Source organism: Streptomyces sp. 4N509B (assembly GCF_052245655.1).
GTDB lineage: Bacteria > Actinomycetota > Actinomycetes > Streptomycetales > Streptomycetaceae > Streptomyces.
Window position 1 is genome coordinate 113,430 of record NZ_JBQQBZ010000007.1, and the last position, 93,005, is coordinate 206,434.

82 protein-coding genes and 3 pseudogenes (1 of these 85 only partly in view) are annotated in these 93,005 nt (G+C 72.1%); 27 read left to right on the plus strand and 58 right to left on the minus strand.

What is annotated here, in order from left to right:
- The 3 genes from ACTWP5_RS10155 to ACTWP5_RS10165 form a co-directional block, all read left to right on the plus strand.
- Positions 1 to 1,033 carry the end of a 3-hydroxyacyl-CoA dehydrogenase NAD-binding domain-containing protein gene (locus ACTWP5_RS10155; protein WP_443220488.1) on the plus strand. It extends 1,097 nt beyond the left edge of the window, so only the last 1,033 of its 2,130 coding nucleotides appear in the window; its start codon lies off the left edge, out of view; its stop codon occupies positions 1,031 to 1,033.
- Entirely contained in the window at positions 1,030 to 1,440 is a 411-nt protein-coding gene (locus tag ACTWP5_RS10160) for an NTP pyrophosphohydrolase (RefSeq protein ID WP_443220489.1), read from the plus strand. Before ACTWP5_RS10155 ends, ACTWP5_RS10160 begins: the two co-directional genes overlap by 4 nt.
- Positions 1,441 to 1,549: 109 nt before the next feature.
- Positions 1,550 to 1,960, plus strand: coding sequence for a VOC family protein (locus ACTWP5_RS10165; RefSeq protein WP_443220490.1), 411 nt, complete (start codon positions 1,550 to 1,552; stop codon positions 1,958 to 1,960).
- Between the two features lie 105 nt (positions 1,961 to 2,065).
- On the opposite strand, the gene dxs is transcribed toward ACTWP5_RS10165, so the two are convergent.
- The 9 genes from dxs to acnA form a co-directional block, all read right to left on the minus strand.
- On the minus strand, positions 2,066 to 3,985 hold the full coding sequence (gene dxs, locus ACTWP5_RS10170) for a 1-deoxy-D-xylulose-5-phosphate synthase (protein WP_443220491.1): 1,920 nt from the start codon (positions 3,983 to 3,985) through the stop codon (positions 2,066 to 2,068).
- A gap of 214 nt (positions 3,986 to 4,199) precedes the next feature.
- Positions 4,200 to 5,483: a sugar ABC transporter permease gene (locus tag ACTWP5_RS10175; protein WP_443220492.1), complete on the minus strand. Its 1,284-nt coding sequence runs from the start codon at positions 5,481 to 5,483 to the stop codon at positions 4,200 to 4,202.
- The gene (locus tag ACTWP5_RS10180) at positions 5,480 to 6,304 is read right to left on the minus strand and encodes an ATP-binding cassette domain-containing protein (protein ID WP_443220493.1); all 825 of its coding nucleotides are present in this window, start codon (positions 6,302 to 6,304) and stop codon (positions 5,480 to 5,482) included. Before ACTWP5_RS10180 ends, ACTWP5_RS10175 begins: the two co-directional genes overlap by 4 nt.
- A 122-nt stretch (positions 6,305 to 6,426) precedes the next feature.
- Positions 6,427 to 7,527, minus strand: a complete 1,101-nt coding sequence (locus ACTWP5_RS10185) for a sugar ABC transporter substrate-binding protein (protein WP_443220494.1) — start codon at positions 7,525 to 7,527, stop codon at positions 6,427 to 6,429.
- 219 nt (positions 7,528 to 7,746) lie between these two features.
- On the minus strand, positions 7,747 to 8,940 hold the full coding sequence (locus ACTWP5_RS10190) for an ROK family transcriptional regulator (protein WP_443220495.1): 1,194 nt from the start codon (positions 8,938 to 8,940) through the stop codon (positions 7,747 to 7,749).
- A 253-nt stretch (positions 8,941 to 9,193) separates the two neighbouring features.
- On the minus strand, positions 9,194 to 10,039 hold the full coding sequence (locus tag ACTWP5_RS10195) for a carbohydrate ABC transporter permease (protein ID WP_443220496.1): 846 nt from the start codon (positions 10,037 to 10,039) through the stop codon (positions 9,194 to 9,196).
- A 20-nt stretch (positions 10,040 to 10,059) separates the two neighbouring features.
- A complete protein-coding gene (locus ACTWP5_RS10200; protein ID WP_443220497.1) occupies positions 10,060 to 11,157 on the minus strand; it encodes a carbohydrate ABC transporter permease in 1,098 nt (365 codons plus the stop codon).
- A 109-nt stretch (positions 11,158 to 11,266) separates the two neighbouring features.
- Complete coding sequence (ngcE, locus tag ACTWP5_RS10205) at positions 11,267 to 12,721, minus strand: N-acetylglucosamine/diacetylchitobiose ABC transporter substrate-binding protein (protein ID WP_443220498.1); 1,455 nt, start codon at positions 12,719 to 12,721, stop codon at positions 11,267 to 11,269.
- Between the two features lie 192 nt (positions 12,722 to 12,913).
- Positions 12,914 to 15,634 (minus strand): aconitate hydratase AcnA, encoded by a 2,721-nt coding sequence (gene acnA, locus ACTWP5_RS10210; RefSeq protein WP_443220499.1) that lies wholly within the window; start codon positions 15,632 to 15,634, stop codon positions 12,914 to 12,916.
- A 297-nt stretch (positions 15,635 to 15,931) separates the two neighbouring features.
- Here acnA and ACTWP5_RS10215 point away from each other — a divergent pair, with 297 nt between their 5' ends.
- Positions 15,932 to 17,461 carry a helix-turn-helix domain-containing protein gene (locus tag ACTWP5_RS10215; RefSeq protein ID WP_443220500.1) on the plus strand — a complete coding sequence of 510 codons (1,530 nt, stop codon included), beginning with the start codon at positions 15,932 to 15,934 and terminating at the stop codon, positions 17,459 to 17,461.
- Positions 17,462 to 18,327: 866 nt separating this feature from the next.
- Here the strand turns inward: ACTWP5_RS10215 and ACTWP5_RS10220 are convergent.
- Positions 18,328 to 19,239 (minus strand): annotated as a pseudogene (locus ACTWP5_RS10220) (non-reducing end alpha-L-arabinofuranosidase family hydrolase); the annotation flags it as partial.
- Between the two features lie 1,005 nt (positions 19,240 to 20,244).
- Here ACTWP5_RS10220 and ACTWP5_RS10225 point away from each other — a divergent pair.
- Positions 20,245 to 20,439, plus strand: a complete 195-nt coding sequence (locus ACTWP5_RS10225) for a hypothetical protein (RefSeq protein ID WP_443220501.1) — start codon at positions 20,245 to 20,247, stop codon at positions 20,437 to 20,439.
- An 877-nt stretch (positions 20,440 to 21,316) separates the two neighbouring features.
- Here the strand turns inward: ACTWP5_RS10225 and ACTWP5_RS10230 are convergent.
- Genes ACTWP5_RS10230 through ACTWP5_RS10240 form a run of 3 tightly spaced genes read right to left on the minus strand, consistent with a single transcriptional unit; the run spans position 21,317 to position 23,383 of the window.
- On the minus strand, positions 21,317 to 22,261 hold the full coding sequence (locus ACTWP5_RS10230) for a MauE/DoxX family redox-associated membrane protein (RefSeq protein WP_443220502.1): 945 nt from the start codon (positions 22,259 to 22,261) through the stop codon (positions 21,317 to 21,319).
- Positions 22,262 to 22,304: 43 nt separating this feature from the next.
- Entirely contained in the window at positions 22,305 to 22,919 is a 615-nt protein-coding gene (locus ACTWP5_RS10235) for a cell wall protein (protein WP_443220503.1), read from the minus strand.
- Positions 22,920 to 22,957: 38 nt separating this feature from the next.
- Complete coding sequence (locus ACTWP5_RS10240) at positions 22,958 to 23,383, minus strand: septal ring lytic transglycosylase RlpA family protein (RefSeq protein ID WP_443220504.1); 426 nt, start codon at positions 23,381 to 23,383, stop codon at positions 22,958 to 22,960.
- 303 nt (positions 23,384 to 23,686) lie between these two features.
- Between ACTWP5_RS10240 and ACTWP5_RS10245 the strand changes: the two genes are divergently transcribed.
- Together ACTWP5_RS10245 and ACTWP5_RS10250 are read left to right on the plus strand one after the other, a co-directional pair.
- The gene (locus tag ACTWP5_RS10245) at positions 23,687 to 23,962 is read left to right on the plus strand and encodes a hypothetical protein (RefSeq protein ID WP_443220505.1); all 276 of its coding nucleotides are present in this window, start codon (positions 23,687 to 23,689) and stop codon (positions 23,960 to 23,962) included.
- A gap of 88 nt (positions 23,963 to 24,050) precedes the next feature.
- Positions 24,051 to 24,257 (plus strand): DUF3099 domain-containing protein, encoded by a 207-nt coding sequence (locus ACTWP5_RS10250; protein ID WP_443220506.1) that lies wholly within the window; start codon positions 24,051 to 24,053, stop codon positions 24,255 to 24,257.
- An 18-nt stretch (positions 24,258 to 24,275) separates the two neighbouring features.
- On the opposite strand, the gene ACTWP5_RS10255 is transcribed toward ACTWP5_RS10250, so the two are convergent.
- A complete protein-coding gene (locus tag ACTWP5_RS10255; RefSeq protein ID WP_443220507.1) occupies positions 24,276 to 25,580 on the minus strand; it encodes an Nramp family divalent metal transporter in 1,305 nt (434 codons plus the stop codon).
- A gap of 182 nt (positions 25,581 to 25,762) precedes the next feature.
- Here ACTWP5_RS10255 and ACTWP5_RS10260 point away from each other — a divergent pair, with 182 nt between their 5' ends.
- Entirely contained in the window at positions 25,763 to 26,998 is a 1,236-nt protein-coding gene (locus ACTWP5_RS10260; RefSeq protein WP_443220508.1) for an arginine deiminase, read from the plus strand.
- 154 nt (positions 26,999 to 27,152) lie between these two features.
- Here ACTWP5_RS10260 and ACTWP5_RS10265 read toward each other — a convergent pair whose 3' ends face one another.
- Positions 27,153 to 28,019, minus strand: coding sequence for a bifunctional 5,10-methylenetetrahydrofolate dehydrogenase/5,10-methenyltetrahydrofolate cyclohydrolase (locus ACTWP5_RS10265; RefSeq protein WP_443220509.1), 867 nt, complete (start codon positions 28,017 to 28,019; stop codon positions 27,153 to 27,155).
- A complete protein-coding gene (locus tag ACTWP5_RS10270) occupies positions 28,016 to 28,636 on the minus strand; it encodes a cyclodeaminase/cyclohydrolase family protein (RefSeq protein ID WP_443220510.1) in 621 nt (206 codons plus the stop codon). Before ACTWP5_RS10270 ends, ACTWP5_RS10265 begins: the two co-directional genes overlap by 4 nt.
- A gap of 212 nt (positions 28,637 to 28,848) precedes the next feature.
- Between ACTWP5_RS10270 and argF the strand changes: the two genes are divergently transcribed.
- Positions 28,849 to 29,847 carry an ornithine carbamoyltransferase gene (argF, locus tag ACTWP5_RS10275; RefSeq protein WP_443220511.1) on the plus strand — a complete coding sequence of 333 codons (999 nt, stop codon included), beginning with the start codon at positions 28,849 to 28,851 and terminating at the stop codon, positions 29,845 to 29,847.
- Positions 29,848 to 29,899: 52 nt separating this feature from the next.
- On the plus strand, positions 29,900 to 30,403 hold the full coding sequence (locus ACTWP5_RS10280; RefSeq protein ID WP_443220512.1) for a cupin domain-containing protein: 504 nt from the start codon (positions 29,900 to 29,902) through the stop codon (positions 30,401 to 30,403).
- An 88-nt stretch (positions 30,404 to 30,491) separates the two neighbouring features.
- On the opposite strand, the gene ACTWP5_RS10285 is transcribed toward ACTWP5_RS10280, so the two are convergent.
- From ACTWP5_RS10285 to ACTWP5_RS10305, 5 genes are all read right to left on the minus strand, one after another.
- The gene (locus tag ACTWP5_RS10285; protein WP_443220513.1) at positions 30,492 to 31,037 is read right to left on the minus strand and encodes an isochorismatase family protein; all 546 of its coding nucleotides are present in this window, start codon (positions 31,035 to 31,037) and stop codon (positions 30,492 to 30,494) included.
- Between the two features lie 151 nt (positions 31,038 to 31,188).
- Positions 31,189 to 31,848 (minus strand): O-methyltransferase, encoded by a 660-nt coding sequence (locus tag ACTWP5_RS10290; RefSeq protein WP_443220514.1) that lies wholly within the window; start codon positions 31,846 to 31,848, stop codon positions 31,189 to 31,191.
- Positions 31,839 to 32,555, minus strand: a complete 717-nt coding sequence (locus tag ACTWP5_RS10295) for a response regulator (protein ID WP_443220515.1) — start codon at positions 32,553 to 32,555, stop codon at positions 31,839 to 31,841. The genes ACTWP5_RS10290 and ACTWP5_RS10295 overlap by 10 nt, the downstream gene beginning before the upstream one ends.
- Positions 32,543 to 33,751, minus strand: a complete 1,209-nt coding sequence (locus ACTWP5_RS10300) for a sensor histidine kinase (RefSeq protein ID WP_443220516.1) — start codon at positions 33,749 to 33,751, stop codon at positions 32,543 to 32,545. Before ACTWP5_RS10300 ends, ACTWP5_RS10295 begins: the two co-directional genes overlap by 13 nt.
- Complete coding sequence (locus tag ACTWP5_RS10305) at positions 33,748 to 34,578, minus strand: YqeB family protein (RefSeq protein ID WP_443220517.1); 831 nt, start codon at positions 34,576 to 34,578, stop codon at positions 33,748 to 33,750. The genes ACTWP5_RS10300 and ACTWP5_RS10305 overlap by 4 nt, the downstream gene beginning before the upstream one ends.
- A 191-nt stretch (positions 34,579 to 34,769) precedes the next feature.
- Between ACTWP5_RS10305 and ACTWP5_RS10310 the strand changes: the two genes are divergently transcribed.
- From ACTWP5_RS10310 to ACTWP5_RS10320, 3 genes are all read left to right on the plus strand, one after another.
- A complete protein-coding gene (locus ACTWP5_RS10310) occupies positions 34,770 to 35,579 on the plus strand; it encodes a glycoside hydrolase (RefSeq protein WP_443220518.1) in 810 nt (269 codons plus the stop codon).
- 97 nt (positions 35,580 to 35,676) lie between these two features.
- Positions 35,677 to 36,189 (plus strand): hypothetical protein, encoded by a 513-nt coding sequence (locus ACTWP5_RS10315; protein ID WP_443220519.1) that lies wholly within the window; start codon positions 35,677 to 35,679, stop codon positions 36,187 to 36,189.
- Positions 36,190 to 36,322: 133 nt separating this feature from the next.
- Complete coding sequence (locus ACTWP5_RS10320; protein ID WP_443220520.1) at positions 36,323 to 36,844, plus strand: RICIN domain-containing protein; 522 nt, start codon at positions 36,323 to 36,325, stop codon at positions 36,842 to 36,844.
- Between the two features lie 53 nt (positions 36,845 to 36,897).
- Here ACTWP5_RS10320 and ACTWP5_RS10325 read toward each other — a convergent pair whose 3' ends face one another.
- From ACTWP5_RS10325 to ACTWP5_RS10335, 3 genes are all read right to left on the minus strand, one after another.
- Complete coding sequence (locus tag ACTWP5_RS10325; protein WP_443220521.1) at positions 36,898 to 39,066, minus strand: terpene synthase family protein; 2,169 nt, start codon at positions 39,064 to 39,066, stop codon at positions 36,898 to 36,900.
- A 427-nt stretch (positions 39,067 to 39,493) separates the two neighbouring features.
- Positions 39,494 to 40,444, minus strand: a complete 951-nt coding sequence (mmuM, locus tag ACTWP5_RS10330; protein ID WP_443220522.1) for a homocysteine S-methyltransferase — start codon at positions 40,442 to 40,444, stop codon at positions 39,494 to 39,496.
- 10 nt (positions 40,445 to 40,454) lie between these two features.
- Positions 40,455 to 41,375 (minus strand): LLM class F420-dependent oxidoreductase, encoded by a 921-nt coding sequence (locus ACTWP5_RS10335; protein WP_443220570.1) that lies wholly within the window; start codon positions 41,373 to 41,375, stop codon positions 40,455 to 40,457.
- 275 nt (positions 41,376 to 41,650) lie between these two features.
- On the opposite strand from ACTWP5_RS10335, the gene ACTWP5_RS10340 reads away from it, so the two are divergent.
- On the plus strand, positions 41,651 to 42,340 hold the full coding sequence (locus ACTWP5_RS10340) for a glycoside hydrolase family 11 protein (protein WP_443220523.1): 690 nt from the start codon (positions 41,651 to 41,653) through the stop codon (positions 42,338 to 42,340).
- On the opposite strand, the gene ACTWP5_RS10345 is transcribed toward ACTWP5_RS10340, so the two are convergent.
- Positions 42,333 to 43,724 carry a class I SAM-dependent RNA methyltransferase gene (locus ACTWP5_RS10345; RefSeq protein WP_443220524.1) on the minus strand — a complete coding sequence of 464 codons (1,392 nt, stop codon included), beginning with the start codon at positions 43,722 to 43,724 and terminating at the stop codon, positions 42,333 to 42,335. The two genes, ACTWP5_RS10340 and ACTWP5_RS10345, sit on opposite strands and share 8 nt — an antisense overlap.
- A 252-nt stretch (positions 43,725 to 43,976) precedes the next feature.
- On the opposite strand from ACTWP5_RS10345, the gene ACTWP5_RS10350 reads away from it, so the two are divergent.
- Complete coding sequence (locus ACTWP5_RS10350; RefSeq protein WP_443220525.1) at positions 43,977 to 44,648, plus strand: potassium channel family protein; 672 nt, start codon at positions 43,977 to 43,979, stop codon at positions 44,646 to 44,648.
- Positions 44,645 to 45,310 (plus strand): potassium channel family protein, encoded by a 666-nt coding sequence (locus tag ACTWP5_RS10355; protein WP_443220526.1) that lies wholly within the window; start codon positions 44,645 to 44,647, stop codon positions 45,308 to 45,310. The genes ACTWP5_RS10350 and ACTWP5_RS10355 overlap by 4 nt, the downstream gene beginning before the upstream one ends.
- A 182-nt stretch (positions 45,311 to 45,492) precedes the next feature.
- Here ACTWP5_RS10355 and ACTWP5_RS10360 read toward each other — a convergent pair whose 3' ends face one another.
- From ACTWP5_RS10360 to dut, 7 genes are all read right to left on the minus strand, one after another.
- Positions 45,493 to 46,338, minus strand: coding sequence for a DUF3159 domain-containing protein (locus ACTWP5_RS10360; protein ID WP_443220527.1), 846 nt, complete (start codon positions 46,336 to 46,338; stop codon positions 45,493 to 45,495).
- Entirely contained in the window at positions 46,335 to 46,727 is a 393-nt protein-coding gene (locus ACTWP5_RS10365; RefSeq protein ID WP_443220571.1) for an OB-fold nucleic acid binding domain-containing protein, read from the minus strand. Before ACTWP5_RS10365 ends, ACTWP5_RS10360 begins: the two co-directional genes overlap by 4 nt.
- Positions 46,728 to 46,814: 87 nt before the next feature.
- On the minus strand, positions 46,815 to 47,495 hold the full coding sequence (locus ACTWP5_RS10370) for a response regulator (RefSeq protein WP_443220528.1): 681 nt from the start codon (positions 47,493 to 47,495) through the stop codon (positions 46,815 to 46,817).
- Positions 47,470 to 50,151: an ATP-binding protein gene (locus ACTWP5_RS10375; protein ID WP_443220529.1), complete on the minus strand. Its 2,682-nt coding sequence runs from the start codon at positions 50,149 to 50,151 to the stop codon at positions 47,470 to 47,472. Before ACTWP5_RS10375 ends, ACTWP5_RS10370 begins: the two co-directional genes overlap by 26 nt.
- Positions 50,152 to 50,300: 149 nt before the next feature.
- Positions 50,301 to 50,624, minus strand: a complete 324-nt coding sequence (locus ACTWP5_RS10380; RefSeq protein WP_443220530.1) for a DUF6343 family protein — start codon at positions 50,622 to 50,624, stop codon at positions 50,301 to 50,303.
- A gap of 139 nt (positions 50,625 to 50,763) precedes the next feature.
- A complete protein-coding gene (locus ACTWP5_RS10385) occupies positions 50,764 to 51,540 on the minus strand; it encodes a DUF3710 domain-containing protein (protein ID WP_443220531.1) in 777 nt (258 codons plus the stop codon).
- Position 51,541: 1 nt separating this feature from the next.
- Positions 51,542 to 52,018, minus strand: coding sequence for a dUTP diphosphatase (gene dut / locus ACTWP5_RS10390; RefSeq protein WP_443220572.1), 477 nt, complete (start codon positions 52,016 to 52,018; stop codon positions 51,542 to 51,544).
- A 300-nt stretch (positions 52,019 to 52,318) separates the two neighbouring features.
- Between dut and ACTWP5_RS10395 the strand changes: the two genes are divergently transcribed.
- Positions 52,319 to 52,771, plus strand: a complete 453-nt coding sequence (locus tag ACTWP5_RS10395; RefSeq protein WP_443220532.1) for a DUF3093 domain-containing protein — start codon at positions 52,319 to 52,321, stop codon at positions 52,769 to 52,771.
- 20 nt (positions 52,772 to 52,791) lie between these two features.
- On the opposite strand, the gene ACTWP5_RS10400 is transcribed toward ACTWP5_RS10395, so the two are convergent.
- From ACTWP5_RS10400 to ACTWP5_RS10410, 3 genes are all read right to left on the minus strand, one after another.
- Positions 52,792 to 53,091, minus strand: a complete 300-nt coding sequence (locus tag ACTWP5_RS10400) for a DUF4193 domain-containing protein (protein ID WP_049571160.1) — start codon at positions 53,089 to 53,091, stop codon at positions 52,792 to 52,794.
- A 312-nt stretch (positions 53,092 to 53,403) separates the two neighbouring features.
- The gene (locus tag ACTWP5_RS10405) at positions 53,404 to 54,708 is read right to left on the minus strand and encodes a sensor histidine kinase (protein ID WP_443220533.1); all 1,305 of its coding nucleotides are present in this window, start codon (positions 54,706 to 54,708) and stop codon (positions 53,404 to 53,406) included.
- 14 nt (positions 54,709 to 54,722) lie between these two features.
- Positions 54,723 to 55,376 carry a response regulator transcription factor gene (locus ACTWP5_RS10410; RefSeq protein ID WP_443220534.1) on the minus strand — a complete coding sequence of 218 codons (654 nt, stop codon included), beginning with the start codon at positions 55,374 to 55,376 and terminating at the stop codon, positions 54,723 to 54,725.
- A 430-nt stretch (positions 55,377 to 55,806) separates the two neighbouring features.
- Here ACTWP5_RS10410 and ACTWP5_RS10415 point away from each other — a divergent pair, with 430 nt between their 5' ends.
- Positions 55,807 to 55,989 (plus strand): hypothetical protein, encoded by a 183-nt coding sequence (locus ACTWP5_RS10415; protein WP_443220535.1) that lies wholly within the window; start codon positions 55,807 to 55,809, stop codon positions 55,987 to 55,989.
- A gap of 201 nt (positions 55,990 to 56,190) precedes the next feature.
- Here the strand turns inward: ACTWP5_RS10415 and ACTWP5_RS10420 are convergent, their stop codons facing one another.
- Positions 56,191 to 57,024, minus strand: coding sequence for an inositol monophosphatase family protein (locus tag ACTWP5_RS10420; RefSeq protein ID WP_443220536.1), 834 nt, complete (start codon positions 57,022 to 57,024; stop codon positions 56,191 to 56,193).
- 100 nt (positions 57,025 to 57,124) lie between these two features.
- Positions 57,125 to 58,276 (minus strand): ferrochelatase, encoded by a 1,152-nt coding sequence (locus tag ACTWP5_RS10425; protein WP_443220537.1) that lies wholly within the window; start codon positions 58,274 to 58,276, stop codon positions 57,125 to 57,127.
- A 527-nt stretch (positions 58,277 to 58,803) separates the two neighbouring features.
- Between ACTWP5_RS10425 and sepH the strand changes: the two genes are divergently transcribed.
- Entirely contained in the window at positions 58,804 to 59,889 is a 1,086-nt protein-coding gene (gene sepH, locus ACTWP5_RS10430; protein ID WP_443220538.1) for a septation protein SepH, read from the plus strand.
- Between the two features lie 92 nt (positions 59,890 to 59,981).
- On the opposite strand, the gene ACTWP5_RS10435 is transcribed toward sepH, so the two are convergent.
- Complete coding sequence (locus ACTWP5_RS10435; protein WP_443220539.1) at positions 59,982 to 60,821, minus strand: sulfurtransferase; 840 nt, start codon at positions 60,819 to 60,821, stop codon at positions 59,982 to 59,984.
- 71 nt (positions 60,822 to 60,892) lie between these two features.
- On the opposite strand from ACTWP5_RS10435, the gene ACTWP5_RS10440 reads away from it, so the two are divergent.
- Positions 60,893 to 61,675 (plus strand): VOC family protein, encoded by a 783-nt coding sequence (locus tag ACTWP5_RS10440; RefSeq protein ID WP_443220540.1) that lies wholly within the window; start codon positions 60,893 to 60,895, stop codon positions 61,673 to 61,675.
- Between the two features lie 117 nt (positions 61,676 to 61,792).
- Here ACTWP5_RS10440 and ACTWP5_RS10445 read toward each other — a convergent pair whose 3' ends face one another.
- Positions 61,793 to 62,557: an NAD(P)-binding domain-containing protein gene (locus ACTWP5_RS10445; protein ID WP_443220573.1), complete on the minus strand. Its 765-nt coding sequence runs from the start codon at positions 62,555 to 62,557 to the stop codon at positions 61,793 to 61,795.
- A 417-nt stretch (positions 62,558 to 62,974) separates the two neighbouring features.
- A complete protein-coding gene (locus ACTWP5_RS10450) occupies positions 62,975 to 63,937 on the minus strand; it encodes an alpha/beta hydrolase (RefSeq protein WP_443220541.1) in 963 nt (320 codons plus the stop codon).
- A 185-nt stretch (positions 63,938 to 64,122) separates the two neighbouring features.
- Between ACTWP5_RS10450 and ACTWP5_RS10455 the strand changes: the two genes are divergently transcribed.
- A complete protein-coding gene (locus tag ACTWP5_RS10455; protein WP_443220542.1) occupies positions 64,123 to 64,776 on the plus strand; it encodes a TetR/AcrR family transcriptional regulator in 654 nt (217 codons plus the stop codon).
- A gap of 438 nt (positions 64,777 to 65,214) precedes the next feature.
- Here the strand turns inward: ACTWP5_RS10455 and ACTWP5_RS10460 are convergent, their stop codons facing one another.
- The 3 genes from ACTWP5_RS10460 to ACTWP5_RS10470 are packed head-to-tail and all read right to left on the minus strand — an operon-like array spanning position 65,215 to position 67,800.
- Positions 65,215 to 65,955, minus strand: a complete 741-nt coding sequence (locus ACTWP5_RS10460) for a thymidine kinase (protein WP_443220543.1) — start codon at positions 65,953 to 65,955, stop codon at positions 65,215 to 65,217.
- Positions 65,956 to 65,971: 16 nt separating this feature from the next.
- Positions 65,972 to 67,204, minus strand: coding sequence for an alkaline phosphatase family protein (locus ACTWP5_RS10465; protein WP_443220544.1), 1,233 nt, complete (start codon positions 67,202 to 67,204; stop codon positions 65,972 to 65,974).
- Positions 67,201 to 67,800 carry a DUF5998 family protein gene (locus ACTWP5_RS10470; RefSeq protein WP_443220545.1) on the minus strand — a complete coding sequence of 200 codons (600 nt, stop codon included), beginning with the start codon at positions 67,798 to 67,800 and terminating at the stop codon, positions 67,201 to 67,203. Before ACTWP5_RS10470 ends, ACTWP5_RS10465 begins: the two co-directional genes overlap by 4 nt.
- Positions 67,801 to 68,188: 388 nt before the next feature.
- Between ACTWP5_RS10470 and ACTWP5_RS10475 the strand changes: the two genes are divergently transcribed.
- Entirely contained in the window at positions 68,189 to 68,470 is a 282-nt protein-coding gene (locus ACTWP5_RS10475) for an HPr family phosphocarrier protein (protein ID WP_443220546.1), read from the plus strand.
- A gap of 123 nt (positions 68,471 to 68,593) precedes the next feature.
- Here the strand turns inward: ACTWP5_RS10475 and ACTWP5_RS10480 are convergent, their stop codons facing one another.
- From ACTWP5_RS10480 to ACTWP5_RS10490, 3 genes are all read right to left on the minus strand, one after another.
- Positions 68,594 to 69,271 (minus strand): GntR family transcriptional regulator, encoded by a 678-nt coding sequence (locus ACTWP5_RS10480; protein ID WP_443220547.1) that lies wholly within the window; start codon positions 69,269 to 69,271, stop codon positions 68,594 to 68,596.
- A 159-nt stretch (positions 69,272 to 69,430) separates the two neighbouring features.
- Positions 69,431 to 70,798, minus strand: coding sequence for a M16 family metallopeptidase (locus ACTWP5_RS10485; protein ID WP_443220574.1), 1,368 nt, complete (start codon positions 70,796 to 70,798; stop codon positions 69,431 to 69,433).
- Between the two features lie 89 nt (positions 70,799 to 70,887).
- Positions 70,888 to 72,261 (minus strand): M16 family metallopeptidase, encoded by a 1,374-nt coding sequence (locus ACTWP5_RS10490; protein WP_443220548.1) that lies wholly within the window; start codon positions 72,259 to 72,261, stop codon positions 70,888 to 70,890.
- Between the two features lie 179 nt (positions 72,262 to 72,440).
- Between ACTWP5_RS10490 and ACTWP5_RS10495 the strand changes: the two genes are divergently transcribed.
- Together ACTWP5_RS10495 and ACTWP5_RS10500 are read left to right on the plus strand one after the other, a co-directional pair.
- On the plus strand, positions 72,441 to 74,888 hold the full coding sequence (locus ACTWP5_RS10495; RefSeq protein WP_443220549.1) for a DNA gyrase/topoisomerase IV subunit A: 2,448 nt from the start codon (positions 72,441 to 72,443) through the stop codon (positions 74,886 to 74,888).
- Positions 74,889 to 75,049: 161 nt separating this feature from the next.
- Positions 75,050 to 75,913, plus strand: a complete 864-nt coding sequence (locus tag ACTWP5_RS10500) for a hypothetical protein (protein ID WP_443220550.1) — start codon at positions 75,050 to 75,052, stop codon at positions 75,911 to 75,913.
- Here ACTWP5_RS10500 and ACTWP5_RS10505 read toward each other — a convergent pair.
- On the minus strand, positions 75,856 to 76,389 hold the full coding sequence (locus ACTWP5_RS10505; RefSeq protein WP_443220551.1) for a hypothetical protein: 534 nt from the start codon (positions 76,387 to 76,389) through the stop codon (positions 75,856 to 75,858). The two genes, ACTWP5_RS10500 and ACTWP5_RS10505, sit on opposite strands and share 58 nt — an antisense overlap.
- A 14-nt stretch (positions 76,390 to 76,403) precedes the next feature.
- A complete protein-coding gene (locus ACTWP5_RS10510; RefSeq protein ID WP_443220552.1) occupies positions 76,404 to 78,536 on the minus strand; it encodes a DNA gyrase/topoisomerase IV subunit B in 2,133 nt (710 codons plus the stop codon).
- A gap of 436 nt (positions 78,537 to 78,972) precedes the next feature.
- On the opposite strand from ACTWP5_RS10510, the gene ACTWP5_RS10515 reads away from it, so the two are divergent.
- From ACTWP5_RS10515 to ACTWP5_RS10525, 3 genes and pseudogenes are all read left to right on the plus strand, one after another.
- Positions 78,973 to 79,203: a DUF7455 domain-containing protein gene (locus tag ACTWP5_RS10515; protein WP_443220553.1), complete on the plus strand. Its 231-nt coding sequence runs from the start codon at positions 78,973 to 78,975 to the stop codon at positions 79,201 to 79,203.
- A 128-nt stretch (positions 79,204 to 79,331) separates the two neighbouring features.
- Positions 79,332 to 79,667 (plus strand): annotated as a pseudogene (locus ACTWP5_RS10520) (Gfo/Idh/MocA family oxidoreductase); the annotation flags it as partial.
- Between the two features lie 632 nt (positions 79,668 to 80,299).
- Complete coding sequence (locus ACTWP5_RS10525; protein ID WP_443220554.1) at positions 80,300 to 81,151, plus strand: hypothetical protein; 852 nt, start codon at positions 80,300 to 80,302, stop codon at positions 81,149 to 81,151.
- A 1,253-nt stretch (positions 81,152 to 82,404) separates the two neighbouring features.
- Here ACTWP5_RS10525 and ACTWP5_RS10530 read toward each other — a convergent pair.
- The 10 genes and pseudogenes from ACTWP5_RS10530 to ACTWP5_RS10575 all read right to left on the minus strand — a co-directional run.
- Positions 82,405 to 83,199: a hypothetical protein gene (locus ACTWP5_RS10530; RefSeq protein WP_443220555.1), complete on the minus strand. Its 795-nt coding sequence runs from the start codon at positions 83,197 to 83,199 to the stop codon at positions 82,405 to 82,407.
- A 158-nt stretch (positions 83,200 to 83,357) separates the two neighbouring features.
- Positions 83,358 to 84,077: a restriction endonuclease gene (locus ACTWP5_RS10535; RefSeq protein WP_443220556.1), complete on the minus strand. Its 720-nt coding sequence runs from the start codon at positions 84,075 to 84,077 to the stop codon at positions 83,358 to 83,360.
- A gap of 274 nt (positions 84,078 to 84,351) precedes the next feature.
- A complete protein-coding gene (locus ACTWP5_RS10540; RefSeq protein ID WP_443220557.1) occupies positions 84,352 to 84,858 on the minus strand; it encodes a GNAT family N-acetyltransferase in 507 nt (168 codons plus the stop codon).
- A 15-nt stretch (positions 84,859 to 84,873) separates the two neighbouring features.
- On the minus strand, positions 84,874 to 86,115 hold the full coding sequence (locus ACTWP5_RS10545) for a M20 family metallopeptidase (protein WP_443220575.1): 1,242 nt from the start codon (positions 86,113 to 86,115) through the stop codon (positions 84,874 to 84,876).
- Positions 86,116 to 86,117: 2 nt separating this feature from the next.
- Positions 86,118 to 86,828 carry a 2OG-Fe dioxygenase family protein gene (locus ACTWP5_RS10550; protein WP_443220558.1) on the minus strand — a complete coding sequence of 237 codons (711 nt, stop codon included), beginning with the start codon at positions 86,826 to 86,828 and terminating at the stop codon, positions 86,118 to 86,120.
- Positions 86,829 to 87,250: 422 nt separating this feature from the next.
- A complete protein-coding gene (locus ACTWP5_RS10555) occupies positions 87,251 to 87,757 on the minus strand; it encodes a hypothetical protein (RefSeq protein ID WP_443220559.1) in 507 nt (168 codons plus the stop codon).
- Between the two features lie 241 nt (positions 87,758 to 87,998).
- Positions 87,999 to 88,232 carry a hypothetical protein gene (locus ACTWP5_RS10560; protein WP_443220560.1) on the minus strand — a complete coding sequence of 78 codons (234 nt, stop codon included), beginning with the start codon at positions 88,230 to 88,232 and terminating at the stop codon, positions 87,999 to 88,001.
- Positions 88,233 to 88,390: 158 nt separating this feature from the next.
- Positions 88,391 to 91,852, minus strand: coding sequence for an NB-ARC domain-containing protein (locus tag ACTWP5_RS10565; RefSeq protein ID WP_443220561.1), 3,462 nt, complete (start codon positions 91,850 to 91,852; stop codon positions 88,391 to 88,393).
- 751 nt (positions 91,853 to 92,603) lie between these two features.
- Entirely contained in the window at positions 92,604 to 92,837 is a 234-nt protein-coding gene (locus ACTWP5_RS10570) for a helix-turn-helix domain-containing protein (RefSeq protein ID WP_443220562.1), read from the minus strand.
- A 56-nt stretch (positions 92,838 to 92,893) separates the two neighbouring features.
- Positions 92,894 to 93,005: pseudogene (locus tag ACTWP5_RS10575) on the minus strand (IS5/IS1182 family transposase); the annotation flags it as partial.

Sequence of the window (93,005 nt, forward strand, 5' to 3'; positions counted from 1 at the left end):
GCCGGTGGTGCTCACCGACATCGACCAGGAGCGCGTCGACAAGGGCGTGGGATACGTCCACGAGCAGGTCGACATGCTGCTGCTGAAGGGCCGGATCGGGCAGGACCAGGCCAACCGCCTCAAGGCCGCCGTCACCGGCTCGCTGGACGTGGCCACCGCCTTCGCCGACGCCGACTTCGTCATCGAGGCGGTCTTCGAGGAGATGGAGGTCAAGCGGAAGGTCTTCGCCGACCTGGAGGCCGTGGTGCCCGAGCACGCGGTGCTCGCCACCAACACCTCCTCCCTCTCGGTCACCGAGATGGGCTCCCACCTGAAGAACCCCGAGCGGGTCGTCGGTTTCCACTTCTTCAACCCCGTCGCGGTGCTGCCGCTGCTGGAGGTCGTGCGCGCCGAGCGGACGGACGACGCCACCCTGGCCACGGCCTTCGCGGTGGCGAAGAAGCTGAAGAAGACGGCGGTGCTGGTGAAGGACGCCCCGGCGTTCGTCGTCAACCGCATCCTGACCCGCTTCATGGGCGAGGTGCTGCGCGCCATCGACGAGGGCACCCCGGCGGCCACGGCGGACCGGGCGCTCGCGCCGCTCGGGCTGCCGATGTCGCCGCTGACGCTGCTGGAGCTCGTCGGCCCGGCCGTCGCGCACCACGTGGCCGGCACGCTGCACCGCGCCTTCCCCGACCGGTTCGCCGTCTCGGCCAACCTCGGCCGGGTCGTCGAGGCCGGCAAGCGGAGCCTCACGGGCGGCGGCGAGGAGCTCGACCCGGAGGTCGCGGCGCTCTTCGAGACGGGCGACACGGTGCTGACCGAGGAGCAGGTGCGGCAGCGGGCCCTGGAGGCCATCGCCGAGGAGGTCGGGCTGATGCTGGAGGAGGGCGTGGTCAGTGAGGTGCAGGACATCGACCTGTGCCTGATCACGGGCGCGGGCTGGCCGTTCCACCTGGGCGGCGTCACCCCGTACCTGGACCGCGAGGGGATCTCCGAGCGGGTCGTCGGGCGCCGCTTCCTGGCCCCCGGCGAGGCCAGCCTCCCGGCGTGACGGACGGGGCGGACGTGACGGCGGCGGCCGGTTCGGGAACGGACCGGCCGCCGCTGGTCGTGGTGGACGGGGCCAACGTCGTCGGCTCGGTGCCCGACGGCTGGTGGCGGGACCGGCGCGGGGCCGCGGAGCGGCTGCGGGACCGGCTTCTCGACTACCCGGGCCCCGCGGAGGTCGTGCTCGTGGTCGAGGGCGCGGCGCGTGGCGTCGCGTCCGTGCCCGGGGTGCGGGTGGAGTCCGCGCCGGGCAGTGGGGACGACCGGATCGTCGCGCTGGTCGCCGCCGAGGGGGTGGGGCGTCGGTGCCTGGTGGTCACCGCGGACCGGGGGCTGCGGGCGCGGGTGACGGCCCTGGGCGCCGAGGTGGCGGGGCCGAGGAGCGTCACCGGACCCCCTCGGGCGGAGTGACCCAGCTCACACCGCGGAATCGGCGGCGCGCGATGAGTCCTTCGCCGGGGCCCGGTCTACCCCTACAACGACACGCCCAGCGGGGGCGTGCGGGAGTGAGGGAGACACCATGTCCCGGATGATCTTCGTGAACCTGCCCGTGAAGGACCTGGAGCGCTCCAAGGCGTTCTTCACCGAGCTGGGCTTCTCGTTCAACCCGGAGTTCTCGGACGAGAACGCCGCCTGCCTGGTCATCAGCGACACGATCTTCGCGATGCTGCTCGTCGAGCCGTTCTTCAGGACCTTCACCCAGAAGGAGATCGCGGACGCCGGCAGCAGCACGGAGGCGATCATCGCGCTGTCGGCCGAGAGTCGGCAGGAGGTCGACGACATCGCCGACCGGGCGCTGGCGGCGGGCGGCAAGCAGGTCATGGAGCCCAACGACCAGGGCTTCATGTACGGGCGCAGCTTCGAGGACCTCGACGGCCACCACTGGGAGCTCATGTGGATGGACCAGAGCGCCGCCCAGGCGCAGGGCTAGGGCCCGTGCGCCCGTCAGGCCGTTCGCCCCTTCTTGTCAGACCACCCGCCGCGAGGCCGGCGGCCCCGGGCCGCCGGGCCTCGGGCCGCCCACCCCTGGGAGGCGTCAGTCCGTCAGGCCGGCCGCCTCGGCGGTGAGGCGGCCCTCCAGCCGGGCCACGTGGCCGGTGACCTGGCGGGCGATGTTCGGCCCGGTGAGGCCGACCTCGGCCAGCAGCTCCTGGCGGCTGCCGTGCGGCAGGAAGCGCGTCGGCAGCCCGAAGTCGCGCAGCGGCACGTCGACGTCCGCGTCGCGCAGCGCCTGGGCGATGGCCGAGCCGACGCCGCCGGCCCGCCCGTTGTCCTCCACGGTGACGACCATGCGGTGGCGGGCCGCGAGTGCCGGCAGCGCCTCGTCCACCGGCTTCACCCACCGGGGGTCCACCACCGTCGAGCTGATGCCCTGCCGGTCCAGCAGCTCCGCGGCCTCCAGACAGATCGGGGCGAGCGCGCCGACGGACACCAGGAGGACGTCGGGGGTGTCGCCGGCGTCGCTCGGGTGACGCAGCACGTCCATGCCGCCGACGGTGTCGAGCGCGGGGACGGCCGGGCCGACCTTGCCCTTGGAGTACCGCACGACCGTGGGCGCGTCCTTCACGGCCACGGCCTCGCGCAGCTGGGCACGGAGCTGCTCGGCGTCACGGGGCGCGGCCAGCCGCAGGCCGGGGACGCACTGGAGGATCGACATGTCCCACATGCCGTGGTGTGAGGCCCCGTCGGGGCCGGTGATCCCGGCACGGTCGAGGACGAAGGTGACGCCGCAGCGGTGGAGGGCCACGTCCATCAGCAGCTGGTCGAAGGCCCGGTTGAGGAAGGTGGCGTAGACGGCGACGACCGGGTGGAGGCCACCGGTGGCGAGGCCGGCGGCGGAGACGGCGCCGTGCTGTTCCGCGATGCCCACGTCGTAGACCCGGTCGGGGAACTCCTCGGCGAAGGCCCGGAGGCCGACGGGGCGGAGCATGGCCGCGGTGATGGCCACGACGTCGGGGCGCTCGCGGCCGAGCCGGACGATCTCGTCGCCGAAGACGGAGGTCCAGTCGGCGCCCGAGTGGGCGACCGGCAGGCCGGTGTCGGGGTGGATGACGCCGACGGAGTGGAACTGGTCGGCCTCGTCGTCACGGGCGGGCTGGTATCCGCGACCCTTCTCCGTGATGCAGTGGACGATGACCGGCCCGCCGAAGCGCTTGGCGCGCAGCAGGGCGGACTGGAGGGCGGCGATGTCGTGGCCGTCGATCGGTCCGACGTACTTCAGGCCCAGGTCCTCGAACATGCCCTGGGGGGCGATGACGTCCTTCAGGCCCTTCTTCGCGCCGTGCAGGGTGTCGTAGATCGGCTTGCCGACGACCGGGGTGCGGCTGAGCATCTGCTTGCCGCGGGCGAGGAAGCGCTCGTACCCGTCGGTGGTGCGGAGGGTGGCCAGGTGGTTGGCGAGGCCGCCGATGGTGGGCGCGTAGGAGCGCTCGTTGTCGTTGACGACGATGACCAGGGGGCGGTCCTTGGCGGCGGCGATGTTGTTGAGCGCCTCCCAGGCCATGCCCCCGGTCAGCGCGCCGTCGCCGATGACGGCGACGACGTGGCGCTCGTCGTGGCCGCGCAGCTGGTTGGCCTTGGCCAGGCCGTCGGCCCAGCCCAGCACGGTGGAGGCGTGGCTGTTCTCGATGACGTCGTGCTCGGACTCGGCCCGCGAGGGATAGCCGGACAGGCCGCCGCTGCTCCGCAGGGCGGAGAAGTCCTGGCGGCCGGTGAGCAGCTTGTGGACGTAGGACTGGTGGCCGGTGTCCCACAGGATGCGGTCGGCGGGCGACTGGAAGACCCGGTGGAGGGCGATGGTGAGCTCCACGACGCCCAGGTTGGGACCCAGGTGTCCCCCGGTCCTGGCGACGGAGGTGATGAGGAAGGTGCGGATCTCCTCAGCCAGCTCGTCGAGCTGCTGGGGGGCGAGCCGGTCCAGGTCGCGAGGGCCCGAGATGCGGGAGAGCAGCGGCACCGTTCCTCCTTGCGTGTCGGACGTGGTCCGTCGTCCTTCTCGATCCACCGGACCACGCCGCGGGCCGGTCCGACGGTTCGCACGAGTCTAGTGTTCGGGCGGGCGGGTCCACCGGCCCGGGATCGGTGAACACGTCCACCAGCATGACCCGGTCCGGGTCGCTTCGCGCAACCCGGACCGCCCATTTGACCTGATTTGATATTTTATGATCGCTTTACGTTCGGCCTGCTGTGCGCTGGGTGCGACGCGAGACCGAGTCCACGACGACGGCGATCAGAAGCACGGCTCCCGTGATCATGAACTGGATCTCACTGGACATGTTCATGAGGTTGAGGCCGGTGGTGATGGACTGGATCACCAGGGTGCCCAGCAGCGCCGACCACACCCAGCCGCGGCCGCCGAAGAGGCTCGTCCCGCCGATGACGGCGGCGGCGATGACGTTCATCAGCAGGTTGCCCGAGCCCAGCGACTTGCTGGCGCCGCCGGCCTGGGCCGCGTAGAACAGCCCGCCGAGCGCGGCCAGGGCGCTCGCGATGGTGAAGACCGTCAGCCGCACCCGCTCCACGTTGATGCCGGCGCGGCGGGCGGCCTCGGCGTTGCCGCCGACGGCGAAGATCTGCCGTCCGTACCGGGTGCGGCGGACCACGAAGTCCACCAGCAGCAGCACGGCGAGGAAGATGACCAGCGCCAGCGGCAGGCCACGGTGCTGGTTCAGCGTGTAGGCGGCGACGAACGCGGCCAGCGCGACCAGGCCGGTGCGCACCAGGATGTCCGTCTGACCCCGGGCGGGCAGCCCCGCGCCCTGGCGGCGGCGCCGCTCCCGCAGCAGCACCAGCAGGTAGCCGACGCTCAGCACCGCGGCCAGGGAGTAGGCCGCCGAGATGTCGGTGAAGTAGAAGTTGGTGAAGTCGCGCACCAGGCTGTCGCCCGGGATGTTGATGGTGCCCTCCTCCCCCATCACCCAGATCTGCACGCCGCTCCATCCCAGGAAGCCGGCGAGGGTGACGACGAAGGCGGGGACGCCTATGCGCGCGAAGAAGAAGCCGTGGATGGTGCCGACGGCCGCGCCCGCCGCGATGGCGAGCAGGATGGCGACGATGTCGTTCACCCCGTGGGTGACGGAGAGCACCGCCCACAGGGCGGCCGACAGGCCGGCGACGGATCCCACCGACAGGTCGATCTCGCCCAGCAGCAGCACCAGGACGATGCCGACAGCCATGATGCCGGGGCCGGCGACGTAGATCGCGATGTTGCTCAGGGTGCGCGGGGTGAGGAAGGTCCCGGTCTGGGCCTCGAAGATGACCGCGATGACGATCAGGCCGACGACGACGGGCAGGGAGCCCAGCTCGCCGCCGCGGATGCGACGCCTGAAGTCCTCCAGGTACCCGGCGAGACCGCCCTGACCGTCCAGCAGTCGCGGGTCGACGGCGCCGGGGACGGCCGGCGCCGTCGCGGACCCCGCGGGCTCCGCCTTGCGCAGTGAGGGTTCGGTGCTCATGGTGTCTTCTCCTGCTCCTCCCGCGCCTGCGGCTCCCGCGACTCCTGGGACGCGGCGGGCCGGCGGCCCCGGCGACGGGTCACGGCGTTGTCCGCCGCGCCCGTGATCGCGGCGATGATCGTCTCGCCCGAGGTCTCCTCGACGCGGAAGACCCCGTTGTTGCGCCCCAGGCGCAGCACGGCGACGCTGTCGGCGACGGCCTGCACGTCGGCCATGTTGTGACTGATGAGGACGACGGCCAGGCCCTGGTCGCGCAGCCGCTCGACGAGGTCGAGGACCTGGGCGGTCTGCTCGACGCCGAGCGCGGCCGTGGGCTCGTCGAGGATGACGACCTCGGGGGAGCCGACGAGCGCGCGGGCGATGGCGACGACCTGCCGCTGGCCGCCGGAGAGGGAGGCGACGGGGATGCGCACGTTGGGGATGCGGATGGACAGCGTGTCCAGCAGCTCGCGCGCCCGCCGCTCCATCGCGACCGAGTCCAGCACGCTGCCGCGCGAGAGCTCGCGGCCGAGGAAGAGGTTGGCGACGACGTCGAGGTTGTCGCAGAGGGCGAGGTCCTGGTAGACGGTGGCGATGCCCAGGTCCTGGGCGTCGTGGGGCCGGGTGATGCGGACGGGCCTGCCCTTGAACGAGATGTCGCCGGAGTCGATGGGGTGGACCCCGGCGATGGTCTTGATGAGGGTGGACTTCCCGGCGCCGTTGTCGCCCACCAGGGCGGTCACCTCGCCGGCGCGGATCTCCAGGTCCACGTCGCTGAGCGCCTGCACGGCGCCGAAGCGTTTGGAGACACCGCGCAGCGCCAGTACGGGGGCGGCGGTCATGGCTGGGGTCAGCTCCTAGGGGGTGCGGGGGTTGCCCGGGGCCGCGGCGGTGCGGCCCGGCCCCGGGCGGTGGTGGCGTGGTCGTGACGTGGGGAACGAGGCGGTGATCAGCCGGCCGGGGCCTAGCTGATGCCGGCCTCCTGGCACGCCTGGGCGTACTCCTCGGTGCAGATCTCCTCGACCGTGTAGTAGCCCTCGTTGATGACCGTGTCGGTGATGTTGTCCACGGTCACGACGATCGGGTCCAGCAGCTGGCTGGGAACGCCGTCGTTGGTGGGGCTGTCCACGCTGTCGGGGGCGACGTCGCCGAGCTCCTCGCCGCGCAGCAGACGGATGGCCATCTCGGCGGCGACCTCGGCCTCCGGCTTGTACGCCTTGAAGATCGTGAAGGTCTGGTCGCCGGCGACGATGCGCTGCAGGGCGGCGAGCTCGGCGTCCTGGCCACCGACCGGCAGGCCGGTGATGCCCGCGGCCTGGAGGGCGTTGACGACGCCGGCCGCCATGCCGTCGTTGGCGACGTAGACCGCGTCGAAGCCGTCCGGGCCGAGCGAGTCGATCGCGGCGGTCATCTCCTGGTTGGCGATCGCGCCCTCCCAGCCCTCGACGTCCTGCTCGAAGACGACCTCGACGGACTCGTCGAGCACGGAGTGGGCGCCGTTCTTGAAGAGTTCGGCGTTGGGGTCGGTGGGCGAGCCGTTGATCATGACGACGCGGGCGCCGTCGGCGCCCTCGCCGAGGGCGTCCAGCAGGGCCTGGCCCTGGAGCTCGCCGACGCGCTCGTTGTCATAGGAGACGTAGGAGTCGATGGGGCCCTCCGCCAGCCGGTCGTAGGCGACGACCGACACGCCCTCGGCGGCGGCGTCCTCCACCCAGGAGGCGGTGGCCGAGGCGTCGACGGGGTCCAGCACGATCACGTCGGCGCCCGCCGCGATCAGGGCGTCGAACTGCTGCTTCTGCTGGTTGGTGTCGTTGGAGGCGTTGCTGTACTCGACCGTGCAGTCGGGGCACAGCTCGGTGACCTTGTCCTCGAAGAAGGGCCGGTCGAAGGTCTCGTACCGGGTGGTGACGTCATCGGGCAGCAGCAGGCCGATGGTGCCCGACTGCTCGCCGCCACCGCCCTCCTCCTCGTCATCCCCGCCCCCGGCCTCGCCACAGGCCGCCAGCGCGGTGGCCAGGGCAATGGAGACGAATCCTGTGGCGGCTATTCGCACATTACGACGCATGGTTGGCATGACCTTCCGGTTGGGCCGCAACGGCGCGGCCGTAAGTCGCTGCGAGCTAACCTCGGAAGGATTGTTGACGTCAACACTTAAATCGAGTCTCAATCAAAAAGATACGAGCCCGCCCAGGTGTCGTTTGAACTTTTCAATACGGCGATTCAGGGATAGAAAGCGCTTGCCATTTCTGTGTGAAAATGGTGAATTTTTTGCGCTCATGTGATTTTACCGTTTCGTGGTTGATCCGGCGGCCTGACCGAGGATCATCCCGTCACCCATCTCCCGCAGCGCCAGCGCCAGCGCGCCCAGCACCTCCGCCCGGCCACCGAGCGCCCCGGGGAGGAGGACGAGCTGACTGGCGGCGCTCGGGATGGCGTACCGGCCCAGCGAGTCCCGGATGGGGCCGAGCGCCAGCTCCCCCGCCTCGGCGAGGTCGCCGCCGAGCACGACCCTGCTGGGGTTCAGCAGGTTGCACAGCTGCGCCACCCCGGAGCCGATGTGGCGTCCGATGTCGGCGACGACCCGGCGGCAGCCGGGGTCGCCCTCGCGGGCCAGCCGCACCACCTGCCGCATGGTGAGGTCGGGACCGTGGCTCGCGTGGAGCAGCGGCAGGACGTGGCGGGCGGCGGTGAAGGTCTCCAGGCAGCCGCGGTTGCCGCAGCGGCAGACCGGGCCCGACTCGTCGAGCGTGATGTGCCCGATCTCGCCGGCCGTGCCGCCGGGGCCGCGGTAGATCTGGCCGTTGATCACCAGGCCGGCACCCACGCCGCTGGCGACCTTGATGTACGCCAGGTCCCCCGCTCCCCGGCCGCTCCCCCAGACCAGCTCGCCGAGGGCGCCGAGGTTGGCGTCGTTGTCCACGTGGACCCGGACCCCGATGCGGGCGGCCAGCTCCTCGCGGGGGTTGGTGCCGCGCCAGCCGGGGAGGATCGCCGTGGATCCCAGCGCCCCGGTGGCCACGTCGATCGGCCCGGGCACGCCGAGGCCCACGCCGAGGATCTTCTCGCGCTCCACGCCCACCATGCCGAGCAGCCGGCCCACCAGCTTCTCGGCGCGGTCGAAGCCCTGGTCGGCGGAGGCGTCCACGTCGAAGGGCTCGGCCTCCTCGGCCAGCACCTGGTGGGCGAGGTTGCCCAGCGCCACGCGGAGGTGGGAGTGGCCGAAGTCGACGCCGACGACGATGCCCGCGTCGGAGGAGAGGGAGACGCTGCGCGCCCGCCGCCCCCTGGCCGAGACGGTCCTGACCTCGACGGTGCCGAGCTCCTTCAACTCTCGAACGATGTTGGACACCGTCGCGGCGGAGAGGCCGGTGGTGCGGGCGATCTCCGCCTGGGTCAACGAACCGGCGGCGCGCACGGCGCGGACCACCCGTTCGAGGTTGGCGCGGTGCAGGGAGGTCTGCGACCCCGGTGTCTCCACGGCTTCCTCCCCTTCCGGTTCCCAGGTCGCTCGCGGCTCGGCATCGGGAATCCGCGACCACTATATGAAGCCGGCACGTCGCGCGGGAGATCGCGGTCAGCAACCGCTTGCACGCGGACGCCCTCCGGCACGCCTTCGCGGCCCGCAGCCGACCGCGTCGCCGCCCCTCACGCCTCGGTGTCCCGGCCTTCTCCCGGTACCGTTCCGGAACGCCCCGACCGGGGAGGGTGCCACCCGCCCATCGGGGTGCCGGTCAGCGGACGGCGCCCGCCGTGAGGCCGGACTGGACCTGCCGTTGGAAGGTCACGTAGACCACGAGAACCGGAAGCATCGCCATGGTGACGCCCGCGTAGAGCGCGCCCCAGTCGCCCTCGTATCCCTGTTGGACCATCAGCGCCGCCAAACCCTGTGGCAGCACCGCGTCGTCCTCGCTGCCGAGGTTCAGCACCCGGGGCAGCACGAACTGGTTCCACTGCCCCAGGAAGTTGAAGATCCCGACGCTGATCAGGGCGGGCCTGGCCATCGGCATCATGACCTGGAAGAACGTCCTGGTGTGGGAGGCCCCGTCGAGCGTGGCGGCCTCCTGCACGGCGCTGGGGAGCGTGCGGAAGAAGGAGGCCAGGAAGAAGACGGTGAACGGCAGCGAGTAGGCGATGTAGACGACGATCAGTCCCTGCCGGGTGTTCAACAGCCCCATGGTGTTGAGGATGAAGAACAGCGGCACGAGGGCGAGGAAGACCGGGAACATCATGCCGCCGCTGAAGAGGAGATAGATCAGGCGGTTGCCGGGGAACTGGAAGCGGGCCAGCACGTAGGCGGCCATCGACCCCAGCAGCATCGTGCCGGTCAGCGAACCGGAGAGGATGATCAGCGAGTTCATCGTGTACCGGCCGATGTTGGCGCCCGCCCACGCGTTGCTGAAGTTGTCCCAGTGGAGGGCGGTGGGCAGGCCGAAGGGATCGGAGACCAGGTCGCCGTGGGCGCGGAGGCTGGAGATCACCACCCACAGCAGCGGTCCCGCGGCCATCAGGGTCCACACCACGAGGAAGGAGTGGGCGAACGCGTTCAGGACACGGCCCCGGTCGGTGTTGTTGCTCATCTCGTCTCCCCTGCCGTGTCCTAGAACTCGATCCGTTCGCGCCGGCCCAGGCGCATCATCAGCGCCGTGAAGACGAGGGTGACCAGGAAGAGCGCCACGCCGATGGTGGTGGCGTAGCCCGCCTGGCCGTCGCGGATCATCTTCTCGTAGAGGTAGACCGGGACGACGTCCATGCCGTGCTGCGGGACCATGACGATGACCAGGGCGAAGGAGTCCAGCGCCTGGATGCCCATGTAGATCCAGCCGGTCTGGATGGTGTCCCAGGTCAGCGGAAAGGTGATGCGGAAGAACGTGACCGGCCGGCTCGCGCCGTCCAGCAGCGCCGCCTCGTAGATCTCCTTCGGGATGGAGCTCATCGCGGCGGAGAAGAGCACCACGTAGAAGCCGACGAAGGACCAGCAGAGCACGACCATGAGGCTGTAGAGGGCGAGGTCGCCCCCGAGCCAGTCGTTCTGGCGCAGCGAGCCGAGGCCGACGATGTCCAGGCCCTCGTTGAGCGCTCCGCTGCGGGGGCTGTAGATGCGGACCCAGATGACGGCGATGATCGCCAGCGACAGGACCTGCGGGAAGAAGAAGACGACCTTGTACAGGCGGGAGCCGAAGACGCCCGTGACCGCCTCGCCGTGACGCTGCCGACCGCCCGCGTTGAGCATGAACGCGAAGAAGAGGCCGAGGGCCAGCGTCACGACGGGCACGACGAGGAGCAGCGCCACGCTGTTGCGCATCGCGTCCCAGAACTGCTCGTCGTTCCAGAGCCGTTCGTAGTTCTCCAGCCCCGTGAAGCTGTACTCGCTGCTGAAGCCCGTCCAGTCGGTCATCGAGTAGAAGAAGGCCTGGACGAAGGGCGAGACGACGAAGTACCCGTAGATCAGCAGCGGGACCAGCAGGAACCACGCGACGAAGCGGTACACCTCCAGCGTGCGGTACCTGCGGTCGTGGCGCACCCGCGTGGGGGTGAAGCGCGGCGGCAGGAGGAAGGCCGCCACCAGCAGCGGCCACGGCGCCCTGGCCGGCGGTGCCGGCGGCGGCTTGCTGGGCCGCCGCCGGTCGCCCGGCTCGGCCGGGGCCGTGGTGGTGGCCTCGGGTGGGCTGGCCGCCGTCTCGGCCGTGTCGTCCATGGGTGCCCCTCGGTGGTGTGCGCGGGCTTCGCGGATCGCGGACTGACGGGGTGCGCGGCGGCGCGGGCGCTCGCGGCGTGGCGCGCCCGCGCGGTGGGCCGCGCCGGGCTCAGGAGTGCTGGAAGTGGTCGATCGACTCGTCCTCGCGCGTCGCGTCGGCGGCGCGTTGGCACTCGTCGATCGCCTGGGCCGGGGTGAGCTCGCCGGCCATCATCGCGGCGACCGCGCCGCCGACGCCCTCGTCGTTGAGCTGCTTGTACCAGTCGGGCAGGCGGGTGAGGATGATGTTGGAGCCGGCGGCGTTGAACATCTCCACGGCGCTGGCGAGCCCGGGACCGAGGTCGAGGCCCTGCTCCGCCCCGCGCACGCAGGAGAGGGAGGAGACGAGCCGGGTGAAGTTCTGGGCCGACTCCTTGCCGAGCATGATGCGCATGAACTCCAGGCCGCCGGCCACGTTGCGGGCGTCGGCGGGGACGATGAACGCCTCGCCGGGCTCGGCGCGGATGGTCTCGAACGGCATGGCGTCGCCCGCGTCGAGGCCGGTGGGCGGGCCGACGGCCATGTCGAAGTCCTCGGGCGTGGTGGAGCGCGCCTCGTTCTCCACCCAGGAGCCGTTCGGGATGAACAGCGCGTTGCCGGCCGTCCACTCGGCCTGGGAGTCCTCGTGGGTCATGCCGGGGGTGCCCTCGAGGACGAAGCCGCGCTCGTAGAGCTCGTAGTACGCCTCGAAGGCGGAGCGGACGGCGTCGTGGCGCCAGGCCTCGGGTTCGAGGTTGTCGATGGCGCGCATCACCTCGGCGCCGCCGATCTTGGCGATGAACGGGAACAGCGTGAAGAGGATGTAGTACGGGTACTGGCCGGCGTAGGTCCAGCCCGCGATGCCCTGGCGCTTGGCGCGCTGGCAGACGTCGATCATCTCGTCCCAGGTCCTGGGATAGGCGACGTCGAGGCGCTCCAGCGCGGCGCGGGAGAACCACTGTCCGTATATGTGATACGCGTAGTTGATGCGCCAACAGGCCGGATCGTCGCCGAACTGACCCATCTCGACGACGCCGGGCATGAGGGTGTCGCGGACGGTGGTGTTCGGGTCGTCCAGGCTCGGCGCGTCGAGGAGCTCGGTCAGGTCGGTGAGCTGGTCGTTGCGGATCAGGGCCGCGATGTCCATCTCCTGGGCGCCGGAGTTGTCGATGACGTCGGGCGGATCGCCCTGCACCATGCGGGGTTGGAGCCGGGACTGGATCTCCTGGGTCTTGGCGTGCGTGACCGGGCCGTAGCTCTCCTCGTAGATGGCCTCCGCGTCCAGCGCGTACTGGTCGCCGAAGCCGCCGTCGAAGATGACGACCTCCAGCTCGCCGTCGGGGTTGACGCCGAAGGGGTTCGCGTCGGTGCGTTCGACCCGCTCGACCTCGTCGCCGCCGCCGTCGCCGCCGCTGCTCGCGCAGGAGGTGAGCGCGGCCAGGGAGGGCACCGCGACCAGGCCCGCCGCGGTCGATCTGAGCACCGTGCGGCGGCCGGGGAGCGGTCGGTGGGGAGGGAATGGACGACGCTGCGGACTGGACGACATGGTGCGGTCCTCGCCTTCTTCAAGGGCCCGGATCCCGGATCTTGACAGGTATAGTCCAATCACCGCCGGGGTGGAAGATCGGGAACACGTTCACCGATAGGCTTTTCCGAGTCGAGACCTCCGCACACGCGAGCGCCCCGCCCTACCGACGGCCGGCGTCGGTGGGGCGGGGCAAGTGCCGTGGGGCGTGGGTTACTTGCGCAGCAGCGAACGCAGCACGTACTGCATGATGCCGCCGTTGCGGTAGTAGTCGGCCTCGCCCGGGGTGTCGATGCGGACGGTGGCCTCGAAGGAGGTGCCGGTGTCCGTGGTGACCGTCACCGTCTCGGGGATGCCGCCCTCGTTGAGCGCGGTGATGCCGGAGACGGAGAACGTCTCCTCGCCGGTCAGGCCGAGCGATGCGGCGGTGGAGCCGGCGGGGAACTGCAGGGGCAGCACGCCCATCCCGATGAGGTTGGAGCGGTGGATGCGCTCGTAGGACTCGGCGATGACGGCGCGCACGCCGAGCAGCGCGGTGCCCTTGGCCGCCCAGTCGCGCGACGATCCCGAGCCGTACTCCTTGCCGGCCAGCACCACGAGCGGGACGCCCGCGGCCTCGTAGTTGCGGGAGGCGTCGTAGATGAACGACACCGGGCCGCCGTCCTGGGTGAAGTCCCGGGTGTAGCCGCCCTCGGTGCCGGGGGCGATCTGGTTGCGCAGCCGGATGTTGGCGAAGGTGCCGCGGATCATCACCTCGTGGTTGCCGCGGCGCGAGCCGTAGGAGTTGAAGTCGCGGCGGGCCACGCCGTGCTCGGTGAGGTACCGGCCGGCGGGGGTGTCGGCCTTGATGGCGCCGGCCGGCGAGATGTGGTCGGTGGTGACCGAGTCGCCGAGCAGGGCCAGCACGCGGGCGCCGGAGATGTCGGTGACGGGCTCCGGGTCCGTGGTCATGCCCTCGAAGTACGGGGGCCGGCGGACGTAGGTGGAGTCGGGGTCCCACTCGAAGGTGGAGCCGGTGGGGATCGGCAGCGCGTTCCACTGGGCGTCGCCGGCGAAGACGTCGGCGTAGCTCTGGCCGAACATCTCCTGGCCGATGGCGGAGGCCACGACCTCCTCGACCTCCTGCTCGGTGGGCCAGATGTCCCGCAGGAAGACCGGCTTGCCGTCGGCGTCGGTGCCCAGCGGCTCGGTGGTGATGTCCACCTTCATCGAGCCGGCGATGGCGTAGGCGACGACCAGCGGCGGCGAGGCGAGGTAGTTCATCTTGACGTCGGGGTTGATCCGGCCCTCGAAGTTGCGGTTGCCGGAGAGGACGGAGACGACGGCGAGGTCGTTGTCGTTGACCGCCTGGGAGATCTCCTCCGGCAGCGGGCCCGAGTTGCCGATGCAGGTGGTGCAGCCGTACCCGACGAGGTTGAAGCCGAGCTTGTCGAGGTACGGGGTGAGGCCGGCGCGGTCGTAGTAGTCCATGACGACCTTGGAGCCGGGGGCGAGGGTGGTCTTGACCCACGGCTTGCGCGTCAGGCCGCGCTCCACGGCCTTCTTGGCCAGCAGCGCCGCACCCACCATCACCGAGGGGTTGGAGGTGTTGGTGCAGGAGGTGATGGCCGCGACGGTGACGGCGCCGTGGTCGAGCTCGAAGGAGGTGCCGTCGGCCAGGGTGACGGGGACGGAGGTGCTCGGCAGCCCGTCGGTGAAGGCCGGGGCGTCGGAGGCGGGGAAGGACTCCTTGCTGGCCTCGTCCTCGTCGACGACCGTCACGTAGGAGCGGATGTCGTGGGAGAACTGGTGCTTGGCGTTGGAGAGCGGGATGCGGTCCTGGGGGCGCTTGGGGCCGGCGATGGAGGGGACCACCGTGGAGAGGTCGAGCTCCAGGTACTCGGAGTAGACCGGCTCGCTGGCCGGGTCGTGCCACAGGCCCTGTTCCCTGGTGTACGCCTCGACGAGCGCGAGCTGCTGCGGGTCGCGCCCGGTGAGCCGCAGGTAGCTGATGGTCTCGGCGTCGATGGGGAAGATGGCGGCGGTGGAGCCGAACTCCGGCGACATGTTGCCGATGGTGGCGCGGTTGGCCAGCGGCACGGCGGCCACGCCCTCGCCGTAGAACTCCACGAACTTACCCACCACGCCGTGCTGGCGCAGCATCTCGGTGATGGTCAGCACGAGGTCGGTGGCGGTGGTGCCGGTGGGCAGCTCGCCGGTGAGCTTGAAGCCGACGACGCGCGGGATGAGCATCGAGACCGGCTGGCCGAGCATGGCGGCCTCGGCCTCGATGCCGCCGACGCCCCAGCCCAGCACACCCAGGCCGTTGACCATCGTGGTGTGGGAGTCGGTGCCGACGAGGGTGTCGGGGTACGCCTGGCCGCCCCTGACCATGACCACGCGGGCCAGGTGCTCGATGTTGACCTGGTGGACGATGCCGGTGCCGGGCGGGACGACGCGGAACTCGTCGAACGCGGTCTGGCCCCAGCGCAGGAACTGGTACCGCTCGCGGTTGCGGCCGTACTCCAGCTCGACGTTCACCTGGAAGGAGTCCGGGGTGCCGAACTTGTCGGCGATGACCGAGTGGTCGATGACGAGCTCGGCGGGGGCCAGGGGGTTGATGCGGGAGGGGTCGCCGCCGAGCTCGCGGACCGCCTCGCGCATGGTCGCGAGATCCACCACACAGGGCACGCCGGTGAAGTCCTGCATGATCACCCGGGCGGGGGTGAACTGGATCTCCCGGCTGGGCTGGGCGGCCGGATCCCAGCCGCCGAGGGCCCGGATGTGATCGGCGGTGATGTTCGCCCCGTCCTCGGTGCGGAGCAGGTTCTCCAGCAGGACCTTCAGGCTGAACGGCAGACGGGCGGCGCCCTCCACCGCTCCCAGCCGGAAGATCTCGTACGACTCGTCGCCCACTCGCAGCGTGCTGCGGGCGTCGAAGCTGTTCGCCGACACGACTGTCTCCTTCGTGCAGTGCATCGTCAGTGCGTGATTGCTCGCGTTCTACGGCAATCCTGCCGCCCCGCCCGTCGCTCGGCTCGCTGAGGTGAGCCTCAGTGGATCCTCGGCGGATCCCCGGTGGACCCGTCGGATCCCCGAGCCGGCGCGGGTGAGGGCGACCACGACCAGATATCTTGATGTCGAGATAATCGTAACATCGAACGGGTGACGCGGCCGGGCCCCCTCACCCGAATGGCCTGCCATAACAGCCCCCAACGAGCCTCATCTCATATGTGAGATAGAGTTTGATCCATGAGCGACGACTACCTTGCCCGGATCGGGCAGCTCATCCGGGACGCCCGCCAGCATCGCGGCTGGACACAACTCCAGCTCGCGGATGCTCTCGGCACCAGCCAGAGCGCCATCAACCGCATCGAGCGCGGCAATCAGAACATCAGCCTTGAGATGATCGCCCGCATCAGCGAGGCGCTCGACAGCGAGATCGTCTCCCTCGGCTACGCCGGCCCCATGCACCTGCGGGTGGTCGGCGGCAGGCGCCTGTCGGGCAGTATCGACGTGAAGACGAGCAAGAACGCCGCCGTCGCGCTGCTGTGTGCCTCCCTCCTCACCTCCGGCCGCACGCTGCTGCGCCGCGTCGCCCGGATCGAGGAGGTCTTCCGGATTCTGGAGGTCCTCAACTCCATCGGCGTCCGCAGCCGTTGGATCAACGACGGGGCGGACCTGGAGATCGTCCCGCCGGCCGAGCTGGACCTGGACGCCATCGACATCGAGGCCGCCCGCCGCACCCGCAGCATCATCATGTTCCTCGGGCCGCTGCTGCACCGCATGGACACCTTCAGGATCCCCTACGCGGGCGGCTGCGACCTCGGCACCAGGACCGTCGAGCCGCACATGATGGCGCTGCGCCGCTTCGGCCTCGACGTCACGGCGACCGAGGGCATGTACCACGCCACGGTCAACCAGCAGATCGCCCCCCAGCGGCCCATCGTGCTGACCGAGCGCGGCGACACCGTGACGGAGAACGCGCTGCTGGCCGCCGCCCGCCACGACGGCGTGACCGTGATCCGCAACGCCTCCTCCAACTACATGGTCCAGGACCTGTGCTTCTTCCTGGAGCAGCTGGGCGTGCGCATCGAGGGGGTCGGCACCACGACGCTCACCGTCCACGGCGTGCCCCAGATCGACCGCGACGTGGACTACTCGCCCTCCGAGGACCCGGTGGAGGCGATGAGCCTGATCGCCGCCGCGCTGGTCACCGAGTCGGAGCTCACGATCCGCCGGGTGCCCATGGAGTTCCTGGAGATCGAGCTGGCCGTGCTGGAGGGCATGGGCCTGGACCACGACCTCGGCCCCGAGTACCGGGCGGACAACGGCCGCACCCGGCTGGCTGACCTGACCGTGCGCCCCTCCAAGCTGGAGGCGCCGATCGACAAGATCCACCCGATGCCCTTCCCCGGGCTCAACATCGACAACGCGCCGTTCTTCGCCGCCATCGCGGCCAGCGCGCACGGCTCGACCATGATCCACGACTGGGTCTACGACAACCGCGCGATCTACCTCACCGACCTCAACCGGCTGGGCGGGCGGCTGAAGCTGCTCGACCCGCACCGGGTGCTGGTGGAGGGCCCGACGCGGTGGCGCGCGGCGGAGATGATGTGCCCGCCGGCGCTGCGTCCCGCCGTCGTGGTGCTGCTGGCGATGATGGCCGCCGAGGGCACCTCGGTGCTGCGCAACGTCTACGTGATCAACCGTGGCTACGAGGACCTGGCCGAGCGGCTGAACTCGGTCGGCGCGCAGATCGAGACGTTCCGCGACATCTGAGCACCCACGCCACCCCGCCGTCGCACCCCTGTCCGCGTACGCGCAGGTCAACAGGGGTGCGGCCCATTCGTGCGACCTTCTCGGCCACCTCGCGCCCGCTCGGCCGCGTCATCGCCGGATCCTGACACCCGGGAGGTCGGCGGGCCTTCGCCAAACCCCCGCCAAACCGCGTCCTGGACCCGGCCGGGCGGCGCCGGCGGGGTCCAGCGGCCCGCCGTTCCCACCCCTTCTGGTGACCGCGTGCTACCCGAGTCATGGCTCGGGCAGACGTGCGGGGTGTGACGGTCGTCAAGGAGTCGGCCCCGGCGGAGCGTGCCGCACGCGTCGTCGCGGAACTCGCCTCCAACGCGGTACTCCGCGCACGCGAACCCGGCCGCGCGATCGGCCGCGTCTTCCGGCTCACGCTCGTCTCCGAATTCTCCCTCGGGGTGTCTTCGTGTCGAGGTCGCCGACGCACGCGGGGATCTCTGCCCCGCGTCCCTCCGCCGGACACGGCGGACACGGCGGACACGGCGGGCGCCGACGGAGCCGCGGCGCTCCGCACCAGCGGGCGCGGCCTGGCGCTCGTCTCCGCGCTGGCCGACCGCTGGGACACGATCCCCCACCCACCCACCGGCCAGACCGTCCGGCCTGCCTCTCTCCGACGCGCGGCCCGCGGCGTCCACCGCGCCGCACCGCCGCGGTCCGTGCCCACGTTGACGGTCCCATGAAAGAGAGGAACCCCGGCCGACGTGCGGCTGGGGTTCCTCAAGGTGGCGACAAGGCGGTGCGTATCGGTCATCAGGTGGGGTTGCCCACGCCGTTAACCACTCGTCCACGCGTCGGCGGACCGCACCGCACCGCGGTCACCGTGGACCAGGCTGGTGTCACTGCCGGAGAGTGAGCAGGCCCGGCCGCCACGGCAGCTCGTTGTAGGGGGTGCCCGGCGGGGTGCCGTGGGGCAGGCCCTGGTAGAGGAACTGCAGGTTGCAGGGGTCGATGGTCATGGTCTGGTCGGGGTTGGCGCGGACCAGGTCACCGTGGCTGATGTCGTTGGTCCAGGTGGCGCCGCTGTTGGCCTTGCCCGCGAAGGGGTTGCTCTCGCTGGTGGCCTGCGGGGTCCACTGGCCGTCGAGGCTTGAGGCGGTGAAGGAGCGGAAGTAGCGCCCGTTGGCGCCCATCGCCTCGACGATCATGAGGTACTGGTTCTGGCCCTGGATCTTGTAGACCTGCACGCCCTCGAACAGGTTCTCCCTGGTGTCGGTCATGATGGTCTCGTAGGAGGTGCCGAAGCTGCCGGGGAAGTTCCCGATCGGCATGCTGGACCGGTAGATCCTGCCGTTGTCGCCGGCGAAGAACATGTACATGTTCTCGTCGTCAGCGATCAGGGTCTGGTCGATCGGGCCGGTGCCGGAGTCGGAGATGCTGCCGTTGAACAGCTCCCGGGGCTGGGACCAACTGTTGGGGTTGGTGGGGTCGTTGGAGGTGCTGTAGAAGAAGGGCCACTGACTCCACTGGGACGCCATGACCCAGATGTCCTTGGGCGCGAAGTAGAACAGCGTCGGCGCCACCGTCCCCACGTTCATCTGGGTCTGGCGGGCCGAGGCCATCTGCGACCAGTCCCCGAAGGGAGCGAAGCCTATCGAGCTGTACCCGGACCCGGTGTAGATCGAGCCGTAGACCAGGTGCTGGCCGTTGTGGACGACGGCGGTGAAGTCCTTCAGCGAGTCCCACCCGTTGGCTGGCTGCGCCAGCGCATCCGTCGACGACCACTGGTACGTCGACGGGAGGGAACACTGGCTGGCCGTGGACCCGTCGCCGGATCCAGCACCGCGCGCGGCGCCGCTGGTGTCCGCGGTGGCCAGGTCGGCGACGGGCGTCACCGCCAACGCGACCACGCTCGCGACCACGGCGGTGAGCAGCGCGGACAGGCGCCCACGGCTGATACGTCCTCTTGGCATGGGGATCTCCTCATCCCTGACTGGTTCCTGGTTAGGCGGTTCCGGTCGGCCCCGCTCCGCCAGAGGCTGTCCGAACCGTCGATGTGACGCGGTGCGCAACGGTCCGTGGCACCGGACCGGTCCTCGTGGCTTCCCGGTCATGCGAGAACTTCTGAAGGACCGGTGGCGACGCCCGGTGTCCTCGGGCCGCCGTGATACGCACCGAGCTGTGTCAGACGTTGATCGTCGGGGTGTGACCCCGCCGCACGGGGACCCCGCGTCCTCCGTGAGCCCTTCGCTCTGGTCGAGAACGGGGCCCGGGCTGGACGCTGCGGATGCGGATCCCCCGCTGACACCGTCGTACCGGATCAGCGCCGGTGCTCAGTCACCCACGCTCCCAGGGCGCCGACGGTGTCGGGCGCGGACCTGTGGTGCCGGCCACCGGCCGGGACCTCCTGGGCGATCAAATCGGTGACCACCGCGAAAACCTGGCGGAGAGAAGGCTCCGCAGAGAGGCAGGACATGGAAGATCAATCTCCTCGCGTGGGGGGCAAGGCGGCAATCGCGCCTCGGCGAAGAACTGAGCGATGCGGATCCGACCGTCGGGCGACCGTCCTCGCACCTTTGTGTGTGGGGGTACGTGACGGTTCGTGACGGAAATTTTCTGAAGATGTTCTGAAAATAAACTGCCTCAGGCAGCACTCGCCGTCAAGACCGCCGAGCTCGATCGGGCGCGCGCGCCTGGCAGCCTTCCCCGAAACGCCCGGCTTCCGCATCGCGGTACCGGGGGCGGGGAGGAGGCGCGTGGTCATCCGCTCACCGAGTGCGGAGCAACGGCACGCACAGGTTCCTCCTGCTGAAGGGATGCGTGGTGGCCGCCGAGGCATCGCCACGGCCGGCCGCAGCTTCCGGCTGCGCGTCAACTACCGCTCGGCCGAGGAGATCCTTACCTGGTCGGAGGGACTCGCACCCGTCTCCGTCGACGCGCTGGAGGGCGAGGGCACGGACTCGCTGGCCGGACACCGCTCCCTGCTCTGCGGGCGCCGGCCCCAGGCGTGAGGGTACGCGACGCGGCAGGAGGAGGCCGAGGCTCTGGTGGACCGGGTCCGCTCGTTGCCCGCCGACGGCCTCGCGCCGCACGAGATCGGTGTGCGCGCACGCGCCCGCGAAGGTCTGAGCGTGACGTCGAGCGGTGCCCCCGAGCCCGTTCCTTCCACCCGACACCGCGCCGCCTGACCGGCCGTCCGGCCCGGACCCGTGCGAACATTCCGTCAGAGGGCCGGAGCCGTTCTTACTCCTCGGGCCCACGGCACCCGTCGCGAGGCCGTCGCGGGCGACCTCGGCGAGCTGCCGGCTCAGCTCGTCGATTCGACGTATCCCTTCCTCGAACGCGGACAGGGCCCGGAAGGCGGAGCCGTACCGGCGCTGGTCGTCTGGGCGACACGTCCCGCTGGCGCTGGCGGAGCGACGGGTGTTCACGGAGCCGCGGAGGAATCCCCGCAGATAGTCCGTGTCGGGTTGCTCGCTGGCCGGGACCGGTTCCGGCCCCTCGTACGTGACGAGCCCGGCGCGGGCGAGGTCCGCGACGCTGGTGGTCGCGCCGTCCAGCGAGCCGGGGCCGGCGCCCGACGCGAGCTCGGGGAGGTGCCCGGCGAGGTGACGCAGCCGCTCCGCCAGCTGCTCGCGCAGGGCGGCGTACTCGCCGGGGTCGTCCCGGTCGCGGACCCGCAGGCGGCTGGCCGGGGTCAGGTCGACGGCGTCGTTGACTGGGCTAACGCTCCCTGGCACCACCCTGTGTGTACGGGCTCGCGTGGTCCGGGGCCGGTGCGGCCCGTCCGTGAGCCCGGCGCCCCCGTCGGGGCGCCGGGCCCCCTGACGCCCGTCGCTGGTGCCCGCCGCGGGCACGGGCCGCTTCGTGCGCCGCGGCCGGACGGGCTCAGGCCGCTGTCGCCGGCAGCCGGTCCTGAAGCGCCGCGGAGGTCAGGACCCGCTCCGACTCCTGGTCCACGACACTCACCCGGACGACGTGCCCGCGCGCGTCGTCCCGGTCCGCCGTGGCGTCCAGGGCGAAGAGCACCGAGACCGGCCGCTCACGGCCGTCCTCGCCCCGGTGGGCGCCCGTGTAGTGCAGAATCCGCCAACCGTCCTCGTCCCAGTGCTCCACCAGCCCCGAGCGGACCAACGGCATGGCCGTCTCCCAGGCCAGCGAGCGCTCCAGCAGCTCCACCGAGGCCGCCACCGGCACCGGGCCGCCCGAACCCGCCGCGGCGCCCGCGCCGGAGGCGAGCGGGTGTCCCGCGAGCCGCAGCCGCAGCCGGCGCAGCGGCAGCAGCCAGCGCCGGTCGGGACCGGCGGACAGGTACGCCAGGCCCACCGCGCCCGCCACCAGCAGCGCGCCAAAGCCGGCCGGGTGGTCACCGAACGCCCGCCACCACGGCGCCCCGTCGGCGAGGGCGGCGGCCGCCACCGCCGCGCCGCCCAGTGCCACGACGCCCGCGCGGGCGAAGGAGTGCCAGGTCACGGGCGTGTCGTCGTTGGCCGTGCAGCCGCAGGACGACTCGGGCGCCACCGCACGGGCGTAGCCCAGGTACCCGAGGAAGCCCGCGCCGAGCAGCGCCGCGCCGACGCCGGGAGCGGCGGCGAGCGCCGCGGGCGCGTCGAGCGCGGGAGCGGCCAGCAGCCCGACCGCCAGCGCCACCTCGGCGGCCGCGGCGGCCCGCAGCACGCGGGTGGCGCGGGCCCCGCCCCGCACCAGGCGGGGCAGCGCGGTGCGCGCGGCCTGGGCGGCCAACGCGCGGTCGGTGAGCTTGCCGAGTCCCGTGAGGGCCAGCAGGCCCGCCAGCAGGAGCGCCAGCGGGCTCGTCGCGGCGGTCCAGGTCATGATCGCGTCACCTTCCTCTCCTCCTTCTTCCCCGCCACGGCGGTCAGTGCCCCACCGTGACGCGGACCAGGTCGATGGAGTCGTCGGCCGGCCGCCAGGCGCCCAGCACCTGGGCGGGCTGGCCGATGCGCAGCCGGGAGAGGTCGGAGGTGAGGGCGCCGCCCGCGTAGGAGGCGGCGGTCTCCGGCAGCGTGCGGCCCATGAGCTCGTGGTTGCCGTGTGAGAGGTACAGCCGGCCGCGCTGGATGCCGCGGATGGTGGTGTAGAGGTTGACGATGTTGACCCACACGGCATCGGCGGCCATGGTCCCGTCGGGCATCTCCACGCCACGCGCGTAGAGCCCGTCGCCGACCTCGACGTCGTCGACCGTCGTGGGACGGACCTTCCAGACGCTGGTCGCGTGGGTGAGCTGGATGCGGTGGCGCTCGCCGTAGGAGCCCGCGACGTGCAGCAGGCTGCCGCTGACGGCGGTGATCCGGCCCTCGGCGAACGAGGTCTTCGCGATGGCCGGGTCCAGGGAGGGCGTGGGCTGGGCGAACGCCGCGTCGGCGTCGAGCGCCCCCAGCGCGGAGGCGCCGACGATGGTCGCGCCGCCCACGGCGGCGGAGCTGAGGAAGCCACGGCGGCCGAGGCGGTGCGCCGAGTGGTGCGCTGTCATGACGATCTCCTCCTGTCGTGTCTGTCGTGGTCCCGGGCTCACTCGGTGATGATCACGGGCAGCACGCCGGAGCTGAGGCTGCCGAGGGCGGAGAACGCGGCGGGGGTCAGGTCGAGCACCCGGTTGACGCGGCAGGAGCCGCCGCAGCAGGTCTGCTCGCCGCAGAAGCTGCGGGTGCGCGGGCCGCAGTCGGTGACGGTGACGCAGACGGTGGCGCCGGAGCACTGGTGTCTGACGTTCATCACCGACCCGCAGCCGCGGCGGACGATCCCGGTCTCGCCGCACAGGTCGGGGCGGGTGATGTCCCAGCACGCCTGGGACGCGTTGGGCCAGGCGGTGTGGTTGGCCGCGGAGCGGCAGTTGCCGCAGGCTCCGCCGCCGGCGGAGCCGCACGGCCCCCAGGCCGCGCCGCAGCAGAACCAGGTGGTCTCCCCCGCCCACAGCGGGGTTGTCGAGCAGGCCACGGTGAACTCCCTTCGGGAGGATGCCGGAAGTGTGGGGGGAACGAGCTTGGACCCGAGCAGATGTCCTGTACATGACATGCTTCTACGCGCATCACGACCACGCGTGAAGGCCTATCATCCCGGCTTCCACAGTCCAACACCAGAGGGCGAGACGTCCGCCACTGGTCCACTCCGTGATGGTTTCGCGAGCACTTCGAGGAGAAGATCCGACACGGACCCCGGAGGATCCGATTGAGCCGGCGATCTCCTGGGGAGATTGGTTACACAACGGTAACCACCCCGGCCGTGTTGAGGAGTTCGGTGATGGACCAGGCGCTGGAGAACAGGCTGGACAGGACGCTGGACAGCAGGACCTCGCGGCGAACACTGACGCTCTTCCTCGCGACCTTCGCCGTCGCCGTGCTGGCCTCCCCCCTCTTCGTCCTCTACGAACTGCTGCTCGGCACGCTCGGCCTCGTGGTTCTCGGCCTCGTCTCGCGCGTCCGGGAGGACCGCGCCACGATGACGGCCACCGTGATCGCCGCCGGCGTTCTCGCCGGGGGTCTGCCGTACCTCCTGGCGGCGGCCTTCGTCGCCTGACCGGAGCCGCGGCCGCCGGTCGGACCGGTGTCCGTCGACGTCCGTCACGCCGCCCGTCCGACGGGCGGCGCGGACGTAGGCTGAAGGTGTGTACGCGCGAAGGCGCCACCGCTACTTCGCGCTGATGACGCTCTGCATCGTGCTGTTCGTCGGCGCGTGGTCGGTGGTGCGCCTCTGGTCGGTGCCGGTGGCCGTGGCGATGTGTCTCGTGGCGGCCGTCATCCCGCCGATCGCGGTGATCGTGGCGAACCGCCGCGAGCCCGACGACCGCTGGTGGGACGAGGAGGAGCGCTGACCGCGCCGCGCCCCGCCGTCACCAGGGCAGGTCCCGGATCTCGTAGACGCACAGCACGGCGAAGAGGACCGCCGACCCCGCCAGCATGACGTTGCTGACCGGGCCGTTGCGCCATGCCGACGGCGCGTGGCGGGTGTTGAGCAGCCACAGCAGGGTGACGGCGAGGAACGGCATGAACATGGCGCCGATCACGCCGTACGCCAGGGTCAGCGCGACGGGGCGGTCCGTGAACAGCAGCAGCATGGGCGGGAAGGTCAGCCACAGCACGTAGAGCCGGAAGGGCCAGGAGCGCTCGTGCTCGGCGACGCTCTCCGAGGTGGCCCCGCTCGACCCGCTCCCCGCGCTCCCCCCGCTCGCGCCCGCGCCGCCCCGCTGGCTCGCCACGAAGCTGGAGAAGAGCAGGCTGACGCCGTGCCAGACGCCGACGACGGAGCTGAACGCCGTGGCGAAGAAGCCGATCAGGAAGAGGTTCATCGTCGCCGTGCCGAAGCGGTCCTCCAGCACCTCGCCGATGTCGAGGAGGCCCTGGTCGCCGCTGGCCAGCGCGATCTGTCCGGCGTGCAGCAGCTCGGCGCCGACGATCAGCATCGCGATGACGAAGATCCCCGTCATCGCGTAGGCCACGCGGTTGTCCAGCCGCATCACCGGGATCCAGCGCGGGAGCGTCCAGCCCTTGGCGTTCACCCAGAAGCCGTACGCGGCCAGGGTGATCGAGCCGCCGACGCCGCCCATGAGTCCCAGGGTGTAGACGAGGGAGCCGTCGGGGACGGTGGGCACCAGGCCCGCTGCGAGCTCGCCGAGGTCCGGGGTCACCCGCAGCGCGACGCTGACGACGACCACGAACATCGCGCCGACGAGGATCGTCATGATCCGCTCGATGACGGCGTAGCGGTTGAACCACACGCAGACCAGGCCCAGCAGCCCGCAGCAGATGCCCCAGAAGCGGTACTCGGGCCCGTCGGGGAAGAGTGCCGCCAGCGGCAGCCCGCTCGCCGCCATGGCGACCGCGCCGTAGACGAAGCCCCAGACGACGACGTACGCCCCGAAGTACCAGGCGGTCCACGGGCCGAGCAGCCGCCAGCCGTCGAAGATGGTGGTGCCGGTGGCCAGGTGCCAGCGGCCCGTCGCCTCGGCCAGGGATATCTTGATCAGGCAGCCGAGAACGGCCGCCCACAGCAGGGTGTATCCGAACCGCTCGCCCGCGACGCTGGTGGCGATCAGGTCCCCGGCGCCGACACCCGTCGCCGCGACGACCAGACCGGGACCCACGAGCCGCCATCGCTGGGAGGGGAGTTGGGACTCCTCATCGCGCGTCTTCGCCACGGTGGACTTCTGCCCCCTGGGACGCACCCCACACGCCGCAGGCGCACGAACCACTGTTCGGGCGGAGAACCGGAGAACCGGAGAACCGGAGAACCGGAGAGCCGGAGAGCCGGATGTCCTGGGAACCGGAGGAACGGTGGGGGACCCCACCGCGGCGAGGGTCGTCGGCGAGGATGGGAGGCATGACGTACCACGTGTCCTCCGAGACCGGCCGGCTCCGTCGGGTGATCCTCCACCGGCCCGGTCTGGAGCTGAAGCGGCTGACCCCGTCCAACCGTGCCGACCTGCTCTTCGACGACGTGCTGTGGGTGCGCCGCGCGCAGCAGGAGCACGACGCCTTCGCCCGCCTGCTGCGCGAGCGCGGCATCGCCGTCCACCTCTTCGGCGAGCTGCTGACCGAGAGCCTGCGCGTGCCCGAGGCCCGCTCCCTGGTCCTGGACCGGGTCTTCGACGAGCGCGAGTACGGGCCGCTCGCCACGGAGCAGCTGCGCGCCGTGTTCGACGCGCTGCCCACCGCCGAGCTGGCGGAGGCGCTGATCGGCGGCATGACCAAGCGGGAGTACCTCGAACGCTTCGTCGAGCCGGTCTCGGTCCGCTTCCACGTGATGGCGCCCGACGACTTCCTCCTCGGCCCGCTGCCGAACCACCTCTTCACCCGTGACACCTCGGCCTGGGTCTACGACGGGGTGGCGATCAACGCGATGCGGTGGCCGGCCCGCCGGCGGGAGAGCGTCCACTTCGAGGCGGTCTACGGCCACCACCCGCTCTTCGCGGCCGAGCGCGCCGGCGCCTTCCACACCTGGTCGGAGGGGGAGGGCGAGCACCCCTCGACGATCGAGGGCGGCGACGTGCTGGTCATCGGCAACGGCGCGGTCCTCGTCGGCATGAGCGAGCGCACCACCCCGCAGGCGGTGGAGCTGCTGGCCCGCCGGCTGTTCGCGGCCGGCTCCGCCCGCACGATCGTCGCGCTCGACATGCCGAAGCGGCGCGCGTTCATGCACCTGGACACGGTGCTGACCATGGTGGACGGCGAGACGTTCACCCAGTACGCGGGGCTCGGCATGCTCCGCTCGTACACGATCGAGCCGGGCGCGGGCGAGAAGGAGCTGAAGGTCACCGACCACCCGCCCGAGCACATGCACCACGCCATCGCCGCCGCCCTGGACCTGCCGCGCGTGCGGGTGCTCACCCCGACGCAGGACGTGCACTCCGCCGAGCGCGAGCAGTGGGACGACGGGTGCAACGTGCTGGCCGTGGAGCCGGGCGTGGTCGTCACCTACGAGCGCAACGTCACCACCAACACCCACCTGCGGGAGAACGGCATCGAGGTGCTGGAGATCCCCGGCAGCGAGCTGGGGCGTGGTCGCGGCGGGCCGCGCTGCATGAGCTGCCCGGTGGAGCGGGACCCCGTCGCCTGAGGCGTTCGCGGCCGGCGCTCCCGGACCGCTCCCGGCTGACCCCTGTCCTGTCCCGACCCGTCCTGACCTGTCCAGATCCGTCCGAGACCTGTCCGGGACCCGTCCGGACCAGTCCAGACCTGTCCAGACCTGTCCGGGCCAGCCAGGAACGGCCCTACGCGTGGCCGTTGGAGGCGGCGGCCGTGGTGGCCGCCGCCCGCGCGGTGTGGCGCAGCAGCAGCGCGGTGGTCACGGGGCCGACGCCGCCGGGGACCGGGGTGAGGGCCGAAGCCCTGGCCGAGGCCGAGACGGCGTCCACGTCGCCGACCAGGCCGCCGTCCGGCGTGGGGTTCGTGCCCACGTCGACGACCACCGCCCCCGGGGCGAGGTGGCGGGCCGTGATGAGGCCGGGGCGGCCGGCCGCCGCCACGACGATGTCGGCCCGCGCCGTGACGGCGGCCAGGTCCGTGGTGCGGGAGTGGCAGACGGTGACGGTGGCGTCGCGGTCCAGCAGCAGGTGAGCCAGGGGCTTGCCGACGACCGTGGAGCGGCCGACGACGGCGACGTGTCGGCCCGCCAGGTCGACGCCGTGGTGGTCGAGGAGGCGGACGACGGCCTCGGCGGTCGCCGGGGCGTGGGCGGTCAGCCCGGCGGCGAGGCGGCCGAGGGAGAGGGGGTTGGCGCCGTCCACGTCCTTCTCGACGGCGATGGCGAGGGCGGCCTCCTGCTGCGTCACGCCCACGGGCAGCGGGGTCTGGAGGATGATCCCGTGGACGGTCGGGTCGGCGGAGAGCGCGGCGAGGGTCGCCCGGATCGTCGGGGCGTCCGCTTCGGGGCCGAGGTCGGTGACGTCGCAGGTGATGCCGACCTTGACGGCGGCCTTGGCGATCGAGCGGACGTACCAGGCGGTGGACTCGTCCGCGGTGGCGACGACGACCGCGAGCCGCGCCGGGACGGCGGCGGTCTCGGTCGCGGTCTCCACGCGGACGGCGGCGGCCAGGTCCCTGCCCGAGAGGACGGAGGGGACGGAGGGGAGCCTCATGCGGCGATCTCCTCACGGACGGCGGCGGTGACCCGTTCGGCGCGGGCGGCGAGGTCGTCGACGGTGGCGGCCTCGGCCGTGAGCTCGGCCCGGGCCCGGTCGTCCCGGACGCCGCTCAGGTTGGTCTCGACGTTCAGCCGGGCGGTCGTGGCGGCGGCCCGCGCGGCCTCGGCGGCGGCGGCCACGTCCGTGACGACGGTGCGGTTGCCGATCGGCAGGAGCTCCTCGGCCAGCTCGACCAGGGTCCTGGCGAGCGCGATCACGCCGGCGGGCGGCCTGGCCGCGGTGGCCAGGGCCCGCGCGATGGCGGCGGAGCGTGCCGCCCTGGCCTCGTCGGTGTCCCGGGGAAGGCGGTAGGCCTCGGCGACGAGGCCGAAGGCCGCCGCGTCGTCCTCGGCCAGCCTCAGGGCGAGGCCGCGCAGCTCGTCGGCGCGGGCCGTGATCCGCTCGATCGTGGCGGCGTGCGTGGCGTACTTCGCTCCCGTGCTGTAGCGGGCGACCATGCCGAGCAGGGCGGCGGCCTGCGCCGCGTGGAGGCCGGCGGTGGCTCCGCCGCCGGGCGCGGGCACGCGGTCGGCCAGCTGGTCCAGGAACTCGCTGATCTTCTGCTCGCGCATGGGCGGTCGTCCTCCGCGGCGGTCTCGGGCGCTCTCGCGTCTCGACGGTCTCGGGCGGCCCGGATCGGGCCGGGACGATCTTCCCACGGAGACGGGGGCGGTTGCCCCGGTTTCCTCCAGCTTGTTGCATAGTCATGCTGAATGACGTATAGAATTGCCGCGACCCCCCACCGTCCGACGCCGGATCCGAACCGCGACAGGGAGAAACCCGGATGCCCACCGACCTCACCGGCCGCCACCTCCGCAGGGAACTGGACCTCACCGCGGAGGAGTTCCGGCAGCTGCTGGGTCTGGCCGCGGAGCTGAAGGCCGCCCGGCGGGCGGGGAGCGAGACGCGGCGGCTGACCGGCCGGCACGTCGCGCTCGTCTTCGAGAAGAGCTCCACCCGCACCCGTTGCGCCTTCGAGGTCGCCGCCGCGGACCAGGGGGCGGCCACGACCTGTCTGGAGCCGTCGGGCACCCACATCGGCCACAAGGAGTCGGCGAAGGACACCGCCCGGGTGCTGGGACGGATGTTCGACGCGGTGCTCTTCCGCGGCCGGGAGCAGCGGACCGTGGAGGAGCTCGCCGAGCACGCCGGCGTCCCGGTGTACAACGGGCTGACCGACGACTGGCACCCCACGCAGATGCTCGCCGACATGCTGACGATGACCGAGCACGGCGGCAGGCCGCTGGCGGAGACCTCCTTCACCTACCTGGGGGACGCCCGCAACAACATGGGGAACTCCTATCTGGTGACCGGCGCGCTCCTCGGCATGGACGTGCGGATCACCGCCCCCCGGCGGCTGTGGCCGACGGAGCCCGTCGTGGCCGAGGCCCGCGCCGTGGCCGCCCGGACCGGCGCGCGGCTGACGCTGACCGAGGACGTCGCCGAGGGGGTCGCGGGCGCCGACTTCGTCGCGACCGACGTGTGGGTCTCCCTCGGCGAGCCCAAGGAGGTCTGGGACGAGCGCATCGAGCTGCTGGGCCCGTACGCCGTGACGAGCGAGGTGCTGCGGGCCACGGGCAACCCCGAGGTCCGCTTCCTGCACTGCCTGCCGGCCTTCCACGACCTCGGCACCGAGGTGGCCCGCGAGCTCCACGCACGGCACGGACTAACCTCACTGGAGGTGACGGACGAGGTGTTCGAGTCGCGCCACTCGGTGGTCTTCGACCAGGCCGAGAACCGACTCCACACCATCAAGGCCCTGCTCGTCGCGACGCTGACCTGAGGCGGGCGGCGCGCGGGGACGCGGGAGGAGACGGGAAGGGGAGGTGGTGGCGGTGACGGCGTCCAACGAGTCCGGCGGCCCGCCCGCGACCAGCGTGGAGTGGCGGCTGACGGACGCGCTCCGCCAGCTCGACGCGAACCTGGTGCGCCTGCGGCCCGGCGCGTCGATCACCGAGCACGTGGAGGCCGACCTCGACGTGCTCGTGTGCGTCACGGCGGGGAGCGGCCGGCTCGACGCCGACGGGCGGGCCACGGAGCTGGCCCCGGGGGGCCTGGCGTGGCTGCCGCGCGGCACCGCCCGCGCCGTGACGGCCGGCCCGGACGGGCTGAGCTATCTCACCGTGCACCGCCGCCGCCCCGGCCTCGCCGTGCGCGGCCTGACGGCGAGGGCCGAGCCGGAGCCGTCGCCACCACCGTCGCCGTCGCCGGCTCCGCGGCCGGAGGGCGGCGAGCCGGTCTGCCTGCTCCACCGGGTCTGCACCGAGTGCGGTCGCTTCGCCGAGGAGCGCGACGCCCGGTACTGCGCCCGCTGCGGCACGCCGTTGCCGAGCGAGTGAGGCCCTCCTCCCCCGTGCGCCACGCCGGTGCCCCCGGGACGACGCGTCGGACCGCCGTCGCGTCGTCCCGGGGGCACCGGAGCACGGGTCAGCCGGCCGCCTGGCTGCCGACCCAGGAGCTGATCGGCTGGAACGTCACGGCCTGCCGGTCGAGCACGAAGACGCCGGCCTCGCGCAGCCCCGCCTCGACCTGACGGGCGATCACCGAGGCGGGCGCCTCGCCGTCGTACGTGGCGTGCGCGCCACGCACCAGCGTGGTGGCGTGCCCCCGCTGCAGGGCGGCCAGAGCCGTGGCGCCGACGCAGAGCTCGCTGCGCAGGCCCGCCACCACCACCGGGGCGCCCGGGGGGACCAGCGCGGCCAGCCGGGTGCCGGCGAAGGCGTCGGGGGCGAACCTGTCGACCACGTGCTCGCCCTCAAGCACCTCGTGCACCAACTCCCAGCCGGGCGTGCCGGGAGCGTCCGGCTCGCCCTGGCCGCCGTGGTTCCTGATGTGGACGACGAGGGCTTCGGCCCGGCGCGCTCGTCTCAGGAGATCCTCGATGGCCGCCGAGACCACGCCGGCGGCGGGCACGGGACGCGGGGGCAGCAGGGTGTTCCGCTGGACATCCACGAGCAGAAGTACCGAGGTCATGACGTTATTTTAGCACACTTGTTCGAATCGAACGCGGCGTCAGGGCCCCTCGTACACCGCGCGGTTCGTCGCCTCGTTCTCGGCGGAGCCCGACAGCGCCCGGCGGCGGGGTCCAGCGAAGGTCAAGCGGAGTTCGGCGGCGCGGCGCACTTCAGCGGCGCGGCGCGACCGCCTCGGGTCCCTGGGCCCCGCGCGCCGCGGCGTCCATGACCCCGACGACCGCGGCCAGCCCGGGGGCGAGCCGGAGCTCGACGGAGCGCAGCGAGGGGTGGTTCAGCCAGTGGAGGCGGGCCCGGTCCGGCTCCCCCTCGTGGCGGGGCGGCCAGACGCCGGGGCGCGCCGGCGTGAAGTCGTCGACCACGACGGTGCCGCCGGGCGCGAGGTACGCGCCGGGGTCGGCCGGCTCGTCCCCCGGCGCCTTTCCCTGGCCGCCCCCGTCGAGGACGAGCAGGTCGAACGGGCCGTGCCGCCGCAGCTCCCGCCAGTCCCCGCACAGCACGGTCACCCGCTCGTCGGCGGCGAAGAGCTCGGCGGCCAGGCGGGCGCGCACCGGGTCCCGTTCGACGCTGACGAGCCGCACCCCGGGGCCCGCGGCGGTGGCGAGCCAGGCCAGGCCCACCCCGCAGCCCGTCCCCGTCTCGCCGACGGCCCGCGTCGCGCCACCCGCCAGCGCGTGCAGCAGCCGCCCCTGCTCCGGCTGGCAGGAGAAGGCGAAGCCCTGCGCGCGGGCGAGCGCGACGGCACGTGCCACCAGCGGCGGCAGGTCCCGTTCGGCCAGGCTCGCGTGGGCCGCCGTGCCGTTCACGGACACTCCGTGGCCTCCCGGACGAGGATCGCGACCTGCACGCGGTTGCCGCAGTCGAGCTTGCCGAGGATGCGCGAGACGTACGTCTTGACGGTGGACAGGCTCATGTACAGCTCCTCCCCGATCTCCGCGTTGGACCTCCCCTGGCCGATGGCGAGAGCGACCTGGCGTTCCCGGTCGCTGAGGGCGTCGAGCGCGGTCTGGGCGCGCGTCGCCCGCTGCCGGCGCTGGCCGGAGGCGTCGCCGCGCACCACCGCCTCGATCAGCCGGGTCGTGACCTGGGGCGAGAGCATCGACTCGCCCCCGGCGACCTCGCGGACCGCCCGCAGGAAGTCCGTCGGCGGCACGTCCTTGACGAGGAAGCCGTTGGCCCCGGCGCGCAGCGCCCGCAGGACGTACTCGTCGGTGTTGAACGTGGTGAGCACGACGATCGCGGGACCCTCGCCCGCCGCGCGCAACGCCTCGGTGGCGGCCAGGCCGTCCATGCGCGGCATGCGGATGTCCATCAGCACCACGTCGGGACGCAGCCGCCGCGCCGCCTCGACGGCGGCCTCGCCGTCGGCGGCCTCGGCGACCACCTCGATCGCGGGGTCGGCCCCCAGGATCAGCCGCAGCCCGGCCCGCACGAGGGCGTCGTCGTCGGCGAGGAGCACCCGGATCGTCTGGTCGGGCGCGGGGGCGGACTCGGTGGAGGTGTCGGTCAGGTCGGCCATGGGAGCCACGCTTCCAGAGCGAAGTCGACGCCGCCGCCACTTTCCCGTTCCCGCCCGCCCCGGCGGGCCCCGTACTCCAGGCGCCCACCGGCCAGCGAGACGCGCTCGGAGAGGCCGAGCAGGCCGGAGCGGGAGCCCGGCGGGGCGGCGGGGGCGGCCGATCCGGCGGCCGGCAGCGCGTTGCGCAGCCCGAGGCGGAGCCCGCCGTCGGCGGCGCGGTCCACGAAGACCCGCACCTCGGTGCCGGGGGCGTGCTTGCGGGCGTTGGTCAGCCCTTCCTGGACAACGCGGTACGCGGTGCGGCTGACGGACGGCGGCAGCGTGGCCCCGTCCGCCTCCGCGAGGCGGCAGTCCAGCGACACCGGCACGCCGGCCGCCCGGCTCTCCTCGACGAGCTCGGTGATGTCGGCGAGGCCCGACGGTGGCCGCACGGCGACCGAGCCGTTCCGGTCCGGTCGCAGCACGCCGAGGATCTCCCGCAGGTCGTCCAGTGCCTGGTGGGCGGTGGTGCGGATGGTGCCCGCGACCGAGGCCACCTGGGCGGGGCCCATGTCGGGACGCACCTCCAGCGCTCCCGCGTGCAGGCTCAGCAGGGTGAGGCGGTGGGCGAGCACGTCGTGCATCTCCCGGGCGATGTGCTCGCGTTCCTGCCGGCGCACCCGGTCGGCCACGAGCGCCGCCTCCGCCTCGGCGCGTGTGGCCCGCTCGCGCAGCCCGGCCAGCCGCTGGCGCCGGGCGCGGATCCACATGCCCCACAGCTGGACCGGCAGCAGCAGGAAGAGCGTGAAGAGCACGCCGAACACGACCTGCCCGCCCGCGTCGGCGCCCTGGGCCTGGAGGTCGGGGTCGGGCCGGGCGAGGGAGTACGGCACCGCTCCCCCGCACGCCACGGCGAGCACGACGAGGGTCACCCGCGGCCGGCAGTGCGTCGCGACGGTGAAGGCCCCGGTCAGCGCGGCGCCCGCCGCGAACTCCGTGTAGGAGCTGATGGCGACACCGAGCAGGCCCACCGGGAGCGGCCAGCGCCGACGCCACCACAGCGCGGCGCAGGCGGCGGCCGTGAGCGACACGCTCGTCACCAGGTACAGGCCCTCGACGGGCCGGACGACGACGCCGTTGTTCGCCACGAACAGCAGGGCGACCAGTGCGGACAGGGTCACGCAGCCGAGGTCGACGGCCCGGTCGCGGGCGCTCACGGCCTGACCAGCGGGCGCCAGTACTGCCGGGCGGACTTGCCGTCCCGCACGACGAAGCCCAGCTTCTGGACCTCGTCGTGGAGCTCGGCCGCGTCGTCCGCGGCCTTCTTCTTCAGGGCCGCCTCGCGGGCCTTGAGCAGCGCGTTCACCGCTCCGGGCAGCTCGGGCGTGTCGGGGACCCAGCGACGGAAGATGTCCTCGTAGGGGTCGCGTTTGACGTACGGGTATCCGTGGGCGGCGAAGGCGCGGGCGATGGTGGCGGTGTCGGCCTCGCTGGTCTCCCGCAGCAGCTGCCGTGACTCCCGGTCCAGGACCACGAGCTTCTTGCCGTCGACGAACACGGCGTCCACCTCGCCGCGCGGGATGGTGCGCCGGTCGTCGCTCCTGCGGATCTCGATCCACTCGTCGGTGAGCGTCACCCTCATCGTGCTGGCGATGGCCAGACCCGCCAGGACGAGCCCGAGCAGCAGGCCGCCGAGGCCGAGGAGGGCGGGGGCCACGACGCCGTCCCAGGAGTCGACCAGTCGCAGCAGGCCGTGCTCGGGCACCCAGGACAGGCCGAGCAGCCAGCCGGCCAGCGGCGGCAGGAGGATCCCGAGGACGGCGCCGAGCAACGGGCCGCCGACGATCAGGAGGACGCGGTCGGCGAGCGAGAGCCCGAGCTCGGTCGCGTCGGTCGATTCGGCCGCTGCGGAGGCGGGGGAGGCCGGGGCCGGGGCCGGGCCGGACGTGGGAGACGCGGGGTGGTGCTCGTCGTGACGCTCGTCGCCCGGGTCCCGTCCGTCGCGGCGGCCGTCGTCGTCGGGGTGATCATCGCGCGGGTTCATCGGGACCGACGGTAGACGGCCCGGCCGTCCGCCGCCCAGTCGTCCAAGGTCTGCCACCAGCGGAGACCGCGTCAACTTTCGGCCGACAGCGCGGAGTATTGACATGACCTCGCCACCCCTCGACCATGAGTGAGCCTGGGAGGTGCTGTTCGGTTCTGATCACTTCATGTTCTGACGGGAGGCCTCCCCCCATGACCCGCCGCCCCAGCCGTCGCACGTTCCTGACCGGCGCCGCCCTCGCCGCCGCCTCGGCCGGCACCCTCGCCGCCGCCCGCCGCGCCGAGGCGGCCGCCTGGGAGACCGTGATCGACGGCTCCTTCGCCAGCTACGCGACGCTGGAATCGCACTGGAACTACCTCTATCCCTGGGGCTCCGACCACAACGGCACGGCCCGGATGTACGCGAGCCCCTCCGACCACAACCACGTCTACCTGGAGGGCAGCACCCTCACGCTGCTGGCCACCCGCATCACCTGGGACGAGGGCAACAGCAGCGCCGATCCCCACCTGCCGATCCGCTACCACTCGGGCGCCGTCCACGCCAGGCACCAGGTGCTGGTCGACGCGCGGTACCCCAACTACGAGGTGAAGGGGGAGTTCCAGGCGCCGAGCGCACCCGGCACCTGGCCCGCCTTCTGGCTGACCGGCGTCAACAGCTGGCCCCCGGAGAGCGACGTCGTCGAGTTCAAGGGAGACGCCCGGAACTGGTTCAACACCTTCCGCAGCCCCTCCGACGTGGACAGCACCATCGTCTCCGTCCCCAACCCCGGCGCCTGGCACTCCTACCGGGCCTGGATCACGATGGTCAACAGCACCGACGTGGAGATCCACTACTACCTCGACGACCAGTGGCGCGCCGTGCACCGGGGCGCGGGCTTCGTCGGCAAGCCGCTGTGGATCATCTACAACCTCCAGATGGAGGGCTCCTCCGGGGGTTCGGGACCGTCGAGCGACACGCACTTCCGCGCCAGGAACGTCTACGTCGGCCGCAGCGTCGGCTGAGGGTCCTCCGGCACGGCGCCCCACCCCGGGCGTGCGCGCTGCGCTTCGACACCACTACGCCTGGTAAACACGGCAAGATCTGGACAGGGTTGGGGGCATGAACGAAGAAACGCGCGCTGAGGTCTCGATTCCCCGTCCCCGCTCGGAGACCGTCCCCCGGCCGGACGCCCTCTCCCACCCCCGGGAGGTGGCGCCGGGTGACGACCCGTTCCTGCGGCCGGAGTGGGTGCCGGCCCAGGGACACGCGCGGCGGCGCGCCGGGGTCCACTTCGACGCGCTGTGCGTCCGCGGATCCCTGGGGGAGGAGGTCATGTCCGCGTTGATGAGCCGGCAGGGATGGGCGTCCGGACCGATCATCCACGCGATGACCAGCGGCGAGATGACGTTCGTGCTGCCGGCCGGCGCGGCCCGCACCACCCGTTGGCCGACGGGCGGGGGCCTGCGGGTCCTGCCCGCCTCGCCCGAGGACCGGTCCTCCTTCGTCGCCGTCCCCGCCCTCAACGGCGCCACCTGGCCCCTGCTCTGGTGCTCCATCCCGACGATCCTCGCGCCGTTCGTCGACGTCGCCGCGCTGCGGGACGTGGTGCGCGGCGTCGTCGGTCTCGGATAGGCACCCGACACCCGGGCCGGCCGCCTGGGCGGGCGCACCGCCCCACGTTAGACTCCCGACCGTTCGCGGGGCTGGTGAAGGCAACGTCACGTCAGGTTGTTTCCTGCACGTTCCTCACGCGCAAAGGAGCGCCATGTCACGCACGTCTCTCGGTGCCCTCGCGGCCGTCGCCGCCGCCGTCACCGTGGCCGCCGGGCCCGCCGCCACCACGGCACAGGCCGATCCCAGCGATCGCTTTCCGATCCTGATCGCCGACTCCACGCTCGACACCTACGCCACCGCCGGCCCGTCCGACGGGTCGGTCGACGACCGCCACGTCCGGATGCTGCCGGCCGCCGGCGTCCCCGCCCAGCAGTGGGACTTCCTCGACAGCGCCGCCGGCGGCACCGCCATCGTCAGCCGCGACACCGGCGGCTGCCTCCAGCTCGACCTGGCCAGCCCCGACCGTCACGTCAGGGTGGGCGGCTGTCTGCGGGACGCCAACGAGAGCTGGACGGTGGAGTGGGGCGAGCTCGGCGCCACCTTCGTGCACCACCAGACCGGTGACTGCCTGACCGACCCGGCGGGCAGCGGCGACGACACGGGGCTGGGCCGGCGCCTCGTGCTCCGGGAGTGCGACGGCGGTACCGGGCAGATCTTCTCGGTCGTCTGGTGAACCGTGAGGGGCCGGCCCGCGCCACGGGCCGGCCCCTCACGGCCGGCCGTCCGTCAGAGGCGGACGGCCGAGGTCCCGAGTCCCCTGGGGAGGAAGGGGATCTCGGGCCGGTAGTGGCGCCGGAGGGTGTCCTCGTCGTAGCGGCGACACTCGACGTGCCAGTTCGCGGAGGCGGTGACGAAGTCCCGCAGGGCCTGCGCGTAGGCCTCGACCGCCCCCCGCTCCGCCTCCGTCAGGCGCAGGTCCTCGCAGAGCACCGGCAGCTGTTCCGTCGCGACGTGGTCGAACTCCCGCTGCCGCGCGAGGAGCAGGTCGTGCACGATGCGCACCGCGCTGGCGTGGTCGCAGCCGAAGAAGTTCTCGACGACCAGCAGGCTGTTGTGCATCTCGCCCTCGAAGCTGATCTCCTTCTGGTACGAGTAGAGGTCGTTGAGGAGGTTGACGTAGGTGGCGGCGGCGTTCTCCAGCGAGGCGACGGCGCCGCTGCTCAGCGCCCGTTCGGGGATCGGCACGGGGAGCGCGAGCCGGCTCATGGTGACGACCATGTCGAAGCCGAAGGTCTGGCGGCGCATCTCGACGTAGTCCACCGGGTCGGGGACGCGGTTCTGCACCACGTTGCCGAGCTCCCACAGCCAGGAGGTCAGCATGGTGTCGACGGCGGCCCGCAGCGCGGCCCTGGCCGGAACCGACAACGGCGCCGCGGTCCGCGCCCACAGCTCCGCCAGGGCGTACTCCATCCCACCACCGTGGTCGGGCACCACGGGCAGCGACTCGACGGTCATCAGCGCGCGCATGCGCTCCACGCAGGCCCGCGCCCCCGCCAGGTCGCGGGTGCGGCCGAAGACGAGGGGGAAGTAGTCGTCGGCGTAGGTGCCCCAGCTGAGCCAGTCCGCGATGGTGCCGACGTGCTCGGCCGACCCGTCCGGCGCGATGCCGGCCGCGCACAGCGCCAGGTCGAAGTCGACGGCCTTCTCCCACGTCCAGACCACCCCGTCGAGCAGGCCCGTCTCCTCGGTCCAGGCCAGGGTGTGCCGCCGCGCCGCCGGCAGGTGCGGGCTGAGCCGCAGCGGGAAGGGCAGTGGCGTGTCGGGCATCGGCGAGGGGCCGACGGCCTCGTGGGGCACGTGTGCGTAGCGGCGCGCCCGCGCCGCCAGGTGGGCGGCGGAGACGCCGAGGCCCGAGGGGAGCGCCGACAGCGGCCAGGCGGTGGCGCGCGCGGCCAGGGCGCCCTCGTTCATGTAGCGGCTGGAGCGCAGGTGCCACTCGTGGCCGCCGGACTGCCAGTCCTGGAGGCCCTTGACGTAGGCGAGGACGGCGAGCTGGCCCGCGGCGTCCAGGCCGGTCTCGGCGAACAGGGGACCGAGCTCGGTCAGGGCGGTGTGCTCGAACTGCTGGAGGCGGGAGGTGAGCACCTCGTTGACGGCGTCGGCGGCCTGCTGGGTGGTGCAGTCGAAGAAGGTCTTCAGCACCAGCACGCCGTTGCTCAGCTCGCCCTCGTCCTCGACCTCGCGCTGGTAGGAGAAGAGGTCGTTGCGGAGGTGGACGCTGTCGGCGAAGGCGTCCCGGAGCACGCGCAGCGGGCGGGAGCCGGCTACGGCCTCGGGGACCTCGGCGCCCGCCGCGTGCTCCACGAGGCAGGCCGACCAGGGAGCGCCGCCGACCTTCCGCCGCATCTCGACGTACTCGACGGGGTTGGCCACGCGGCCGGCGTTGATGTTGGACAGCTCCCACAGCGACTCGTTGAGCAGGTGGGTGGTGACCTCGGCGAAACGGGCCCGCCAGGCCGGCGACATCGCCGGGACGGTGCGGGCCCACAGGTCGGCGAGGCCGGCCTCCACGGGGTTGGTGGGCTCGGGGGTGGCGGCGGTGGGGTCGGTGGGCATGAAGGCGGGCAGGCGGTCGAGGTACGCGACGCCGCCGGCCCGGTCCTGGGTGCGTTTGAAGAGGTCGAGGAAGTGGTCGTCGAAGAAGAAGACCCACACGTACCAGTCGGTGACGAGGGCGAGTTCCTCCGCGTCGGCGTCCGGATGGGTGTAGGCGCACAGTAACGCGTAGTCGTGGGCTTCGTAGTCGTCGAGGTCCCAGATCCCGGAGCCCTCGATCATGCCCATCGTCCGTGCCCAGGCCAGGGAGTGCTCGCGCGCCTGCTCCAGGTGCGGGTTCAGGCGGGCCGGATAGGGCACGTAGAAGTCCGGCAGGTCGAACGGTCGCGGTCGCGTCATTGCCCGAGCCTGGACAGGGGGCGAGGCGGGCAAACGCCCGGCACGCCGATGCCCCCCGAACGAGTGAAAAGGGACCGCGCGTCGCCGAGGCGGGGGAGGCATGCGGCGACACGCGGTCCGCTGCGGTCGCTACCTCTGCCCTGCACACCGGAGGTCGCGACCGCCGCACGCGAGTCTGCCGGATGTCGGGGCGGGCGCCATCGAGGCGCGTTCACTTTCGGTCGCCATCCGTGGCGCTCGGACTACGGTTAGTCAAAGCTTCAATCGGTGTGGGGAGCACCGACTTCGCCTGGTTCGGCCCGCGTCGAGGGTCGGTCACGGCCGTGACGGCGTCGAACGCCTGTCGAACCGCCTCGCCCGCCCCCCGCGCGGCCGACAGCCAAACACGACCGGATTCACACGGCGTGAGCCGGGACTGACGAGGTGTTCACGCCGGTTCCTCACGCTCGTCGCGCAGGGCCGCGGCGAGGAGCGCGATCTGTTCCGGGCCGACGCGGCAGCAGCCGCCGATCAGGCCGGCCCCGGCCTCGCGCCACGCGCGGGCGAGTCGGGGGGTGGACGCCGGGGTGAACGCCGCGGGACCGCTCCAGCGGCCCGCCGCCGCGTCCCAGCCCTCCCCGCTGTTGGGGTAGGCCACGGCCGGTTTGCCGGTGACGTCGACGGCGCAGGCCACCGCCGCCGTCACGTCCTGGGGCGCGCAGCAGTTGACCCCCACGGCGACGACCCGGTCGTCGCCCGCGGCGAGGGCGAACGCCTCGCTCAGCGGCTGACCGGCGCGGGTCGTCCCGCCCTTGATCGTGTACGACAGCCACACCGGCAGGCCGCAGCCCTCGGTGGCGCGGAGCATCGCCTCCGCCTCGGTGACGTCGGGGACGGTCTCCAGCGCCAGCAGGTCGGGGCCGGCCTCGGCCAGGGCCGTTACGCGCGGACGGTGAAACCGCGTCAGCTCCGCGACGCTGAGCCCGTACCGGCCGCGGTACTCGCTGCCGTCGGCGAGGACCGCTCCGTAGGGGCCGACCGATCCCGCGACCCACACCCGCTCGCGCGGCTCCCCTCCCTGCCCCTCGACCAGCCCCTCCCCCGGCCGCCGCGCCTCGCGGGCCGCCTCGCGCGCCAGGCGGACGCTGTCGCCGAAGAGCCGGGCCGCGGCACGGCGCCCGACGCCGTGCCGCGCGAAGCCCTCGAACGAGGCCTGGTAGCTCGCGGTGATCAGGACCCGGGCGCCAGCCCGCACGTAGGCCGCGTGGGCGGCCCTGACCTGCCCGGGGTCGTCGGCCAGCAGCCGCGCCGACCACAGCTCGCCCCCCAGCTCGCAGCCCTGGGACTGGAGCCGGGTGGCGAGCCCGCCGTCGAGGACCAGCGGGAACGGCGGCCTCACGGCGTCCACCTCACAGCTGGGGCGCCACCTGGCTGGCGACGAGGTCGAGGTGGTCGAGGTCGTGCAGGTCCAGAACCTGGAGGTAGAAGCGGGTCGAGCCGACCTCGGCGTAGCGGCCGATCTTCTCGACGACCTCGCCGGGGGTGCCGGCCAGGCCGTTGCGTCGCAGCTCCTCGGGCTCGCGGCCGATGGCGGCGGCGCGGCGGGCGACCTCGGCCTCGTCGCGGCCCACGCAGAGCACCAGGGCGTTGGAGTACACCAGGTCCCCGGCCCCGCGCCCGGCGTCCTCGGCGGCCTTGCGGACGCGCTCGAACTGGGCGGCGGTGTCCTCCACCGAGGCGAACGGCATGTTGAACTCGTCGGCGTAGCGCGCGGCCAGCCGCGGCGTGCGGCGGGGCCCGCCGCCGCCGATGATCACCGGCAGCCGGTCCTGGGCCGGCTTGGGCAGCGCGGGCGAGTCCGTCAGCTGGTAGTGCCGGCCCTCGTAGGAGAACGTCTCGCCGACCGGGGTGCCCCACAGGCCGGTGACGATGGCCAGCTGCTCCTCCAGCCGGGCGAACTTCTCGGCCGGGAACGGGATGCCGTACGCGGTGTGCTCCGCCTCGTACCAGCCCGCGCCGATGCCGCACTCGATCCGCCCGCCGGACATGGCGTCGACCTGCGCGACCTGGATGGCCAGCACGCCGGGAAGGCGGAAGGTGGCGGCGGTCATCAGGGTGCCCAGGCGGAGGCGGGAGGTCTCCCGCGCCAGCCCGGCCAGCGTGACCCACGCGTCGGTGGGTCCCGGCAGTCCGTCGGAGTCACCCATGCTCAGGTAGTGGTCGGAGCGGAAGAAGCCGTCGAAGCCGAGGTCCTCGGCGGCCTTGGCGACGGCCAGCAGGGTGTCGTAGCCGGCGCCCTGCTGTGGTTCGGTGAAGATGCGCAAGTCCAGAGCCATGCGCCCCATTCTGCGCCTCACGCGTGCCGGGGGCGCGGCCGGCTCACGCGGGGAGGGGCATCGGCGGCGCCCTGCCCTTCGGGGGCGGGCCGCGGGCACCGTTGACAGCCCACGGGAGCCGTCAGAACACTGTGGCATGTCCCGGTCATCTTCCGGGTCCGTCGGATGATCCGGTCGTCAACGGCCCGACGCGGGGTGCCACCCCCACCGAGCATCCACCGGGCGACGTCGCGCTGCCCGGCCTCCCGCCAGCCTCCCGAGGAGGACGCATGGACACGGACGGCACGACCCCCTCCCGCTCCCCCAGCCGCAGGACCCTCATCGGCGGTGCCGGCGCCCTGGCACTCGGCGCCTCCACCCTGGCACGGCCCGGCGCCGCCCACGCGCAGCAGACCGTCACCAGGAACGAGACCGGCACCCACGAGGGATTCTTCTACTCCTTCTGGACCGACGGCGTCGGATCGGTCGCCATGACGCTGACCTCCGGCGGCTCCTACAGCACCCGGTGGAGCGAGGCCGGGAGCTTCCTGTGCGGCAAGGGCTGGAGCACCGGCAGCCGCAGGACCGTGACCTGGTCGGGCGACTACCGCCCGACCGGCGACAGCTTCCTGTGCCTCTACGGATGGAGCACGAACCCGCTCGTCGAGTACCACGTCGTCGACAGCTACGGCGCCCGGCCGCCGATCGGCGCGCACCAGGGCTCCTTCTCCAGCGACGGCGCGACGTACGACCTCCACGTGACGATGCGCCACAACGCGGTGTCCGTCGAGGGCATCCGGTCCTACCCGCAGTTCTGGAGCGTCAACCAGTCGCGAAGGACCAGCGGGACCATCGACACCGGAGCCCACTTCGACGCGTGGGCGGACGCCGGGATGCGCCTCGGCCACCTCAGCCACTACATGATCCTGGCGACGGAGGGCTACCTCGGCAGCGGGACCTCGGCGCTCCGCGTCAGCTGACCTCGCGGCGGGCCCCGCCCGCCCCGCCCGGCTCGGCCCTCTCCGTCGGCTGGAGGATCGCCACGCACTCCAGGTGGTGGGTCATCGGGAAGAGGTCGAAGGCCCGCAGGAACCGCGGCACGTAGCCGCCGGCGCGGAAGTGGGCCAGGTCGCGGGAGAGCGCGGCCGGGTCGCAGGCCACGTAGGCGATGCGGCGGGCGCCCAGGGTGGTCAGCAGGCGCACCACGCGCTCGCCCGCGCCGGCGCGCGGCGGGTCGAGGACGACGAGGTCCGCCTCGGTGATGCCGGTGCGCGGCAGGACCCGTTCCACGGTGCCCTGTTCGACGCGGACGCGGGGGAACTCCGCGAGGTTGTGCCGGGCGTCGCGCACCGCGCGGGAGGAGGACTCGACGCCCAGCACCGCGCCCTGCTCCCCCACCCGGTCGGCGAGGGCGCCGGCGAAGAGTCCGGCACCGCAGTAGAGGTCGAGCGCGGTGTCGCCCCGACGCGGGGTGAGCCCGCGCATCACGGCGTCCACCAGCAGGTCGGCGGCGGCCCGGTGGACCTGCCAGAAGCCGCCGCCGCTCACCCGGTGGGTGCGGCCGTCGGCTCGCTCGCGCACGTACGGCCGGCCGTGGACCCGGTGCACCGGGGCGTCGGCGCCGGGGCGCACGGGGGGCTCGGCCCGCATCACGGAGACGGGGCGGTCGAGCTCGACCAACGGCAGCCGCCCCTCGGGGCGCGGCGTGAGCACGACCATCCGGTCGTGGGAGCCGGTGGCGGCCACGGCCTCGACGGAGGCGATCCCGGGCCAGCGGCGGCTCTCGACGCCGAGTTCGGTGACGCCCTCGGCGGCGATGAGGCAGCGGTCGATCGGCTCGACCTCGTGGGAGCGGTGGCGGCGCAGCCCGGCGCGGCCGGCGTCGTCGACGGCGTACTGCACGCGGGTGCGCCAGGCGGGCACCTCGCCCGCCGCCACCTTGTCGCCGGGGACCGGCTCGACGGTGCCGTCCCAGCCGGCCTCCTCCGGGGTCAGGCCGGCCAGCGTCCGCAGCTGCTCGGTCAGCACCTCGCCCTTCAGCCGGCGCTGGGCGCCGGGCTTCACGTGCTGCCAGTCGCAGCCGCCGCAGCGGCCCGGGCCGGAGAACGGGCAGGGCGCGTCGATGCGGTCCTTCGCGGCGTCGAGCACGGCGACGGCGTCCGCCCGCAGGTAGCGGGAGTCCTCGCGGCCCTCCGTGACACGCGCGAGGACCCGCTCACCCGGCAGGGTGTGGCGCACGAAGAGGACGCGGCCCTCGGGGGTCCGCGCCACGCAGTGCCCACCGTGGGCGACGGGGCCGACCTCGACCTCGTACTCCTGACCCACCAGGGAGGCGGCCTTGGGGTGGGGTTCGGAAGTGGCCATCGGCTGCGGTGCTCCAGGAGTGGACGACGGGCGGCGGTCACCGCCGGAGGACGTCCGGGGACCGCCCGGGACCGTCCGGGGACGAACGTCGAACGCGTGACCCCGGACGCCGACGCCGGGACGACGACGTCAGGACGGCCCAGTCTACGGCCGCAGCGCAGCGCCCCGGCCGGGGCGGGCCGGTAGCGTGGTGGAGCGGCGACACGGTGACACGGCGGCGCGCTACCGCGGCGGGCCGTGGACGGGAGACGCATGCACATCGTGATCATGGGATGCGGGCGGGTGGGGGCGACGCTCGCCCAGGCGCTGGAGGGGCGGGGCCACTCCGTCGCGGTCATCGACCAGGACCCCGCCGCCTTCCGTCGCCTGGGCGCCGGCTTCGGCGGCCTGCGGGTGACGGGCCTCGGGTTCGACCGGGACACGCTGACCGAGGCGGGCCTGTCGGAGGCGGGCGCCTTCGCGGCCGTCAGCAGCGGGGACAACTCCAACATCATCGCGGCACGGGTGGCGCGGGAGGTCTTCGGCGTGGCGAACGTGACCGCCCGGATCTACGACCCGCGTCGGGCCGAGGTCTACGAACGCTTCGGCATCCCGACCGTCGCCACGGTCCGGTGGACCGCCGACCAGATGCTGCGCCGGCTGCTGCCCGCCGGCGCGGAGCCGCTGTGGCGCGACCCCAGCGGCGGCGTGCAGCTGTCGGAGGTGCCCGTCTCCCGCGCCTGGGTCGGTCACCGGGTGAGCCACTTCCAGGAGCGCACCGGGGTGCGGGTGGCGTTCCTGACCCGGCTGGGCGAGGCGATGCTGCCGACGACCGGCACCGTCCTCCAGGAGGGCGACCTCGTGCACGTGATGATGTACACCGACCAGCTCCCCGAGGTGGAGGCCGCCTGCCTGCTGGGCCCCGGCGCGGAGGAGGGGCCGTGAGGGTGGTGATCGCGGGCGCCGGGGCGGTGGGGCGGTCGATCGCCGCCGAGCTGCTGGACAACGGGCACGAGGTGCTGCTCATCGACCGGTCGCCGCACGCGGTCTCCGTGGTGCGGGTGCCGCGCGCCGAGTGGCTGCTGGCCGACGCCTGCGAGATCGCCGCGCTCGACGAGGCGGCGCTGGAACGCTGCCAGGTGGTGATCGCGGCCACCGGCGACGACAAGGTGAACCTGGTCGTGTCGCTGTTGGCGAAGACGGAGTACGGGGTGCCGCGCGTGGTCGCGCGGGTGAACAACCCGAAGAACGAGTGGCTGTTCACCGACGCCTGGGGCGTGGACGTCGCGGTGTCCACGCCCCGCCTGATGTCGGCGCTGGTGGAGGAGGCGGTCAGCGTCGGCGACCTGGTGCGGCTGCTGCGCCTCAGCCAGGGCGAGGCGACGCTGGTGGAGGTGACGCTGCCGGAGGACGCGCCGCTGGTGGGCACCCGCGTCGGCGAGGTCGAGTGGCCACGCGACACCGCGTTGGTGACGATCGTCCGCGGCGCGCGCGTCATCGTCCCGGGCCCCGAGGACGCGCTGACCGCGGGCGACGAGCTGCTGTTCGTGGCGGCGCCCGAGCGCGAGCCGCAGCTGGCGGCGCTGTTCACGCCACGGAAGGGCTAGGAGGCCGTGCCCGGGTCGCCCTCGGACCGCGAAGCGGTTCGGGGAAGGCACCTCCGGCCGCCGCGTAGCGGCGTGGGAGGGTCCGTGGGCGAACCCGACGACGTCGGGGTACCCCCGGCCGGAGGCTGGGAGGAGAGGCGCGGTGCCAGGCGACACGGGCCTGGCGGTCCGCCGGACAGCCTTCAGGCGCCCGCCTCGTGGGCGCGCTCGCCCGTCCCGGCCTCCGCCTCCGTGGCCCTCTCGGCCTTCTGAGCCCTGTCGGCCTTCTCGGCCTCCTCCGCCTCGCGCTCGGCGGCCTCCATCTCCGCGATGACGTCGATCGGCGGCGGGGCCTTCACGAGGATGATCCAGGTGAGATAGACGGCCAGCAGGAACGGCGGGATGCCCAGCGCCACGCGCAGCCAGCCCAGCTGTGTGGCGTCGCCCCAGAAGTAGATCGGGAAGGTGATGGCCGACTTGGTGAGCAGGATCGCGCCCCACACGTAGCTGGCCCGGATGTAGGCACGCTTGCGGCCCGGGTTGCGGGTGCGCCAGGACAGGTTCTCGCGGAAGACCGGTCCGAGCACGAGGCCGAGCAGCGGGAAGCCGGCCAGCGAGGAGACGACGTACCCGACCCCGAGGCCCAGGGTGTAGAGCATGCCGGGGAGGTAGAAGTTCTTCGCGTCGCCGGACATCATCGCGAAGACCGCGCCGAACGCGACGCCGAAGACGCCGCCGAAGGCGTGCTTGACGGTGCCCCGCTGCACCAGCCGCATCGCCGCCAGCACCACGGAGAGCGCGATGGCGAGGATGGCCGAGGTCTCGATGCTGCGGGAGATCGTGTAGCTCAGGACGAAGACGAGGCCCGGCACGGTCGTCTCGACCATGCCACGCACTCCGCCGAACGCCTCGAAGAACGCCGCCTTCGTCGCCGCCTCGTCCGCCTCCTGGGGGGCGATCGGGCCGCCCGGGGCGCCCTCGTCGGGGTCGGCGGCCCGCGCGGCCTCGGCCTGGGCGGTCTGGGCGACCTGCCTGTCGGGTGGAGTCACACCGTCTCCTTGTCCGTGTCCACGGCTCGCAGCTCGTATCGGGGATTGAACAGCACGGGGTGGCCCCGTGTCGTGGAGATCCGCCCGGACGCCACCAGGGCGCGGCCAGGCTCGACGCCGGCGATCGCCCGCCGACCCAGCCAGACCACCGCGAGGGTGGCCGTGCCGTCGTCCAGCTCCGCCCGCAGCGCCGGCCCACCGGCCACGCTCAGCTCGCTGACCTCACGCAGCGTACCGGCGACCCGCACCACCGCGCGCCCGGCGGGACCCGCGTCCCGCACGCACTCCCGGATCGGCGTCGTGCCGCCCGGCTCTCCACCCGACCGCCTCGCCTCCGGCCGTCGGCGCGCGGGCGCGCCACGGGCGGGGCGCGCCTCGCGCCCCAGCAGACGCCGACGCAGGCTGCCGCGCACCCCCTCAGCGTAACGTGACGGGCCCCGGGCGAAAGGGGTCCTCGGGGAGTCTCCGCGGTCGCCCTACCGTTCGAAGCGGTAGCCCATGCCCGGCTCGGTGATCAGGTGGCGCGGCGCGGACGGGTTCCGTTCCAGCTTGCGGCGCAGCTGCGCCATGTAGACGCGCAGGTAGTTGGTCTCGGTGCGGTAGGACGGCCCCCAGACCTCCTGGAGGAGCTGGCGCTGGCTGACCAGGCGGCCGGCGTTGCGGATGAGCACCTCCAGCAGGTGCCACTCGGTGGGGGTCAGGCGCACGTCGCGCCCGTCCCGGTGGACCTTCTTGGCCGCGAGGTCCACGGTGAAGCCCTCGGTCTCCACCACGGCGCCCTCCTCGACGGGGGCGGGCTCGGAGCGGCGGACGGCGGCGCGCAGCCGGGCGAGCAGCTCGTCCATGCCGAACGGCTTGGTGACGTAGTCGTCGGCGCCGGCGTCCAGGGCCTGGACCTTCTTGTCGGAGGTGTGACGGGCGGAGAGGACGATGATCGGCACGCGGGTCCAGCCGCGGATGCCGTGAATGACGTCGACGCCGTCCATGTCCGGCAGCCCGAGGTCGAGGATGACCGCGTCGGGGTGGCGGTCGGCCGCCAGCCGCAGCGCGGTGGCGCCGTCCGGCGCCGTGTCGACCTCGTACGACCGCGCCCTGAGGTTGATCACCAGGGCCCTGAGTATCTGGGGCTCGTCATCCACCACGAGTACCCGGTGCACGGGCCGCCCTCCGTTTCTGTGAGAGATCCCGCTGGGCGTCCCGCGGGGAGTCCGGTGAGGTGCCCGGTGCGGCGGGCGGCGCGGCGGGCGGCGCGGCGTCCGGTGCGGCGTCCACTCGGGGCTCGGGCGCCGGGACCGTGTGCCGGGCGGCCGTGGGCAGGGTGAGGACCATGGTCATCCCGCCGCCCGGCGTGTCCTCCGCGTCGAGCGTGCCGCCCATGGCCTCGGCGAAGCCGCGGGCGACGGCGAGCCCGAGGCCCACCCCGTCGCCACGCGGGGAGTCGCCGTGGCGCTGGAACGGCTCGAAGATGCGGTCCTTGTCGCTGTCGGGCACGCCCCGGCCGCGGTCCACCACCCGCAGCTCGGCACGGCCGCCCAGCACGCTGGCGTGGACCAGCACGGTCTGGCCGGCCGGGCTGTACTTCACCGCGTTCTCCACGATGTTGGCGACGCTGCGTTCCAGCAGGCCGGGATCGGCCGCGACGAACGGCAGGGACTCGGGGATGTCGAGCACGACGCTGCCCTCGGGGATGCCGCCGAGCGAGCGGGGCACGACCTCGTCGAGCCCCACCGGGCGGATGAGGGGCTCCACGGTGCCGGTCTGTAGCCGCGACATGTCCAGCAGGTTCCCCACCAGCTGGTCGAGGCGGTCCGCGCCGGCCTCGATGCTCTCCAGCAGGCCGGCCTCGTCCTCCGGCGACCAGGCGACGTCGTCCGAGCGCAGGCTGGTCACGCTGGCCTTGATGGCGGCCAGCGGGGTGCGCAGGTCGTGGGAGACGGCGGCGAGGAGGGCGGTGCGGATGCGGTTGCCCTCCGCCAGCTTGTGGGCGCGGGCCGCCTCGTCGCGCAGCCGCTGCCGGTCGACGATGGCCGCGGCCTGGGCGGCGAAGGCGCCCAGCACGCGACGGTCCTCGGCCGGCAGGACACGGCCCGTCATCGCGAGCATGGCGTGGTCGCCGACGGGCACGTCCACGTCCGCGTCCTCCGGCGCGGTGAGCTTCGCGGCGCCGGGGGCGGCCGGGACGACGCCCAGGCAGTGCCAGCCGCGGCTGTCCTGGTTGCGTTCCAGCAGGGCGGCGGTGTCCATGCCGAACGTCTCGCGGGCGCGTTCCAGCAGGGCGGCCAGGGTGTCCTCGCCGCGCAGCACGCTCCCGGCCAGCAGCGTGAGGGTCTCGGACTCGGCCCGGAGCCGGGCGGCCTGCTGCGTGCGGCGGGCGGAACGATCCACCACGGTCGCCACCGCCACGGCGATCGTGAAGTACGCCAGGATCGCGATGACGTTGTGTCCGTCGTGGATGATCCAGCGGTGGAGCGGGTCGGTGAAGAAGTACCCGAGCAGGCAGGCGCCCAGCACGGCCGCGGTCAGCCCCGGGTAGAGACCGCCGACGAGGGCGGCGAGCACGGCGAAGGACAGGAAGAGCAGCACGTCGCTCGCGAACTCCGCGCCGGGCGTCGGCCCGGACAGCAGCGCCGTCAGCGTCAGGGGGCCGGCCAGGGCCACCCCCCACCCGGACAGGACCCGCCAGCGCCCGAGCCGCGCGCCGCGGGCCACGGGCAGCCCGCGCCCCTTGGCGACGTGGTCGTGGGTGACGATGTGGACGTCGATGTCGGGCCCCGACTCGCGCGCCACCGTGGCGCCGACGCCCGGCCCGAAGACGTACTGCCAGGCCTTGCGGCGGCTGGAGCCCAGCACGATCTGGTTGGCGTTCACGCCGCGGGCGAAGTCCAGCAGCGCGTTCGGGATGTCGTCGCCGATCACGTGGTGGAACGTCCCGCCCAGCTGCTCCACCAGCAGTCGCTGGTCCGCCAGGCGGCGCGGCGAGGCCGAGGTCAGGCCGTCGGAGCGCGAGACGTAGACCGCCATGACCTCCGCGCCCGAGCTCTTGGCCGCCATCCTGGCGGCCCGCCGGATGAGGGTGCTGCCCTCGGGGCCGCCGGTCAGCCCGACGACGATCCGCTCGCGGGCGTGCCAGGTGGAGCGTATGCCGTGTTCGGTGCGGTACTTCCGCAGGTACGCGTCGACCCGGTCGGCGGTCCACAGCAGCGCGAGCTCGCGCAGGGCCGTGAGGTTACCCGGCCGGAAGTAGTGCGACAGCGCCGCGTCCACCTTGTCCGGACCGTAGACGTTGCCGTGCGCCATGCGGCGGCGCAGCGCCTCGGGCGCCATGTCGACCAGCTCGAACTGGTCGGCGCGCCGCACCACCTCGTCGGGCACCGTCTCGCGCTGCCTCACGCCGGTGATGGACTCCACCACGTCGCCCAGCGACTCCAGGTGCTGGATGTTCACCGTGGAGATGACGTCGATGCCCGCCTCCAGCAGCTCCTCGACGTCCTGCCACCGCTTGGCGTTGCGGGCGCCGGGGGCGTTGGTGTGCGCCAGCTCGTCGACCAGCGCCACCGCCGGGTTGCGCCGCAGCACCGCGTCGGTGTCCATCTCCGTGAAGACGCTCCCGCGGTGCTCGGTCTCCCGCCTGGGCACCTCCTCCAGGCCGACCAGCAGCTCGCGGGTCCGCGGCCGCTCGTGGTGCTCGATGAGGGCCACCACGATGTCGGTGCCGCGCGCGGCACGACGATGGGCCTCGCAGAGCATCGCGAACGTCTTGCCCACGCCGGGGGCTGCGCCCAGGTAGATGCGGAGTCGGCCTCGTCCTGCCATGGCCCCATTGTCATCCCACGCGGCCGTTTCACGACGCCGGGGCCGGTCACGTGTTCGGGCCGCCCGTGCCACGGGCCTGCGCGGGGGCGTCAGGGCACCGCCCCGCCGCCGGTGGACGTCGGGGCCGGGGCCATGCCGTCCCGGGACTGTCAGGGCCGCCCAGGGCCCCCGATGCCGCCGGGGCCGCCGCCGGGACCCCCCTGCTGGCCGCCGCCGCGCAGGCGGCGGAGGACGACGGCCAGGTCGACGAGGGCGATCACGGCGGCGACGGCGCAGATCACGGCGGCGACGCCGACCTCGCCCCGGCTGACCGCGTCGTCCGGCTCGGCGTTCAGCCACCAGACGAACAGCAGGACCGTCCCCGCGACGAAGAGCGGCGTGAAGATGACGGAGAGCAGCAGACGCAGCCGGAGGTCGCTGTAGGCGGTGAGGGGCTCCGACCCCGTCCGCTGGCGATGTCGGATTCTGGGCATGGTGGCCTCCCGTGAGACCGCTCAGGTACCCGTCGTCGCGCGAGCCGACACCCGCCGGCGTGGGCGAACCCGGCCCGGCGCCTCCGCCCACGCCCGCCTCACGGACCCCGCTCGGCGGACACCCCGGCTGAGACCCCGCTCAGCGGACCTCGGAGATCTCCGGGCCCCTGCGAAGCTTGTCCAGGCCACCGGCGAAGCGCGAGACCGGCGCGGCGTCCCCGGCGGGAGCCTGCTCCTTCTTCACCCCGTCGGGCACCATCTTGGCGTCGTCGGGAAGCTTGAGCACGATCGGGTCCCTGGGCGCCATGGGGCCGTCCCCCCGCACCACCACGGTGTCCCGGAAGATCTGCTCCAGCAGCCCGGCGGCCTGCGGCTGCACCGCGCCCTGGCCGGAGATCACGCCCCGCAGGAACCAGCGGGGTCCGTCCACCCCGACGAAGCGCACCACCTGCATGCCGCGCTTGCCGTCCGGCAGCTGCACGGGCACCTGCGCCCGCAGCTCCCAGCCGAGCGGGCCCTCGGTCTCGTCGATCACGCCGCCCTGCTGCGTGATGCCGGAGGCGATCTCCTCGCGGACCTCGGACCAGATGCCCTCCCTCTTGGGGGCGGCGAACGCCTGGAGCTGCACGGCGCTGTCCTTCAGGACGACGGTCGCGGCGACGATGGCGTCCCCCGCGACCTCCACCCGGAGCTCCATGCCCGGGACACCGGGGACGAACAGGCCGCCGAGGTCCACCCGGCCCTCGCTGGGCTTGCTGACCTCGCTCACGTCCCAGGGCCCCTCCGGGCGCGGGGCGGGCTCCAGCTTGACCCGGCGCACCTCGGCCTCGTCGGCACCCTCGTCGAGAGCCTCGTCCGCGGTCGGCTCGACCGCTTCTCCCGGCTCCTGGTTCCGCTTGCGACGACGTCCGAACACGTCACTGTCCTTTCGGGTCGGCAGCATGGGGAGGGGTGGCGTCGGCGTGGCCGCCGGTGGAGCCGAAACCCCCCGCGGCGCGCACCGACGCGGGCAGCTGGGCGACCTCGTGGAAGCGCACCGTCTCCACCTGCTGAACGACGAGCTGGGCGATCCGGTCGAGCGGCTGGAACCGCACGCTCTCGCGCGGATCGAGATTGATCACGATGACCTTGATCTCTCCACGGTACCCGGCGTCGATGGTGCCGGGGGCGTTGACCATGGAAACCCCGCATCGGGCGGCGAGGCCGGAGCGGGGATGGACGAACGCCGCGTATCCGTGGGGAAGCGCGACGGAGATGCCGGTGGGGAGCACGGCGCGCTCGCCGGGCGCGAGGGTGACGGCCTCGGTCGTCACGAGGTCCACGCCCGCGTCGCCCGGATGGGCACGCGACGGCAGGGGGACCGTGGGGTCGAGGCGGCGGATGAGGACGTCCAGCGGCTTCGGGCCCGCCGGGCCCGTCCGGCTCGACGGACCGCCGTCGGGCGCGGCACCGTCTGCACCCGCACCGTCGGACGCCGCCGGCGGTGCCCCGTACGTCGTCACCTCGGCGCTCTCCTCCGGGATTCGCTCGGGCCTGCTCTCGGACACGGCCCCGGTCGCGGTCACGGTCGCGGTCCGTTCGGCACTCACGATGCAGACCCTACCGCCGCCGGGCGCCACCGGCGGCGCGCCTGCGATGCTAGGCCCATGTCCACGCCTTCGCCCGGGGTCGGGCCCACTCCCACGCCCGCACCCGTGTCCGTGTACGAGGAACGTCTGACCGTGCCCCGCTCCTGGTGGGTCCTGGCCCTGCTGGGGGTGGCCCTGCTCGGTGTGGCGCTGCTGCCGCTCGGGCCCGTGCCCCTGCTGGCGGGGCTCGCCGCGGGCGGGGCGCTGGCCGGGGCCGCCCTGAGCGCGTACGGCTCGGTGCGGATCCGGGTGGCCGCCGGCTCGCTGATCGCCGGCCAGGCCAGGATTCCCCTCACGGCCCTCGGGACGGCCCAGGCACTGGACACGGACCAGGCCCGCGACTGGCGCGGCCCGCGCGCGGACGCGCGGGCGCACATGCTGTTGCGGGCCTACATCCCGACGGCGGTGCGGGTCGAGGTGGCCGATCCGCAGGATCCGACGCCGTACCTGTATCTCTCGACCCGACGGCCGGAGCGACTGGCGGCGGCGCTGACCGCGACCCGCCCGGACGCGGACTGAACGCCTGTCCGGGCGGATCCTCACGCCGCGCAGTCGCGGCAGATCGGCTGGCCGTCCTTCTCGCTGGCGAGCTGCGAGCGGTGGTGCACCAGGAAGCAGCTCATGCAGGTGAACTCGTCGGCCTGCCGGGGCAGCACCCGGACGGAGAGCTCCTCGTTCGAAAGGTCCGCGCCGGGCAGCTCCAGGCCCTCGGCCTGCTCGAACTCGTCCACGTCAACCGTGGAGGCCGACTTGTCGTTCCGCCGCGCCTTGAGCTCCTCGATGCTGTCCTCGTTGACATCATCGTCGGTCTTGCGTGGAGTGTCGTAGTCCGTTGCCATTCTGTTCTCCCCCTCCGGGTCTCTGTGGTGTCTCCGGCGCACGTAACGCGCGGGGGCCGGACTTTGTGCCCGACCCGAGGCGGAGATTTTGCCTCACATCAAGTGGTGTTACTCAATCGACACCCAACCGAACGCCTGAAGAGGTGATCACTTCGATTGCTCACCAGGCAGAACCGAGCAGAAACAGCACGTCATGGCCGTGTGTCGCCTGCGCGTGGGGGCAGGACTATGTGATTGGTCACACTCGCTACCGCTGCTCCGACATCGCTCGGACATGGCTGGATGATCTGCTGGGGTCCGGGTGGGGCGCGGTCAGACCGGGATGGTAACCCGGACGGTCAGCCCGCCGCTCTCGCGGGGCTCCGCCACGACGTGCCCGCCGTGGGCCCGCGCCACGGACCGGACGATGGACAGGCCGAGGCCGACGCCCCTGTCGCTGCCGGTGCGCTCGGTGCGCAGGCGCCGGAAGGGCTCGAACATGTTGTCAATCTCATAGGCGGGAACCATCTGGCCGGTGTTCTCCACCACCAGCACCGCCTGGCCGGGTCGCGCCTCGGTGTCGACACGCACCCAGCCACCGTCCGGGTCGTTGTACCGGACGCCGTTCTGCAGCAGGTTCAACGCGACCCGCTCCAGCAACACCCCGTTCCCCTGAACGTACACCGGTGGCCGCACCCCGCGAAGCTCCACGCCCTTGGCCTGGGCCTCCCCGCGGACCTGCTCGGCGGCCTGGGTGGCCACCTCGGCGAGGTCCACGGGCTTGCGGTCCACCAGCTCGTTCTCGCTGCGGGCCAGCAGCAGCAGGCCCTCGACCAGCTGCTCGCTGCGCTCGTTCGTCGCCAGCAGGGTCCTGCCCAGCTGGACGACCTCCGGCGACGCCTCCGGGTCGGAGAGCTGCACCTCCAGCAGCGTGCGGGTGATCGCCAGCGGGGTCCGCAGCTCGTGCGAGGCGTTCCCCACGAAGCGGCGCTGGGCGGTGAACGCCCGGTCGAGGCGGTCGAGCATCTCGTCGAAGGTGTCGGCGAGCTCCTTCAGCTCGTCGTCCGGGCCGTCGAGCTCGATGCGACGGTGCAGGTCGGAGCCGGCGACCTGGCGGGCCGTCCGGGTGATCCGACCGAGCGGCGCGAGCACGCGGCCGGCCATCACGTACCCGAAGGCGAAGGCGGCCACGGCCAGCCCCAGCAGGGCCAGCAGCGAGCGTTGCAGCAGCTTGTCCAGCGCTATGCCGCGCTGGGCGTCGGTGCAGGTGGCGAGCCAGGACTTGAACAGCTCGTCCGTCATGCTCGGCGGCGGTGTCGGGCAGGAGGCGGAGGTGGAGGTGATCTCCACGATGGCGCCCGGCCGGATGTCGAACGACGGGCCGAGCCCCTCGTGGAGGGCCTGGGCCGCCAGCAGGTAGATGATCGTCAGCAGCATCATGCCGGCGATCAGGAACATGCCGCCGTACAGCAGCGTGAGGCGGATGCGGATCGTCGTGGGCCGCAGCCAGCTGCGCGGCTGCTCCGGCTCGCGCGGCGGCAGGTCCGGCCTCGGCGGCACCTGCGTGGCGTGGGGCGGGCGGGGTGGGCGGGCCGGCCCCGGCGGGCCGTACGGCCGCGGCGGCGGGGAGTGGGACATCACCGACCGCCGCCTCAGACCCGGTACCCGGCGCCCGGCACCGTGGTGATGACCGGGGGCTCGCCGAGCTTGCGGCGCAGCGTCATGACCGTGACGCGGACCACGTTGGTGAAGGGGTCGGTGTTCTCGTCCCAGGCCTTCTCCAGCAGCTGCTCCGCGGAGACGACCGAGCCGGCGCTGCGCATCAGCACCTCCAGCACGGCGAACTCCTTCGGCGCGAGATGGACCTGGCGCTCGCCGCGGAAGACCTCGCGGCGGTTGGGGTCGAGCCGGATGCCCGCGCGCTCCAGCACGGGCGGCAGCGGCGTCGTGGCACGCCGTCCCAGCGCCCGGACGCGGGCGACGAGCTCGCTGAAGGCGAAGGGCTTGGGCAGGTAGTCGTCGGCGCCGAGCTCCAGGCCCTCCACGCGGTCGCTGACGTCGCCCGAGGCGGTGAGCATCAGGACCCGGGTGGCGCGCCCGAGCTCCACTATGTGGCGGCAGACGTCGTCGCCGTGGACCAGCGGCAGGTCGCGGTCGAGCACGACCACGTCGTAGTCGTTGAGGTCCACGCGCTCGGTGGCGGACGCCCCGTCGTAGACCACGTCGACCGCCATGGCCTCGCGGCGCAGCCCGGTGGCCACGGCGTCGGCCAACAGCTGCTCGTCCTCGACGACGAGTACACGCACGTCCTGAACCTTCTCTCGTGAGTCCTTCCGCCCCCACGGGGAGCCGCAGGGGTCCCGCGGGGTCGCACCCGCCCGCCCGGCCTCCTCCGGGGGAGGTGGGGGCCCGGGCCGGCATGCTCCAGCTCCATCCTGCCCCGAGGGCTCGTAAACCGACGGTAAGGGGGCGGACGCAGGGGGCGCGGGAAGCACGGGGGCGCATTTCCTGGCGCCGGGAGGTTTCCGACTCCGACCCGGTGGGGAAGACCCCTTCCACACCCGCGATCACGCGTTGGCGAGCCGCCGCCGCATCCTGTGGCGCCACGGCTCCACCGGCGCCCGGTGCGGCGGTAAGCCTCGCGCTACCGACCGGTGGCCGGCCCGATCATCGCCTGTCGTGCTCGCGACCACCCCCGGCACCCAGTGCCGCCGACAGAAGACGAGGGGGCGCACCGTGGACGCTTTCACCACTGGAATCCTGCAGCGCATCAGGAACACCGAGTCCGACCTGCACCGCGCTCGTGAAGCCGGCGACCTGTTCAGCGTGGACGTGGAGCAGGCGGAGCTGGACGACCTGCGCCGGCTGGCCGCCGAGCACGGCGTGTTCGTCGGCTCGGGCAGCGCTCAGGCCTGCTGACGGGGCACACTCACCCACTCACACTCGCGCCGCCCCCGGGGTCGCCCCGGGGGCGGCGACACGCGTGCCCGGACGGCCGGACCGACGAGGGCGCCGGCCCGGAGCCAGGGCGCGCCCGGACACCGAGGGGTCCCGGGGGACCCTCGCAGGGCCGCGAGCCCGCCGGGACGGGCGAGGCGGGCCGGCGGGCTGGGCGGCCCCTCAGTCGTGCCAGGCGCCGAGGCCCTCCAGCAGGGGCTGGAGCTCCGCGAAGACGCCGGGGCTGGCGACGAGCGCGAGCTCCGGTCCCGCGGCCTCCCCCGGGCGTCCACCCGAGCGCGCGCCGGCCTCGCGGGCGATCAGCTCCCCCGCGGCGAGGTCCCAGGGGTGGAGCCCGCGCTCGTAGAAGCCGTCGAGCCGTCCCGCGGCGACGTCGCACAGGTCGATGGCGGCGGAGCCGGAGCGGCGGATGTCCCGCACCCGCGGAATGAGCTGCTGGACGACCGCGGCCTGGGCGGTGCGGACGGCGGCGACGTAGTTGAAGCCGGTGCCGACGAGGGCCTGGTTCAGCGGCGGCGAGGGACGGCAGCGCAAGGGCTCGGCGGCGGCGCCGTTGGCAGCCCGGTGGGCGCCCTCGCCGCGCACCGCGTGGTACGTCTCGCCGCGCATCGGGGCGGTGACCACGCCGGCGACCATCTCGCCGTCGACCTCGGCGGCGATGGAGACGGCCCAGTGCGGCAGGCCGTAGAGGTAGTTCACGGTGCCGTCCAGGGGGTCGACGATCCAGCGCACGCCGCTGGTGCCGCGGCGGTCGGCGCCCTCCTCACCCAGGAGCCCGTCGTCGGGGCGACGCTCGGCGAGGAAGCCGGTGATCAGCCGCTCGGCGGCGAGGTCCATCTCGGTGACGACGTCCACGGGGCTGCTCTTGGTGGCCGCCACCCCGAGGTCGGCCGGTCGGCCGTCGCGCAGCAGCTGCCCGGCGCGGGTGGCGGCGGCCAGGGCCGTGTCGAGCAGTTCTTCGGGGAGGGGCCGCTGGGCGTCGGTCTCGTGGGGCACGTGGACGGGGTCCTCTCGGCATGGGGCGTAAACGGGCTGATGACCTGACGGACTGACCGGCTGACGGACTGACCGGCTGACAGGGCCGGGGCGGCGCGGCTCAGTCGAAGGGGCTGTCGACACCCGCCGCGGCCGGGCGGGGGTTGCGCGCCGCGCAGCAGCCGACGGGGCACACGTCGTGGCTCGGGCCGAGCGCGCCGAGGGCCCTGCGCTCGGGCGCCTCGCCCCGCTCGGTGGCCGCGCGTTCCAGCACCAGCTCGCGCAGGCCCTCGACGAAGCGCGGGGAGGAGCCGACGGTGGCCGAGCGCACGGCCGGCAGCCCCAGCTCGCGGGCGGCGCTCAGGGCCTCGGTGTCGAGGTCGTAGAGGACCTCCATGTGGTCGGAGACGAAGCCGATCGGGACCATCACCACGCCGGGGGCTCCGCCGGCGTGCAGCGACGTCAGGTGGTCGACGATGTCGGGCTCCAGCCAGGGGATGTGGGGGGCGCCGCTGCGGGACTGGTAGACGAGCTCCCAGGGCCGCTCGACGCCGGTCGCCTCGCGGACCGCGCCGGCGACGAAGCGGGCGACGTCCAGGTGTTCGGCGACGTACGCCCCGCCGGGCCCGTGCCCCGCCGGCGGCCCCGAGGTGTCGGCGGCGGCCGTCGGGACGGAGTGCGTGGTGAACGCCAGGTGCGCGCCGTCGCGGACCTCGGCGGGCAGCTCGTCGAGGGCGGCGAGGACGCCGTCGACCACCGTCGTGAGGAAGCCGGGGTGGTTGAAGTAGAGCCGGAGTTTGTCCACCCGCGGCAGCGGCAGGTCCTCGCTCCTGAGGGTGGCGAGGGCGGCGGCCAGGTCCTCGCGGTACTGGCGGCAGCCGGAGTAGGAGGCGTAGGCGCTGGTGACGAGGGCCAGGACGCGGCGGTGCCCGTCGCGGACCACCTCGCGCAGGGTGTCGGTCAGGTACGGGCTCCAGTTGCGGTTGCCCCAGTAGACCGGGAGGTCCAGGCCCTGGCGGGCGAGGTCGTCGCGCAGGGCGGCCAGCAGCTCGCGGTTCTGGGCGTTGATGGGGCTGACGCCGCCGAAGAGGTGGTAGTGCGCCCCGACCTCGGCCAGCCGCTCGCGGGGGATGCCGCGGCCCCGCGTGACGTTCTCCAGGAACGGCAGCACGTCGTCGGGGCCCTCCGGGCCTCCGAAGGAGAGCAGGAGCAGGGCGTCGTAGGGGCGCGCGTCATCGGTCTGAGCCGCGCCGGGTGCCGAACCTGGTGCCATGGTCCCGATCCTGCCACCCGGCCGTCGGCCCCGGCGCGCGGGTGGGGCGCGCGGACGGTGGCGCGGCGCCGGCGGCGCCCGGCGGACTTCCCGCCCCTCTTTCCACCGTTTGCCATCCTTGGCGAACTTCTCACACCGTACTCACATAAGAGTCATACGGTGCGGTGGAACGGAGGTTTTTCATGACGTTCGTCCGGGATATCCCCCTCGGCAGCCGGGTGATCATCCGGCCAACTCCCTTGGACGGGGAGAAGTTCGATCCGCCGCCACCCACCCGGAAAGGCCCCGATGGAGTAGTGTGACGAGTCCTGGCCTTGTCCCCCGTCCGGCCCGCGCGGCGAGCCACGTTCGCGCCGGTCACCACGCGTGGCAAAGTGGTGACTGTGCCATAACGGGGGTCCAAGTCCATGGCCCGACACGCCGAGCAGGTAGGCAAGGTTGTGGCAGGCTGCACCCGGGCAGGTCACACTCGTCTAGCGGGAGCAGCGACGTAACGGACGTCGGCAGGCACCATCCGGGAGGTCCTTGTGCCCGAACTGCGTGTCGTGGCCGTGAGCAACGACGGCACACGCCTGGTGCTCAAGGCTGCCGACAACACGGAATACACCCTTCCGATCGACGAGCGGCTGCGCGCGGCCGTGCGCAACGACCGGGCTCGGCTCGGTCAGATCGAGATCGAGGTGGAGAACCACCTCCGTCCGCGCGACATCCAGGCGCGGATACGGGCCGGCGCGACGGCCGAGGAGGTCGCGCAGCTCGCCAACATCCCCGTGGAGCGGGTGCGCCGCTTCGAGGGCCCCGTGCTGGCCGAGCGCGCCTTCATGGCCGAGCGGGCCAGGAAGACGCCGGTGCGCCGCCCGGGCGAGACCGCCGGCCCGCAGCTCGGCGACGCGGTCACGGAGCGGCTGACGCTGCGCGGCGCGGAGAAGGACGCGGTCCGCTGGGACTCCTGGCGCCGGGACGACGGCACCTGGGAGGTGCTGCTGGCGTACCGGGTGGCCGGCGAGACCCACACCGCGAGCTGGACCTACGACCCGCCCCGGCGGCTGGTCCAGGCCGTCGACGACGAGGCGCGCGCGCTGCTCGGCGAGACGGACGACACGCCCGAGCCGATCACACCGTTCGTGCCCCGCATCGCCCGGCTCCCCCGGGACGGCGGCCGGTTCGAGCAGGGTGCGGAGCGCTCGGGCGGACGCGGGCAGGACCGGGAGTCGCGGGAGAGCCGCGAGTCGCGGAGCGAGAGCGACACCGACTCGCTTACCAGCCTGTTGGAGGCGGTGCCGAGCTTCCGTGGCGACCTCGTGGTTCCCGAGCAGCCGTCGCCCGCCTCCGCCTCCGCGTCGAGTGCGGCCACGGACGAGCGGCCGACGGACGCGGAGCGCCCGGGGGACGGGCAGGCCGCGGACCCGCGGGACCAGCGGACGCCGGCCGCGAGCGCGGGCTCCACGTACGCGGACGTCCTGATGCCGCGCACGGTGGGCGGTCACCGCGACCGGCTGACCGGCACCACCGACCGTCAGGCGGAGGCGGACGGCGTCCGTCCCGGCCGCAGGGCGGCCGTGCCCAGCTGGGACGAGATCGTCTTCGGGACCCGGCGGAAGAAGAAGGACTGAGAGGACCGAGCCGGACGGTCACGCGACCCTCGCGGTCGCGTGACCGTCACGCCGGGGCGTGGGCCGTCACGCCGTGGCGCGGCCGCTCGGGGTCAGCCCGGCTCGGGGCCGGTGGCGACCGGTCGGCCCGGCGTGGCCGTCCACTCGCTCCATGACCCCGCGTAGAGGGCCGCCTCCCGACCCGCCACCGCCAGCGCCAGCGCCGTGTGGGCGGCCGAGACCCCCGAACCGCAGTAGACGCCGATCTCGGTGTCGGGCTCCGCGCCGAGGGCGCCGAAGCGCTCCGCGAGCTCCCGGGCGGGCAGCAGCAGCCCGTCGGGGCCGACGTTCTCGGTGGTCGGCGCGGACACCGCGCCGGGGACGTGGCCGGCGATCGGGTCGATGGGCTCCACCTCGCCCCGGTACCGCTCCCCCGCCCTGGCGTCCAGCAACAGCCCGCGCCGGGCCAGCGCCGCCGCCTGCTCGGCGTCGAGGACGGGCAGGGCGCCCGGCTTCGGCACGAAGTCCCCCGGCTCCGGATCGGGCTCCCGCTCAGTCAGCTCGCCCTGCCAGGCCGCGAGCCCACCGTCCAGCACCCGGACCCGCTCGTGGCCCGCCCACCGCAGCAGCCACCAGGCGCGGGCCGCCGCCCACCCCTGGCCGCCGTCGTACGTCACCACGGGGCGGTCGTGGCGCACCCCGGCGCGCCGCATCGCGGTGCCGAAGGCGCTCGGCTCCGGCAGCGGGTGTCTGCCGCCGGGCCCCGGCAGGCCGGCGAGGTCGCGGTCGAGGTCGACGTAGACCGCGCCGGGCAGGTGACCGGCCTCGTACGCCGGCCGGCCGGGCGGACCGCCCAGCTGCCAGCGGACGTCGAGCAGCACCGGGCGTTCGCCCCGCGCCGTGGGGCCGGAGATCAGGCGGGCCAGGTCGGCCGCCGCGATGAGGGGAGTCATACGCACCATTCTTCCGGTACGGGGGGTCCGGGTGGAGACTCGGATACGGAGGCATGCACCGGGAGGCGACCATGACCGAGGAAGCGCCCTCCCCCGCCCCGGCGCCCGGCACCCACCGGTGGGTGAGCCTGATGGCCCGCGACCTACCCACCAGCCAGCGGTTCTACGCGGCGCTCTTCGGCTGGGAGTACCAGGAGGGGCCGCAGCAGCTGGGACCGTATGTCCGCGCGGTCCGCGACGGACGCCAGGTGGCCGGCCTGGGAGCGACCGAGCACCGCGCGGGCCAGGACGTGGCCTGGCTGCCGTACGTCGCGACGGCCGACGCCGACGCCACGGCGGCGCGGATCCGCGACTGCGGCGGCACCCTGGCCGTCGGCCCGCTCGACCTCGAGGGGGTGGGCCGGCTCGCGATCGTCGCCGACGTGACCTGCGCCCCCTTCGGCCTGTGGCAGGGCGGCCGCGCGCGCCGCGCGCCGCTGCGCCCCGACGTCGGCGTGCCGGTGTGGAACGAGCTGATCACCGTCGACTCCTCGCTGGTCAGCACGTTCTACGAGCTGGTCTTCGGCTACGAGTCGGTGCGCGATCCCGGCCCGTCCAGGGCGGCTGACTACCTGGTGCTGCGGCACGCGGGCCTGCCCGTCGCCGGGATCCGCGGCATGGGGGGCTCGCTGCCGTACGGGCGGGCGTCGCACTGGCTGCCGTACTTCTCCACGACGGACGTCGACGGGGGCGCCCAGCGTGGCGAGCAGCTCGGCGGGCAGCTGCTGCGGGAGCCGTTCGACTCACCGCTCGGCCGGCTGGCGTGGCTGGCCGACCCGGAGGGCGCGCCGTTCGGCCTGGTCAGCCCGGCGTGACCGGCCGGGGCTGACGGGCGGCGCGGCGGCGGGGCGGGCGGGGCGGCACGGTTCGGCCCTCCGTCCTTTCGAAGGCGCCGTCCCAGGTCGTGGAGGGCGGTCCCGGCCAGCAGGCCGTCACTCCAGATCGGAGAGCAGGCCGTCCAGTGCCTCTTCGAGCGCCGCGGCGTTGGCCGGGCCGAACCACGTGGTGCGGATCCGCTCGTTGTTCCCTCCGGGCGTCTCGTGGTCGGCCGCGAGCTGACCCAGAGAACGGCTCTCGTCGTTCAGTGAGCGGCCGACGTTCCGGAAGAGGCCGCGCACATACCGTTCGGCGGCGTCGGGGGCGACGCCGTGGCCGGTGGCCCACGCGGTGAGCGTGGCGAGGTAGGCGTAGTGGGTGGTGAGGGTCCCGGTCAGTGCGGAGAAGACGTTGAAGGCGTCCTCGTCCGCGACGGGGAGCGCTCCGCCCAGCTGGTCGAAGAGAGCGTCCACCACCGGGTGCGAGGGGCAGGTCACGGTGACGGACCGGCGCTCGCGCACGGCGGGCAGCGGGATGGCGCGGACGATCGGGGCGCCGGTGGCGAGCGTTCGGCGCAGGTCGTCGATGGCGACGCCGGCCATCAGGGTGACCACGGTCCTGTCGTCGTCCACCGTCAGCCCGGCGAGCGCCTCGCGGTGGTCCTGGCGGCGCACGGCGACGATCACCACCTCGGAGCGGTCCACCACCTCCTGGTTGTCGGCGCACACCCGGACGCCCTCGAAGCGCTCGGACAGCTTCGCGGCGACGCGGGCTCCCCGGGGAGAGAGGAAGACCTGCGGCGACGCACCGCCCCCGCTGCGCAGGCCCTCGACGATGGCCCTGCCGATCTCGCCCACTCCTATGACGCCGATGCGCTGCACTGTGTCGTCCTCCGTGGTGCGCGGTGGTCGTGGCTCGTGGCGGTGCGGCTCCGTACGACCGCGTTGGTCGCGGTGGTCGCGCTGGTCGCGTGCGGAGTCGAACGGAGCCTTTGTCACGTCGGTCGCCTTCCTCTCCACGGCGAGGTGACCGCGAAAGCGCCCGCCACGCGGGGAATCATCCCAGCCCGGCCCAACTCCGGCGCCAGCCCGGCCAGTGCGGCGCTGGTGCCGGGCACGAACATCACGGTCGCGACGGGAAGGGCCTTTCCCTTGCCCGCCCTGACGGCCCAGGCCGCGGTGAGCCAGGCGAGGACGCCGAGCGCTCCCTCGCCGCGGAAGGCGCCGGTGTCGTGGCCGCGGCCGATTCGGGAGACCGAACGGCCGTCGGGCCCGGCGGCGGAGGGCAGCGTCCCGACCTCACTTCGCCAGGGCCGCGGACAGGAACGCGACGATCTCCGCGCGGGCCGCCTCGGCCTGTGGTTCCACGCCGGGCAGAGTGAGGAACGCGTGCCTGGCTCCCGGGTACTCGGAGAGGTGCACCCTGGTCCCCGCCTCGCGCAGCCGCTCGGCGTAGCGGCGGCCGTGGTCGGCGACCGCGTCCTGGGTGGGCACCACCACGAGCGCCGGGGGAAGCCCGCTCAGGTCGTCCGCGTGGAGCGGCGAGACCGCGCGGGCGTCGGCTCCCGGCGGGGCGGCGAGCCGCTGGAAGAGCCGCAGTTGCGGCAGGGCCGGAGTCGGGCTGTAGCCGTACTCGGCGACCGAGGGGTGGTCGAACATCGCCTCGGTCACGTCGACCGCCGGGTTGACCAGCACCTGCGCCCTGAGCCCCAGGCCGGCCTCCCTGGCCCGGATGGCCGTCAGCGCGCTGACCAGGGCGCCGCAGCTCTCACCGAAGACGGCCACGCGCGCCGGGTCGACCCCCCACCGTGCGGCGTCCCGCACCACGTGCTGGAGCACGTCCCAGCCGTCGTCGACGGCGTACGCGAGCGGGCTGTCGGGGGCGAGGAGGCGGTGCTCGACCGAGACGACGAGGGCGGGCAGCCCCGCGGCGAGGTGGCTGTTGGTCCAGTCGCACTGCACCGCCGTGCCCACGAAGCCGCCTCCGTGGACATGGACCACGAGTGGCAGCCCGGTCCTGGCCACGGCTTCGTCGTCCCCCGGCAGGGCCGGCCGGTAGACCCGGACCGGCATGTCGCGGCCGGGCAGCGCGATCTCCTGCCAGTCGATCGCGGCGCCGGCGTCCGGCTCTCCGAGGAACGTCCGCGCCGCGCTGGAGGCCCGGAAACGGTTCTCCGCGTCGCGGTAGGCGCGCAGTTCCTCGTTCGTGATCACCGTGAAGTCCGGCTCTGGTGGCCGCGTCGCGGACGTGGTCTCACTCATGTCCTTCTCCCCTCCCAGCGCGATGCCGGGTGTGTCGTTGATGCCGACCAGCCCCTTGTCCCCATTATGCACGCACCGCGTGCATCAGCAAGTGCATAGAATAGGCTGAGCAGGTGCGAGACGGGCGAGAGGGCGAGAGGGCGAGAGGGCGAGAGGGCGAGAGGGCGAGAGGGCGAGAGGGCGAGATGACGGGCCGACGGCGATGGTCGACCGAGGAGATCCTGGACACGGCGGCGGAACTGCTGCGCACGAGCGACGCCGAGTCGTTCAGCGTGCGCAGACTCGCCTCGGCGCTCGGGACGGACTCCTCCAGCCTCTACCGGCACTTCCGCAACAAGACCGAACTGCTGCGCGCGGTGGCCGACCGGATCCTGCTGGCCGCCATGGACGGCTACCGCCCCGAAGGCGACTGGAAGCAGCGCGTCACCGCCCTCGCGCTACGCCTGCGCGAGGCGTTCGGCGAGCAACCGCAGCTCGCCGCGGTGTGGGGACGCTACGCGTCCGGCGGCACCGGATCCCGCCTGGTCATGGAGGAGCTGCTGCAGGCCCTGCGCGCGTCCGGCCTGCCCGACGAGGAGATCCCGGCGCGATACCACCGCGTCGCGGTCCTCCTCGCCGCGCTGATCTCCTCCGAGGCCGGCCTCAGCGCCGTCACTCCCAAGGAGTACGAACAGGGCATGGAGCACTTCCGCGTCGCCGTGCTCGGTGCCGACCCGGAGCGCTTCCCCACCCTGGCTCACTTCGCCCGCGACGTCCGCCCCCTCAGTGCGGACCGCCGCGCCGCACTCGAGGAGATCCTCGCCGCCCACCTCGCCCACATCGAAGCCCAGATCCCCTGACCTGCCGGCCCACCAGCCAGTGCGACGCGGTCGGGCCACAGCACTGCCGCCGGCCCGGTGCCCGTTCGCGGAGGCGCCGTGCGGTCACCGCGGCGGCCTGCGAGGCCGAGCGGGACGCGAGCGTGCGGTGGGACGCACGGCGAGCACCTCTTCCCGGCGTGCCAGTGGATCTTCCCTCCGGGCCCGCGGTGCTGCTGGCGCCATCCGGCTACTCGGCCCACTCGGCTACTCGGCCGCTCGACAACCACGCGGGCGATGCCCTCGCCCCCCACGCCGCGTCGCGGGCGGCGAAGGTGGGGGGAGACGGGCCCGGAGGGCCGTGCCGTCGTCCCCGCGTGGACCAGACAGCAGGGGCCCGGATGGTCCCTGGACCCAGGAGGGCCGGGAGGGAGGCGCAGGGCGCCGCGGCCGCCGGGGACGACGGGACGCGGGCCGACCTCAGGAGCGGGAGGGGGAACGCGAGGGCGGTCCGGGCTCGTGGGCCGCGGCTCGTTCGTCCGACCCCACCGGCTGCCGCGGAACACCGTCGGCGGCCGGCGAGAGGCCGTCGGTGGGCAGCACGTCCGGCGCGATCGGCCCCGCACCCGCGGCCAGGGCCGTGAGACGGCGCCGGTGGTGCCGGCGGCAGAGCACCTCGTACCCCGTCTCGCCGCCGATGTTGCCCACCACCACCTGCGCGCCCTCCACGACCATCCGGCCGCCCACGGTGCGCGCGTTGTGCGTGGCGCGGGCGCCGCACCAGCACAGCGACTCCACCTGAAGGGTCTCCACCCGGTCGGCCAGCTCGATCAGCCGCTGGGAGCCGGGGAAGAGCCGGGTGCGGAAGTCCGTGGTGATGCCGAAGGCGAAGACGTCGATCCCCAGGTCGTCCACGACGCGCGCGAGCTGGTCGACCTGCTCGGGCGAGAGGAACTGCGCCTCGTCGGCGATGACGTAGTCCGCGCGCCCGCCGGCCGTCAGGTGCTTCACGAGGTGGGCGTGGAAGTCGAAGTCCTCCCCCGTCTCGACGGCCTCGGTCACGAGGCCGAGACGGGAGGAGATGCGCCCCTCGCCGGCCCGGTCGTTGCGCGTGAAGATCATGCCCTGGAGGCCACGCGCCGACCGGTTGTGCCGGATCTGGAGGGCGAGGGTGGACTTGCCGCAGTCCATGGTGCCGGAGAAGAAGGCGAGTTCAGCCACGTCACGTCGCTCCCGGTCAGCTGCGTACTTCGAGAAGCGGCACGAGCTGCTCGGCCGGTGTGACCGAACCGTGCATGCCGACCAACGCGGACTCCCTGGGCTCCGTGGTGGTGGCGACGACCCCCGAGCTGCCGGCCATGGCCACCACCACGTCACCTATCCGGTCCCTGACACGTGCCTCGACCCCGCCGCCGGGCGGCCCGAACCACCCGAGCTCGACGGCCTCCTCCCGGGTGGCCACCCAGGCGTGGTCGGCCAGCACCTCACGCCAGACGGCGTACACGTCGGCCGCGGCGCCCGGCACCGCGTAGACGTGGCGGGCGCGGGCCTCGCCGCCGAGGCGGGCCACGCCGGCGCGCAGCTCCCAGTCCTCGTCGAAGTCGAAACGGAAGGCGGACGAGGACGGCACGTCGACCATGCCGTGGTCGGCCGTGACGTACAGGACGGAGCGGGACGGAAGCTGCTCGGCCAGCCGCTGGACCAGGCCGTCCACGTACCGCAGCTCCGCGCGCCAGGCCTCGGAGTCCACCCCGAAGCGGTGGCCGGTGGAGTCCAGCTCCGCGTAGTACGTGTACACGAGGGTGCGGTCGGCGGCGGCCAGCTGTCGGGCGGCGGCGTCCATCCGCTCTCCGGCGTCCAGCCGGCCGACGAACGCGCCGCCGGAGAGCGCGACCTGGGTGAGCGGGGTGTTCTCGAAGTGCGGCGCGGAGACCGTGGCGGTGGCGACACCGGCCGCGCCGGCGCGCTCGAAGACGGTGGGGTGCGGCTGCCAGCCGCGCGGCTCGGTCCACGGCTCCCAGCGGAGCTGGTTCATCAGCTCGCCCGTGGCCGGGTCGAGCACGGTGTACCCGGCCAGGCCGTGGGCGGCCGGCGCCAGGCCCGTGCCGACCGAGGCGAGGGACGTCGCGGTGGTGGCGGGGAAGCCCACGGTGATGGGCTGTCCGCTGCCCGCGCACGAGCTCGGCAGCAGGGAGGTGAGGAACGGGGCCGCCTCCGGGTGGGCGCGCAGCACCTCCCAGCCCAGGCCGTCGACGAGGAAGAGGCAGACCCGGTCGGCGGGCGGGAGGGCCAGCCCCGAGACGACGCCGGGAACGCCGAGGCCCACCGCGGCGGCGGGCAGCACGTCGGCCAGGGAGGCCGAGCCGTAGCGCGGGGCGGGGGCGCCCCGCGGGTCGAGGGGGGGCGGCTCGTGCGACGCCGCCGTCGACGAGTGGCCCGCCTGCCCGCTGTGCGGAGGCGGAGGCGTCACAGGCCCGCCACCGCGGTCGTCGCCTCGGAGAGGGCCTGGGTGAAGGCCAGGGCCTGACGGACCGTCTCCGGGAGGTCGCCCGCCTCGCTGATGCGCAGGCTCAGGTCGTCGGCGGTGGCGGAGCCCGTGTAACCGTGGTCGGCCTCGCAGTTCGGGTCGCCGCAGCTGAGGGGCTCGATGTCGATGCGGTTGACCGCGCCCCAGCCGACGGTCAGGACGACCTCGCGCGGCAGCGTGCCCGGCTCGTACGACTGGGGGTCGGCGACGACGCGGCTGAGCATGACGGAGGTGATGCGGGAGAGCTTGACCGACTCGGTGGTGGTCGTCGCGTACGGCACGGGGGAGGTGCCGTCGGCCGCCTGCTCGTCGGTGTGGCTGACGATCAGACGGGTGCCGGTCAGCACCAGGACCGAGGCGTGGCGGCGGACTTCGCTGCCGTCGATCGTGGTCTCCTGGTGCACCAGGTACGACAGGACGGACTCGCGTCCCACGGCGGCCTCGACCGCCTCGGCGACGAGCGCCGGGTAGTACCCGCTGCGCTCGATCGCCTCCCGCAGCCCCTGAAGCCCCTGAGACGTCGTACCGGTCTTCGCCATGTGGCCCATCCTAAGGGTCGCCACTGACGCTCAGCGCTGTCGCGTAACCGCCTTCGGCGCGCGGGCGACCGGCGAGCCGCCACCGAGCGCCGCCGGAGAGACGGGTCCGCGCCGCGCGCCCGCGGGAGGCGGTCCGCGCCCCGGGAACGGGCGGCGCCGTGGCCGGTGCGGGGCGCGGCACCGTGGCCGGTCACCGCCACGGCCGGTGGTCGCCGCCGCCGGCGGGTCGGGGGCGGGAGGGGCGACGGGCCGGGCGGCCGGACGCCGTGGGGAGGCGGGGAGGTGAGGCGCGGGGCTTCGGCGTACGGTGGGCGGTGGTCGGACGGGAGGCGCGCGTCCCTCCCGGCCGCCGGACCATCGCACCGTTGCGCGACCGAGGGGCACGACCATGGCTGAACGCCGCGTCACCATCGGATGGGCCCAGGGGCTCCACGCCCGGCCCGCCTCCATCTTCGTCCGGGCCGCGACGGCCACCGGCGTACCGCTGACGATCGCCAGGGGGGAGGGTGCTCCGGTGAACGCCGCCTCCCTGCTGGCCGTGCTGAGCCTGGGCGCCGAGAGCGGCGACGAGGTCGTGCTGCGGACCGAGGTGGAGAACGCCGAGTCGGAACTGGACCAACTGGCGCGTCTGGTCTCCGAGGGCTTGGAGGAGCTTCCGGAAACCGTGTGAGGAATGCGACGGCCGGGACGGAGCGATGTTCGACCGTTCGCAGAATTCGGGCAGGAGTATTCGCCGCGCGAAAATCGGCGACGACATTCGGGCAACGCGTGTCACAGGTGTATACGACTGCTGTTAAATCTGACCTCGCACCGTGTTTACGGCAGGTTTCGGAGTTCTCACGGCGGGCGGGCGGAACTGGCGTCGCGCCGGGGTGGCGCGCTCCAGCTGGGCGACGGTCAGCGTCCTGGCCCGCTCGGCGTCGCCCCGGGCGATCGCGTCCACCAGGGCGCCGCGCTCCTGCCAGAGCACCACGGCGCGGCTGACGGGCTCGCCGGTGTACAGCCAGGTGATCTTGCGGCGGATCTGCACCAGCAGGGCGGTCAGGCCGGGGCTGCACGTCGCCTGCGCGACCGTCTCGTGGAACCAGTCCCCGAGCGAGCGCAGGTCGCCCTCCTGCCCCTGGCCCGCCCGTTGGCGGCCGAGCCTCACGAGCCCGCGCAGCACCTTGAGGTGCGCCTCCGTGCGGCGCTGGGCGGCGCGCGCCGCGCCGAGCGGCTCCAGCAGAGCCCTTATGTCGAGCAGGTCGGCCGCCTCCCGGTCGCCCGGCTGCGCCACGCAGGCGCCGGCGTGCCGCCGGGAGACGACGAAGCCCTCCGACTCCAGCGTGCGCAGCGCCTCGCGCACCGGCACCCGGCTGACTCCGTAGCGCTGGGCCAGCTGCTCCTCGGCGAGCCGGGAGCCGGGCGGCAGGAGGCCGCTGACGATGTCGTCACGAATCGCCGTGCATACCGTGTGCGCGGAGATGCGCATGAACAACCCCCACTGCCATAGCCGCGTCGGACCTGCCGCATTACTAACGGGTCACTGGACCGAACTGTATGGCAAAGGACGGGGAATGCCGATAGCGGCCCCGAAAACGACGGCGGCTTTCGGCCGCCGCGCGAATAACGCGACGGCGGCCTTGGGCACTCAGCCGCTGGTGACCGTCACCTCGCCGATGCCGAGTTCGCGGACCGGGTCGGCGATGGTCTCGGCGTCCCCCACGAGCACGGTGACGAGCCGGTCGGCGGGGAACGCGCGGACGGCGGCGGCCGAGGCCTCCACCGTGCCGGTCTCCGCGAGCCGGGCGTAGAGCCGTGCCTGGAAGTCGTCGGGCAGTTCCTCCTCGACCTGGTCGGCCAGGGTGCCCGCCACCGCCGCGGCGGTCTCGAAGCGCAGCGGCGCCACGCCCACGAGGTTCTGGACCGCGACGTCCCGCTCGGCGTCGGTCAGGCCCTCGGCCTCAAGGGTGCGCAGAACCTGCCAGAGGTCGGCGAGGGCCGGGCCCGTCACGTCGGTCTCGACCGAGCCGCGGATGCCCAGCAGGGCCAGGCCCGTGCCGTCGGCGCTGGAGCGCAGCACCTGGCCGTTGGCGCGGATGCCGTAGGTGTACCCCTTCTCCTCACGCAGCACCCGGTCCAGGCGCGAGGTGATCGTGCCGCCCAGGCAGTAGACGCCGACGGTCTGCGCCGGCCAGACGGGGTCGTGCCGGTCGGGGCCGGTGCGGGCGATCAACAGCTGGGTCTGGACCGAGCCCGGCCGGTCCACGATGACGACGCGGCCGGTGTCGTCGGCCAGGACGGGGCTCCAGGCCGGCGGCAGGGCGGCGGAGCCCTGCCAGCTGCCGAGCGTGTCGCGCAGCAGGGCGTCGAGGTCGATCCCGGTGAGGTCGCCGACGACGACGGCCGTGGCGGCGGCGGGCCTGACGTGCGCCTCGTAGAAGGCGCGGACCGCCTTGGCGTCGATCCGCTCCACCGTCTCGGCCGTGCCCTGGCGGGGGCGGGACATGCGCGCGTCGGCGGGGAAGAGGGTGCCCGCGAGCGCCACGGCCGCGCGCCGCGCGGGGTTGGCCAGCTCGTGCGGGATCTCGTCGAGGCGGTTGCGCACCAGCCGCTCGACCTCGCTGTCGAGGAACGCCGGGGCGCGCAGCGCGTCGGCGAGCAGGCCCAGCGCCTGCCCGAGGCGGGAGGCGGGGACCTCCAGCGAGACGCGGACGCCCGCGTGGTCGGCGTGGGTGCCCAGCGTGGCGCCGCAACGCTCCAACTCGGCGGCGAACTCCTCGGCCGAGTGCCGGTCGGTGCCCTCGGAGAAGGCGCGCGCCATGATCGTGGCGACGCCCTCCTGACCGGTCGGCTCGGTGGCCAGCGGCGCGGTGAGGTGGATCTCGACGGCGACGACGCGCTGGCCCGTGCGGTGGCAGCGCAGCACGGTCATGCCGTTGTCCAGGGTGCCCCGCTCGGGCGCGGGGAACGACCACGGCCTGGGCAGGCCGGCGGACGGCTGCGGGTGGAGCGTCATGCCGTTGGCGGCCGTCGGGGCCGGGACGGCGCCCCGTCCCGTGCCGTCCGGCGTGCTGTCGGGTGTGGTGGCCGAGGTGGTGGTGTCCGTCACTGCTCCGATCCTTCCCCGTCGCGCTCCGTCTGCTCCGTGCTGACCTCGTCCGCGTCGGCCGCCGCGTCCTGCTCGTCGAGCGGCTCGTAGACGAGGACCGCGCGGTTGTCCGGGCGCAGCCGCGCGGCGGCGACCTCCCTGACCTCCTCGGGCGTCACCTCCAGCACGCGCCGCACGCCGGTCCACGCCAGCTGGGGATCGCCGAAGAGCACGGCGTACTTGCAGAGTTCGTCGGCGCGACCGCCGACCGTGGCGAGCCGGTCCAGCCACTCGCGCTCCAGCTGGGCCTGGGCGCGCTCCATCTCGTCCGGGGTGGGACCCTCCTCGGCGAAACGGGCGAGCTCCTCGTCGACGGCGGCCTCGATGTCCTCGATCGCCGCGTCCGCCGAGGTCTTGACGTCCAGCCAGCCGAGCGACGGCGCCCCGGCCAGGCGCAGCAGCCCGAAGCCGGCGGCGACGGCGGTGCGGTCGCGGCGGACCAGGCGGTTGTGGAGCCGGGAGGACTCGCCGCCGCCCAGGGCGGTGAGCGCCAGGTCGGCGGCGTCGGCCTCACGGGTGCCGTCGTGGGGCAGGCGGTAGGCGGCCATCAGGGCGCGGGCGGGGACCTCCTCGTGGACCACCTCCCGCAGCTGCCGGCCGAGGACGGGGGGCAGGGCGCCGTCGCGTGGGGGGCGCTTGCCGTCGTGGGAGGGGATGGTGCCGAAGTACTTCTCGATCCAGGTGAGCGTCTGGTCCGGGTCGATGTCGCCGACGACCGCGAGGACCGCGTTGTTCGGCGCGTAGTAGGTGCGGAAGAAGTCCTGCGCGTCGGTGAGGGAGGCGGCGTCGAGGTCGGCCATCGAGCCGATGGGGAGGTGGTGGTAGGGGTGACCGGAGGGGTAGACCATGGCGGCCAGCCGCTCGAAGGCGGTGCCGTAGGGCACGTTGTCGTACCGCTGGCGGCGCTCGTTCTTCACGACGTCGCGCTGGTTGTCCAGCGACTCCTGGTCGAGGGCGGTCAGCAGGGTGCCCATGCGGTCGGCCTCCAACCACAGGGCGAGCTCCAGCTGGTGGGCGGGCATGGTCTCGAAGTAGTTGGTCCGCTCGAAGCTCGTCGTGCCGTTGAGCGAGCCGCCCGCGCCCTGGACCAGCTCGAAGTGACCGCTTCCGCTCACCTGGGCCGAGCCCTGGAACATGAGGTGCTCGAACAGGTGGGCCAGGCCGGTGCGGCCGGCCACCTCGTGGCGGGAGCCGACGTCGTACCAGAGGCAGACCGCGGCGACCGGTGTCAGGTGGTCCTCGGAGAGCACCACGCGCAGCCCGTTGGCCAGCCTGTGCTCCGTGGCGGTGAGCCCGCCACCGGTATCCTGCGGGATGGCCGTGTGGCCCATGAGCGTGAGGTCCCTTCGCTCGACGGTGGAGATCCTAAAACCCCAGCCACCTTATGCAAGGTGAGCCGAGGTGCGCGAAAGTTCTCGCCAGGTCCGTGGCGACTGATCGGTGGGTTGTCAGTGGACCGGTCCACAATGGTCCCAGCACATCACCGCGTCGTTAAGGAGCTCCCGCCGCGATGGCCCGCCGCAGCACGAAGACCCCGCCGCCCGACGACTTCGAGGAGCGGATCCTCGACATCGACGTCGTCGACGAGATGCAGGGCTCCTTCCTGGAGTACGCCTACTCGGTGATCTACTCCCGCGCGCTGCCCGACGCGCGGGACGGCATGAAGCCGGTGCACCGCCGCATCCTGTACCAGATGCACGACATGGGGCTGCGGCCCGACCGCGCCCACGTGAAGTGCGCGCGCGTCGTCGGCGAGGTGATGGGCAAGCTCCACCCCCACGGCGACTCCGCGATCTACGACGCGCTGGTGCGGATGGCGCAGCCGTTCTCCATGCGCCTGCCCCTGGTCGACGGCCACGGCAACTTCGGCTCCCTGGGGAACGACGACCCGCCGGCCGCCATGCGGTACACCGAGTGTCGCGCCGCCCCGGCGGCGGGGTTGATGGTGGAGTCGATCGACGAGGACACGGTCGACTTCGCCCCGAACTACGACGGCAGCGAGCGCGAGCCCGTGGCGCTGCCCGCCGCGTACCCGAACCTCCTGGTGAACGGCTCCAGCGGCATCGCCGTCGGCATGGCGACGAACATGCCGCCGCACAACCTCGGCGAGGTGATCGCCGCCGCCCGGCACCTGATCCGGCACCCCGGCGCCGACCTGGCCACGCTGATGCGCTTCGTCCCCGGGCCCGACCTGCCCACCGGCGGACGGATCGTGGGCCTGGACGGGATCCGCGACGCGTACGAGACGGGCCGGGGCACGTTCCGCATGCGCGCCACGGTCTCGGTGGAGCGGGTCACGGCGCGGCGCATGGGCCTGGTGGTGACGGAGCTTCCGTTCACCGTCGGCCCGGAGAAGGTGATCGCGAAGGTCAAGGACCTGGTCAACGCGAAGAAGCTGCAGGGCATCGCCGACGTCAAGGACCTGACCGACCGCGAGCACGGGCTGCGTCTGGTGATAGAGGTGAAGAACGGCTTCAACCCCGAGGGCGTCCTCGCCCAGCTGTACAAGCTGACCCCGATGGAGGAGACGTTCGGGATCAACAACGTCGCCCTCGTCGACGGCCAGCCGCTGACGATGGGGCTGAGGGAGCTGTTGGAGGTCTACGTCGACCACCGCTTCGAGGTGGTCAGGCGCCGCAGCTCCTTCCGGCGCGCGAAGCGGCAGGAGCGGCTGCACCTCGTCGAGGGCCTGCTGGTGGCGCTGGTCGACATCGACGAGGTCATCCGCATCATCCGCTCCAGCGACAACGCGGCGGAGGCCAAGGCCGCGCTGATCGAGCGCTTCGAGCTGAGCGAGACGCAGACGCAGTACATCCTCGACACCCCGCTTCGGCGGCTGACACGGTTCGACCGGCTGGAGCTGGAGGCGGAGGGCGAGCGGCTGCGCGAGGAGATCGCGGAGCTCACCCGGATCCTCGACTCCGACGCCGAGCTGCGCAAGCTGGTCTCGGGCGAACTGGCGGCCGTCGCGAAGAAGTACGCCACGCCGCGGCGCTCGGTGCTGCTGGAGTCCGAGGAGGCGGTCGCCGAGCCGGTGCCGCTCCAGGTCTCCGACGACCCCTGCCGGGTGCTGCTGTCCTCCACGGGGCTGCTCGCGCGGACCGCCGACGGGCAGGCCCAGTTCGACCAGCAGGGCCGCCGGGTCAAGCACGACGTGGTCGTCTCGGCTGTGCCGTCCACGACGCGGGGCGAGATCGGCGCGGTCACCTCCACCGGGCGGCTGTTGCGGCTGTCCGTGGTGGACCTGCCGCAGCTGCCTCCCACGGCGACGGCGCCGAACCTGGCGGGCGGCGGGCAGCTGTCGGAGTTCCTCTCCCTCCAGCCCGACGAGCGGGTCGTCTGCCTGACCACGCTGGACGAGTCCTCGCCGGGACTCGCGATCGGCACCGAGTTCGGCGTCGTGAAGCGGGTCGTGCCCGACTATCCGGCGAACAAGGAGGAGCTGGAGGTCATCGCGCTGAAGGAAGGGGATCGGATCGTCGGCGCGGCGGAGCTGCGCACGGGCGAGGAGGACCTGGTCTTCGTCACCAGTGACGCGCAGTTGCTGCGGTTCCAGGCCTCGCAGGTGCGCCCGCAGGGCCGGCAGGCGGGGGGCATGGCCGGCATCAAGCTGGCGGCGGACGCCCGCGTCATCTCCTTCACCGCGGTCGATCCGGCGGCCGAGGCCGTGGTCTTCACCGTCGCGGCCGGCAGCGGGCAGCTGGACGACTCCCTCGGCACGGCGAAGCTGACGCCGTTCGACCAGTACCCGCGGAAGGGACGGGCCACCGGCGGCGTGCGCTGCCAGCGCTTCCTCAAGGGCGAGGACCACCTGACGCTGGCCTGGGCGGGTCCGGCTCCGGCCCGCGCGGCGGGGCGGAACGGCGCGCCCGTGTCGCTGCCGGCGCTCGACCCGCGCCGGGACGGCTCGGGGTCGCCGCTGGAGAAGCCGGTGGCGGTGGTCGCGGGTCCCGTGTAGCCGCACGGTCGCGGCACTCCCTCACTCCCGGCACGGGATGTCCCCGGCACGGCGGGGGACGTCCCGGGCGCCCCTGGCGGGCGCCCCGAGCCGTGGGGCACAGTGGGGTCACGGTGTCGGCGCCCTCCGCGGAGCGGAGGGCCGGGTCGGCGGGGGGCGTCATGGATCCGATCACCCTGGGACAGGGCGTCGAGCCCCTCCCCCGGCGGCTGTCCCACTACGTGGTCCTCACGCTCGCCAGCGTGCTCGCGCCGGGGGTGGTGCTGGTCGTCACCGCCGGGGCGCTCGCCGTGCGGGCCCGGCACGGCGGGCGGGCCTGGCAGGTGGTCGTCGACACCAGCGACGACGTGGACGGCGCCCTCACCGCGCTCCTGGCGGTCGCGCTCCTGGCCGCCGCGTACGTCGTCGGGTACGTGGCGAGGGAGCTGGCCTTCGCGGTGCTCGGGTTCGTCGAACGGCTCGGCACCGGCTCGCTGCCCTCCGCGTCCGCCCTCCGCCGGCAGCTGGTCGAGACATTCGGCCAGGCGGCCGTGCAGGACTGCCTGCGCGCCCACCCGTTACTCGACCACTTCCTCGGCTCGCCCCAGGAGCCCACGCCGGTGAGGTGGCGTGGCGGTGGCTCGCTGCGGCTGGACAACGGACTGGAGGCGTTCCTGTACGCCAAGTCCTGGCTGGGTCTCACGGCGCCGAACGACGCCCCGAACGACATCGAGACCGAGATCAACGTCCTGCTCTCCCTGCTCCTCCCGGTCGGGCTCGGCGGCTGGACGGTGGTCGCCTTCGCCCAGCCGGGGCCCGCGGTCACGGCGCTCGTCGCCGCTCTGACGGCCGGGACGTGGTGGCTGCTGCTGGTGTCGGCGCTGCGGCTGCGCCGGGCCGAGCGGTGGGAGTCGCTGCGCGGCATGGTGGCCGGCCACGCGATGGGGCTCGCGGCGGCGCACCAGCGTGGCCTGACGCTCGCGGTTCCTCAGCCCGCGCCGGACCCGGGCGCGCTCCCGGCCGGCGGGGAGCCCACGGTGGCGTGATGGCGCAGGTCGGGCAGCAGCTCCGCCCGTGAGGGCCCGTGGAGCGCGTAGACGAGGAGGCGCACGGGCACGCCGGCCCGGTGGGCGGCGACCGACCGGTGGGTGCCGTCCAGCAGCAGCAGGCCGCCGCCCACGGCGTAGGCGGGCAGCACGAGCCTGACCGGCTCGGCCGCGGCGCGGAACGCCTGCTCGAAGCGCGTGACGCGGCGTGTCCGCTCGGCCGGCCAGCTGCGTTCCGTGCGACCGGTCTCGGCGACGCGCAGCGGGCGCGCCGCCGCCTGACGGACGTCGGCGTCGGCCCCGTCCGCGCCCTCGTACCAGACCGTGTACAGCGCACCGAGCAGCCGGCGTGAGCGCGAGTAGGTGCCGCTCACGCCGACCTCGCCGCGGGAGCCCTCGGCGAGCACCGCGTCCCAGTCCAGTTCGACGCGGACAGCGTCGTCCCGGAAGACGGTCACGAAGTCGTCGAGCCGCACGGCCGCCGGCCGCGTCAGGTGTCGATGCGGGAGCGGTCCAGGGAGGCGGCGGAGCTGGCGATGAACTCGCGCCGGGGGGCGACCTCGTTGCCCATCAGCAGGCTGAACGCCTCCTCGGCGGCGTCGAGGTCGTTGATGTTGATCCGCCGCAGGGTGCGCCTGCGCGGGTCCATGGTCGTCTCGGCGAGCTGGTCGGCGTCCATCTCGCCGAGGCCCTTGTACCGCTGGATGGAGTCCTTGTACCGGACGCCGCGCTGGTTGAGGGAGAGCAGCGTCTCGCGCAGTTCGTTGTCCGAGTACGTGTAGAGGTACTTCTCCTTGCCCTTGCCGGGGTTGGACAGCTCGATGCGGTGCAGCGGCGGAACGGCGGAGAAGACGCGTCCCTGCTCGACCATGGGCCGCATGTACCGCTGGAAGAGGGTCAGCAGCAGGCAGCGGATGTGCGCGCCGTCCACGTCGGCGTCGGCGAGGAAGATGACCTTGCCGTAGCGGGCCTGGTTGATGTCGAACGTCCGGCCCGACCCGGCTCCTATCACCTGGATGATCGCGCTGCACTCGGCGTTCTTCAGCATGTCGGAGACCGAGGACTTCTGGACGTTCAGGATCTTGCCGCGGATGGGGAGCAGCGCCTGGAACTCGGAGTTCCGCGCGAGCTTGGCGGTGCCGAGCGCGCTGTCGCCCTCGACGATGAACAGCTCGCTGCGGTCCACGTCGTCGCTGCGGCAGTCGGCGAGCTTGGCCGGCAGGGCGGAGGACTCCAGGGCGGTCTTCCGGCGCTGGGCCTCCTTGTGCTGCCGGGCGGCGATGCGGGTGCGGGCGGCGGCCACCACCTTCTCCAGCACCGAGCGGGCCTGCTGCTTGGCGTCGCGGCGGGTGGAGGTCAGGAACGCCTTCAGCTCCCTGCCGACCACCTGGGCGACGATGCGGGAGGCCGCGGGCGTGCCGAGGACCTCCTTGGTCTGGCCCTCGAACTGCGGCTCGGCGAGCCTGACCGTCACCACGGCGGTCAGGCCCTCCAGCGCGTCGTCCTTCAGGATGTCGTCCTCGGCGACGCGCAGCAGCTTCGCGGCGCGCAGCACGTCGTTGACGGTGGTGCGCAGGGCTCGTTCGAAGCCGGCGACGTGGGTGCCGCCCTTGGGGGTGGCGATGATGTTGACGAACGACCGGACCGTGGTGTCGTACCCGGTGCCCCAGCGCAGCGCGACGTCGACGTCGAGCTCGCGCCGCACCTCGGTGGGGATCATGTGGCCGCGGTCGTCGAGGACGGGGACGGTCTCCTTGAAGGCTCCCTGGCCGGTGAGGCGCAGCACGTCGCAGATGGGCTTGTCCTCGGCGAGGTACTCGCAGAACTCGCTGATGCCGCCGTCGTAGCGGAAGACCTCCTCGGTGGGGGCGCCCTCGCCGGCGCTGTCGGCGGCCTCGGGGCGCTCGTCCCGCACGACGATGGTGAGGCCGGGCACGAGGAAGGCGGTCTGGCGGGCGCGCGCCCTCAGGTTCTCGACGGACAGGCGGGCGTCCTTCAGGAAGACCTGCCGGTCGGGCCAGAACCGCACCCGGGTGCCGGTGCGGTCCTTCGGGATCTTCCTGCCCTTCAGCAGGCCGCTGGCGGGGTCGAACGGCGCGTCGGGGCCCTGCTCGGTGAAGATGCCGGGGGCGCCGCGGCGGAAGCTCATGGCGTGGGTGCGCCCGCCCCGGTCGACCTCGACGTCGAGGCGGGCGGAGAGGGCGTTGACCACGGAGGCGCCGACGCCGTGGAGGCCGCCGGAGGCCGCGTAGGAGCCTCCGCCGAACTTGCCTCCGGCGTGCAGCTTGGTCATGACGACCTCGACGCCCGACAGGCCGGTCTTCGGCTCCACGTCCACGGGGATGCCGCGGCCGTTGTCCCTGACCTCGACGGAGCCGTCGTCGTGGAGCAGGACCTCGATGTGGTCGCAGTGGCCGCCGAGCGCCTCGTCCACGGAGTTGTCGATGATCTCCCACAGGCAGTGCATGAGGCCACGGCTGTCGGTCGACCCGATGTACATGCCGGGGCGCTTGCGGACCGCCTCAAGGCCCTCCAGTACCAGCAGGTGCCGCGCGGTGTAGTTCCCACCGGCGTCGGCCCCGGAGAGCAGGGCGGTGGATGGCACGGACGTGTCGGCGGTCACGCAGTTCGCTCCTCGCTGAATTTTGTTCCGGTCACGGGTCCGGTGGCTGGACGCCGCAGAAGAGGGTATCGAGGCTGTGTTGAGCCGATGCACAGCCGCCACGAGGGTAACCAGCCTAGCTCGCATCGCTCAAACGTTCGAAATGGAAAGGTAGGGTGACGCGTACATCACGTTTCCTTCGGGGAATGAACCATCTAAGCTCCGGGAACGTCCTCCTGAACAACGGCAGGATCGGACAGACTCCGGACAGACCAGCAACCAACACCACGCATCACCGCAAACCACCGCAATACGGCCCATTCGCCGCCACCGGGCAGCAGCCGGCCAAACGATCCGGAGGGACATTCCCTCGCAGGATCGCCGCGGGCGGGAACGTTCCGGCCCGGTCGGATGTTGTCCCTGGTACGACAGCTCGTCGAGCTAGAGAAGAGGCGACGTGACTACTGTTCTGACCCCCGCGACTCCGCTCACGGCCGGGGACCGCTGCGACCGCTGTGGCGCCCAGGCGTACCTGCGTGTGGTGCTCACCACCGGCGGTGAGCTGCTGTTCTGCGCCCACCACGGTCGTAAGTTCGAACCGGAGCTCAAGAAGATCGCCGCGGAGATACAGGACGAGACGGAGAAGCTCACCGCGACTCCCGGCTCCGCGAACGACGAGGAGCGCTGACCACCACACCTCGGCCACCACGACGAGCTGGGCTCGTTCCGCGAGCCTGACGTGACGATCGGCACGACGGGCGGTCACCCCGAGACCATCGGGCGTGACCGCCCGTCGTCGTGTCGGTGTCGGTACCGGTGCCGGCGCCCTGGGCTCCCGCGTCGGACGTCCCGAGGCGGGGCTCGGCGCCCGCCCCGAGCGCTCAGTCCGCGTCCTCCCCCTCCGGCCCCTGGTGCCGCGTCCTGCCCCTCCCCCGCCGCGCGCAGGCGGGTGGTGGCTGCGCCGACCCCGTCCCGGATCGCACACGGGCCGCGGCGGCCACCCACGGCGTCCCCACCCGCCCCACCGAGGCGCTGCTGGCCGACCCGGCCGTCTCGGTCGTCGTGAACCTCAGCCGGCCGCTCGACCACCACGCGATCAGCCTCGCCGCCATCGAGGCGGGCACGTCCGTCTACAGCGAGAAGCCGCTCGTCACCTCCTTCGACACCCGGGCCCACAGCCTGCCGCACCTGGAGGTCCACGGCGCGGAGGAAACGTTGGGCCTGCCGGACCCCGACTACTTCGCCGGGCCCGTGCCGGTCAGCGCCGACCGCGCGGCCGGCTGGCGCGAGGCGCCGCTCAGCCACCGCCACACGAGCAACGCCCGGGGCCTCGGCGTCACCGAGCTGGCCACGTCGTTGCGCACCGGACGGCCGCCCCGGGCCAGCGGCGAGACGGCCCGGCACGTGCTCGACGTGCTGCTCGCGATCCTCGCCAGTGCCGAGCAGGGCCGCGCTTTGCCCGCAGCAGCGGCAGGTTCTCCGTGGTGGCCCGGCGAGCACCACCGCGTCCGGTCCGCCCGCGAGCAGGGCCGCCGCGTCGGCGGCGACGCGGGTGCCGAGCTCGGCGACCTCGTCCGGGCCCCGCAGCGTCGCCGTGTGGAAGGCGCCCATGCACCCCACTCCGATCACTCCCACACGCATCCCCATCGTCCTCCGCACACTGGTGGGAACCTGGATGGTCGGACCGCCGAGACACCGTCCCGCCCGCCCCGTCGCGGGGTTTCGGCCGGTGGGCGGGGGGTCGGCTACGCTGCCCCCTGCTGTGCGTCTGGGAAGGGACGGCGATGCGAGCCAGGGACGACCGGACGGGTCCCGCCGTCGACGAGATGGTCCGCCGGGTGCTGTCCTCGGCCAAGTACCGCGAGCTCGACCCGGACTTCGTCCGGCGGGTGGTCGAGGAGGCCCTGGCCCGCAACCGGGACCGGTCGCAGGCCCTGAAGTACGCCAAGCGCAAGCTGCACCAGGCGTTCGGCGCGTTCCTCACCGGCCAGCCCGCCCGGTCCGTCGAGGCGGTGGCCCGGCAGGTGGCGTCGGGCGAACTCGAGCTGCGGGACGCCTGCCTGGCGGCCATGCGCTCGCACGCCTCCTCCGCCGAGCGGCTGCCGACTCTGGAGCCGTTCTACGAGCAGGTGGCGCGGTGGTGCGGCGCGCCCGCGTCCGTCGTCGACCTCGCCTGCGGCCTCAACCCGCTGGCGGTGCCGTGGATGCGGCTGGCGCCCGGGGGCGCGTACTGGTGCTGCGACGTCGACGAGTCGATCGTCTCGGCCCTGCGCGGCCTCGACGCCGTGCTTCCGGTGCGGCTGACCGGCGCCACGTGTGACCTGGTGGCCTCCCCGCCGAGCCTGCGGGCCGACGTCGCGTTCCTCCTCAAGACGCTCACCACCGTGGAGCAGCAACGCACCGGCGCCGCCCACGGAATCCTGGCCGCCCTGGACTGCGCGCACGTCGTCGTGTCGCTGCCGCGCCGCAGCCTGTCGGGCCGGCGGGAGTACACCGACGACGCCAGGGCGGTGCTGGCGCGCGCCGTCGAGGGCACGCGCTACCGCGTGGCGGACGAGGCCCAGCTCGGTGACGAGTTGCTGTGCCACCTGGTGTCGGCGGACGCGGGCGGGCCGCCCGGGGAGGGCGGGGCCTGACCCGGGACCGCCGGCGCGGCGCGCGGGGGACGGCGTGCCGGCGCTCACCAGGGGTTGTCCACGTTGGACATGCCCCCAGGTGGTAGCGGAGCGTGGGCTGTTCGGTGCAGGCCAGTGGCCCGCCACGGGCGAGGAGCGTTCCGAGCCAGTAGTCGTCCTCGCCGACGACGTGCTCCTCCTCCGGGGGTGATGCTCTCGACCAGCGGCACCTGGAGCAGCAGGTCCCGGGAGAGCAGCAGCGCGAGAACGACGGATCGCTCTACCTCCGCGACCACTTCTCCTGGCCCCCGGACCGGGCGCGGGCGGAGTTGGAGCACCGCGCGCACATCGACAAAACCGAGCGGGCGCCGTCGGCCAGGGCGGCGCGGTAGTCCCGATACCCCGGGGACTCCCAGAGGTGACCGTGACGATGAGCATCTCGCACGGCACGTGACAGGGGGTGGTGAGGGTGTCCTGGCCGGGGAGGGGGAGGTGGTCGAGGACGCCGCCGCGGTTGGTCAGCACGAACCTCCGAGTACTGAACCAGCTGGAAGGGCCGGTCCGGATAGGGACCGGCGGAGTGGCGGGTGACGATGAAGCATCGCGCGGCCCAGGGTGGCCACCGCCCTCCGCGGCTATCAGCGTGGCGAGCCGTGCGTGGAAGCGGGTGAGGTTCTCCTCGCTCATCAGGCCCGGGCCACGCCGCTCTGGTTGGTGGCCAGCAGGTCTTCACGCCGCGCTCGTTGAGCGTGCGCACGAGTCGACCGGCGTGCGGCGCGAGGCGCGGCGCCTCCGGATCGGACGGGCACCAGCCCGGCGGCGGTCCCACGGAGAGGGTCTCGTCACGGTCGAGGAAGACGGCCCGGAGACCGGCCGGCACGGCGCCGTGGCCCACCTGGTCGGGCACCCCCAGGGCCTCACCTTCGTTGCCGGGACGGCGTCGCCGGCGTCGAGGGGCACGAACAGCAGGATACGAACCGCGGGCCGCTCGGACACGGCCCCGGGCCCCGCCCACCGGGGTCCGGGGCCGGGGCGGTCCCCGACGACACGGCGCGGTGTCGACGACACGGCGGGTGCCGCCCGGCACGCACCGACGCCCCGGACCCGTGAAGCGGGCGGGTCCGGGGCGTCCGGGTGCGGTGCGTGTCAGTCCAGGTAGTCCCGCAGTATGGACGCCTGAACGCTGTGCTTGACCTGGGAAAACGCAGGTCGGAGGCAAGCGTAGCACGCGAAATATCCTGGAATGACCGCACTGGGCGCCGTGCCCTCGCCTCTCACTGGTCCTCGCCCTCCGCGTCGAGCTGGGTGAGCTGCTCCCGAAGCCGTTCGGTTTCCGCCTCCGCCTCCTTGAGCCGACGCTCAAGAGTGGCACGAGACGGCGGCTTCGGGGGCTTCGGCTCCGGCTTCCGCGGCACGAGCCATCCGATGCGCTGATAGGCCACGATGGACCTCGCCCTGGGGCACGTGTAGCACAGATGCTCCGGAGCCGGACGCGGCCAGCCCTCCGTGAGCATCCGCTTCTCGTGCTCGTGCTCGCGTTCACCCTCCCTGCCCGGGTCCGCCTCGAACTCCGCGATCATCTTCCGCAGCCTCTCGGCACTGACTCGTTTGGGGCCGTCGGCGGGCTTCCACTCAACGTCCGTGGCCACTTCAGTGACGTGCCCGCAGGCCAGCGTCACCGTCCAGAACGCCGACGTATGGGGCTCGTCATGGCGGATCAGCGCCCAAGTCTCGGGATCAAGCCCATGCCGTGGCTCGACAGGATCTGCGGGGAACGCAACCTCCCTGCGGTCTCCCCACTCGGTGATGTCACGGTAAGGCGCAGTCGGGGCATCATCGTGGTGGCAGAAGGTCTGTCCCGCCGGCAGCCATGCCTTGTGGACAGGGTCCGACCACTGCCTCTCAGCAGGCAGCTTCTCCTTGCCCGAGGTCCAGACCTCGATGATGCAGCCGCAATCGAGCTGGACGCGCCACCGGTAGAACTCGTCCGGGTCCGGTGCCAGGAGCACCCAGAGGGGGGCAGGGAGCCGATCACGCCGCTTGGCGTTCAGCTCGTTGTACTCCTGCAAGGCGTCCTCACGGGGCCTCGCCTTGCCAGGCAGTCGCCGCAGCACCGCGGTCGGCTGTGAGGGACCGTCCCCCACAGCGGCGGAGCTAAGCATCAACCATGCCCCTCTCACTCTCCACCGGAAATGATAGGGACGAGATCACAGCGGTGGGCCATGGGTCAGCTCGCAGGCTTCTTCCTGCGGGTTCTACCAGGCTTGCCGTACGTCTGCTGCCAGGCCTTGAGGTGCCGACGACCTCCCTGGCCGCCGCCCCCGGTCTGGATCAGGGACTCCACAGTGGCGCCCTTGAGCCACGTGGCGAAGAGGTTGCGACCGATGGCGATGATCTCGTTGTCCTTCGCGTACCTCTCGGCGTCGTCGGTGAACCTGGTGTTGGTCACGAAGATCGCGACATCGGCGCCGAAGTCGGTCCGGGATCCCAACATGCGCTGCATGTCCTCGCTGCGGACAGGCCGGCGCGGGGCGAAACGCTTGCACTGGACCACCATGGACCGGCCGTCGGGCAGCACCCCGGTCACATCTACGCCGCGGTCCCCGCGCCCGCCCACGCGCATGACCTTCGTGCAGCCGCCCCGGCGAAACAGCTCGGCCACCATCTTCTCGAAGTCCTCGCCAGACAGCTTGTCCACCTGATCCAGCGTGCGGTTGTTCTCCAGCACCCGTTGCTCCGCCCGGAAGATCGCGTCCTTGCGGCGTAGCTCCCGGTGAGTACGCCACCCCCACCACACCAGGGCCCCGACGCCGACCAGCCCCACTGCCGCGAGCACGAACGGCCAGATCCGCGACCAGAAAGCCACCACCACCGCCGCGAGCAGCGCGACTCCGACGACCGCTAACCGCCGGTTCCGCCTGCGCCGCCAGCCACGCCGCCGCGCCATCAGCCTCAACCCCCTTCGATCCCGTCACCAGCACCAAGGGTGGAGTACAAGCTCCCCAGCGCCGACTCAAGGACACGCGCCGTCTCAGGCCATGCCTGCCACTGGGAGGGCCCCGATGAGGGCTCCAGAAGCGGAAGCTGCTGCCAGGTGCACCCCTGTCGTGACCACGAACATGATCGCTGCCAGGACTTCGCAGTCCCCGTGCCGCCGCCTGACAGCCCTGTGGCCACGTCGGAGAGAAAGGCACTCGGCGGAACTCCCGGTCACAGCATCACTAGTCCTGCGCATGGACCTTCAGCGGTTTACCCAAGGCGCGGTTGGTCGGAGAGTCTGCATACGCATCAGAAAAGAGAGGTATTACCTCGTAGCCCCGGCTGCGATAGAGAGAAAATGCGGCGACGCTTCGAATACCGGTCTCAAGAATCGCTCGTGAGGCGCCGACCTCCGCAGCGGCCGCCTCCAGTTCCTCTAGGATTCGTGCGCCGTATCCGCGGCCGCGTGCCTCAGGCGTGACGTACATCCGCTTGATCTCTGCATCTGTAGCTCCCGGGCGAATGTCCATACGCAGCCGAAAGGCGCCGCATGCCACAGCGCGACCCTGTTCGATTCCCACCAGGAACAGACCATTGGGCGGCGAGAAGTCGGTGCGTTCGACGGGCTCTCGATCTGGCTCGCCATATGTCGCCGCATTCTCCGAGTCAAGCGCCTTCAGTAGTTCGAGGGTTTCGGGATCGTCGTACGGGGCCGACAACGCGCGAATCGAGAACTCGCTCTTAGACACAGCTTCTCCTCTTGGTCAGGAACAGCGCATAACTGACAACGCCGCGAGTGTTTGGGCACAGGCGAGCATCTCGGAAACAAGAACATGCTTCTCTGTATCACCAGACGCGCCACGCGGACCGAACAGACAGCACTCGATGCCCGCCCGGCTTAGATGAGTCGTGTCGTTTCCGCAGTAGGAGTACGGCAGGGAAATGCCAAGCTCTTCCACCTCGTATCGGGAGACCCGGGGCAGTAGCTGAACGATGTCGCGGACCACGGTCGACTGCTCCGAAACATCCATGGGAGGCATGTCAGTTCCGCCGACTCTGAACTCTGCGGCTGGCGGATGATCGATGTCCACCGTGGCTTCGGGGTGCAGCGACCTGGCCTTGTCGAGAACTTCGTCGATCGCGCGGCTGACGTCTTCCGGTTCGAAGGGAGGTGGATACCGGACATCGATGATCGCCGTCGCCTTGTCCGCGCAGTAGCTCACACCCGAAAGATCGTGTGACTCACCCCGGCCAGCGATCAGGCTTGCCACCTGCAGGCGCGGAAGAGTGGGAAAGTCAGGATTCTCCAGTCCCAGTGATGTCTGTCGGAACAATTCTAGGACTCGTAGGAGCACCTGGATGGCGTCGACACCTTCATGGTGTCGGCTCGTGTGCGCCGTGGTACCTCTAACGACAACCGCGAATTTCTGGACGCCTGCTGTTCTCGTGATCACCCGCGTCACAGAGTAAGGTTCTGGGACGACAGCCGCGTCGGCGTGGAGTCCACTCTCAAGGGCGAATCGGGTTCCCTTCCCTCCCTGTAGTTCACCCACGACGAACTCAAGGAGCAGGGGCCGACGCAGTGAGATATCGCTTCGTTTCAGCATTGCAGCGGCCCCGATGATTGCCGCTAGTCCGCTCTTCATGTTGTGAAGTCCGGCGCCGTAAAGTTTATCGCCCTGACGAACGCAAGTGAATGGATCCCCGGACCAGTCCCTCCCTAGTGGATCCATGTCCAAGTGACCATTGAGGATCAGAGCGGCCCTTTCCCCTTCCCCTTGCTCGGGGCCCAGCCGGCCGATCGTCTGCATGCGGCCAGGTTCGACCTCTTGGAGGTAGTGGGAGATTCCATACCTCTCAAGCATCCTGCCAATATGCTCTGCTAGCTGCGTCTCTTGGCCAGTGAAGGAAGGGATAGCTGTCAGCTCGCCCGCCACCTCAACAAGTTCCTCCTCCGGGAGCAGCTTGTCGGACTCTCCGATGAAATTCCTTAGTGTCGCGTCCATGGTCACCTCACTCCTAGCAGGAGGACGTCTCGATATGCCGGACCGTCTGGCTGGGCAGGCCGAACTTCATCTGTGTAGTGCAATAGCCTTGAATCGTCGAAGATGAAAGAGTCCAATGGTGCGTCAAGGACGAAATCGCAGATTCGATTCTCCGAGGAGTCGAACAAGGATGTCGTCCCGCCCATTATGTTGACGCGCCGGACAAGATGAACGGCACCCGCAATAATTCCATCTCGATGAATACCTTCTGGCGCGGGGCGCCCAGGAGCGGTAATGCGCACGTAGTGTGCATCCAAAGCAAGTGGGGACTTCCGCCGTGAATCTAGGAGTCCCGCTGCGCGCACACTATAGAGAAATACGCTAATTAGCGCAGCGACAGTGTGAGATGTCGGGTAATCCCATGGAACGGCGCGGAATCTGCGTTGGATACCTCCGGCAACGTGGTTGACCGCCACCGGCTGGAAGTAGGGCGGGGGCTCTGTTACATGAGTCGTTGCCAGGTTGGAGGGGTCGACATCGAAGCATTGATAGCCGCGGAGCCGATAGCCCTTTCCCTCGGGGAGCCATTCGTCACGATCCAGCTCGTTGTCGTAAAGCTGCTGTAATGAAATCAGTTCCCCGTCGGCGATTCCTAAGGTCTTCGCCGTCATCGTCATGAAGCCCCACTCGCGCAGGTGCCCAACCTCGTCCGAGCCGTGAGGGATTGACAACATGCCGCTTACGTTAGCATGTCGGCACCCTCCGTAGAGAACAGAGAGAAGAGATCGTCAGCCGGTGCTCATGAGGTCCACGGACTACCCGAGAAGGGCATCATCGCCATCGGCCGCAACCTCTTCGCCTCGCGGCCCAACGGCTCCAACCCGGTGAACTTGCTCCAGGCTGGCCGGTGCTGGCGGTCAGGGGCGACCGCCAGGCCCCAAGAAGCCACATCTCCTGTGGCTTGGTCGCTGGCCTGCGCTCATGGTGATGCTGGAGCGTCTGGTGCCCGGCGAGGAGCTGTTCCAGCGAGGGATCGGGGCGACACGGGGGTCGTCGCAGTTCTAGGAGCAGATCGGCGGCGCCGGGCGCGCACTCGCAACACTTACCTGGCTCTCTAAACGTTGCGGCGACGGCGGCGCTCGTCTTCACGCAACGCTTAGCTCACTCCCCGCAATCCCCTGGCTTCGGCGACCATCTCCGCGTACGACACCCGCATCTCCTCCCGCTCCTCCTCGTTGGGAGGCTGCGTCACCCTCGGCGCTCGGATGTCGCGGGACCAGTACGCCAGATGCCGTCCACGCTCGTCAACCGGACCGCCACCCCAGGACACGTCCCCTGGTTTCCTGGCGGTGGCCGGGTCGATGGCGTGCTGGCAGAAGTAGCAGGCAGCTTCCTTGCACCGGTAGTAGTCAGGAGAGCCGTAGGTGTAGCGGAGCTTCCAAGGCCCGGCGTGCACCACCACGTCAGGACGACCATCGGCGGCCAGCCCCTGGTGCTTGAGGTTGTTCACCGCTCGGTCCACGGAGGCCCGCTGCGCCCTGGTTGGCACGTCCACCCCGTAGATCTGCTGGGCCAGGGACCACCGGGTGATGGCCGGGTCTCCGGGGTACGGCGGAGCGGCAGCCAGGATGGCCCGCTCGACTCGTCCGTGTCCTCGGCTCATGAAACCTCCCTACTTGTTCGCCAGCTCTTCCCACATCTTGTAGAGCACCCAGCCGAAGAAGCCGCCCACCAGGACCGCCCCGACCATGATCACAACCGCGATGACGATGAGGTCCATGTTCAACACCTCCTTCTACGCTGAATGCGCAGGTCAGAGCTGTTTCGTGTGCCGGCGGCCTACACTCGCAACACTTACGACCACCCCCGGGGGAAAGGGTCCGGGGGTGGTCGCCTGTGAGGGTTCAGCGCTTCGCCAGCGACCGGACTGCCTGGGCGTAGGTGGAGCCTCGGGGGATGTCCAGCAGGGCGCAGTCATCGCCCGGCAGGATGTCCGTGCAGTCCCAGAGCTTCGTCCAGTCCTCACGGCGCATCGTCCTGGAGGCGCTGAACCCGGCCGTCTCGACCGCCTCGCGGAAGCCATCACGGAGGTGTCCGGGGGCGTGGCCACCGCGACTGGGGTTGCACTTGTATGGCATGGGGTGTCCCATCATCGCTTTCTGAGTGGTTGACCCTTGCCTTGCCTCGCCTGGTGGCCGAGGGTACACCTGGTGAGCGCCTCGGCCGGTGCCCGCCTCCAGGCGGCGGCTCGCAGGTCTCACAGGCGAGGACGCGGCGAGCACTCCCGATCACCGCACTAGCCTCGATACGCCAGGAGATAGGCGCCCGCGCCGCCGACAACCCCGATCATGCCGCCGGACGGGTGCCATGCAATCTGCACCATTGGGGCAGCTACACGGAGAGCGCACCGGCACTGCCCGTCTTCCACTGCCCAGACACGGACAGTGCCATCGCTACTGGCCGTGGCGAGGAGTGTGCCGTCCGGAGAGAACGCACAGCCGTCCACCCAGCTCGTGTGTCCTCGTAGCACCGCTGCCTCGGATCCGTCGGCAACGTTCCAGAGTCTGACCGTCCGGTCGTCGCTTGCGGTAGCGAGCAGCGACCCGTCGGGGGAGAAGCTACAGGCGTTGACCAGATCGGTGTGCTGTCGCAGCACCTGCGCTGCCGTCACGTCACCGTCGGCACCGATCGCCCAAAGACGTGCTGTGTAGTCGGCGCCGCCGGTCGCGAGCCATCGGCCGTCTCGGGAGAAGGCGCAGGCGTAGACCCGGTCGGTATGACCGACCAGCGTCGTCGATGTGCCATCGGAGAGCTTCCACAGCCGTGCCGACCGGTCATTACTCACGGACACGAAGGAAGTGCCGTCGGGCGAGAACGCACACCCCCTCACCCATGCTGTGTGACCACGGAACACCCGTTGTTCAGCCCCGTCGGCGACCCGCCACAGGCGTGCCGTCCCATCGTTTCCACCGGTTACCACCAGTTCGTCGTCCGGCGAGAACGCGCACCCTGTCACCTTGTCCGAATGCCCGCTGAGGGACGTGTACAACGTCCCCTCGGGCACGCGCCACAGCCGGGCTATACCGTCGACTGCCGCGGTGGCGAGCAATCGGCCATCGGAGGAGAACCCACAGCCGTCCATTCTGCTCGTGCCTCTGCTAAACACCGTCGACGCCGCACCGTCCGCGACCCGCCGCACCCGGACGGTCTGGTCCATGCCCGCGGTAGCGAGCAGTGCCCCGTCCGGTGAGAAGGCACAGCCCCACACCGCCATGGAGTGGCCTCCGAACGAGGGGCCTTCCGTACCGTCAACGACGTTCCAGAGCCGCACGTTTCCATAGCCGGTCGCCGCCAACACCGCCCCGTCAGGGGAGAACGCGCAGCTGAGCGCTGGGTCATGCTGGATCGCGATCTGCAGCCGTTCGGCACGGGACGCTACGGTCCAGAGTCTCAAGGTTCCGTCGTCGGATGCGCTCGCCAGCAACTCACCATCCGGAGAGAAACGGCAACTGCGCACACTGTCGCTGTGTCCACGAAGCACCGCCCGCTCGGTCGCGTCAGCGACAGACCACAGCCGAATAGTCCCGTCGTCGGATGCGCTCGCCAGCAACTCACCATCCGGAGAGAAACGGCAACTGCGCACGCTCTTGCTGTGTCCACGAAGCACCGCCCGCTCGGTCGCGTCAGCGACAGACCACAGCCGAATAGTCCCGTCGTCGGATGCGCTCGCCAGCAACTCACGATCTGCAGAGAAGCAGCAACTCCGTACTGAGTCCACATGTCCGGCGAGGACCGACATCGGAGACCAGGTGTCCGTTCGCCACAGTCGCACGGTTCGATCGGCACTCGCGGTAGCGATCAGTGTGCCGTCCGAAGAGAAGGAGCAGTCCCAGACACCACCGGCATGGCCGCTGAGGACTGCTCGCTGACCGCCGTCGGCCAGCTGCCACACCCGCACGGTCGCGTCGTCGCTCGCACTCGCCAGCAGGTCACCATCGGGAGAGAACGAACAGGCCGTCACCCCTCCGATGTGTCCGGATGCCTCGGCAACGTCGTGGGGCACTGATAAGTCTGCAAGCGGCCAGATCGGCTCCAGCTTGGGAACTCGAAGTCCGGCCCGATATGTGTCGAGCGCCGCCGCTAGCTCGGGGACATGCTGAAGCCTGCTGGCCAGTATGGCGCCGAGTGATTCTGGCGGCTCGATCGGGCCGAGCAATGACGCCGACTGACGAAGTGCCCTCCGTAGCGCAGACACCGTGGTGCCCTGCGCTCTCTCAAGATCGGATTCGACCGGAACGACGGATCCGAGCAGCCGCGTCTTCGCTTCGACCCACCGCAGATCGCAAACGAGCTCCTCAAGTGCCTCGACCGACCCCGACTCCTGCAAGTGCCAGGGAAGGTACCGCCACAGGTAGCCCTCGTGGCTCGGTAGAAGCCACCAGGGTTCGCGAGTGCCGCTCTCCGTAGCGGGCAGGTGTGCGGCAGCAGCCGAGGAGACGAGCCTCCGATGGACCTCGGCCCGCGCCGCACCGTCAAGGCGGCCACGGAGGTAACCGCGAATGATGTCGTGGAGGATCAATCGAGGTCCCGGCTCGTCCCGCTTCAGCGCCGCGACTAGGCCCAGTGAGAAGAAGTTCTCGGACAGAGCCTCGGCCCTGCCGGGCCAGAGCAGATCGAGGATACTCAGGGGTATCTCGACGTCTTCCGGGAAGATCGCAAGTTCGAGGAAGCGGCGTTGGTCGCCTTGTTCCATGAGGACCAGGCTCGCCTCAACGGTCGCGGCGACAGCGCGGGTGCGGTCTCTGGATACAGCGGGATCGAAGGTGGTCGGTCCGTCCACCTCCAGGCGACGCGCGATGTCACCGGCAGCCTGCTCGGGGTTCTGTCCTTGAACGACCTGCCGACGCAGCGCGCGATTCACCAAGTTCAGCAGCACTGGCCATCGGCCGGCCAGATCGGCCAGCCGGACGGCCGTCAACGTGGGCAGTCCCGTCACACCATCGCGCACCATCGCGACACCTTGGGCCTCTGTCATGATGTCGACGTGGACGCTCGGCTGATCTGGAGGCATGAGGTCCGGCAAGCGCGTGGTCACCAGACGTGTGCAGGAACGGCCACCGATACGGAAGGGGCGCAGATGCGCCTCGCTCCACACATCGTCCAAGACGAGGAGGACGGGCTCTCGATTATCCAGCAACTGGCCGAGTTCCGCTCCAGCGGTATCCGGATCGGAGAGGGCGGGACGCTGACCGCTCAACGTAAATGACAAGTCGTTGATGCGTTCGGCCAACGTACTCCTCTGAATCTCCTGCCCGAGAGTCACCCACAACAGACCCCCCGGATACCGGCGCTTGATCTGGTCCCGATGGCAAACCCAGGCAGCGAGACTCGTCTTGCCGAATCCCCCGGCACCCCGAATGGCAGTTGTCAGGCCCACTTCGGACGCCTCTGACGCCGTCAGCACCTCCATAAGTCTCCGACTCAACTCCGGCCGGTCGACCAGCCGGTCGAGCGGTGGAGCCATCCAAGGCCTCGACTGCTGGGCTCGGCCGCCGGAGTTGCTACTGCCTCCAGCGTTGTCACCGAACATCATGGCTAGGCCCAACAAGCTGATTGGCAGTGCGAGCACGGTCGCCCAGCCGGCCACGTACTCAAGGTCTCCACCAGTCAGCACCCAGAGGGGCAGGGTCGCGCAGAGCACCACAAGGGAGCAGATCAGCAGCGCATGTCGACGGGTCACGGTCAGCCGAATGCCCATATGACTCATCGTTCCATGAGCCACGGTAGGCGTAGACACTTCGTGAGGAGTTGACATCAAAGTGTGACGCTGAACGACGCAGGCCAAAGGGAGAGGCGCGTGTCCGGTTTAGAAGGAAATGGGCTTGTCACGAATTCTATCAGCTAATAGAACTATGCCCACTGATGAGCCGGTTGTGTCACTTGTATGGAGCGTGCGGGAGGTGCGAGGCGGCGGGATCACGACACTGCGAGAGCAGCGCTGGAGCAAGTTCGGCTGCAGTACGGGCAATGGGCGATCGGTGCATCGCGCGCGCCTGGCAATGGGGCAAAGAATCCTTTGCCGAAGCTGACTGGAGCATCTTCACTTCTGCCTCGCACCGACCCGCGAAACGCAAGAGAATATGCTGGTCACGGGCCAAGCGAGGATCGCCTACCTAGCCACGTCAAGCACCACCTGAACGATCCAACTCCGACTTCGCATCAGCCCTGCCTTACCAAACTGACCTCGCCACTCCGCCATGGCTACACCCGGCATCACGTATTCAATTTCATCTGCGATGCAGAACGCTTCTCCCGTCCCCTCGTGCTTCAACCGAGCAACGCGGGTTCTCCTCGATCGGACCTGCAAGCGGCTGGGGTCACCACACCCAGGAACAGTGCGACCAGCATCAGCCCGCTGGCGACAGGCTCTGGCCCAAACAGGAGCCGGGAGAGACGCCACCGGACTCATCAGCGCGTCACGCACTGCCGGCACATCGTCCTGCTCTCGGTCATCTTCCGTCAGGACGGGTAACCCGACCCAGCCCCAGCGGCACGCGAAGTACGTGAGCCAGCTCGGTCAGCATGTCGATGCGCGGAGGCTTGCGCCGACCGGTCTCCACCTTGGCCAGCCAGTCGGTACCGCGGCCGACGAGCCCGGCGAGTACGTGCTGGGTGTAGCCGCGGCGCCTCCGATGGAAGGCGATCCGCTCGCCGATGGTCAGATGATCTCCGAAACCGCGCATCCGTGTCGCCTCCCTCTGTGAAGGGCCCTCCCCACGATAGTGAGCCTTTTCCAACCTCAGGCTGCGGGCCTCAGGTGAAGTGCGAGGACGGCTTTGACCAGGTTGGTTATGCGGGGCGTGCTGCATCGCAGCTTCCGCAGGAGCCGCCAGGACTTCAACGTGGCGACG

Bases quoted from the DNA above. Each gene is read 5' to 3' on its own strand.
- ACTWP5_RS10440 (WP_443220540.1), top strand. From the start codon at position 60,893: ATGACCGAGGAAGCGCCCTCCCCCGCCCCGGCGCCCGGCACCCACCGG.
- ACTWP5_RS10500 (WP_443220550.1), top strand. From the start codon at position 75,050: ATGGATCCGATCACCCTGGGACAGGGCGTCGAGCCCCTCCCCCGGCGG.
- ACTWP5_RS10260 (WP_443220508.1), top strand. From the start codon at position 25,763: ATGACGTACCACGTGTCCTCCGAGACCGGCCGGCTCCGTCGGGTGATC.
- ACTWP5_RS10455 (WP_443220542.1), top strand. From the start codon at position 64,123: ATGACGGGCCGACGGCGATGGTCGACCGAGGAGATCCTGGACACGGCG.
- argF (WP_443220511.1), top strand. From the start codon at position 28,849: ATGCCCACCGACCTCACCGGCCGCCACCTCCGCAGGGAACTGGACCTC.
- ACTWP5_RS10490 (WP_443220548.1), bottom strand. From the start codon at position 72,261: ATGGGCCACACGGCCATCCCGCAGGATACCGGTGGCGGGCTCACCGCC.
- ACTWP5_RS10230 (WP_443220502.1), bottom strand. From the start codon at position 22,261: ATGACCTGGACCGCCGCGACGAGCCCGCTGGCGCTCCTGCTGGCGGGC.
- ACTWP5_RS10315 (WP_443220519.1), top strand. From the start codon at position 35,677: ATGAACGAAGAAACGCGCGCTGAGGTCTCGATTCCCCGTCCCCGCTCG.
- ACTWP5_RS10470 (WP_443220545.1), bottom strand. From the start codon at position 67,800: ATGGCGAAGACCGGTACGACGTCTCAGGGGCTTCAGGGGCTGCGGGAG.
- ACTWP5_RS10425 (WP_443220537.1), bottom strand. From the start codon at position 58,276: ATGGCACCAGGTTCGGCACCCGGCGCGGCTCAGACCGATGACGCGCGC.
- ACTWP5_RS10535 (WP_443220556.1), bottom strand. From the start codon at position 84,077: ATGGCGCGGCGGCGTGGCTGGCGGCGCAGGCGGAACCGGCGGTTAGCG.
- ACTWP5_RS10270 (WP_443220510.1), bottom strand. From the start codon at position 28,636: ATGCGCGAGCAGAAGATCAGCGAGTTCCTGGACCAGCTGGCCGACCGC.
- ACTWP5_RS10165 (WP_443220490.1), top strand. From the start codon at position 1,550: ATGTCCCGGATGATCTTCGTGAACCTGCCCGTGAAGGACCTGGAGCGC.
- ACTWP5_RS10525 (WP_443220554.1), top strand. From the start codon at position 80,300: ATGCGAGCCAGGGACGACCGGACGGGTCCCGCCGTCGACGAGATGGTC.
- ACTWP5_RS10565 (WP_443220561.1), bottom strand. From the start codon at position 91,852: ATGGGCATTCGGCTGACCGTGACCCGTCGACATGCGCTGCTGATCTGC.
- ACTWP5_RS10340 (WP_443220523.1), top strand. From the start codon at position 41,651: ATGGACACGGACGGCACGACCCCCTCCCGCTCCCCCAGCCGCAGGACC.
- ACTWP5_RS10380 (WP_443220530.1), bottom strand. From the start codon at position 50,624: ATGCCCAGAATCCGACATCGCCAGCGGACGGGGTCGGAGCCCCTCACC.
- ACTWP5_RS10295 (WP_443220515.1), bottom strand. From the start codon at position 32,555: ATGGCCGACCTGACCGACACCTCCACCGAGTCCGCCCCCGCGCCCGAC.
- ACTWP5_RS10325 (WP_443220521.1), bottom strand. From the start codon at position 39,066: ATGACGCGACCGCGACCGTTCGACCTGCCGGACTTCTACGTGCCCTAT.
- ACTWP5_RS10550 (WP_443220558.1), bottom strand. From the start codon at position 86,828: ATGTTGTCAATCCCTCACGGCTCGGACGAGGTTGGGCACCTGCGCGAG.
- ACTWP5_RS10265 (WP_443220509.1), bottom strand. From the start codon at position 28,019: ATGAGGCTCCCCTCCGTCCCCTCCGTCCTCTCGGGCAGGGACCTGGCC.
- ACTWP5_RS10175 (WP_443220492.1), bottom strand. From the start codon at position 5,483: ATGAGCACCGAACCCTCACTGCGCAAGGCGGAGCCCGCGGGGTCCGCG.
- ACTWP5_RS10555 (WP_443220559.1), bottom strand. From the start codon at position 87,757: ATGAGCCGAGGACACGGACGAGTCGAGCGGGCCATCCTGGCTGCCGCT.
- ACTWP5_RS10400 (WP_049571160.1), bottom strand. From the start codon at position 53,091: ATGGCAACGGACTACGACACTCCACGCAAGACCGACGATGATGTCAAC.
- ACTWP5_RS10545 (WP_443220575.1), bottom strand. From the start codon at position 86,115: ATGGACGCGACACTAAGGAATTTCATCGGAGAGTCCGACAAGCTGCTC.
- ACTWP5_RS10480 (WP_443220547.1), bottom strand. From the start codon at position 69,271: ATGCGCATCTCCGCGCACACGGTATGCACGGCGATTCGTGACGACATC.
- ACTWP5_RS10235 (WP_443220503.1), bottom strand. From the start codon at position 22,919: ATGACAGCGCACCACTCGGCGCACCGCCTCGGCCGCCGTGGCTTCCTC.
- ACTWP5_RS10310 (WP_443220518.1), top strand. From the start codon at position 34,770: ATGACCCGCCGCCCCAGCCGTCGCACGTTCCTGACCGGCGCCGCCCTC.
- ACTWP5_RS10195 (WP_443220496.1), bottom strand. From the start codon at position 10,039: ATGAGCAACAACACCGACCGGGGCCGTGTCCTGAACGCGTTCGCCCAC.
- ACTWP5_RS10200 (WP_443220497.1), bottom strand. From the start codon at position 11,157: ATGGACGACACGGCCGAGACGGCGGCCAGCCCACCCGAGGCCACCACC.
- ACTWP5_RS10215 (WP_443220500.1), top strand. From the start codon at position 15,932: ATGAGCGACGACTACCTTGCCCGGATCGGGCAGCTCATCCGGGACGCC.
- ACTWP5_RS10495 (WP_443220549.1), top strand. From the start codon at position 72,441: ATGGCCCGCCGCAGCACGAAGACCCCGCCGCCCGACGACTTCGAGGAG.
- ACTWP5_RS10435 (WP_443220539.1), bottom strand. From the start codon at position 60,821: ATGACTCCCCTCATCGCGGCGGCCGACCTGGCCCGCCTGATCTCCGGC.
- ACTWP5_RS10485 (WP_443220574.1), bottom strand. From the start codon at position 70,798: ATGACGCTCCACCCGCAGCCGTCCGCCGGCCTGCCCAGGCCGTGGTCG.
- ACTWP5_RS10350 (WP_443220525.1), top strand. From the start codon at position 43,977: ATGCACATCGTGATCATGGGATGCGGGCGGGTGGGGGCGACGCTCGCC.
- ACTWP5_RS10375 (WP_443220529.1), bottom strand. From the start codon at position 50,151: ATGGCAGGACGAGGCCGACTCCGCATCTACCTGGGCGCAGCCCCCGGC.
- ACTWP5_RS10320 (WP_443220520.1), top strand. From the start codon at position 36,323: ATGTCACGCACGTCTCTCGGTGCCCTCGCGGCCGTCGCCGCCGCCGTC.
- ACTWP5_RS10285 (WP_443220513.1), bottom strand. From the start codon at position 31,037: ATGACCTCGGTACTTCTGCTCGTGGATGTCCAGCGGAACACCCTGCTG.
- ACTWP5_RS10180 (WP_443220493.1), bottom strand. From the start codon at position 6,304: ATGACCGCCGCCCCCGTACTGGCGCTGCGCGGTGTCTCCAAACGCTTC.
- ACTWP5_RS10305 (WP_443220517.1), bottom strand. From the start codon at position 34,578: ATGAACCCGCGCGATGATCACCCCGACGACGACGGCCGCCGCGACGGA.
- ngcE (WP_443220498.1), bottom strand. From the start codon at position 12,721: ATGTCGTCCAGTCCGCAGCGTCGTCCATTCCCTCCCCACCGACCGCTC.
- ACTWP5_RS10345 (WP_443220524.1), bottom strand. From the start codon at position 43,724: ATGGCCACTTCCGAACCCCACCCCAAGGCCGCCTCCCTGGTGGGTCAG.
- ACTWP5_RS10225 (WP_443220501.1), top strand. From the start codon at position 20,245: ATGCGTGGTGGCCGCCGAGGCATCGCCACGGCCGGCCGCAGCTTCCGG.
- ACTWP5_RS10560 (WP_443220560.1), bottom strand. From the start codon at position 88,232: ATGCCATACAAGTGCAACCCCAGTCGCGGTGGCCACGCCCCCGGACAC.
- ACTWP5_RS10450 (WP_443220541.1), bottom strand. From the start codon at position 63,937: ATGAGTGAGACCACGTCCGCGACGCGGCCACCAGAGCCGGACTTCACG.
- ACTWP5_RS10570 (WP_443220562.1), bottom strand. From the start codon at position 92,837: ATGCGCGGTTTCGGAGATCATCTGACCATCGGCGAGCGGATCGCCTTC.
- ACTWP5_RS10475 (WP_443220546.1), top strand. From the start codon at position 68,189: ATGGCTGAACGCCGCGTCACCATCGGATGGGCCCAGGGGCTCCACGCC.
- ACTWP5_RS10245 (WP_443220505.1), top strand. From the start codon at position 23,687: ATGGACCAGGCGCTGGAGAACAGGCTGGACAGGACGCTGGACAGCAGG.
- ACTWP5_RS10405 (WP_443220533.1), bottom strand. From the start codon at position 54,708: ATGTCCCACTCCCCGCCGCCGCGGCCGTACGGCCCGCCGGGGCCGGCC.
- ACTWP5_RS10185 (WP_443220494.1), bottom strand. From the start codon at position 7,527: ATGCGTCGTAATGTGCGAATAGCCGCCACAGGATTCGTCTCCATTGCC.